Source organism: Paenibacillus maysiensis (assembly GCF_000520815.1).
Lineage (GTDB): Bacteria > Bacillota > Bacilli > Paenibacillales > Paenibacillaceae > Paenibacillus > Paenibacillus maysiensis.
The window spans coordinates 1-95,719 of the sequence record NZ_ASRY01000184.1; the positions used below are offsets into that span (position 1 = coordinate 1).

Below are 95,719 nucleotides of genomic sequence, written 5' to 3' on the forward strand. Positions count from 1 at the left end.
TTTACCGCCCCCTCCTACTCGATAAATATTCATATTCACTTACAGCTAAGTAAGCTACTCCAATAATCAAAGCTATTACGGCAAAAAACTTTAAAGAATCAAACGTTACATTATAATTAGGATTTAACGTTCCGGCTCCTATAATTGATGCACTAAGAAAGTAAGAAGAATACAATATAGCAGATATAAAACAAAATATTGTTCCTATCACAGCCCTATACATTGTTTGTTCATCCTCCTTTATAATATTTTGAAATTTGTCCAAAAAATATAAACATGATTATTATAATCCAAAAGGTTACACACATCAACTTTTGGAGATTATCAATAGTCCTCACACCTACTGACCCTCTCAATCATCCTGACAGAATCAAAACGAAGGATGGATTGTTTGTAAAAAAACTTCAGTCAAAATGAAGTAGTTTATGGTCAGTCAACAGATGAGGAAACGCAAGAGAGGATCATCTACAAGAAAAAAGATGGAACCTTGCAACTGTGTAAGGAAGAATCCTACGGGGTTCTTCCTTTCAGTGGGAATAAGTAAAAAGCATCATTATAGCCTACAGAATGGCTGACTCTCAAATCGTATAAAAGCCAAAACATGGACATGCTTGCGATCAAGGCTATAGTGCCACTTATTAAATATATGTATATTTCTCCTTTCAATTCCGATTTCATGTTTACGAAGAGAAGAGGTAGGCTTTATTTCTTATGTATATCCATTCTACTTCATTTGCGATGATGAAACTGGAAGAATATTTAAGTAATAGCCTCAATTCAGCGTCCAAAATGGGCTATAGTCTCTATAATGCTTTTTTAATTTCATGTAAAATGTAATGATTACCAAAATGGACAGTGATGGAGGGAAACATGAAGGATTTGAAAGATCGTTTACATACGATCCGCCAAGAGCAGAACAAGCTGCTTAAGGAATATCAGACGTTAATTGCCGACTATGAAGCCTCGGATGTCATTCTGGAGAATGAAGTGCTACGGAAGAAATTCGAGGATGTTCAAGCACGCTGTATCCGTCTGGAAGAGCGGGTACAACATATCGAGCAGGAAAATGGAAAGCTACGCACGGCGCTGACGGAGCAAATGCTGAGTGAGAAGGCCAATATGATCCGTATCTCGCGTGAAAAGCTGGAAACCTATTTTGCTTCCAGAATAGCAGAAGGGACGAACCGATTGACTGCCTTTGAGTACGGGGCTAAAAATCGTGTAGACCAGCTTATTCAGCAAAGCACTCATGTGCTTAAAGAGGATCAGGAAGAGATCGTCGCCAGATTGCGGCAGTTCTCGGAGGAAATCCGTGAGCGGATCATGGAGCAGCGCCGACGCTTCCAAGAGGCTGAGCAAAACTTGCTTCATCATACGGCGAACGGGCTGGACCAGCTCCAAGAAGAAGAGATCAGCGAAGAAACGATGCAGAAGCGCATGAAGCAGAATCAGTTCGAAATGAAGCTGGGCTTGAACTGGATCAACAAGCTGGGGATTTTGCTCATTATTTTAGGTGTAGGAGCTGCCTTTAAATATTCATACTCCAACTGGTTTACAGGAAATATGAAGGGCGTGGCCTTCTTTCTGTTAGGAGCGCTGATGCTGGGTGGCGGCGAGTGGTTGTACCGCAAACAGAAGCAGACCTTTGCGCTCGGGATATTGGGCGGCGGTATTTCGGTGCTGTACGGGTCGATTTTTTACAGCTACTTTTTACTTGAAATTATAGGAATGTATACAGGCATTGGCCTATCCGTGCTGGTGACGGTGACCGCTGTGCTGTTGTCGTTAAGGTATGAATCCCGAACGATTTGTTCTTTTGGATTGGTAGGGGGATATCTCCCGTTGTTTTCCTATATGGCGGCCAACGGGCTGGAAGGGAACGCGGTTTACATCGCCATGGGCTACCTGTTCCTGCTGAACCTGCTGATTCTGCTCGTATCCTTCCGCAAACGCTGGGTCGTCGTGCAATATATCAGTTTTCTGCTGAATACGCCTCTGATGCTTGTACTGGTGTGGCTCTCGGATAGCACGGCTGCAAGCATGTTGTATGCAGTTATTACATTTACAATGTACCTCGGGGTGACGCTATGGGTGCCGTTCCAATTGAAAGAAAAGCTATCCTGGCTGGACTTCTCCCTGCTGGCTCTGAATACAGTCGTAAGCTGTGCCGTGCTGTACTCTCTGTTCGATGATGCGGGCCTGGATGATTACAAAGGCTTGCTGGCACTCGTCTTTTGCCTGGTATACGGGGGCTTGGCGCAATGGGTCAGCCGATATATTCCGGAAGAGAAACAGACGAAGGTGTTATTTTATGCTACCTCTCTGACCTTCGCCATTCTGATGATTCCGTTCCAGTTTGGAGTTAAATGGCTGTCGATGGGCTGGCTAATCGAGTCCGTTCTCCTGACGTTGTATGGCAACCGTTATCGATTGAAGGAATTGGAGCGGGCTGGCTGGGGCATTTTATTACTGTGTCTGGGCGCTTTCTTTTTCGTCGATTTTCCTATATATCTGCTGTCCGGATTTAAGACGGACTATTTTGGGCTTAAATATACGCTCATTACGCTGGGTATGCTGATCGTTACTGTCTTTTATGCGATTCAATTTAGCCGCCTGGATGCTTTCAAAAACAATCGTTTGTACGAAATGCGTATCATGCAGGGTTTTAAATATGTGACACTGGTGAACGTGTATGGTTATTTGCTGTATGAGGCCGGGCATTGGTATAACATCGTCGTACCCGAAGGCTTCACACACTATTCCTTTTACAAAGCGCTGCTGTACACCTGTGTATCGCTGGTTTTGGCTTATTCCCTGCCTAAAGTGAAGCTGCTGTATGATCAAGTGATTAAATACTACAGCTTGGCGCTGTATGTCATCGGCTATGCGTTGGGGCTGCTAGTTACCGTGGCCATTCCAACCTTGCATGACAACTATGCGCAAAATACGGCTGCCGATTATGTGGCGTTGGTGGTGCTGATTGCCTTCAATGTACTGGTATTTTTCAGCAGCAGGGATTTCCTGAACGCGCTGATGACCCGACATTATCGAAGCACAGAGCTGTATCCGGTCATCATGGGCGTATATTTGCTGGGCGTGATTACCGCTTTCCTCGGAGTTCAATTCCGTCTGGAGGATGCCGGGCTTGTATTTAGTTTGGTGTATCTGTTGCTGGCGATTCTGTATATTGTCTACGGCTTTCGCAAACGGGTTGTCTATATTCGCAGATTTGGTCTGGGATTAACTTTGCTATCGACAGGTAAGCTGCTGCTGTATGACCTGCATCTGTTAACAACAGGAAGCACGATCGTAGCTTACTTCTCTTTTGGTGTGGTATTGTTGGCGATTTCGTATATTTACCAAAAAGTATCTAACCGCATGGGAGAGACCATAATCAAGAAGGATGTCGAAGAAAAAATGTAGGTTTTTGTTGTATTGTGTAGATAAACAACATTTTGAAAATAATTTCGAAGATAGTGAAATAATTGCATGACCTTACATCCTACTTACGCTATAATGAGTAAAAATTATTCATGTACGCATGCTAATGTTTATGCGGAAGTAGAGAGAATGAGGGGGATATAATGAATTTGAGCAAGGGGCAGAATAGCCTGAACGATAAAAATGAACGCTTCTCGTCAGCCGGGTTCATATTGGCAGCGATCGGGAGTGCGGCAGGACTGGGTAACATTTGGAAATTTCCGTATATTACTGGTCAATATGGCGGAGCTGCATTTTTCTTGTTGTTTATTGTCTGCCTGTTGCTTGTTGGTTTACCTGTACTTTTAGCAGAGCTTGCGCTTGGTCGTGCAGGTCGAGGAAGTGCTGCTTCTGCAATGGTAAAAGTAGGTGGTCATCCGATTTGGGGCAAGATGAGCATCGTGTTTGTTATCGTGCCGTTTGTTATTTTATCGTTCTACGCCATTGTAGGAGGCTGGACACTGCATTATGCTGTAGAGGCATTTAGTGGAAATCTGTTTTCGAATAATGATTTTGCTGGACAGTTCGCTTCTTTTTCTTCCGGCTATGCGCCGTTGGTTTGGCTGTTAATTGTTTTTGCATTTACGGCAGTCGTGGTTACTCTTGGGGTATCGAACGGGATTGAAAAGTTCAATAAAATTCTGATTCCTGCCAAGGTCATCCTGTTGCTCGTGTTAATGATTAACGCTCTCATGCTGCCAGGCTCTGGTGCGGGCGTATCCTTCTTTCTGAATCCCGACTTCTCTAAGCTAAGTGTAGAGTCTGCATTGGTTGCTTTGGGACATGCCTTCTTCTCACTCTCACTGGGGATGGGGATTATGATCACGTACGGTGCGTACGTGGATCGCCGTCAATCGCTGGGTGGAGCCATGCTGGCAGTTGGTGGCGGGGATTTAATCTATGCGTTTATCGCTGGTATGATTATTTTCCCTACAACCTTCTCTTTCGGGATTAACCCGGCCCAAGGACCATCTCTGGTTTTCATTGCTTTACCTGCTGCGTTCTCTGCCATGCCTTTCGGCGCTTTCTTCGGCGGTTTGTTCTTCGTACTGCTGGCGGTTGCTGCGTTAGGTTCTATGGTATCTTTGCTGGAAGTACCCGTAGCCTATGTTATGGAGCGGTTTCGTTTGAGCCGGGTTCGCTCGGTTATCGTCGTATCGATCCTGTGCCTGTTGCTGGGCATCCCTTCTGCATTGTCCATGGGACTGGTGCCGGAATTAAAAGTGGGAGATAAATCATTCTTTGATTTCGTCGACTTCACAGCGTCCAACATCTTCTTACCGTTAGGCGGTTTGTTGATTGTTATATTCACAGGTTATTACTGGAAGACTGCGGCTGAACATGCGAATCTCAAACCCTTCTGGTTCCGCATATGGTTGTTCGGCCTTCGGTATATTGCACCAATCCTGATGTTGTTGGTATTCCTGCATACCTCAGGCATCATTAAATTTTAAGCTCAAATCAATAAAAAGGCTTTCTTCCTAAGGGAAGAGATGCCTTTTTTTGTATATGTATCAGTAGTTACCTAACTGTGGAAAGGAGTGATATAATAAAAACATTGTCATTAATTTTAACTTCAATGAAATCATTACGATTACGAAGTTTTATATAATGAACAAAAGGGGTACAAAGCATCGCACAAAACGATGTGCAGGAGAGGGAAAGGGCAGAAGAGCATTGAAACAGACAGGGAGCTTGAATTTGCATGAAGGATGGCGGCTGAAATGAAGTCTAATCCGTTGCCATCACAACGTCGGTATATGCCGGGTCTGGACGGATTAAGAGCATTAGCGGTTATCGCTGTCATTGTATATCATCTGAATCCGGATTGGTTGTCGGGAGGCTTGTTGGGTGTAGGTGTTTTTTTTACGTTGTCGGGGTATTTAATCACGGATATTCTGGTAAGTCAGTGGGATACATATCATAGTTTCAAAATGAAAGATTTCTGGTTGCGTCGGGCCAGAAGGCTGCTGCCTGCTATGCTGATGGTTGTAGCTGTTATTGTCCTGTGCTCGTTGCTTTTCGATCCGTCACGGCTTGTAGCCTTGCGCGGAGATGTGCCTGCTGCATTGGTATATATGAGCAACTGGTGGTTTATTTTTCATCAGGTATCGTATTTTGAAAGCTTTGGCCCACCTTCGCCGCTCGGACATTTGTGGTCGCTGGCGGTGGAGGAACAATTCTATATCCTATGGCCGTTACCACTGGCGCTTGGGCTGAAATACATGCCCAAGCGTATTGTGCTCGCAGGCTGGGTAACTTGCCTGGCGTTGATCTCTGCGCTGCTGATGGCAGTGATTTACGTGCCGGGAACTGATCCGAGTCGGGTGTATTATGGCACGGATACGCGTGGATTCGCCCTGCTGATCGGTGCCGCGCTTGCCTTGGTATGGCCCAGTAGCAAGCTGAAAGGGCAAGCGTCTGACAAGGCACGGTTGCTGTTGGATGGCATCGGGGCTGTAAGCTTGCTACTGCTGTGTCACTGGGCATGGGCCTCAAATGAATATGACCCTTCTTTGTATCGGGGTGGCTTACTGGGTATAGCTTTGGTCACTGCTATTGTGGTCGCAGTGTTAGCGCATCCGGTGAGCCATCTGGGGAAGCTGCTTGGACTCAAGCCGCTGCGCTGGATCGGTGCCCGTTCCTACGGGCTATACCTGTGGCATGTTCCAGTTATCACCCTGACGACACCGCAGGTGGATACCGAGGGTGTGCATGTGCTGCGAACCATTTTGCAACTATTAGCAACGGTACTGCTGGCTTCCTTCTCCTTTAAATATATCGAGGAACCGATCCGTCACGGAGGATTCCGTCGCTGGGTTGCAGGAATCCGTACAGCGGTTCGCAGACAGGCACGGTGGAGGTGGATGCCTCCAACCGCAGCATCTATGCTTTTTATAGGAGTTCTTGCAGGCACCGTTCACCTGTACGTGGCGTCTACTGACGCAACCACGCAGGCAGCAGCGGCGAATGAAGAGAATCCAAGCGGGAAGACGAAGGCAATGCCGCCGCTTCATGGGACCGTATCCGTGGCTTCGAAGGAGCCGAAAGCCAAGCCGCAAGTATCCGGGGGCAACAACGTGCAGGACGAAACTAAGGTCCAGGCTCTAGCCGGAACGCCAAAGAATACGGAGACTAAAGCTGGCACTAAGGTTCAGTCGGATACTTCGACCCAACAAGCTACGTCCAAAGCAGATGACGGCGCAGGTGTGACCGCGATTGGGGATTCTGTCATGCTGGATGTGCAGACGTACATTCAGCAAGCTTTTCCAGGCGCGGTTGTAGACGGGCGCATCGGACGACAGATGGCGGAAGCGCCTGCCGTGCTGGAGCAGTTGAGACAGAACGGACAACTGGGGAAGACAGTCATTATTGAGCTGGGCACAAACGGGGCTTTTACCAAGGATCAATTGACCGATTTACTCGCCAGTTTGAAGGATACGAAGCGTATTATCCTCGTGAATACCCGTGTGCCTCGGCCGTGGGAGAGTATCGTAAACAGGCATCTTGCCGAAGCGGCAGCCCAAGATGCACGGATTACGATGATCGACTGGTACGGAGCCAGCTCTGGCAAAAACTCGTATTTTGAACATGACGGAGTTCATTTGAAGCCCAAAGGCGCCAAAGCCTATGCATCTTTGTTGGCTCAGGCTTTGACGAAGCAATCTTAATAGCAATCGTCAGGTAGCTGTGATGCGCAAATATCACGGCTCCTTTTTATTTTATTGAACTAGCCTAAAGGGTAACAATTCTTTGCTATTTGGCTACAATTTTTCAATTTTCATTCTACTTATTTATGGTAAGGTTACCTATACGAATATGCCTGATTTCGGGAAATATTAATTGTGGTGGGGGTACATAAGCTAATGGAAAAGAGTTACACACATAGCAGGACAAGAGAGCACCGCATGAAGAGGAACAAAGGAAGAATAATATTCATTGCTATTTTATTATTTGTGATCGGTTGTATTACGCTCATTGTGCTAAAGGTTTCAGATAGCAAATCACCGGCCCAAACAATGGAACAAGTTAAAAAAACAGATACCGTATCCAATGCCAAATCAACAGGTAAACCGACTGCCGAATCGAATGGTAAAGCAGCTTCACATAAAAATGATGCCGGCGTGGAAGACGTGGCCTTTGTTGAAAAATATTTAAACCAACAAATGCTGGGGCAGATGCCTGATGGAGCTGACGGTAAAAAAGTAGCTTATTTATCTTTTGATGATGGGCCATCCGTAACCGTGACACCTAAAATATTAGATATTCTTAAAAAACAGAAGGTTAAGGCAACCTTTTTTGTCGTAGGAAAGGAAGCAGATGAGAATGAACATACGAAGAACATCATCAAAAGAATTGTTGCAGAAGGTCACGCTATAGGGAACCATACGTATTCACACAACTATAAGTATTTATATCCTCACAAGGCTGTAAGTACGAACAACGTCATGCAGGATATTGAAAAGAACAACCAAACCTTAAAAAGTATTCTGGGTCCGGATTTCTCGACAAGAGCGATCCGATTCCCCGGAGGTCATATGACGTGGAAGAAAAACGATCCCAAGGGTATGGCCGCATTAGATGCAGCTTTACTAAAAAAGGATTACCACCAAGTGGACTGGAATGTGTTAACTAAAGACGCAGAGGGACCATCCAAGAAAGCGAACGGACTCATAAACCAATTCATAAAGACTGTTAAGGGTCGAGAAAAAGCCGTAATACTAATGCACGATACCTATGGTAAGGAAGAAACAGCAAAAGCCTTGCCGACAATCATAGAATATTTAAAAAAGCAGGGATATGAATTTAAGATTATGAAGTGAATATATGTTTATTGCTCCATTTTGCTTGTATTCAATTTTGTAACGAGTAAATTAGTCTTAAAAGCCCTTTAATAGCTTATATAATATCATTTTTAGGTATATACTATAATAAAATAGTATTTAGGGGGAGATTATGCTGGTATTAAAATCATACGAGGTATTTATACCAGGGGCTTTCCCAACATATACCTACGTTTCAAGAAACACACCCGATACTTCCTATTCATACGAATTCAGATTAGCGCAATCACTTAAAACTATTGGTTATTTAACATCAATTATTGGCCCTTCAAAAACCGGGAAAACCGTTTTGTGTGAGAAAGTAATAGGGCAAGATAAAATTGTGGATTTGACAGGAAATGACTTTAAACATTCAGAAGATTTTTGGGTAACCGTAGCCAAAAAAGTAGGCCTATCACTAGAAAGCAACCATACAGAGCGTAGAGGTATTGAAGGAGAAGGAACTACGGGTCTCATAGAAAAAAAGTCAACAGCAATCACAGAATCATTTCGTTCTGGCAAAGATAAGATTATTCAATTTTTTAATGAAAATGATTTAGTTCTTGTCTTGGATGATTTTCACTATGCACCAGAGGATATGCAGCTAGAAATGGCTTATCAATTAAAAGATGCTATTCGAAAGCAATTTCGAACGATTGTCATTTCTTTGCCTCACAGAGCTGATGATGCCATCCGTAAGAATCCTGATCTGAGTGGAAGGTTGAATCTTATCAACATTGAGCCTTGGCAACTGGATGAACTAAGTGAAATCGCAACAACAGGTTTTCAATCATTAGGTATGAATATTGACTTAAGCTATGCTAAGGATATAGCTCTTGAAAGTCTTGCTTCTCCTCAGCTCATGCAATCTATATGTTTGAACCTTGCTATTCAACTGGATGTAGATCATAACCGTGAAAATGCACAGATTACGAGTAAGACCCAGCTTGAAGAAGCTTACAAGATGACAACAATTAATCTCTCATATAAAGACGTGGTAAGGAAGTTAAAGGCTGGGCCGAATCCAAGAGGGCAGCAGAGAAAAACCTACAAGCTTGTGACTGGTGAGAATGCGGACATCTATGAGCTATTAATAAAGGCAATTTCACTAAATCCCCCTAAGATTAGCATCTCTATAGAAGATATGAAGAAGAGAATTGATGAACTTATTAGTGATGGTGATGACAAGCCGGATAAGCCAAAGGTCAAATCTGCAATAGAGCAGGTTCAATCCATTATGCAAAATAGTGAGAGTATTTATCAGGTCTTCGAATATAAGGACGAGGAAATTTATATTTTGGAGCCACACTTTTTATTTTATTTACGATGGGGGATTCATTAATGGGAGAGAGCATGACCACATCAAATAGAACAAAAAGTGAAACAATCCAAGCTATTCAAGAACAGATTGATGAGGTTCGGCTACTGACTCAGTCCGAGAATAATAACGAGGTGAAGCTCGAAGAGTGGAGAATTTCAACAAGTAGAATTCTTCAGAGAGCTTTTTCAAATGCATCAGTTGCTCGTGAATTTTTGTTAAAGACCGATGCAAAAACTTTTCAAGATGCAGGTGTATCTTATTTAGAAGGATTGATAATTGATGTAAACAAGGGGCTATTTGAGAAAATATCTCCTCCCTTATCTTCGGGCTCAGATCTTATTGATCTTCAAAGCTTCCATGTGATTATCCGAAGAATTATGCGTAATTTTTATAAACATATAGAAGAGATGTATAAGAAACCTGTACATGGTAGGGGAACGATTCGACAAGAGGATCTTGCTAAAATATCTCTAGGAAACGAGTACGATGTACAGCGTATGTTATTTTCCCTCATTCGTCCGATTTTTCCAGAAGCAAGGGTCGAGATATCTGATGACGGCGGCTATAAATCTGTTAGATATGATATATATTTAAGGGAGTATGAAACTGTAATAGAAGTCAAATGTTCGCGTCCCAAAATGAGTGAACGTGAATTGACTGAACAATTAGGGTCAGACGCCTTCCATTATAGGGAGAAGTATGTATATTTCTTTATTTATGATAAGGACAAAATTATAGGTAATGTGGATGCCTTTTGTAAGACATATCATAAGAGTTTGGATATAGACGGAAAACAAATTGAAACCATAATCATGCAGCCTGTTGTAATGTAGACAAAAAATGTGTGCAAGGGAGATATAACAAGGCAGCTACCTATCATCTCTGTAGCTAAAACAAGAAAAGGACGAGGGCCATTGGCCCCGTCCTTTTCTGTTATAGAAGGTATACAAATCGTCCGTTTTAGAGCCGTTCCGCTTCAGCCATCGCCTGAATGAAGGCTCCGATACCTTTGGGATCGTTCGTCACAATCGGCTCGCTGATATAGTAAGCGAAGGTACCGTCCCGACGATCTTTACCGCCCAAACCGCTTACTTGCACCGTTTTGTTCAGATTCACGAGTCCTTCTTCGGTAATCGTGATAAATTCATCAATAATGCCTTTGCGGATGATCTCTGCCTCTTGACGATAATGCTCTGGCAGATAACCTTTGCGAACGCCTTTGGCGATAGCATAGAGAATCATGCAGGAAGCGGAGGATTCCAAATAGTTGCCTTTCACATGGCCCAGGTTGAGCACCTGATAAAAGACTCCACTTTCTTTATCACGTACTTTCAGCAGAGCTTCCAGTGTTTCCGTCAGCATATCGAGCAAGGCAGGGCGATCTGCGTGATCTTCTGGAATATAATCCAGCACGTCAACGAGTGCCATAACGAACCAGCCGATAGAGCGTCCCCAAAAGTTCTTGGAGCAGCCTGTTTGCGGGTTGCACCATGGCTGTTCAAGCTTCTCATCCCAAGCGTGGTAGAGCAGGCCTGTTTGAGGATCACGCGTATGTTCATAGCAGAGCTTGAATTGTAAGGTAACATCGTCAAACTCTGACGGATTTCCAAATTCGCGGATAAATTCAGCGTAGAACGGGGCGCCCATGTACAAGCCGTCCAGCCAAATTTGATACGGGTAAATTTGCTTATGCCAGAATGCGCCCTCGCTTGTGCGAGGGTGTTTTTCCAACTGACTGCGTAATTGGTAAGCTGCCTTTTTATATCGTTCGTCTCCTGTGGCACGATACAGAGAGAAGAGCAGCTTTCCGTTATTCACGTGGTCAATATTGTACTCATCTACTTTATAGCGCTGAATCACGCCATTTTCGTCAACAAAATGATCCATATGTTTTTTTACAAATTCCATATACTTGGGATCGCCTGTCAGTTCGCCAACCCATTCCAGACCTCTGTAAATAACGCCGTGGTCATATTCCCATTTTTCGTAAAACTCCGGACTACGCTGTAGAACGGAATCGCTCATACGTACAGCCCAAGAATCTGTTTTTGTGGGGTTGGTTGTCGGTTGTGATGTTGGATTTGCCATGATACAGTCACCTCTATGGTAAATATTTGATTGGTAATCGTTGTTTGTGCTTACATGGAAGGCGTATGTGATTTAGGGTCAGCAGGTTTGTTCTTGAAACCTACATTATTGTTGCCCCAGCACCGATCGTAATTAAAACCTGTCAGATCCTCGAATACCTTTCGAGCTTCCGGTTTGGCTGACTTCATGGAGCCGCCGTTTTTGAGACGATCAATTTCGGTAATCAGCTTCTTGTGGCTGTCGATATCCAGCTTCATCACGACAGACGCAATCATACCGATGATCGCCAAAACGATGGTTCCAACGACGAGCACGTAAAATATAGCATGCTGAGCTGCGATCGGCTGACTATCAGCCCCGGATACGAATCCGAAATGCTGTAACACCCAGCCAAGTATGAAGACGACGACTGCTCGCACCATTTTACCTGCGAAAGTCATCATACCTGCATAAATTCCTTCCCGACGACGGCCAGTCAGTGCCTCATCTACATCAGCAAGGAACGTATATTGATTCCAAGGAATATAGTAGACCCCGCCTGTACCAAGACCCATAAACAGTGTGATGACATATAGCCATACCATCGTATTGGAGGCTCCCGTTATATAGAGCAGGCCGTAACCCGCTACGCTAAAGCAAACGACGACGAGTGCGGCGATAAAAGGCATACGGAACCCTTTGCGCACACAGAACTGGATGAAGAAATAGGTGGAAATTAATTGAATGACAGAGTTAAAGCTGTTCAGATTAGATACCATCTCCGAGCTTTGGAACAGGGAAAACACAATAAAGTACGTAAAGGCAGAAGTGAACAGCCACTCGGCTGAAAAGCCGCCCAGATACATGCCCAGATGATGACGGAACGTCTTCACCCGGAAGGTTGAGGAAATGTCAATAAACAGCTTTTTCATGGAATCTATAAAGGAAAGCGGAGCTTCACCTTCCAGTTCCTTTTGCAGTTCCTCCGTAGGGCGTTCCCAGGAGTTTTTGTACAAAAATGCCATCGCAATGAGCAAGATACCTGCAAACACGAGACCGGTATATAAGAAGGGCAATGGAGAGTCTTTGCCATACTCCGCGATAAAGCGACCAGGGATAAAAGCGGCGGCAAAATTGGCAATTTTACCGAACATGGCCTTCCATCCGGTCAATCTGGAGCGCGCGCCGAAGTCCCGGGTCATCTCTGAGGCGAGTGCTTCATAGGGCACCATGACAGAGGTATACACCAGTTCAAACAGCACGTACGTACTTAGGTAATACCAGAAACCCAACCCATCTACCCAAAGCAACGGATACACGAGCATCAGTGGAATACCCATCATAATGAAAAAACGGCGTCTGCCGAATTTACGGCCTAGGCGGGTTCGATGAAAGTTGTCGCTAATAAAGCCCATGATCGGATTGCTGACTGCATCGATGATGCTGGCAACGGAGAAAATGGCTGCGGCCTGAACGGGAGACAGTCCGCAAAAGGTTGTATAAAAATACATTAACCATGCGCCACTAATAGCAAGTGCACCGCTTCCCAGCATGTTGCCGCTTCCATAGGCGAGTGTATGTTTCATTGTGATTTTTCGTTCCATGATCTGTTCACCTCATATTTTGTCTGGTTATGAGGACTATCACCGGTCGCTATATTATGCTGAATGTCTATGTTGGTAGATGGGCCAGGGCGTCCTGATTGGGTTGGGCTTTTAGCGTGCCCCTATATTGTTGCCGCTCGGAGTGCCCGAGCCGATCAGATCGCTTCCTGAAGCCAGCTTGAGGAAGTTACCTAGCTGGATGGAACCGTCTGCGTTTCTAGTAATGGAAGGAACGAGACTGACAAAGTCATCAGCGCTGGCGAGAAGACCTTTGGCATTGGTGCTTTTTTTGCTTTTCCACCAGACGTTAGAATTGTCTTGATCGGTTCCGCTGGTCTTGTCACTGGCTGTTCCTTCAAAGGAAAGATTGTTAATAAATACGTGTTCACCCTTGTCAAAAGCAAAATTGCTTTCGCCATTGCCCCATGAGGTATTATTAGTCAGGGTAATGGAGCCAGGATTGCTATTGTAGGTAAAGCCGTGCTTTTTATTCTGAAAGGCAATGCTGTTTTTGACGATATGGTCGACCTTGATTTTGTCCCCGCCCAGCTTAAAACCATTGCCGTCACTGCTAGCGGTGGACGTTCCGTCAGAAGTCTGTCCGTTGTGGTGGGCGACACTGTTCAAGATTGTTACCGCTCCGATAGGTCCGGTTGCTGCTTTGGTAAACAGATCCCAACCGTCGTCAACGTTGTACGCAGCCAGGCAGTTATCGAACACATTGCCCGGTCCTACGGTCAGCTTGGCGGCAAATCCGTCGGCATCCTCACCGTTATCAGGATCAGCATTATCATGAGAGTAGGAGTTCAAGATTAGGTTGTTCGAAGGCCATTCACTGTTAGCGGCTGTAGTGGAGGAGCGTCCGAGCTGAAGACCGGTATCCCGGTTATGGTGAGTTTCCACGTTTTCAATCCGGTTGTTGCTGCCGCCGATATAGATACCGTTATCCCCGGCACCCTTTACTTCAAGGCCTTTTACCAGCCAATAGTCTCCGAAAAGCTGGAGTCCACGGTTAGCGGAGCCCAAGGCTTGACCTGAAAAATCAAGTACAGGCTTTTCACCGTCGTAAGCAACCAACCCTTTGAGGGAGCCATTGCTTCCATTATTTCCATGCTGAACCGTAATCGTTGATGAATAGACGTAGTTGCCTCCGCGCAGGTAAATGGTTTTACCAGGAGCTATTTGTGTAAGTGCGGCTTCAAGAGTAGTAGGACTGGATATGGTGCCTGGATTGGACACGTTACCATTCGGTGCTACATACAAGTCACCTGCTGCCAGTGTGGTGGAGATAGTAGATGAATCCGTTGCACTGGCAGCCTCTTCTGAAAGGGAAGAAGAAGGGGCATTGGATGACGTATCTGCGTAAGCGGTTCCAATAAGAAAAGAAGAAGCGAATACAAAAGAAACACCGAGTCTTAGAGCGTTAAACCCGTTTTTTGGACGTTCATTTCGTTTAAACATGTAAATTCCTCCTTGATTTCATCTTTTATTTTTTAAAAAAATAGCACTATAAAAGTGACTTATGCTGTCTTTCATGCGAAACGAGGACACCCCCCCTGGGTGATGGATTAACTGGCATATGTCTAAAACGCTCTAAGAAGTATAAGCTCAGTTTAATATATGTTAACGTTTGCATCAACTGTTTTTTGATAATATTTTGATATTGTGAAAAAAAGTTCACACTTTTGTTTCAACTAAAAGCACGGTTTTGCCAAACTGGGAAAAGTTGATTATACTTATACAATATACACATATTAGGAATAGAATCTATGAGAAAAGGCGGTTCTGACGCATGGATCATGGGAATCATTCGACGAGTCCAGCTACGCAGAAAGTTTTGGAAAAGCAGCCGCAAGTTAAAAATGAGATCGTGGATTGGCTTAAAGCGATTATGGTAGGTGTTGTTCTCGTGTTCATTATACGTTGGCTGCTATTTGTACCATCTATCGTTGAGGGAGCATCTATGGAGCCGAACTTTAAGACAGATGAGCGAGTTGTCGTGAACAAACTGATTTATGATTTTCATGATCCCAAACCGAGTGAGGTGGTTGTGTTCCACGTGAGAAAAGAAGGGAAGGATTTTATCAAGCGTGTCATTGGTGTTGCGGGAGACACGATCAAATATCAAGGCGATAATCTTTACGTGAATGGTAAGAAAGTAGAGGAGCCATACATTCAGGGAGCTGTCCAAGAAGCACATGCCAAGGGCGAGCTGTACAACAATGTGGACTTCCCGAATGCAACAATAACCGAGTCCAAGGTTCCCGAAGGTACTATTTTTGTCATGGGCGATCATCGTAATAATAGTAGGGACAGTCGTGCGATTGGCTTTGTTTCGATTAAAGATATTGTTGGACGTGCGGATGTGGTTTTCTGGCCGCTGGGCAGCGCGCAGTGGGTAAAGCATGATGAATAGAAGAGCGCCTAAGACGGAATGCTGTTTCCGTTTTAGGCGCTCTGCGTGTCTCTGAAGCTGTTATATTTTTTGGGGTAAAAGGGTCAGGCAGCTTGCGCCAGTCCTGCTTCATCTCTTCAGGAGTCAGCAGCGTCTCATCCAGCGTACGCTCAATTTCTTCCTGATTCATATCTATGCCGATAAATACGAGCTTGGTCACCCGGTCGCCGTATTTTTTGTCCCAATCCGGTGTTTTTTCAAAAGCTTCTCCGAGATAGTATTGGCGTTCTTTCTCGGTCAAAGCAGATACCCACAGTCCTGCGCATGCAAATTGCTTGGAGCTGCCCGCCTGACTGAATGTAAAGGCGGTGCGGTTCTGCGTGGCGAACCACACCAATCCCTTGAAACGGACAACCTCGGCAGGCCATTTGGCCAGCCATCTTAACAAGCGTTCCGGGTGAAACGGGATTTTGCGCTTGTACACAAACGAAGCAATACCGTATTCCTCTGTCTCCGGTACTGTTCAACATCTCCTTTCACATTTGTTAATAATCAGCTCATCACAAAATTCCACCAGCTTCTCATCCACGCGGGATAATCCTCCACCATCCCGAACGAGATCCGCATCAATGTTTACCTCGCTCATGTCATTGACAAAGACGGCTACCCGCAAGCCCTCCCGGTTATTCAGCACATGATTGAGCAACGTGGTTTTGCCTGAACCGAGATACCCGCTAAGTACCGTAACCGGTATTTTCTTCTCCAATTCCATAGTGTTTGCCAACGTAATCACTCATCCCTTCGAAAGTGTTCATGAAATGCTGAATGTGTTGTAGTGGCCACAATGTCAGATAAGGAAGCTACATGAAAAGGGGAGAAAGAAATCAACAAAAGAAGTGATCTATATATTATTCGGTGCCGTATCATACCTGGAATGTTGTATATTTAATAATTGAAACTTATGCATCAAATTTAACTGTTTTAAATGATAAACAAGCGTATAATAACCCAAAGACCTAAGAAAATTATCCCATACAAAGGAGATATTTCAGAATGAAAATTGGTAAAAAACTATCCATTAGTTTTGCAGCCGTATTATTGCTTACATTGGTTGTGGGTATTATTGGTGAGTATGCTACTTCGTCTTTACATAAATCATATCAAAGCATGATTGATGATAGCGTCGCTAAAATTTTAATGATTAAAGAATTGGAGTACGATGCTGCGAGTCAAACCAAGTATTTTCGCGGGTATCTGGTGACTGGCGATCAGGACGAAATGAACAGTTATCTGAAAGAACGCGAAACCTTTGCAACGACCATGAAGAAGCTGCAATCAACGCCAGCACTGGACAAGCCCAAACAAATGGCAGAACAACTCCAGCAGATGGAGGCTGAATATGCAGATATCGTGAAGGAAATTACCTCATATAAGCAGCAGGGGGATGTGGTGACCTACACGAGATTAGTGGAGGAAAAATGTAAGCCGATGGCGCTTGCGCTGGAACAACAGTCACAGGTGATGGAGCAATACCAGATGAATCTTCTGAATCAATCTCAAGTCGAGCAGGGTGAAAAGCTCCAATATGTACAGACGATGATTATCATTGCGATGGCGCTCGCACTGGTGATCGGGATCGCATTGGCGTATGTAATTACCCGCATGATTGCCCGTCCGGTGGTTCAGGTGGCTCAAGCCGCGCGGCGTATTGCAGAAGGAGACCTGACACAGGAGGATATTCAAATTCGGCAGAAGGATGAGATTGGTGAAATGGCGCAGAGCTTTAACGATATGAAACGCCAGCTTCGTTCGCTGCTGCAAGTAATCTATCAAAACGCACAGGGAGTTACGCTGGCTTCGGGTGAGCTGTCCAATGGCTCCGGACAGGTGGCGGAAGGTACACGGCAGATGGCGGAGACGGTACAGGGAATCCATGATTCGGCGGGCAATCAGGTTGAGCGAAACCGTGAAAACCAGCAGGCGGTCAAGGAAAGTGCAGAAGGCGTTCAAAAGATTGCCCAATCCGCGTCCATTACCGCAGAGTTGTCCGAGCGAGCGATTCACGAGACAGAGCGCGGCAATGCAGACCTGGAGGAAACGGTTATACAGATGCGCCATATTCAGGATACGATGAAGGATTCGGTCAAGGTTATTCAGGACCTGGGCGAGCAATCGAAGAGAATCCAAAGCGTAACGCAATTTATTCGGGATATCGCCAAGCAAACCAATTTACTGTCGTTGAACGCCTCCATTGAAGCGGCTAGAGCCGGGGAATCGGGTATGGGCTTTGCTGTCGTGGCGGGTGAAGTGAAGAAGCTTGCGGAACAGACGGGTCAAGCTTCCCAGCAGATTGCTGTCTTTATGGATGCCATGGCGGATACAGTGAACCAGGCCGTGGACTCGATCCAGAAAGGCTCCAGCGAGGTTGAGGCTGGAACAGATCTGATTCATCGCACCGGGCAGACGTTTAGCAAAGTACTTGAAGCAGTACAAACGGTCGCTGAGCATACGCAGGAGGTGTCGGCTGCGACCGAAGAATTGTCTGCCATTACCGGGCAACTGCTGAACTCGGAGCAAAAGCTGGTAGGCTTGTCCCGTGAGATTGCAGAGGAATCGGAGTCGGCTGCGGCTGTGTGCGAGGAGCAGCTCGCTTCTATGGAGGTCATCGCGGATTCTGCCGATTCGCTGCGTCATATGGCTGCTGAGCTAATGTCGGAAATACAGCATTTCCGCATTACAGACGATGCAGACGAGAATGCTTCGGCTTCGGGCCAATCAGGGGATACGAATGGTGGACGCGGGACATTCACCAGACGTACATCTATGGATAGAATTTCAATTTCGGATACACCGATTCATCCCGCTTCCTGATCTGGAAATGCCTAAGGAAATGGAAAGCATTTTGAAAACGTCCAAGTCCGGTGATCTGTCTGTTAACTACTCGCTGGATACGTTCCACCAAAAATTTGGCGAGCTGATGCAGGCTTATATCAGCGGCAACATGAACAAGGGTCAGGCGGTTGCAGAGATCGAGAAAGCGTGGGTGCAATTAGGCTCGGCACAATAAGACTCATTTGTAGAGGGCGCCCGTAAGGGCGTCTTTTTGCTATAGCTGGAAGTCTGTGAGGGGTAGACAAAAAAATATTTAATAATATTTAAATATTTACTTGCAAAAAGTTATTGAGTTGTGGATAATAGATTGTGTGCAATATATCTACGACATACGACATACGACATACATAATGACTGCAAGTTGCAAATGTGAGAGATACCCCGTTTGGGGAATCTCTTTATTCCGTTTGGACTTTGCCGATTGAGTCTGGATAGACTGTGTGGTTTGGAAGGGTATCCTGATTTTGGTGGTAAAGATTAGAGAAGAGAGGGTGAACGTTTTGGCGAATTCGTTATTTACACCGTATACACTGAAGGATTTGGAATTAAAAAACCGGGTAGTCATGGCCCCGATGTGCCAATACTCGGTGACAGCCAAGGACGGGATTCCGAATGATTGGCATCATGTTCACTACTTGAGCCGGGCTATTGGAGGCACAGGTCTAATTATTATAGAAATGACAGACGTGGAGCCGGATGGACGGATTACAGATTATGATCTGGGCCTTTGGTCAGATGAGCATATCCCGGCTTATAAGAAGCTGGTTGACGGCATTCATGCGCACGGGTCCAAGGTAGGTATCCAGATTGCTCATGCGGGCCGTAAAGCTGAGGATGCAGCAGTGCCAGTGGCTCCTTCGGCGATTGCATACCCGGATGCGAATTATAAACAGCCGCGGGCACTTACCACGGAGGAAGTACGTGGCATGGTGCAAAAATTCGCAGACGCCGCTCGGCGTGCGGTTCAAGCGGGCGTGGATACGATTGAGCTTCACGGTGCACATGGTTATTTGATTCACCAATTCCATTCGCCGCTCACAAACAAACGGGACGACGTATATGGTCAGGATTTATCCCGCTTCGGTGTTGAAGTCATTCAGGCTGTACGTAAAGAAATGCCTGCGGGCATGCCGTTGATCTTCCGCATCAGCGCAGTGGAATACGTAGATGGCGGATACGATGTGGATCATACGATTGAATTGAGCCGGGCATATCAGGCTGCGGGCGTAGACGTGATCCATGTCAGCTCGGGCGGAGAAGGTCCGGCCGGAGCCAGAAAGCCGGGCAACTATCCGGGCTATCAAGTGCCGTTCGCACGCCAAATCCGCGAGGCACTGAACATCCCGGTGATCGCTGTCGGCTCGTTGGATGACCCCGCCTTAGCGCAGTCCGTTATTGGCAACGAGGATGCCGATCTGGTCGCTATAGGACGCGGATTGCTGCGCGATCCCTATTGGGCGACTCATGCAGCGGTGACGCTGCGCGGCGAGAAGCCTTCCATTCCTGAACAATATCAACGTGGCTACTGAGGCCTAAGTAATCCCACGTTGTTTATATATAAACAGGCACCTGCAACGAAGTGTACGCTTCGTCAGGTGCCTGTTTTGTTTTAGAGGGATACTGATTAAGAATGAATAAATGTGATGGTTTTTACATTTTGTGGATGATCCATTCTGTATAATAATCATATTTGGTGTTTAGGAGGCAGGAAAAATGAACTTTGTTATTGAAACGAAAAAGCTCCGCAAACAGTTTGGGATGTCAGTGGCCGTAGACGACATATCCTTACATGTGGAGCGGGGCAGCATTTATGGCTTTCTCGGTGAGAATGGAGCTGGCAAGACGACTACCATCCGCATGCTGATGAGGCTGATTGAGCCTACAAGTGGGGAGGTTTTTTTATTTGGCGAGCGATTGGAGAAAAACTATCCGTCTATCTTCTCGAAAATAGGCACGATCATAGAAACACCGGGTTTATATGAAAACCTGAGTGCACGTGATAATCTGAGAATCTGCTGTACGTACATGGGGGTACAGGATGATGGGAGAATTGAACGAACCCTAACTACGGTAGGATTAGAACATACCGGTAAAAAGAAGTTCAAAGATTTTTCCCTAGGGATGAAGCAAAGATTAGGGATTGCGAGAGCGCTTGTTCATGATCCTGAGTTGCTCATATTGGATGAGCCGACGAATGGACTGGACCCATCTGGGATTAAGGAAGTCCGTCAGCTATTGAAGCGGTTGTGCGAGGAAGACGGGAAAACGATTCTTATTTCCAGTCATATTTTAAGCGAAATTCAGCAGTTAGCCACACACATCGGGATTATACATAATGGAAAGTTATTGGCGGAAAATCGTTTGAGTCGGTTGGAGGACGGTTTTGAGCAATACACAGATGTAAAGGTAGACGATGCAGAAGCAGTACAAGCATTTCTACAAGAGCACATGAAGCAGCTACAATCTCAGGTGCTATCCCCACAACAACTAAGAATTCATAGCCCGATTGAAAATACAGCTGCGTTAAATAAAAAGTTAATAGATCATCAGTTTTCAGTCTATGAGATACACACCACAAAGCAGACGCTAGAGGAGTACTTTTTGACTCTCATTTCAAGAGAGGGTGGACGACGTGATTAGAGCAGAACTCATTAAGCTTAAAGGCTCTAAAACCTTCTTGTTGAGCTATATTATATTGCTGGCTGTTGTTCTGTTGAGGTTTGGATTGAGCGCTATTTTTTACAGATATTCAATTGATAATATGGGCTGGGCTACTATTTAACAAATATTGTTTCCTTGGTAAATATCGCGGCCGGATTTATCAGCTACTACATTTTAACTGGTCATATTTTTGCAAGAGAGTACCAGGAAAACACTCATCTGTTTATGTTTACCACGCCCGTCACTAGAGTTAAATTTTATTTTAGTAAATTGATCCTTATTTATGGATTTATTATTGGGTCCTTATTTTTCGTTTTGTTTTTGTCTGCATTATTAGGCATGTTCATTACAGATCGTCCCTTAACGATGGCTATATGGGTATACCAAATCCAAGTGTTTGCTAAAATGTGTGTGATGCATGCGATGTTAATCCCGATCGCCTCTTTTTTTGCTATACGCTGGAAGAGCATCATGGTGGTTGTGCTCGTAGTTTGTACTGCAATATTTTTGAATTTTATATACAAAAGTGAATGGTACCCTTGGATTGTGCCCTATCTCTTATCTCCTAATGAAAGAAATGCGACTATACCTACCAATGTTTCAATAGCATGGTTCAGCTTATCCGTGACCTTTCTTCTTGGATTGTTTTTATCCATATGGACATATCAAAGAAAAGACTAAATGGGGAGTTTTTTGAAAGAAGGGTTATTATGCTTGACCTGTTTAAAGCAGAGTGCTTAAAGCTGAAAGGAACTAAAATTCTTTTTCTAAGTGTGTTTATTTTAATAGCAACCGTATTTTTGACTTTTAGTACTTACGCCATAAATCCTAAACTTTCCTTGGATCGTGATGGGTGGAATGAATACTTTATGGATTTGGTATCCTCCATTAATTTAATAACTGGGTATATGAGCTATTACATTTTGACCTGCTATATCTATGCGAGAGAGTATCAAGAGAATACCCATATTGCCCTGTTTACAAACCCGGTTCGACGAACTCGGATTTACTTCAGCAAGCTGCTCGTTATCTATATGTACATCGCTGTTAGCCTGCTGTTGGCATTTGTGCTATCTACAGTATTAGGTACGTTTATTACGACCAGACCGCTAACTTTTGATATCGTTATGTATCAGCTTGGGATCTTCGCTAAAATGATTCTTATGCACGCTATGCTCATCCCGATCATCACGTTCTTCGCCATTCGTTGGAAAAAATTTGTGCCCGCCATTATTGGGATGTGTACGGTTATGTGTTTAAACTTTGTTTTAGTTAATACACCGGGGAATACCTTTTATCCATGGACAGTGCCGTTATTGTTTTCTCCCCATGGTGACATGGGCAGAACATTTACGTATGTTCCTGGAGGGATCATCAGTATATGTTTCATTTTTGCGCTTGGGCTTTTTTTGGCGTTGAGAAGTTATGTTCGTATAGAAAAATAGTAGAATGTGTAAGCAGTAAATGACGATGAGTGCCCGCATGGAGTTGGTTGAATGAAGCTGTAAAATGTTGTCGCTAAAGGACGGATTTACGTGATATAATTCCAGTAACAACAGAATGGCTTAGGTGGCCGGTCGGCTAAGTCTCCCGGAAGGGAGGTGATGCCTGTGGAGGTTAAGGATGCTCTGACATTAATGATGATGTTCGGCACGCTATTAGTAGCGTTGATCGGATTAATCGTTACGATTGTTATTGCGTTGAACCAAAACAAAAAGAAATAGACCGCCCTGGTGAGGGGAATACGGCCTATTTCTAATAGCTAGCCCTTATCAGCCGACCGCTCTTCAAAGCGGCTGTTGCCAAGAGTAGGGATGTTACCAGCATCCTTGCTCTTTTTTAGTATATCCTTCTATCATTTATTTTAGCACAATTGAATAATCGATGTAACTCATTTGGTGAAAACTTTAACTTCCTTTGGAGCGAGAGTCACGGTGATCGAACCGTTGTTGATCTGAATGGAGTCGTTGCTTAACTGGTTGGTTAGACGGGTGCCGTTGGACAGGTTGTCAAAGTTGCCAATCGTGCGGGTTTGACTGTTCCACGAGTTGTTGATGAGTACGATGGCCTCGTCGCCATTTTTAGAGCGCTGGAAGCTGTAAAAGGAGTCGTCCGCCCATTTTTCCTTTTGGCTGCCGTTTTGCAGGGCGGGGTGGCTGTTGCGCACACGGTTTAACTTGGCAATGTACTGGTACAGCTCATGATTGGCGTTGAAAACGACGTTTTCCCGGTTGGCGGGATCATCTCCGCCACTAAAGCCTTGCTCGGTGCCTTGATAGATGATTGGAATACCGCGTGAGGTCAAAGTAAAGCCCAAGGCTGCCTTGAGCTGAGGCCATTTGTCATAGTTAGCACCCAGCTTGCCGGAGGCGTCATTAAGGAAACGTTTCACATCATGATTGTCGATAAATACGCCATTGGTATGAGCATCGCGATAGTGATGATCATCCGTATAGCGTTCCTTGATTTTCCTCATAGATTGATCGTGTCCGAACACATCCTTGATTGTATAATACATCGGAAAATCCAGTGCGGCATCGAGATACCGGGTGTAATCGCCCACATAAGCAGGATCGCCACTGTAAATTTCACCGAGGGTGAAGGTATTGGCTGCTTGGTCAAAGTCCCTCAAAAAGCCTTTCGGTACATGCTTGGCGGTGTCCACTCGCAGTCCGTCGATGCCCGACTCGTTCAGCAGCCATTTGATCCAGTTTTTGAGTTCATTCGCTGTATCTGGGTTGTCCTGATTCAGGTCGTCCAATCCGGCAACGTCACCATTTTCGATTTTCGATTGGTTGTTGGAGCTGTAGTCTGCCCCTGTGATGTCGCCATTGTGATGATACCAGTCCGCTTTGTCAAAAGGAGCCTTGGCGAAGCCGTTCCCTGGTTGAAAATCGCCGGTGTGATTGGGAACTACGTCCAGCATAACAGCCATATTTTTGTCGTGTGCTTTACGGACCAGCTCCTTGAACTTGTCCATTGTACCGAGATGCCCGTCTACCGCATAAAAATCATACGTATGATAGCCGTGATAAGCGAATTCGCTCTTTTGCATCGTTACCGGAGTAATCCAGATGGCGGTGAAACCCATATTTTGAATGTAATCGAGCCGGTTGATAATACCTTGAAAATCGCCACCATACCATTTGCGCTGGTCGCTGTTGTTGGAATTGAAGCCACCGTAATTATCGTTGGATGTATCTCCGTTGCTAAATCGGTCTGTCATGATAAAATAAATGCTCTGTTTGCTCCAGTCTGTGCTAAGGGGAGTTGGATTGGAGGGATTACCCGGATCAGTGGGAGTAGAGCCGCCCGAAGGCGACCCCGTTTGGACAGTTCCTGCGGCTCCGTTAGAGCTGGGTGTGTAAGTAGAAGTTCCTGTTTTGAAGAAGTAATTTTTGGTGTTGTTGCTATCCCAGTTGTTATTACCATCATTAAAGGCGGCTTCCAATTGGGAGGCGGAGCCGATATCGACGGTAATTTTGGCATAGCCGCTAATCTCGGCATCCTGCATTTTCACACCAGGTACAGCAGTCCAATTTCCGCCAGCCGGGCGGTAGTGAATGTAAGGTGAGTTGAAGCCCTTTTTGTAGTATACGGTTACTTTGTTGCCTGTACCGCCTCCGTTATCGCTGGGCTTAGCCTTGCTTACGATATACTGTTTGAATCCATCCATATCTCCGGTGGATGAGCCATCACTGTTAACGAGATTATTAAGGCGCAATAGTGTAAAGCCGTGGTAGCCGAACTTCGTGATTTTTTCTTCAATTTTCTGGAAGCCACTACCTCCCGTTGGGAGCGCGTTTTCACCATTCAGGCGAACACCCTTGGCGTTAGCGATCGAGGAGACGGTATCTACCAGTGTGGACGGCAAGGAATAATTCGGTGCTGTGCCACTGTCGTTCATCTCCAGTGCAGTAAAGGTCAAATCCAGATCAGCGTCCTTGAACTTCTGAATGAGACGGTTGTAATCATAATATCCACCTGTATGCTCTGTGCTGTGAGGCATTGCAGGATTGTTCATTTGCCAGTGCAGACCGGAAATCTTGGCTCCGATACGAACACCGAACACGAAATCGAAGTTTTTGTGGGCAGCAGCTCCGATGACGCCCAGATGGTTTTCAAGCACGCTTTGGTACCACGACAGGAAATCCTTCCCATACGCGGAATTATACCCGCCGTTCGTATAAAATCCATCCCCGTCGCTCGGCGGATTAATTTGGTTAAGGCTGCTTAGCTTGGTCCCCCAAGCCGCATTAATCTTGTCCAACGATCCATACTTTCCATTCATGGCCGTGCGGAACGCATTTTTGGCTGTTTCGGTGTAGGCTTGGAATTTGCCTCGTGCAGGATAGCTCCATCCCGCTGCCGGATAGTATGAAGGATATCGCAATTCTCCAGAAGGCCCACCGCTTAAATAAATTTTGGGAATGATGCTTTTGTAGCCAGCAAAGGTTTCAGCAAATGACGCATACAGCTCGTCATATTGTTTACCAGTCCCGCTCCATAGCGGTGAAAGGGCCTCGTTATTCACATAGCCGCCTTCATCCTTGAATTGCATTTCATCTGCACTGCCCTTGCTCCCCAGCCAGCTTGGAAGCGGGATGTTGCAGTCATCACCCACATTTCCGCCGCACTTGTGTGTAGAAATGATGGGAACCCACTTCAGTCCCACTTCTTTCACAGCATCTGCATAGGTTTTGTAGTAGCTCCAATCGAACTGGTTATCTCCTGCGTTCTCGACATAGCCCCACCATACGTCGGTGGTAATGGCATACACACCGTTACTTTTCAGCGTTTGCAGTTGCTTTTTGAATGCGCCCCAGTCACTGATTTTCGCCAGCGGCCCCATGACGGAAGCCTGAAAATCATCAGCAACCGCGGCGCTCGCCGTATTGGAGGGTGAGCCAATGAAGGCGGTCAGAGACAGCACAAGGCTTAGCAGAATCAGGCACCCTTTGTTCCATAGACTTCGATACAAGGTCAAACCGATCATCCTCCCCAAAGCATAGTCTATTTCGACAACATTCTGTAAACGTTTATAAAATAATTATAAAGCAATCGGTTGCCCAAAAAGAAGAATTTATTGCACTCTTGAAGGAGAGAAATATGACATTTTTCGTTAGCAACCGTGTGCTTAAAAGAGTCCAGGCAAAAAAATAAGGCATAGGTCTGAGTAAGACGCATGCCTTTTAGTAATATGCAGATAGCCAATGCCAGTATAGGAGAAAGTGAACCTAAGTGTATAAAAGCCTTGTTCCAGTCTGTATGAAAGTATTGCCGAGGCAGCTTGTTTAATAAATAGGGCGATTCTTCTGGTTTGCAATACCACTTTTGCGGTAAAAATACGTATTGATCCGATCCCGCCATTCCTTGGCGTGCTCAGCCTGATGTTCCAGCCGCTTTAGCACCTGTGCATACATCCCTCCTAACGAGGAATATATATTATGTGAAATTAAATATAATTGACAGACATTTCTCATAGAAATAGCTTACTTGAAAGGTGTCTGTATGATTTTCCATTAGGATGCTGTTATCACATAAGTGGATTTTTTTTTGAGTCAAATTCATTTTTAGAGTTTCTTAATAGGCTAATCTTTTTAATTGTAGTATTAAGCTGATTCATTGAGTTGTCTAACTTATCTAATTTTTCTCCTAGAGTCTTCAAAATGTACCAAAGAAGAATAAAACACAGCGAAACGGGAAATCCAACATTTGTAATTAATGAAATCAATGCCTCTACACTCATAGATATCTTCCCTTCAGAAGAGATTTTAAAATTATAGAAGCGTCTCCCTAAGCTTGTTTGGATTGAATCCGCAGATAACTGTTTCTTTGCCCGATCTCTTTATGATTGTGTAGGGTACGCCTTTAATTTCACGAAGTAACTTGAGATCATTTATATTGGTAATATCAATGTCAGTAAAATTGATCTTGTTTTCCCCCATCCACTCCTTGATTTTTTGGCAAAAGATACAATTTGACTTTGTGTAGATAAGTACCTCATTTAACATTTACCTTTCTCTCCCATCAAATTAAATTAGAAAGGGGGTACCCGGACTTGAACCGGGGATGAAGGTTTTGCAGACCTTTGCCTTAGCCTCTTGGCTATACCCCCAAACTTAATTGGTGTTTGAAAAGTAAAGTGATAGTAGTTTTAAAAAGTACAACCCTTAAATAGCTTCTATTTTTTAGGTTGTTCTATCAGTCCACTGCCTCACTTTATTAAATATAAAATATTTTGGAGGCGATCCTGTTGGAAGAATTGCACGCTTGGAGATCAAGACATCATAATTTTAAAATTGAACTATTGAAACTAAGTAAGAAAATCGAAGAAACTGAAAATCCTAGTGATATTTTATTTTATCAGGAGATATGTGAGAAATATGCTTATCATCTTAAAAAAATTGAATCCGCTTGCTACGATAAAGTAGGTGTCACAATTTGTGGTTGTAACTTTAATCCTGAACATTGTACGGATTAGTGCTTCTTTCCTTTGTCAAGTAAACAAACATGTAAATTACAATTATATGAGTTGAACTCTTAAAATTTAGATTAAACGGATGGGGCACAATAGTGTTGTACAAGCGAAGAGGCCGCTTTGAAGGCATTACCACAGAGCATTCTGCCCCTGATTACGGGCCTTAATCAAGCGGTTTTAGAAAGGGTGGGGAAAAGGGAGCATGATCTAACTGAGTAGTAGTACTTGTAGGTTCAACTTATATAATAATATAGCGAAACTCATAAGTGTGGCGCTTCCTCTTCGGAAGCGGCTTTTTTTATTTTGTCAAAGAGCTAACGCTTCATAAACGTTTTATTCAAAATCTTACAGATACACTTTGGCCAATACCTTCTTTAATCCTCTAAATACTTTTATACCTATTTCCTGGTTTTTTCACAAAAAAACTCTTGAAGCTCATTCGTTTCTCATGAAACTACCTAAATTGTAATATCACCAGCTATATTAAAGCCTTTTCACAAGGTTTTTTTACAATTTTTTTTAAGAAAGCATCCTTTTAGACATTTATGGTTGTGATTTCGCCAAGTTGTATCACTTTGATTAAACATACTGTTTATTTAGGAGGGAAATTATGAATCCTTATATACTAAATTTTACTGAAATTGTTAGCATTCTTTCAAGAAAAAAAATTATAAATGAGTTTTTGAATGACCCAGAGCACTATGCTTTATTCAAGGAAAGTATTATGTCGCCATCTGATGCTAATAATAAGGAACTAGATGAAAAATTCAAACAATTCTTTTTAGAACTACGTTTTACAACCTATATATCATCCTTGATACATTATGCTTCGATAGATTTTGACAAGAAACAAAGAAGAATCCGAAAAAGAAACGTGTTATTACCGGAAGAGGATTCACACAATCTTTTTAAGGATGTATGTACACAATATGAATTCTTGAAGGATAAGCGAACAGTTAAAATAGAAGATGTGGTAACGAGTTCAAAGCTACATAAAGCGATAAGTTTATTAACGGAAAAAGAAAAAAGTATTTTGAGCGCTTCATATGTTATGAATTGTTCGGATACTGAAATTGCTAAAAATAATAACGTATCACAGCAGGCCGTTTCAAAAACAAGAACTAGGGCATTAAAAAAACTCAGAGATTTTTTGGCGTAAAATGGATTATTATATTGCTGCAATCAAAAAGTTCCCTAATATATTCGCGAAATAGGGGGAGATCGCTCAAAGTAGAACACTGCAATCTTATAAAAGAACAGTGTCAGTCCAATCTGTTATGTTCAATGGCATCAATCCTCAATACTCTCGGGAAAAATAGAGCGAGCAACTCGTTATATGAAAGGGAGAGAAGCAGTGAACTCTTTTATGAATCTAATTAAGAAAGCACAACAAAGAGACGCACGAGCAATAGCAGCTATTATTGATAAATTCAATCCCAAAATTCAAAAATCTCTTACACAGACAAAGCCTCAAGATCGTAATGACTTAAGACAAGAAGTAAGCTTAAAATTAATCGAGGCAATCTATAGATATGATTTAAGATCAGTGCCGGGTTTTTGGGAATTTGTAGATAAAAAGAATGAAGAGACAGATAATTAAATCTGGCGCTGTAAGCCGGGACTGTCTTGTGAGAGTGGGATATCAAAACATATTGCAATTTAAGCGACCAGTCGCCTGAAATCTATCGGCGACTGGTTATTTAGTTTTGTTTGAATGCGAATTGAGTTAGTAAATAGCGTGATGTAAGTTAGTGAATCATTTACCGCAGTTTTATCATGGTTTAGGATTAATTGACCAAGCGAGTATTAGTATCACGAAAGAGAAGAGGAGTACAAAAATATTCAGTCCAATCCCCCACCATGCATACATTTTAGATCGCCTTGTAAATAGTGCTACAATTCCTGAAAAAATTCCTAGTATTGGTATGCTATATAGTGCTTGAGGAAGAAAAAAAGATGAGAGAAATAAATAGTTAATATTCAATTCAACTAATGAAAAAATACCGCACAAGAAAGATATCATTCCTGTTATGGGGTGTAAAAGGGTTCCCTTTTTATTTTTTATGAATGCCAATTCCATAATTCTACCTCCCCAACTTTTATTGTGCGCACCATTTTATTACTTTTAAGTTTTTTTAGTTCTTCAGATGGCCCTGTAACGACGGCTCCATAGGTGAGTATTCCATTTTTCTTTATATAATCCAAACGTTTAGAGAAAGATGTATTCTGGTAGTTTGGAAAAGTTGATATTAGCTTTTGTTGCTGAGCCAACTGTTCGACAATTTTAAGAAATATAGGTTGAATTCCTTGTTTAGCAACCTTAGCTCCGAAAAACGGAGAAAATAAATTGGTATCAGAATGCGTAGGGTACCCCAAAGGAATTATTTGTTCACTATTTTGTGAGTTTTCCACTCCTGAGTTTACTGCAAGCCACAGAGTATCAATACTTTTGGGGAGCTTGTGTTCCACTTCTTGGGGAGAATACAAATCATCGAAAGAAATGTACAATTCGGCGACAGACCCAGAAGGCAAGCCGTTTAAAACCTCCCACTCCTTACTTTTATCAAAATTCAGGTTGTTACTCGGGAAAATGAAATGATTCTTATTTGACTCAGATACAGGTATGCTTGTTTTAGATTGCCGTTCCACAGCAGAAAATTGTTTCATTGTGTATTGCACTTTGATTGCCTCAGAATTAAGACTTTGCTTCCCAACACGTTTTAAAGTGTTAAAATTCGCGTCCATAGAAAAAAAACCAATTCTAGTATCGAATCCTTCTTCTAACATTGTGTTAGGTTCAGTTACGTAAATTAAATTCTTAGTGGTGTCTAGTAAGTCGTTAGCTCGGTTCCCTGTTCCGTAATATAAATAGGAACAAAGTGTTAGAACAGGTACAATTAAAAGTAAAATGGTTAGAACAATGAGGATTGTACTTACCTTTGCTTGGTATTTTGCTAATTTTATAATGCCTTTTGAACCTTTTTCTTCAAAGTGTAAAGTGGTCCCGAGATCTAAATTAGCTTTTTTAAACAACTTATTGTATTCATCATGAGTCACCTCTTGATCTTCTTTAGGTGTTAAATTACTATTAATACTTTTTTTATCGAGAAATTGTTCGTTATCGTTATCCTTCTTCATGTAGTATGCCCCTCTTTTCAAGAATCGTTTTTAACTTTTTCCTCCCACGATAAATATGACTTTTTAAAGTATTAAGATTTAACCCCAGCACTTCAGCTGCTTCGTGCATTTTGAGTTGATGTAAATCACATAAAAGGATGGCTTGGGATTCTTTTTCGGGTAGAGTATGAATTGATTGTATTAACTGGCTTAATTGATCACGCTCTATGAACTGATTTTCCGGCGTATTGTTATCAAATAATTCTAGTCCCTTAATTTCTTCAATAAGCGCATTTTTTTTGTTTTTTCGTCGTGTGAAATCAATAAACGCATGGTATCCAACTTTAAACAACCAAGCCTTAATATTTCCAATTTCATTATCCTCAAGATGTAAAAAGGCTCTAAAGAAAGTTTCTTGGACTAGTTCCTCTGCAACGAAATGATTACAGGAGAGGGAAAGCAGGTATCTATACAAGTCGTTAAAGTAGCTGGAGTAAAGAGTTTCTAGGTTCATTCTTTCCTCCTTTCACTACAACCACGAATGAAGACAGGAAAAAGTTGCAGTAAATAATAATTTACTGATGAACTTTAAATTTATTACATACCGATTATTGTAACGGTTCCAAAGAAATAAATATTCAGCTTATGGTCTGATCATGTGAAATATAGTTACCAAAATACATTCGTGCAGATGAATCTCGATTCATTAACTCCTTCATCATAGCACAATCGAAATAGCTCAATTTGAATTCCTTAAACGGTAAGAGTGAAGAAAGATAACAATGATTAAATGACGGATTGTCAACCCAAGTGCAACAGTTCCTCTGTAAATCGTTCGTGAGTGATTTTCCAGTCCAGACATTGTCGGGGCGGTGGTTGATGAGGAAGAACATGCTCCAGTTCTTCATCTGTAATTTGAGTAAAGTCACTGCCTTTAGGGAAAATCTCTTGAAACAAACCGTTTGCGTTCTCTGTAGATACTTGTTGCCATGAAGAGTAAGGGTCTGAAATAGAACTGAGGTGGTGGATCGCTTCGAGGCTCGCGTAACAGGCAAACTCCTTTTCCCCGAGGGGTAAGTAGCCGTAACGCTTTGAAACGTTCCGGAAGAGTACTAGAAAGCGACTACGCCAAAGGTAATCTCCATGGACAAGGCCTATGAGATCTGGCACTTTTATCGCGGTTTACAGACGCATCTTCAGTTTGATGAAGGTAGCTAAGCAGTTTTTACTTTTCCCACGACTGGGTATTACCTTATCCAGTTCCCAGTACGAAAGGTTCCCAGGAACAAACTTCTCACGTTTCTCTGTCGGTTGTTTCCGTGTGCCTCTGTGCCCTAGCATCTAAGGAGATACTCGTCAACACACCAGCATACAGCCAGCGCTAGAGCGTCAGGCCATGGGCCATTTATTCCAGTAGGTGTCGCACTTCATAATTACAATCCGTCATATAGAAATATCCCCTTCAAGTTTACTCTTTCCTCATGTGACATAAGGTTTTTTTGAGTGTCTACTTGAAAGGGATAGTACTATTTTAAGAAGTGAAGATATTTAAACATTCTTAAGTATTCTTAAGTATTATCTATTAGCATCCATCGAAATAAATGATAATGGCATTAGCTATAATATAATATTTAGTTCTATATCTGCGAGCGCAGTTCTCGAGAATCCCATCGCATTCGCAGTTACCTTCACCAAAATTTTCCCAGCAACGATCATGTGCTACGCAACATTCATCTAATTCGTTAATGGGGGCGCCCCCACCTCTAGCCATGTTGTATCCACAGTTTTTACCACAATGCTGATAACCACCAGGAGCACAAAACTCCGTAGGATCCCAAGCAGTAGTAATTTTACTGTTAGTTTCTCCGGGGGTGTATGTCTCGTCATGAAAAGGTGGAGTTTCCACATCTACGTCTAGATCAACTCCATCATAAGGTGAATTAGTGACGTGAGTGCTCCCTTTTTTCACATCTAACTGTTTCAATTCGTTCCCCTCTAAAATATCTACACCAAGGGAGTAAGTAACTTCTGTACTATCAATTTCATTATAACCAAAGGCATGAAATACAAGTTTCTTATCTTCACTAATGAAATAAATCATTTTCCCTACATTTAATTTTTTGTTTGTTGTATATAAGTCACTCACAAAAGTAGCTTTGATTTTTAGGTTTTCAAGAGAAAATTTCGAATACTCTGTATCAATTAATTTTGAAATTTTCTTATAATCAGGGCTATTTGTAAGCTTTGATAAAAAATCGGTTGTTTCGATTATTGTCATAGGTCGACCATTAATTATATTCATCATAACTATATACACTCCTCTAAATTTGAAATATAAAGCGGATAACGCACAAATCTTATCAAAAGCTAATCATTAAGATGAACAGCCACATGAATAAAAGACCGGATTGTTCTTAAATATGCCGCGATATGTTGCTGGGCAGTCAGGTCCGAAGCCACAGCATTTAGGCAGTTGGTAACAGCCAATTTCCGCTTGAATCTGCACTTGCTCTTGCTGGGAAGCATTTGTTTGAGTAGTTTTCTTTTCATTCATAATTTAATTTCTCCTTTCGATTTAATTTGTTACAACTATAAAAGTGAGTTATGTACTAGATATAACAACCCAATATTTATTATTTTAAGACAAATGGAATTCGGTTTTTTTGAGATGAATTTCAAAACATTGTTATTTATCGTTTTCCTTCTCCCTTTATTAAAGCTGCATACATGAAATGCCCATATTCTGAAATACTGGAACTAATCTTTGCATGCATCAATACCGCTTCCAGTGCCCGGTTGCAAAGATGTTCGCATGGTTCGATGTCTCCCGAAGTGGTTACTATGCCTAGCTGCAGAACTGATCCTCTCAAAGTGAGCTAAGCAGCTGGGTATGAAATCCAGCAGATTGTGGGCTTCCAAATGGGGTCCAGAATGACAAAGGAACCGGTCCTTTTAGCATTAGAGCGTGCTTACCAGGCTCACCGTCCTGCCAGTGAAGTTCTGCGCCATTCGGATCGCGGCAGTCAGTATGCAGCTCAGGAAAACCAGAAAAAGCTTGTGGAATACGGCATGGCATGAAAGGCAGCATGAGCCGAAAAAGGAATTGTTATGACAAATGTCTGCATTGAACGTTTCACAGCATTTAAAAAAAGGAACTCGTGTATTTGGAGCATTTCAAAACGAGAGAGGAATATATAAGTTTTACTTGGAGTTCTACTGCTTGAGGGAGGGAGTTCCTAACAAGTAATGACGCTTTTTCTTGGAAGCCACTATTTCAATAGTAAATCAAACGCGGAAGTGTTCTAACGTCTTACGTCCGGAGTGTATAACTTGAACTTAAAACATGCCTAGAGATTTTTAAAAAATCGTGTAATTGAGAGCAACTCATGAACTGATTCTCTTGTATGAATGTAATTATAGCTATATTTCACACTAATCAGGTCATGAGTCGTTTTTTCTTTCAGGCGATAAGTTTTTAATTTTAGATCAATTTATCCAAAGCTCTTTAACAAATTCAGCATTCCGTTTCCTTCTATAGCTGGATTTCCAAAGAGCAGCGAACTGCTTTTAATTAATTGAGCATAAATTTCTGGTTCAGTAAGATCCCTTTTGAATAGGATTCTGCCTTCTTCGATGATCAATGCTAATGCACCAGCAACGAAAGGGACTGCCATAGATGTACCACTAAAAGAAGCATATTTATTATTAAGGAATGTGGAATATATGTCTTCACCCGGAGCGACAATGTCAAGTTGTTCGTTTTTGTTGGAAAATTTTGAAATTAATTTTGTTGCTCCGATAGACCCAACTTCTATCACTTCATTGTAAGCACCGGGATATCTATATTCCCGATCACTCTCCCCATTTCCATCATTTCCGGAAGCAACGACTATAGACAAGCCATGTCCCACTGCATAGCGGATAGCATCATGCAGAAGAGGATTGTCTTTTTTGGTACCCAAAGACATTGTCATAATGTTAACTCTTTCTCCGTTGGGCCCTCTCCATAATATTGCGTAGTAAATAGCCTCAATTAAATTATTAATATCTCCATCTCCGTCATTGGTTAACGTTTTTAAAATGAGAATGCTGGCTCGTGGGGCAACTCCAATGTTAACTTTTTTATTGTTAGCTGCAATAATTCCTGCAACATGAGTCCCATGTCCATTGCCATCCTGATAGTTATGCGGATCATTGTCATAGTTTGAAGTGAAATTTCTTCCACCAATGATGTTGTTTTGTAGATCTTCATGCTTCATATCTATCCCGGTATCCAATACAGCAATGACAACATTAGATCCAAAAATATTTCGCTTCCAAATCTGTTCAGCATGAATTATTTCTAAACCCTTGTTTTCTTTGTTTGTAGCAGTTTTGATGTTATAGTTTGGTAATCCTATCGATTGTATTTTCACTCTATCTCACATCCATTCTCTTTTGTTAATTAAGAAAGTGTCAGTGATATTAAAAAATACAACTCGAAGTCAAATAGTCGATGTCCCGTAATGGCAACTGCTAGGATAATGCTCAATGGATACTAAAAAAGATGACTCCTGATGAATTCGAGGTCACTGAAAAACTCGTAGTTTGACGGAGTAGTTAAATGCATGAAACATCAGCTTCAATATTCTCTTCAGGTTTACAGTAAAGATCGCCATTGCACCTTGTAACTGCATGCCAATAAGACCCGAAGATGACGCTACATCATACCCGTGTCTGTGTTTGAGTTCACTGTTTGCTTTTAATAATGCCCTTTTCCAATGCAATTTCAACGGTTTTGCCCACGAGCATGTCAAGTAAATTCAAGTCTTTCAGTCGCAGCGTCCGAAACTTGGTTAACGAGCTGGCGTCAATCACTGGATCTTCAGGTGCCATATCAAGAAAGTATTTAAACGAGATGTCTACTTCGAACGTTCGACGATGTCCATGTCGGACAGTTCAAAAATCGCCTTCAAAAGTAAGTACTTGAACATTCGAATCGGGTCGATCGCATTTCGGCCGTTGTTCAGACAGTACCGCTCTTTCAGTTCTTCATAAACAAAAGAGAAGTCAACCAGTTCGTTGATTTGTCGTAACATATTGTCTTTCGGCACTACCAAGTTATAAAGTTACAAATAAGAGCTTAAAGAGTCATAGATTCTTGTTTTTGAATCATCTCATTCACCTACCGTGCGAAGCTGAATATGCCGGATCTGGCATCTCTATCCTGCGAATTCGGTAGCCTTCTGCGCTCACTTCTGCCTGTTCCTCTGCGCTAAATCGTTCTGCGACTCATGGATGCTTTTGGAACGTACCCAGCGCAATGAATGGAGCATTCACAGGAACGGCACTGATCTTCGGCTGCTGTCCGATCATGGAGGTTAATCCGTGCTGAAGCTCACTCGCAGCCGTCTGAAGCACTTCATCTGTCTTATGAACCACGATGGCCTTGCACCAAGCGGGCAGCTTTTCCACCTTACTATTGCGGCGATAATGCAGCCAAGCGTCATAGCCGCTCTCTTTTGGCATATCCCTACGCTTGCTCATATTCCAGCCTCCTTTTAGGCAGGTGAAGATTAGTCTCAGGCATGCTGCTCCTGGTCCTGACTCATATGCTGAGGGAGTGTCAGACGGTTGCCCTTGCCTTCATATAGCCACAAAATAGCGGTGACTCCGCGCGGGTAATATTTGCTGCCGTGGGCAATACCGGAGAGCATTTGGTCGCTCCAGCACCAATAGGATTCTTCAGGGTGAAGGAGCCATGAGACGTGGGCAGCATCCGCAGCCTGCCCAGCTTCCTCCCAAGGCAGCTCCAGCAGCTCACGGGCAATGAACTGCGACAGGTAGATTTTACTCAGCCAGGAGTTGTTACTGGTGGAGGACAGCTTCCAACCCCCGTTATCGAACAGGCAGACACCTGGTACCAGTACGGTTTCCAAATGACGTCGCAACGCTTGCATATACCCGCCAAATCGCCCATCGAGCTTAAGTGCCTTCTCACATCCTGTAAAGTAGGGGAAGATCAGCCCCTCGATGGCAGGGACAATCTGTGAATCATTGCCCTCCTGAATGACAGCAGGAATATAGCCCTTATCTGTCATCTGTGCCGTGATCGCTGCTGCGCATTTGTCCGCCTGGGAGCCAGCTTCCCGTGAAAGGGTATCGAGTCCTTCCGAGGCAAAAAGCTTCTCCAGCGCAATATATACCGCCCAGCATTTGCTGCCCAAATAGATGTTGTTGCGGGACTGCCCCAAGGAAACGTCCAGACTATCGTAGGTTGTAATTTCCGCGCCCCCCTGAGTTCTGGTGCTGTCCAAGCCCATTAAGCCGTTTCGGCGCGACGGATCAGGGTGATCCCGTTGTAACATGCTGGCGAAGCATTCACGCAAAACGGGCAGCATACGTGTCGTAAACGCTCGATCCTGTGTCTGTTGGATATATACCGTGGCGCAGCATAGCCAGTTTACCAGCTCCTCGTGGCTCATGTAGGAGAAGCAGTCGTCAATCCCTGCCAGCTCATACGCGGAGTACCCCGGACGGGAAAATACATTAGCTACGCCCATATCATGCGTAAACGTGATGCCGCCCGGATAGGTCTGTTCCTCTGTCGGGAATCGTACCTCATCGCGGTAGCTGTACCGTTTTACAAACCACTCCAGTTCGTTGCGTACCGTCCACGGGTTCAAAATCAACTCAAAGTAAAGCTGATCTGCCGTTAAATCGAGCGTATTCATCATCCGATATTCGCCTTCATTGACGATCCAGATGGGTTCTCCATCCGCTTGCTGACTGAGTAATTGGGTACTGCCGTAGTAGCTGTGGATCGCCTGTGAGAGCATAAATTCCTGATCCTTGCTCAAGTCTGCCGACTCGATCCAGTGATTCGCCTGGATACAGGATGCCTTCAGGGCTGTAAAATGCTCCAAAGCATAACCTGCCACGTCTTCAATATCCGTGAACAGCCGGGTGTAGTAATACGCTGTGTCGATACCTGTAGTGACGATGCCGCCCCGGTAAAAACAGACCGCAAAGGCATACGTGCGCTTCTCGCCTGCGGGAACGTCCATCAGGAGCGCAGCCGTCCCACCTAGACCGAAGGATAAGTTCTCGGCAATCGACTCCCCGAGCAGCTTCTCCAGTGTAAATCCGCAGGCAGGTACCGCTTCACTGCTGTTAGTCACAATTGCAGTGCTGCGCCCTTGCCCGATGCCCGTGATTTTTCCCAACGTTCCAACATTCAACCCCACAGCTTCCCCGCGCGGGTCCTCGCCTACAATGCGCATACTGCTGTACGGATCACTGCCCTGATAGCCGAAAAAAGCTTTCCGTGCAGCCGTTCCCTGCGTGTTATCGACCATCAGCTCGGCAAATACCGCCGGAACCAACGCTGACCGCAGCTCATCTATACCCGCTTTCCCCGGTTCTGGAACCGGACGGACAGGAGAATACAGCCGGAACGTCAAATCTCCAGCGCTCCATATATCTGTGCCAGCTTTTAGCTCACGGGTAATGTTTTGATCGGCAAAGGGAACAAGCTGTGGCTCCGTTCGTTTATCCTTTTTCTCCACATCGTATCGGGCGCTTTCGTCCTGTGCGGCTGCAAAAAAGGGGAGCGCCTCATAGACCTCGCCGTCTCTGGATTGCAGCCCGATATATACATTTTCATCCGCGGGCTTGCCTAGCTCCAAGCCGAGTCCACCCCGATTACCCTTGAACCCGAGCGTAAAGCTGGAAAAGGCACCGATAGGTGAGTGTTGCGTGTTATAAAATATATTTTTCGGCATATAATGAAACCCCTTTCAATATAGAGAGTGACTTTCAGATACAAAAGTATTTTGCAGCATCCTCATATAGAGCCTAGCATGCTAAGGTTTAGGGAACCATTGTCAAATCGCTCCATCATTTATCCAAATCGCGCTTAAAACGATATACTGGAGTAAAACCATCAACGTCAGGAGGGGAAGCATGTCGTCACCACGTTTACCGAACCGCCCAGAGCCTATAGACCTTGCGGCTACTGAAGAGGAATTCTTTTTTCCCGATGTGCGAACGACGGTCAATCTGTTTGCCATCCATACGCGAAGAGTCGGAAGGGAATGGAGCTATCCGCCACATACGCATCCTCAATATGAAATTAATATCGTGCTTGCAGGAGAACAGGTGATGGTGGTGGATGGCCGCAGCTATACACAACGACAAGGTGATCTGGTGCTGCTGCGACCGGGAATTGTTCACTCCAGCCACAGCAGCGGGGAGGGCTTTACGTATTTTTGCATGCATTTCGACATTGATGACAAGCTGTTCCTCTCGTTACTGAGCCGACTGGAGCAGGTGTTGTTTCCAGCCGAAGGTGCGGTGGCGAGGCAGATTGGACCCGCGCTGGATAAGCCGCTCGAACTTTCCACACCCAATGCAGAACAAGCAGGGGATTCGGTGGCCAAGCGTATGCGGATTCAATCTGCCGTGTTCGAGCTGTTCGCTACGTTATGGGAGGCGGTATCCAGCGAAGCGGCGCATCTGCCGGGGCGCGGATACGTGCAGGCTGAGCTTGCCCATCAGATTGCCAGCCGACTTCAAGGCAGGGTGAATCAGCATTTTGGACAAATCGACTCTGTGGAAAAGCATGATGGGATTGAGGGTATTTCATCCGAGTTGGGTATTAGCGTGTCCCATTGTAATCGTGTATTTCGTAGTGTTTTTGGTGTATCTCCCCGTGTGTATCTGTCTGGTCTTGTCCTGCACGAAGCCAAGTTGCTGTTGGCAGATCCGCAATGGACGGTGCAGCAAATTGCCGATATGCTTGGCTACGGAAACATTGCGCATTTTAGCAGGCAGTTCAAGCGCTGGTCCGGTCAGTCGCCGACATCCTACCGTAAAAGCACTGTGCAGGAAAGCCCATCCGAATAAAAATATGTGTGATCATGAAATGGTTACGATATAATCCCTTTAAAAGGTGGCTATACGCTGATCTAATCCAAGCCACACGCAATCAACAGGTAGGAAACCTATTTTCTAAACAAAAACCGGTCTAACACGTATGCATCGTGTTAGCCGGTTTTCTTTGGCTATAGGGTATCAAGTCCTTCTCTAAAGCAGTTCTCTTTACCGTCACAGTTTTACATGGTAATATTCGATTGTTGGATATAATTCAAAGTCATTGTCTGAATAGATGATAAAAAATAAAGCATATATGCAATATAGCCTTGTATTTAAGGAGTGGATTACCTATGGACCAAGTGGATCATAAAATTTTGTTATGTCTACAAAGCCAGGCACGCATCTCTATGACCGAGCTGGGCAAGGAGGTTGGACTTTCCCAGCCCGCTGTCACGGAAAGAGTAAGGCGCATGGAGGATAAAGGCATTATCACTGGATATCGTGCCATGGTTTCACATGAGAAAGTCGGAAAGCCGATCATGGCACATGTGCTTGTGCACACGAATCAATGCAACTCATTTGTTGAGTTCTGTCAATCTGCGCCTGAAGTCATTGAGTGCCATCGAATTAGCGGCGAGCAAAATTATCTACTTAAGGTTATGGCCGAATCCATGCTTAAGCTGGAGCAATTCGGGGATGAGTGCGGAAAGCACGGTCACTCTACCACGTTAATCGTCCTGTCCTCGCCTGTAGAGCATAAACATGTAACTCCCGCTTTATTAGACCCTATTTGAGCTGCCGTAAATGGCTTGGCAAAGCTCGGTTGTAAACGGACCTGACATGCCTTCGAACGCCGTATTGGTAAAGGCGACAACGCTGAGTCTTTGCGCGGGATCAACGAACCACGAATGACCGTAAGCTCCTCCGAGACGCCACGTTCCGGGGGATTCTGCTGTTTCGCCTTCGTCAGGATTTTGGAGTACGGTGAATCCCAGCCCGAAGCCCCGTCCCGGCCAGCCTGCCAAGGTAAGGTCCCCAGTTTGAATGGTACCCATCTCACGAACCCATTCCTTCGGTAGTAACGGATGACCGCCGTTTCGTAGGGTTTCAAGTAGCCCCATGAATTCCTTTGCGCTCCCGATCATACCAGAGCCGCCAGAGTGGAAGGCTGTGGGATCAAAGGCTCGTGCAGGCTGAAAACGAAGCCCCGCTGTGCCTTCAAAAACCTGCGCAACCTCAAGTTCACGCATCCGGCGGGGTTCCAGAGTATCGTTGACATAAGCGGCGGCAAGTCGTTCGGGATCAGCAACCGTGAAGCTAGTGTCTTGCATACCGAGGGGGTCTGTAACGAGCTTTTTAACAGCCTGCTCAAGGGTTGTGCCGCATACGCGGCCAATGATTGCACCAAGCACATCGGTCGCTATCGAATAGCCCCACGCCTTACCCGGTGTGTACAACAGAGGTGCGGAAGCCAGACGGTGCAAGTTTTCGTCAAGCGTAAGATTTGAAAAATCCATGCCATCCGAAACGCCCGCACGATGATAAGGGCCGCCCCCTTCTTCCTCCAAAAAGCCATAGGTCAACCCGGCAGTATGTGTGAGCAATTGGCGTACCGTAATGGGTGGCTGCTCGCCGCTGATCAGTCGGGGCCGAAAATCCGGCAACCACCGTTCGATAGGTTCATCGAGTCCAATCAACCCTTGGGCAGCCAAAACCAAGGCCGCTGTAGATACAATCGGCTTGGATACAGAGGAGAGCCGAAATAAAGCATCCTCGCGCATAGGACGATGTTCTTCTCGATCAGCCAGCCCGGCCGCTCGCACATACACAGGTGAACCATCGATATATATCATAACGACTGCGCCGACCAGACGCTTCTCGGCAAGGGTTTGATCTATGACTGCATTCACACGTCCGTCCAGACCATCTTGTATCGCAAAAACTCTATTTTCCATACCCATGAATATCTCATCCTCTCTATGATCCAGCGGTTATCGCTTGATGGACTTAGTTTACAGGATGGGAAGACGACATTACATAAGGTAACAAAGGTATTCATTGAGTATTCACGTTAAAATAAAATTATTTTAGAAGGATGGCTTTGGATTTAAATGAACGGGATTTTACAAGAACTTATGCTGCGTTTTACAGTAACTTTTTAAGCTGAGATACACGCCGCCCTTGTGATAAGCTGAAAGTAGATGGTAAAATCGACATTTTCAGAATATATGAACGCTTCTATGAGTCGCGATTACGATAAGATGCTTTCACTGTCTGATGATTATCGTATCGTGTCTGTGGATGATGCTGACCCTTCCAAAATTGTTGTTTCGTCGATAACGAAGTATGAGGATATGGAGTTACCTCCCATCAAGCATATTCTTGCTTTTGAAGAAGGAAAGTACAAGCTACAAATGAGGAATGTTGTGGTCAATATGATTCCTTCATCACCTGACTATAAAACAGTCGAGTACGAGCCTGATAAGGTAGACGGTAATTTAGAAGATAATTTCAATGGTTAGAGATATGATGGTGACGGTACAGACTTTGGCGAAAAAATTTAGGAGGAAACGGCATGTTGGGAATCGGTATAAAAAAGGAAAGTAATAACTTAGTTATTACTTGGCAGTTATCTCGGATAGAAGTATCTCTTGGGGATATTGAGGATGTTTTGTTTGATAATACTTATGCAGGGCAAGAGAAAAGTGCAATAAGAATTGGTACCCCTTATGCTACAACGGATAGAGTTGTAATTAAAACAAATTCAAAGACATATATTTTGTTCACTACAAATGGTCAGAATATTCTTGAAAAAATACAGTCCTATCTTTAATTAGCTGTCCATAAAAATACAGCATTTATTTTTAGCGAGTTTTAATTGCTTAACCAAACGATCCAAAACGTATCCAATAAAAAGCCAGAAAACTAGTGTAGTAAAGTAAACGACTGCTATGGGGATGTCTGCTTTTCGCACAAATTGAAATGATTCATACATCCAAACTAACGGGCTAATGATAGCTAATAGTATATTATAATCGTCGTACCCCGTAATATTTACAGTTAACATAACCTTTAGTTGCTGTAGTCGTGAAAAATAATACAACGCAAGTTAACAACCATGATGATCTGGTTATTACAGTATTCTTTTACACAAAAGCCTATCTCGATATTCAGGCAGATAGGCTTTTGTAAAATAAACTTCACTATATATACGCTAAATTACACGAACGATATATTCCTTATCGTCAGTTATCTCTACGCTGACGGGCACGGGCTTCGCTACCTAAACGCCCTGCTTCTTCGTGACTCAGTTTGTCATTTTGGTTGTTGTTAGCCATGTTCAATCACTCCTCATCGAATTTTAGTAAAGCGTGTTCGAGTATCTATTAGCCTTCGCCTTTATCCGCGCTCCCATGCTTCTGTGCGCAGCTGCTGCTGGCGGGTAAATAATGCTGGATAAATAAATAGGCTGAGCAGTACGCTGGTCAAAATTGCAGAGGTCATGGTGGTAAATACGATCAGCAACTGCAATCGGACAGCGGCAATCGGATTGGCACCTGCGATGATCTGCCCGGTCATCATGCCGGGAAGCTGGACCAGCCCCAGCGTTTTCTGTCCCTCAATGGTTGGAATCATACTGGAGCGTATGCAATCCTTGAGTATCGGGAAAATAGCTTGTCTCGGCGTGCCGCCCAGTGCCAGAATGAGCATAATTTCAGGCTTGCGCAGCAGCACCTCCGACTTGAGCCGGGACACCAGCAGGCTGGACAAAATCATGGAGCTACCAATGATCATGCCGCTAATCGTAATCATATATCGGGCTGTCGCCGGAATGATGTGCAGGCCAATCAGAAATGCCTGTGTAACGATTTCCACACACAGCAGCGTCAGGAACGACTTCCACATCAGGCCGGGGATAAATCGTCCTTTGCGCGCAACATTTTGAGAGGCTACAGTGATCATGAGCAGTATGAATAATACGATAAATCCGTAGCTCTGCATCCCGAAAATCAAATGCAGCACATATCCGATGGCCAGCAACTGAACCGATGCTCTGATCGTGGCGATAATGATATCCCGATCCAGACCGAGCTTGAAGGATTTGGACATGACGATGGCGATGAACACAAAACCGAGGGACAGAATCAGGGCGACAATCGTCATACCCATTCTCCTGCTATAAACTTGCGGGTTTCATTGTGCTGTGGTGCATGGAAAAAAGTCTCGGTATCCGCTTGCTCCACGAGCTTTCCGTCGATCATCAGCCATGTTTCATGGCCTACTCTGCGTGCTTGTTCCATATGATGCGTAATCCAGATCATCGTCGTTCCCTCTTCTTTATTCATTTGAAGCAACAGTTCCTCTACCTCTTTGACCGAGGCCGGGTCCAGTGCAGAAGTAATCTCATCCAGCAGTAAAATATCCGGGCGGTTCGCGAGCGTTCGCGCCAAGGCCAAGCGCTGTCTTTGACCTCCGGATAGCTCCTGCGCCTTTTGCTCCAGTAGATCGCGGGTAAGCCCTACACGCTCTAACAGGCCGGGTGGATCATGCAGTATCGTGCCGTGCAATCGTTCTACAGTCTGGAGATTGTACAGAACGGTTCCTTGCAGCATGGGGGCATCCTGAAAAACCAGTGCGACCTTTCGTCTCAGCTCAGGGATTTCCCATTCGGAAAGGGGCTTGCCGAATACGCTGATTTCCCCTTCATCCGGCGTCAGTAGAAGATTACACAGTGAAAGCAGTGTGCTTTTGCCAGACCCGGACGGGCCGACCAGCGTGGTTATTTTGCCGGGAGAGACTTTTGCCGTAATTCCATTCAGGACAGCACGTTGCCGTTCAGACCCGGTAAAATATTTGGTGACGTCTTTAAATTCAATGGCTGGAAGTGACTTGGACTCCATAGATATAGCTATCTCCTTTGCATGGGATCGAAAAAGTGGTCAGGCCCGCTCTATGATCTTGTTTCGTTCATTATATCAGTAAATGCCGATATGCTTGCAAACCATAACTTCTTTGAATAAACTAACATAATTAGTTAAAATAGAAATGAGATTTATTATGTATATTTCTACGTAAATACTTTACATAGAAATTCGATTAAAGGAGAAATGCTGATGTCACCCAGAAACGGAGTGAAGCTGCAAGATATTTTACAGGCTGCCGAGGACATTGCCAATGAACGGGGGATGGGCGATGTCACGCTCACCACGCTGGCGCAGAAGCTGCACATTCGCCCCCCGTCTTTGTATAACCATGTGGACGGGTTGAACGGACTGCGCCAAGTGCTGGCTCTGCACAGCCTGCGACAGTTGGAGGAAGCTTTGATGAGTGCGGCGGTTGGCAGAGCGGGTGACGATGCAATGACCGCTATGGGGAAAGCCTATATGCGATATGCCCGCGAGCGACCCGGTTTGTATGAAGCGATGCTGTATGCAACAGATCGAAATGATCCCGAAATGAGGCGTGCTGCGGATCGCGTAGCGGGGCTTGTTATTTCTGTTCTGTCCAGCGGCTACGGATTTAGGGAAGAGGATTGTGTTCATGCGGCGAGGGGATTCCGCAGTCTGCTTCACGGTTTTGCCTCGCTCGAACAAAATGGCGGTTTTGGTTTACCCGTGGAAGTGGATCGGAGTATTGAAGTCATGCTGAATACTTTTTTGGCAGGGCTACATGTGCAGCAGAAACGGGGATAACATGAGAAACGAACACGGTTCCCTTTCCTGGTAATGGTTTCTATTCAGTAAAATGTATAATTATCTGTTCTGTGCAGCAAAAAATTGATATACTCGAAAAATACTGCTTAACAGCCGGATGTGGAACCGGTTTTACAGAAATGATTCAAAGGATATTAGGGGGATTGTGGATGCAACAGATTTTACAGGATGTGATCGGTGTAATTAACGACTTTTTCTGGTCCAAGTTGTTGATTGTCATGCTGATCGCGTTGGGACTATTTTTTACGTTCCGCACTAAGGGTCTGCAAGTACGAATGATCGGAGACATGTTCCGGGTCCTCAAAGAATCAAAACGCGGCTCCCGAGACAGCATTTCGCCTTTTCAAGCATTTTGTATCAGCATGGCGGCGCGCGTGGGTACGGGTAACATTACAGGGATTGCTCTTGCCATTGCGCTGGGCGGTCCGGGTGCGGTGTTCTGGATGTGGATCATTGCGATCATCGGCTCGGCCTCGAGCTTCGTCGAAAGTACATTAGCACAGGTATATAAAGTGAAGGACAAAGACGGATTCCGTGGCGGGCCGGCGTATTACATGGAGATCGGATTGAAAAAGCGGTGGATGGGTATCGTTTTTGCGATACTGATTACACTGAGCTTTGGTCTGGTCTTTAACGCGGTGCAGTCCAATACGATTACGCTGGCTTTTGAAAATGCCTTCGGCACGAGTCGGCTGGTCGTGGGTCTGCTGATGGCGGCTGTGTTTGCGGTCATCATTTTTGGGGGGATCAAGCGGATTGCCAAAATGTCCGAATATATCGTCATCGTACTGGCGGTGCTGTATATCGGAATTGCGCTGTTTATTGTGATCATTAATATTCAGCAATTGCCGCAGGTGTTGTCCCTGATTGTACGTAGTGCATTCGGTTTCGAGCAGGTTGCGGGAGGCTCCATCGGGGCAGCTTTGATGCATGGCATCAAGCGTGGTTTATTTTCCAATGAAGCAGGAATGGGGAGCGCACCGAATGCGGCTGCTACCGCAGACACCAGCCATCCGGTCAAGCAAGGCTTGATTCAGGCATTCGGGGTGCTGACGGATACGCTTATTATTTGTACGAGCACGGCAATGATTATTTTGTTATCCGGTGCGTATACGAAGCCGGGACTTAGTGGTATTGAGCTGACCCAGGCGGCTCTTAGTGTGCACATCGGCCCGTGGGCGTCCGGTTTTCTTGCCATCATGGTATTCCTGTTCGCTTTCAGCACATTGATCGGTAACTACTATTACGGTGAAACGAACATCGAGTTTATGAAATCCAAGAAAATCTGGGTATGGCTGTATCGCGCTGCTGTAATTGGCATGGTGATTTTCGGAGCGGTGGCTAAAGTGCAACTGGTGTGGGATTTGGCTGATTTATTTATGGGTATGATGGTTGTCGTCAACCTGATTGCCATTGCTCTTTTATCCCGAGTGGCTTTCGCAGCTTTAAAGGATTATTCACAGCAGAAAAAGGCGGGTCACGACCCTGTTTTCTATAAAGATAGCATTCCGGGGCTGGAGCAAGTGGAGTGCTGGGAGCGGGAAGCCAAGCTTTAAGACAACACCTGAGTACAAGCTCGGCGCACCGATCTGATTGCGTCTTGAACCATACGGGTAAATACGAGGGATGACCCTTCCGTTAGCACTTTTTCCCGTGAGGATGTAGCGGCAGTAGTGGTAGCGGCAGTGGATGAACGGCAGACGTATCACCGTGCGATTAATCTGGCGTCAGGCAGCACGTCCATTGCTGAGGCTATCCGGCAGGGTTGATGGATAGAGGAACATTCGCATCATAGTTGGAGAGAGGCAGACCAACGGTATTATTCCGAGGTCTGCTTTTTTTGCTGCTTCTTTTGGCTATTTATTGTCCCCACCATTGCATGAGAAGGTGATTAACGACAAACGTGCAGGCCAGGATGATAGCCCAAAGTGGCCGTTCGCTGGCAGACAGCGCCGCAGTCGCTAAACCGAAAATAACCAGTTCAGCGCCAAGATGGGCCCAACCTTGAAGGGGAAAGGAGGCGGCAGGAGAAACGAAGAGTCCCCAAAAGATCATCACGAAAACAGGCACTCCCACCCCTTGTACCAGTCGTATAGGTACGTTAACTCCTGTTTTAAACCCCCAATATGCAAAAGCGACAATACCGCAGACTTCCAGCAGGAAACGGACAGCCCAATTGAGCATTTTTAATCCCGAAAGCAGTTCCAAGTAAATGATCCTCTCCTTTAGCTCCATGTGATAAATACAAACTCCAGTCCATAACAGCGAAAAAATTTGATTTAAACTAACTATATTACTTATAATACTAATACAATTAGTTTAAATCAAAACAAGGAGCTGAGATGAATGCGTATCGTTCAAGTGCAGCATGTGTATCAATTGACATTTATGCCTCGACTGTTCCCGGTGAACTGTTACTTGGTGGAGGAGAACGATGGGCTCACCCTGATCGATGCCGGATTGCCTTACAGTGCCAAAGGTATTGAACAGGCCGCTGCGCGGATAGGCCAGCCAATTATACGAATTGTACTTACCCACGCCCATGAGGATCATGTGGGTGCGCTGGATCGGTTGAGGGCAAGGTATCCTGATGCACAAGTATTCATTTCCAGACGGGATGCGCGGCTGCTGCAGGGCGATGTATCGCTGGAGACAGATGAACCGGATACTCCCATTCGGGGCAGTGTGCCGAAGCGTATTCTTACCCAGCCTGATGTTTTGCTGGAGGATGGGGATCATGTAGGCGCGCTGCTGGCGATCAGCGCGCCGGGACACACGCCGGGCTCGATGGCATTTCTGGACACTCGTACCCGTGCGTTGATTGCAGGCGACGCCTTTCAGGTCCGAGGGGGTGTGGCGGTGTCGGGAAGGCTCAAGCCGCTGTTTCCATTTCCCGCACTGGCTACCTGGAACAAGGCAAGCTCGCTGGAAAGCGCCAAAAAGCTAGCGCTTTTCAAACCGTCTTTATTGGCTGTCGGTCACGGTAACATGCTACAGCATCCGCAGTCTCAACTGGAAAGGGCAATTGAGGAGATGGGGCAGCAATGTACAGCGCAATGACGCCACATTCAGCCAGAACTCACAAAGTCCTCAGCTAAGGCAGATACAATATGAGGAAAATAGAAGCAGAGAGAGGTGTATCGGATTTGAACGTTTGGAAAGCGAACGGTCTGAAATATATACTTCTATGTAGTCTCATATTGTGTGCTGTCGCTAGTGTTGTTTCTTTATGGAGTTATTCAGGCAGCATCGGCTCTACGGATGCTTTCAGTCCAACATGGGAGCGTCTTCCCAGGGTGTGAGCACAACGATGGAAAGATAGCAGGTTGTCATATGTAAGAACAAAAGAAACCGCTCTTGGGCAAATGGGAAGTGGTGGTCAAGTCGCCACCAACCACAAGCTCAAAGAAGCGGTTTTTTATTCAATCTATATATTCGTTCAGTTTCTGTACATCGCAGATGGTAATCTCTCGTGTACCCTTAATATGAATAATCCCCAGCTGTTCAAATTTTGCGAATTTGCGACTGATGGTTTCGCGTGTGACACCAACATAATTAGCCATTTCTTCGCGTGAAAGGGGGAGATTTATTTTAATGTAGGAGCCGTCCGGCTTGCCGTATTTATGCCCAAGTTCAAGAATCATATAGGCAATACGGATTTCCGGGTCCTTGGTAGCCAGGCTTTGAGCCAGCTTTTCGGTATGTGCCAAGCGTTTAGTAATGGTTTTGAGCAGCTTTAAAGAGATATCGGGATTGTTGCGGATCAATTGCTCCATATCATCCTTGGTGAGCATACAAATATCCGTATTTTTTAAGGCATAGGCACTAAAATTACTCAGCTCGTCACTGTTAAATATATTCAACTCGCCAAAAAAATCGCCAGTTGTCAGAATGTGCAGAATTTGTTCTTTGCCCTGAGGCGTCATCTTCAGAAGCTTGACATGCCCGCTTTTAATAATGTACAGCGTATCGGAAGCCTGTTCCTCCACAATCAAGGCCTCGCCTTTCTGATATTTTCGGTGTCGGATCATGGAGCTGACCTTACACAAATCTTCGCCGGACAAAGAGGAAAAGATAGGCACTTTGCGGGCACAGGGCTCCTTTTCGCACTGGCAGGGGCAGGACATCTCATTCACATTCATTCACTCCATTCATAAACCGGAAACTACAGGTTATAGCGCATGGTTGTTATTCTGCATCATCTATTGGGGCAAAATGGCTTTGATCCTCACCGCAGACTGGACAAACCCAGTCTTCCGGAAGGTCTTCAAACGCTGTACCAGGCATAACGTCTTCATCGGGATCACCCATAGCAGGATCATAAACGTATCCACAGGGCTGACATACATATTTTTTCATCTTTAGTTCTCCTTGTCATTTAAAATTTTTGTAAGCTCTGGCGCATCTGGTTTGAGTCCTTGGATGATGGCTGTTTTATATGGAAGTGAAGCGAGAGCATCTCCAAAGCCAATCACGCCGCAGATAGAGCCATTTTGTATGAACATACGTGTATAGGAAGCTCGATTTTTATTAATCAGGCTGGTGTCGCAGACGTGTTCATCTACTAGACCGATGGAAAAGAGAGGGGATTCGTAGCAGTTCGAAAGGGTTACAGGGAGGGTACGCTGATAGCTGACGGATGCGCCCGCCATATTAGCGCCTGCTATTTTTCCCTGCTCCATTGCGCTTTCCCATAACCCATCTACTTTACTCTGAAATTCGGCTGCATCACCTGCCGCATAGATATTGGCGGAGCTGGTCTCCATCTGTGCGTTCACCAAGATGCCGTGTCCAATATCAAGGCCGATTTGGCGAGCAAGCTCCGTATTAGGTACAATTCCGATGGAATACACGACATGCTCGCAGGGAATTACAGAGCCGTCCTCTAGTTCTACACCTTCTACATGATCTGTGCCTGTAATACGCTGTACGCCTTGCCCAAGGTATACCTGAGTACCCCGTTCGGTCATACGATCGGTCAAAATAGCGGAGGCCTTTTCATCTAGCTGGCGGGGCATAAGCCGATGCGAAGCTTCCAGTATGGTTACAGCATACCCTGCTTGCTGGAAGGACCAGGCGGTTTCCACGCCTTGAATACCGCCGCCGATGATACATATCCGGTCTTCCTGTCGCAATTCTGCTTTAAGGCTATCTGCATCTTGTCGAAAACGGATATTGTGAACGTTCCTTAGTGAAGCTCCGTCCAGCACAAGCTTACGGTTGTGGGCTCCTGTACACAGCAGCAGCTTGTCATAAGCAACGGTCTGCCCATTTGCCGTTTCAATGGTGCAGTCCTCTGCATGTATCGCGGTGACCTTGATGCCGGAATAAACATGAATTCGTTGGTTGGCAAACCATTTTTCCTTTTTGATTAGGATTTTGTCGCTGTGCAAATCAGTGAATAGTCCCTTGGAAAGTTTGACTCTGTTATACGGAAAGGATGCTTCCTCCCCGTAAATAGAAATTTCGGCCAGCTCATCATGATCTCTAATTGCTTTTGCCGCGTTGACGGCGGCGACACTGCCTCCGATAATAACGTAATGTTGGTTACCCATTCAGTATCTCTCCTATTCGCTATACGCTACTGTGTTTTAAATAACACTAAGCAGTAGATCTGAGACAAATTCAGCGGCATTTTTAATTTTTTTCACTTTTTCAACTTCTGTAGGAGAGAAACGAATACGTACTGGGAATTCCACATGGGTCATACCCGTTGATTTGATGACATCTGAAGTGCTTTGGACCTTCATATTGGTACCGTTCAAGTAATCCTGTACGACTTCAATGGCTTCCCCGCTCCAGCCGTAGGAACCAAAGGCAGCAGCCAGCTTGCCTTCCAGATTCATCTTTTGCATTTGTTGCAATAGGTCTTCCAATTTGCCCGTCATGTCGGCATATTTGGTAGAGCTACCGACGAAAACAGCATCCGCAGAGGCAATACTATTCAATATTTCCGTTTCATCGGCTTTATCCACGTCCCATAGCTCCACCTTGATTTGGTTCTCCAAAAAGCAGTCTTTCAGGATGTTTGCCATTTTTTTAGTATTATTTTTTAGGGTGGCATAGACAATTGCTACTTTTTTATCATCCTTGGTTTCGGTACTCATAGAGGCGTACAAATCGATAAACTTGGCAATGTCATGTCGGATCGCGAAGCCGTGGGAAGGAGCAATCATCTCAATATCCAGGCCAGAAACAGCTTCGATTAATGTACGCACATATCTGCGATGCGGATGAATAATAGCCTGATAGTATCCGATAAAGTCCTCGGTGATATCAAAACCAGCCTCATCAGCAAATAGATGCTCCACAGCCACGTGTGTACTGAAAATATCGCAAGGGAACAAGATTTTATCCTCGATGCAGTACGTAATCATGGTTTCTTCTGTATGGAGGTAAGGCGTTTCCTTGAACAGCAGCGTCTTGCCTCCAATATCCAGTTGGTCCCCGTCCTTGATTACGAGGAAATTGCGATGCTGAAGCTTGTACATTTGTTGAATTTCCGGAACGGCAATCTCAGTGCAGACAATCGTAGCGTTCGTTGCCTTGGAAGCAAGTGCCGCCAATCCGCCCGAGTGATCTGGTTCCGTGTGATTGACGATAATATATTGAATGTCCAGCGGATCGATCAATTCGGTTACAGCTTCGGCGAATTCTCTACCGAATGCCATATCCACGGTATCCACAATGGTTGGTTTTCCAGTTTTCAATAGATATGCATTATAGGTTGTACCCTTAGATAGTAGAAGACGATGAAAGGGAACCTCACGATTATCAATTTTTCCTACCCAATAAATATCCTTTGCCAGTTGAAATCCGGGCTTCATAGGAACAACCTCCTGCTTGTTTTTGTTTGTCTGACACCATTCGATTCTAGTTGAATGGGACCATGAAAAAGAGGATTGAAATCAAATTTTTGAATATTTCAAAATATTTATGACTTAAATTTATATTTGTGATTGCAATCACAAGTCCGGCGTAATAATCAAATACAATAAGACCGTATAGATTGAAGCCTGAGAATATGTCAGGTATACAATCCATCATAGACAAATCCAATTTCAAACAGGAGAGTGAATCTACATGAAAAAATCAAACCTCATTCAATTTCAGGAATATAAAGAAGCTGCCTTTACTAAACGAATTGTGCATAAGGAAGCCGACAATGTAATTTTTATTCTCAACTTTACTCCTAATGCTGAACTGCCAACACATAATCATCCAGGAGCAAATGTATATTTGCTTGTTCTTGAAGGTAACGGTACTGTAACTGTGAATGGTGAAGAAACGGAAGTGGTCCAAGGGGATATGATCCATATTACCGGAGATGAGCGCTTTTCCTATCGCGGTGGTGCGGAGGCGAATTCCAGCCTGCATGTGGTGTTGACCAAAACGCCAAGTGAAAGCTATGCGCAAAATATATAAATTATAAAAATCAGAAGAAGAGGAAAAGAACTCCACATATAAAAAAGCCGCTTGGGCATTAAGCCAAGCGGCTTTCTTTAGTGGGGGGGGTCACACCCCGGAATACGCCATGAACCCACCGTCTACCGGGATCACTGTCCCTGTGACAAAGCCGATGTTTGTTCATCCACGAGCCATAGCAGAGTGCCAAGCAGATCGTCTGGTACGCCGAAGCGGCGCATAGGAGTATGGGCAATGATTTTATCCGCACGTTCAGTGAGAGAGCCGTCCTCATGGGCAGGTCGTCTTCGCATGTCCATGTGACATGTAAAAGACGGCCTGCCTTGTTACCGTAAAAGTCTGGCAGCTCTACTCCAGATTAGCATGTTGACCAAACATAGATTCAGAGGTCAGTCTGCGTAGCTCCATCGTTCTGAGTACCAACGCATCGCCATACAACAGTAAGGTTTGCTCAAATAGTGAGCCCATAGGCTGAATGGTTTGGTAATCCTTGTTGGACGGGTCCTTGGGGGCGCCCGGAAGCTTGACGATAATATCAGCCAGCTTGCCGATGGTCGATCCGGGGGAAGTGGTCAGAAGCGCCAGAGAAGCACCGAGCTTCTTCGCCTTTTCTGCCATCGAGGTCAGACTTTTGGTTTCACCAGAGCCTGAACCGATAATCAGCAAGTCGCCTTCGCTCAAGCCGGGAGTTACTGTTTCCCCGACCACGTAAGCCTGAACACTCATATGCATCAGCCGCATCGCCAGCGAACGGATCATGAAACCTGAACGCCCTGCACCTGCCACGAACACTTTATTCGCGGATTCAATGGACTGGATCAGTTGTTCCGATTCTACATCACTGATGAGCTGTGGAACCCATTGCAGCTCCTTGAGCACCTCGGATAAATATTGAGAGGTTTCCATTGGAATTAACCTTGTTTAATGAGCTGTTGCATTTGGGAAGCAACGGCTTTTTTGTCGTCCTCGCCAGTGATCCCGCCGCCGATAATAATCAGATCCGGTTGAGCCTTAACGACCTCAGGCAGGGTGCTCAGCTTAATGCCGCCAGCAACGGCTGTTTTGGAGTTTTTCACGACTTTTTTAACAGTTTGCAGTGCTTCGAACGGGCTTTGTCCTTCAGCTTGCAGATCATAGCCTGTATGCACGCAGATGTAGTCTACGCCGAGAGCGTCGATTTCTTTAGCGCGTTGCTCCAGGTTTTTAACACCGATCATATCCACCAGGATTTTTTTGCCGCCTTGTTTTTTCGCTTCTTCTACCGCACCTTTGATCGTCGCATCTTCAGCTACAGCCAGAATCGTAACGATATCTGCGCCAGCTTCGGAAGCTTTCAGCACTTCGTAACCGCCTGCATCCATAACTTTCAGGTCAGCCAGCACTTTCAAATTCGGAAATGCTTCTTTCATTGCTTTTACCGCATGTAGTCCTTCGTTAATGACAATCGGTGTACCAATTTCTACGATATCAATATACGATTCTACTTCTTTTATCAATGCAATCCCTTGCGGGATATCTACTAAGTCTAAAGCCAATTGAAGTTCCATGTTATAACTTCACTCCTTTAGTGAATTTGTATTTGATGAACAGGTACATACTCTGTTGAGTGCTGCGAATACTTTGGTTTCATGCACAGGTTTGATTGTAAGCCCCCGGTATCCGATTGAAAAGTACGCACTAATCCGTAACGTAGTTACCCTGAGGATACTATGGCTTCTCTTTGGCCTCCTTTGGAGGGCCTGATTCGCGTCTTTTTTATGAATTAATTGAATTGACTTCAAGTTAGGTTTTGTCTATATTTGTAATATACTGGTATGCGAGTGGAACGAAAATGGGGATGCTCCTGATGGGAATACACTGTCGTTATGATCCGAATGTCCCTTCCAGTTGCGCTCTACAGCAGAACCGGGAGGATGGAAACCAGCAGCACAGCTGCCCTGAATAACAACCATTTGTCTATGGGTAAACGCATTTTCAGGATATGGAGGCGGGTTTTAGTGGAAGAGGTCCTGAACCAGAGGGAAGCTATTTATTTGTTGTCGGACAGCCACGAACTCGACAAGGCTTGTGAGTTGTTTAGAATCAGCTACACACATAACGATTGGGATGAAGCGAACAAGGTTGCAGACTATCTGCATGCTTTGGCTGAAAGCCTGTATCACACCCAACTGAGAAATACTGCGGACGGCAAGCACGAGACATTGAATACCAAACATCCGTTGGTATTTTATTATGCATACAGCTATCTGGCGAAATCTATTTATTATCAAAATAAAGGCAAGTATGACGAAGCTAGAGACTATATTATGAAGTATAGCGAGATGGGCTGGTTTATGGGGCTGGATGAGAGCGGTCATGAAGAAGTGGAAAGATTTCGTTTTCTCGCTAAAGCCAACCTGTACACGATTGAATTGCTTTCAGGAAAACGGGAGCTTCTGCCTGAATATGTTGAATTTCTTCACGCTAATGATGAGGAACTGCTTCCAGGACTGGTCGGTATTACCGAAGCAGCTAATTTGAACAACTGGAATATTGACGACCTGCTGAATGATTTTGCCCGCGATATTGAGATATTTGAAGGTTATGAAGATAGAGGAAACCGCGTATATTATGTAAAGCTGGTTAACCAATTAGCCATTTATTATTTCAAACAGGAGCAGTACACCGTTGCGTTGAATTATGTCCTGGTCTCTCTGCAATCCTCTGGTAGTGTAGAAACAGATGCCAATTTCAGGACACTGGTCGCTCTGTTTGAGGCTTATCGAGATTTGGCAACATCGTCACAGCAAGAGCAATATCAAACCATTTTATTAAGGGGACTTCATAATGAAAAAGGCTTTAATCTCGCTAACTATGGTCTTGACGTTTCTTAGTATTGTGATTTCAGTGGGAGCTGCACTAGGAGAGCTGGAACCCGTGAATCCTTCCAATCATGGTGTTTTCTAAGTTACTGTTTAAACTCGGTTTGAATGATAAGTCTCGGCAGGGATTTTGTAAATAAAAGGAGCATACTTTAACGCTTTTGGCGATAAGTGTGCTCCCTTCTTTCGTGTGAAATTACATTTATTCTACGATATAAGAAGTCAGGTTATTAGCTAACTGCTGCATCGTTTCACTCGCTTGTTGCATACGCTCCATCACTTCAGTAAAAGAGCTTACGAGAGTCGCTTGCTCATGAGAGGAGGAAACGATTTGTTCAATTTCCTGCTCCATCTGACGAATGGAGTTTTGTACATCCTTGAGGGCTCCTTCGATATCGACCGTTGCTTTTTTGGACTCTACGGATAGCTTACGCACCTCTTGAGCCACGATGCCAAAGCCTGCTCCCGCTTCCCCCACACGTGCGGCTTCAATAGCAGCATTCAGTCCGAGTAGGTTGGTTTGCTCGGAAATTTCCTTGATAAATACAGCAACTTGATTGATTTTTCCTGAGTTTTGCACGGCAATTTGGGTGTTTTTCAAAATCTGTTCACTGGTAGCCTGAAGTTCCTCGGAATGCGCTGCTACATGTTGCACCATATCAATGAGATGCTCGGTGATGGAGCCGTTCTCGGATACGATTTGATCCAGTTGATTTTTGTTAGTCAAATTATAAGAGGCCGTAAATGCTGCAACGACTTCGCCCTTTTCGTCAAACACTGGAATACTGACTGTATCAAGAGGATATCCCAAAACTTCAGCAGGAATGTGGGTCAGGCTGGGTTCACGTCCATTTTTAAGCGTGGCAAAATTTTTGTAGCTCTCGAGCAGCTCCGAGCCAGGTTTATAGCCGAGATCCATACCCTCTGACTCGCTATAAGCCAGAACATGAGTGCGGTCGAAGAGAGAAAGGGTCACTTTCTCACGCATAATCTGCTGTATGTAGGGGATGGCTGCAATTAATGCATCTACTGTATTCAAATAGATAACCTACCTTTCTTTACTAGGTGTATTTTTTATAGTTATATATATTTGTCGGTCTACGGAGGGATAAAAGTTATAAAAGTAATGAATAATTTAACGAGTATGAGAGTTTCAGAAACAAGGCACACCGCTTCAAGTCAGGAAACGATATGCCTTTTCGTTTATAATGATGCAAAAGCTTCTTGTATTCGGGTCACTCGCCGCGCTGTTCGAATAATTGTACGATTTCGACAATGACCTTGGCTGCAAGCACCATATTGTCTACAGACACATACTCGAACTTGCCGTGATAGTTCTCCCCACCTGTAAAAATATTAGGTGTAGGTAGTCCCATATAGGACAACTGTGAACCATCTGTACCACCGCGAATCGGCTTGATAATCGGATCAATGCCCAGCTTTGTCATCGCTTCATGGGCAACATCCACGATGTGCTTGACGGGCTCGATTTTTTCCTTCATGTTGTAATACTGATCTCTCAGCTCCAGAACGATACGGTTTTCCCCATATGCGGCTTGCAGCTCTTTAACCACGTTCGTTAAGTGAGCCTTCCGGTTTTCAAAGCTTTCACGATCAAAATCACGGATGATATAGTACAATTTGGCTTGTTCTACCGTACCCTCAAATTCCAGCAAATGATAAAAGCCATCGTATCCGTCCGTGTATTCCGGAGCTTCATTCGCCGGCAATCGTCCGTTTAGCTCCATGGCAATTTTGACAGCGTTAATCATTTTGTTTTTGGCTGTACCGGGATGGACATTAACGCCATGAATAGTAATATGGGCGGCTGCGGCGTTGAAGCTTTCATATTCCAGTTCTCCGAGCGGCCCGCCATCGATTGTATACGCATATTCAGCACCAAAAGCAGCTACATCAAACCGTTCCGGTCCTCTTCCTATCTCCTCGTCCGGTGTAAATGCGACGCGAATCTTGCCGTGCGAGATCTCAGGGTGATCCAGCAGATAATGTATGGCTGTCATAATTTCTGCGATCCCGGCTTTGTTATCTGCACCAAGCAATGTAGTACCGTCCGTCGTGATCAGGGTATGACCTTTATATTGGAGCAGTTCGGGGAACTCGCGCGGAGAAAGGTTCACACCCAGCGTTGCATTCAGCGTAATATCGCCCCCATCATAATTTTCCGTCAGTTGGGGCTTTACCCCTGCGCCAGTCATTTCGGTAGCGGTATCGAGATGGGCCAAAAAGCCGATAACCGGGACCTCTTTATCCGTATTGGAAGGAAGGGTTGCCATGACATAGCCGTTGTCGTCCATCGTTACATCTGTCATACCAATGGCTTTCAGTTCATTGACCAGCAGTTTGCCCAGTGTGAGCTGTCCTGGTGTGGTCGGGCAAGTGCTGCTGCTTTCATCGGATTGGGTATCCACCTGAACATAAGTGGTCAGGCGTTCAATCAGTTCCTGTTTCATGCGTATATCCTCCTTGTGGTCATTTCTGATATGCTACATATTTTATCATGATTGGACTTGTTATATGAAGAATTTGGCTTTACCTTCTAAAACGACGGCTTGTGTTGCACAGAGACGACGAGTAAGATAACAGTAAAAGAACGTAAAAATGGAGTAAAACCATCAAAGGAGTCTGCAATGCCTACGTTAAAAGATATTGCTCAGGAGGCCGAGGTTTCCATATCGACAGTTTCCCGAGTGTTAAATTATGATGAAACATTGTCCGTTTCGGAGGAAACACGGCGTAAAATTTTTGAGGTCGCGGAGCGTATGAAATATACGACAGCCAAACGTAAAAACGGCGGTATCGGGCGTCAGCCTCGTAAAAAGGCCGAGGGGCCGATCCGGCTCGGTATGGTCCATTGGTTTAGCGCGTATCAGGAACTGGAGGACCCATATTATTTGTCCATCCGGTTCGGCGTGGAAAAGGAATGCCGCCAAAGCGGAGCGCAATTGGAGCGCATTTTCCGGCGGGAAGACCTGGCCGCACTGAAGACGCTGTCTGCACTGAAGACGCTGTCCGAAGGGCTGCACGGGCTGATCGTGCTCGGACACTTTAGCAGGGAGGAAGTGGAGCACATGCTGGAGCTTCCCATCCCTTGTGTTTTTCTGGATCACCCCGTGGAGCGAACGGGTGCGGACTATGTCGTCATTGACCTCGCTCGTGCTGCGGCGGACGCGCTGGATTATTTGATGGATGCGGGCCATCGTCATATCGGTTATGTGGGTATGGGTAAGGATGAGCAGGCCCATGATTTCAACCAGACGGAGCTGGATGCGCGGTATGAGACCTTTTTACGGTATAAAGGGCAGCATGCGCTATGCACATCGAACGACGTTCATGTGTGTGGCGGGACGGCGGCAGACGGCTTTCGTGCGATGGAAGCGGCCATTCTGGCAGGGCCGGAGAACCTGCCTACAGCCTTCTTTGTGGCGAGCGATTCGGTGGCGATTGGTGTATTAAAGGCGCTGGAGCAGCATCAAATCGCTGTCCCTGAACGTATTTCAATCGTCGGCTTCAATGATATTCCGACAGCGGAATATTTGACACCGTCGCTGACGACGGTCAAGACGTATACCGAATTGATGGGGGAAACGGGCGTTCAGCTCTTGCTGCATACGGTGCGCAACGGTCCGAACGAGGTGGGTCGAAAGGTCACCATTCCGACCGAGCTGATGATTCGTAACAGCAGTGCGTCGCCGTTTACGGCTTCGGTATAGAAATGTGCTCCATTGTGTGTTTCATGACCTTTACAGCTCCGGATGCCGGGGCTGTTTTTTTGTATAGGCAGAAGAAAAAAACGGAATTGACAAATGTTTTGTAAATGGTTACATTGAAAATATATTTATTTTACTAAGTTTTACTCGTTATTTTTACTTAAATATTTTACTGTGGTAAAAGAGTGAAAAATAAAAGGTTGAGGTGACTGTCTATGCGTACCATTTTGCCGTTGAATGACCAGTGGTTTTACCGTCCTGAATATGTTGAGAGCGAAATAAGCGCAGGAATTGATGCGAGTCGGTATGAGCCCATTCTGCTGCCACACACCAATGTAGAGCTGCCATATAACTATTTTGACGACAAGGCGTTTCAGTTTGTTTCCACGTATAAAAGGGAGCTGAACATTCCGGCAGATACCAAGGGGAAACGGGTGTACGTCGATTTTGAAGGGGTCATGACTTACGCGCAGGTATATCTGAACGGGGTAAAAGCGGGGGAGCATAAGGGAGGCTACACACCGTTCAGTATTGAATTGACCGGACTTGCCGAATACGGCGGCTCCAATGTACTGACGGTCATCGTCGATTCCACGGAGCGGGACGACATTCCTCCTTTTGGGGCAGTCATTGACTATCTGACCTATGGCGGTATTTACCGTGAAGTGCAGCTGCGAATTGTCGAGCCTGTGCATCTCGGCACAGTATTCGTCCAGACACCGGAGCCGCTTGCGGCAAGCAAGGCGGTACGTGTAGTCGTAGAGCTGGAGGGACTTGGCGATCAGGAGGAAGACTTGAAGGTTGCTCTACGACTTCTGGACGGAGCGAGCGTGAAGGCGGAGACCGAGCTGACAGCGGTGACGGCGGCGGAAGTGACGCTGGAGCTGAAAGAGCTAACCGATCTACAGCTTTGGGATATAGATGATCCCAAGCTATATGAAGCAGAGCTGACGCTGCTGCGGAACGGGGAAGAGCTGGATCGGCTGAATGTGCGCTTCGGCTTCCGCGAAGCCGAATTTCAGCCGGACGGGTTTTACCTGAACGGGCGGAAGCTCAAGCTACTGGGCTTGAATCGCCACCAGTCTTACCCGTATGTCGGCTATGCGATGCCGAAAAGAGCACAGCGACGTGATGCCGATATACTCAAAGAGGAATTGGGCCTGAATATGGTGCGAACATCGCATTACCCGCAGTCTCGTCATTTTCTGGACCGTTGCGATGAGATCGGATTGCTCGTTTTTGAGGAAATTCCGGGCTGGCAGCATATCGGCGGTGAAGCGTGGAAGGAACAGGCGGTACAGGACGTAGAGGACATGATTATCCGCGACCGCAATCATCCCTCCATCGTGATCTGGGGCGTGCGGATTAATGAATCGCAGGATGATCATGAGCTGTACACACGTACCAATGAGCTTGCACGCAAGCTTGATCCGACTCGTGCGACTGGTGGGGTGCGCTATATTGTAGGCAGCGAACTGCTGGAAGATGTGTATACGATGAATGATTTCGTTCATGACGGTGGGCATCAAAAATATTTGGTGAAGGAAATTCGCAATTTCGAGACGTATGACAATGCAGATGGCGTAGATGGAGAAACAACAGGCTTGCGACCGCCGTCTTTGGTAACAGAGCTGGATCATCCGGTCCCTTATCTGGTGACGGAATATAACGGGCATATGTACCCGACTAAGCGCTTTGATCAGGAGGAACGGGTAATGGAGCATGCACTGCGCCATACGCGGGTGCAAAATGCTTCCTACGCTGACGCGGGGATTGCCGGAGCGATTGGTTGGTGTGCTTTTGACTATAATACACACGCGGATTTTGGTTCTGGCGATAAAATCTGCTACCACGGTGTCATGGATATGTTCCGCTTGCCCAAATTCGCAGCGAACGTGTATCGCAGTCAGAAGCGGGTCGAGCAGGAAATCATTTTGGAGCCAGTCACTTACTGGTCACGTGGCGAACGGAGCATCGGGGGCGTTGTGCCGCTGGTTGTGTTCACCAATTGTGATGAGGTGGAATTCATTTATGGTGACGAGCGCAAGGGCGTCTATCGTCCGAACCAGGAAAAGTATCCGGCGCTTCCGCATCCTCCAGTCGTCGTCGACGAATTGACAGGTCACTGGGGCATGAAGTGGGAAGATGCCGTGTTCATAGGGTACGTGGACGGTCAAGAGGTCATTCGCAGACGCTATTCCCGTAATCCCGTACCCACGGAGCTGCGTGTAGCTGCGGATGATACAGTGCTGGAGGCGGGCGATTGGGACGTGACGAGAGTTGTGGTGGATGCTCTGGACGAATACGGCAATGTCCTGCCTTTCTATGCTGATCCGGTTTCCGTGGAGGTCGAGGGAGCGGGCGATTTGATCGGCCCTTCAACCTTATCCCTGATTGGTGGACGTATTGCGTTCTGGGTTCGTACAAAGGGAGAGGCGGGTAATATCCGTGTGAAGGTTTCCGCGCCATCCCGTTTTGACCCGCAGGAAGTAAGTATTCGCGTGCAGTAGAGTTAAAATAGAATATTAACGTTATATGACGTAGGTTATTTCTTCGTTTATTTAAGAAGGGGATGTCCAATCAGATTCTACAAAGGATCTGAGAAGGCAACCCCTTTTTGGCTTGTGTATAGGGACTTTAATCTATGAATCTGTTAATTTGTGTCTTATGGCTGAGTCAATTGACGTTGCGTTCATAGATTGGAAGCATAGAATACACTATCAAGCGCAAGGGAGGTGAATCCTATGGCGATTCTATTACCTCAGCAATTCTATTCTCTCGCTGCCAATATTGGTAAATCATACTTTGAAAACTTGAACGGTGGCGCGAATGCTACAATTACCGTTAATAATAACGGTCCGGCTCCGATCAATCTTGTCGTTACCCTTGTTAACGCACCCGTGATCACTTATGTTATCCCTCCAACTAACAGTCTCACGTTGGCTGTTGCTTTACTGCTGGTAGCCGCTCTTCAGACTACCGCAGCTGGAGCAGCTACGGGTACGATCCAGATTGCGACAGCTGATTTTTAAGCTGTAACGAACTGATCCTCTAACTCTAGTTTGCCGCAAGGTGAGCTAGAGTTTTTTTGCTTTGATAATTTTCTGAAACTTTTTTCGGGTTGTGCCGATATATACATATGGCATAGTAAATAACACATCGAAAAGGAGTATCCCCTTTATGAGCTTTAGCAATCCGGTTTTACGTGATGACATCTTCGTGCGTGAAGATGAAAGAGAAGTTAGCGAACAACGCATGACCATTGGAGGCACGATCAGCAAAACGCTGCTCTTGCTGATTCTGCTGATTATCTCGGGCAGTATCACCTGGTACATGACCTACCAAGGTACAGTAGAGGTCTTATCCTTGATCACCGCAGGCTCACTTGGCATGGTCGGCGTAGCACTGGCTATATCCTTTTTCCCAAAATCAGCCCCGTTTCTATCGCCCGTTTATGCAATTCTGAGCGGTTTTGCTTTAGGCGGGATTTCAGCTTTCATGGAATATGACTATCCCGGTATCGTGGCGAATGCGATTTTGCTGACGGTGGGCATTTTGTTTTTGATGCTGTTTATGTATACACAGCGAATCATTAAAGTTACCCGGGGCTTTATCTCCTTCGTTGTTTTATGTACGTTGGCGATTGTTCTGGTGACGCTGGTCGACTTCGTTTTGAACTTTTTCGGGATGAACGTTCCTTATATTCATGAGACAGGCTGGCTTGGAATCGGTATTAGTCTGTTTATCGTTGTGATTGCGGCTTTGAATCTGCTGCTGGATTTTAATTTCATTGAAGAGCAAGCGGATCAGGGTGCACCGAAATATATGGAGTGGTATGGCGCGTTTGCATTGCTGGTGACTTTAGTGTGGCTGTATGTGCGGATTTTGGAGCTGTTGTCCAAATTCAGCAAAAAGGACTAACTGCCTGCGATTCATGAATAGTTTCACTTCATGTGCAGATAGGTGCAGGAGAAGGAGAAGAGGACGGCTGAGGGCCGCCTGCTGATGCAAGTGGCCTTTGCTGTTACCCGTTAACACCGTGATTGAAAGGAACAATGGTTGAATTGTAAGATACTTTGATACTTTGTCAGCTGTTCCGTTGTTGCAAACGGACGAACGGTTTCGAACATGGGAATAGTTGTAATAAATTCCCTGTATAAATCCATTGTAACTGCTGTTTGCAAACAATTCAGAATATAATTTATGGCGACACCATACCGCTGCTGATTGATGTTATAGATAGCTAGTTGATTAAGTAATTTCACATAATACACACGATTTCCAAGGTCTTCAAAGCTGGAAAAAGTCTCTAGCTGATCGGGAATATAATAATAATACTTGTCTATATTCCATTCATTTATGTTTGCTGCCTCAAAAATTGTGATTAATCCGGGCAATGTTTCCTCGTCGTTTTCTTGTATAAACTCATTGTACTCCTTCAATATTTCCTTATTCCCTGATAATAAGTCTACAGCGTATCCGTTTGCCACTGAAAATCCTTTAAAACGTTCTATTTCTTGTATATCTTCGTCCGTAGCATTTTTGTACCATCCTAAGTCAGCATATTTAGCTATATATTCTCTTGCTCGATCAAAAAGACCTTGCTTCCGAAAAACGATGGATTTAGCCAGGTATCCGTATCCAAAATAAAATATAAGTGGGTGCTTTAGTACCTGATTTAGAGGAACAACGTCACCCCATTTTTGTCTACTGTTATAACTGCGTTCAGCCATACTTAAAATGTGATCAGCGACGCGATCCGCTTCTGCCCAATCATTTTGTCTATAATTTAGCCGAAATAATTCAAAAGCCTTATCCAAGGGATGCGCGTGTTCAGACAACAAATAAATTTCTTCCTCTGTTTCAAAACGATTCTCCATCACTAACGCCTCCATATTTGCTTTAAAAGTCGCACGCTATAATAACTTTTTAAGCTGGGAAATACGGCCTTGTGACACGCCAAGCCTTTCGGCATATTCACTCTGCTTGGCTGTCGGATGCTCGTGTTTGAGTCTTCTTAGGCTTTCAACCAGTTCTTGTGTCGACCGATTTACTTTTTTTTCTTTGTACGTAGACTCCTTAACAACAGGGGCAGGAATGGGACGAACACCTACGTTTCCCTTCAGGTCGAGTATACATTGCTTACATAAAAGTAAACTTTTGAAATAGGTTAAATCCTGAAATGAATTGCACAAATTACAGGAAACCCCGCTACTATACTTTCCTATGCCCATAAAGCCTTTTTCAACGTCCATATAAAATTCTAAAGGCTCGCCAATCTCAATCCCCATGGAGCTTCGGATTTCCATCGGAATAACAATCCGGCCTAATGTATCTAAGGGGCGTGTCATACCTGTTTTCTTCAATTGATATCCTCCTTATCGGGTTATAGAAACCCACTTCATTCTCTGATCTATCACCTGTGATTTTTGCATACATAATCCAATGTTCTCCAAAAAGGGGTATTTATTGTTGTGACAATAGATGGTATATTGGGAACATACAAATATTTCATTATATTATAAGTTTTCCAATTCTTCTTTTTGTTTAAATTTGCACATTCCAAAGCTCACACTGAAAGGGTGATTTATTCATGGAAATAACACCTACGATTCGGGCAGAAATTGAAAGATATCTCAAACAGAAAGGCTTGAGTATGACCCGGTTTGGTCATATCACTAATTTGAATGTAGGTACAGTTAGCGGCATCATCACAGGCAATCGTTCTTTATCTGTTAATCAACTGGATCGCATTACGATGGGCATGAATTTACCACCGGATTATTTTTATGAGCGATTTGTTGAAGAGTGCATTGAAGAATCCCCACTCAACTGGCGGAGAGTAAAACCTTTCGTGTATCGTTGTGTTGAGTTAGGGCGGTTTGATTGCCTACAGCGTGCTGTAAGTATGTTTCTAGATAATCCGATCCACAGTCTTTCGCTCTTTAAACTAGCCGAGGACTTGTTCACCAAAGGTTATCGGGACACAGCAGCTTACCTTTATGAAAACGCGGCTGTGAGTGAAAGAAAGCAGCATTCAGAACGGCTTGCTTTATGCCAGTATCGGCTATTTAGCATCCGGACAGGGGAAAATCAGGCTCAAAATCTACAAGCGGCTGCTAAATTTGAACCTTTTGTCGACCGTTTGGATGAAATTGACCAACTGGATGCCTTGAAAGACTTGGCCAACGTGTATAGATCATTGAGCTTGTGGGATAAGGTCTATAAATTTTCATGCCAAATGTATAAATTAGGACAGATTCAGTACAATTTGGATCATAATTCCAAGCGAGAAATAAAATCGGTAAAGAAACTTAGCAGACCTCTGTTTGTATACATAGCCTACGCTGAACTGATGTGTGCACACGCTTGTGACGCGAATGGAGATCATGAACAGGCTTTAGAGCATATACGTGGCTATACTGATCTAAGCTGGGTTAAGGAAACAGATTCAGATACACTCCATTGGCTAGGTCAATTTCAGCAATGGGCCAAAATTAATACTTACGTAAATAGGCTTATGACTGGAGACGTTAGTGTCCTGTCGGATTACGCAGAATATATATCTGGTGAAAAACATATATTTAATGAACTTTTGAATATCGTTGAAGCAGCCAATAAATACAATATTGATGTGGACCACATCCTTCATCGCTTTGAGCCTAAAATTGCGTCGTATCAAGAGCCATCTCCTGTTGAGCCGTTTTTACTGCAACAGCAGGCACGGTTTTGGTACAAAATGGCCAAATATAGCTTTAATAAAGAAAGATATTCATATGGCTTTAAGTGTTTGATAGACGCATTGGAAAAATCTGTTACAATTAATAATGTACTACTTATTGCCAATTGTGTTGGACTATTTTTTCATTTCAAAACACATGCGGCTCCTGAAGTACAGACTCAGTTCCAATCCATGTATGAGGAGGTGTGGGAAAGAAATGATAAAAAAGATGGCTTTAATCTTAGTGGCGGCTAGTTTCTTACTGGTATTCGTAGTACCAGTACCAGCTCAAAATCCAACCTTTGGAACATTCCAACCGCAAGATCATGTTGGCACAGCTTAATCAATAAGAATTATTACCTTGGCCAGCCCTTAAGCTGGCTTTTTTTATTTATTTTGTTGTTTTGGCTAAAAAAAGAACATGCCGTATTTGTTCATTACCTTCTAAAATAATTTACTAGGGGGTAATGAACATGAACATAGATGAAACCTTAACGTTAAATCAACAGATAGAAAGTGCCAGACAACGATTGCATGATCTTTATGGACAGTATGGTTTTGGACATGCTTGCGTATATGAGCAGGCTATGATTTTGGACGAACTAATTAATCAGTACAATCGTATGTATCAGACTAAGAAGTTACATCACAACTATGTTCAGTCAGAAACCTCAGACACCACATCCTTTGTATGCAAAGATATTCCTCCTCTTAATCCCACATAACAATCATAATTATTCAATAAAATGGATTATTTGAGATAAAAATAAAAACGCAAGCCCATGTAATAAAAGGTAAAAAATTGGTGTGTAATTTACATTTATAGTAGCAGCCAAGCTGCTACGCCTGAAACGATAGTTCATGGTGAGTCGGATATGCGTTGGGATGGTAACGGGATTTTTATTCATTTTACTGGCTTCTGAGCCGTTGTCCGTTTCTGCCTTTCAAAATTTGAGAGGCGGGACAGGCGACCAGTGCATCGGTCGTTTTGAGCTTTAATTGGAGGAATATGTCTACAGACAATAAAGTTATGTACTAAACAATAAAGTTGTGTACTAATCGAGAAATAGACAATAAAGTTGTGTACTAATATTAATGAAACATAATAAAAGAATCACTTTTAGTAAAATCAAAAGCCTGATGAACAAGTGTCATCAGGCTTTGTTAAAATCAGGACGGCTGCTTTGGTTTAAATAATAGAGAGCGATATTATGGTAAAGAAATATTAGAAAAATTAAAGACAGGAGAACATATTTATAAGGATTTAACGTACATATTTTTAGAATTTTATTAAAAAAATATTTGTAGTTGACTCGCTAGTACACAACTTTATTGATCGAAGATAGTGTCATAATTAGTGAGAAAATTTACAGGTTGAACGAGAAAAATTATCATAATTGATGTTCGAAGAAAATAAAATTGTAGACTGGAGTTGCTGATTTTACGCGATTGTCCATTTCAAAGGTCGTCAGCTTTTGAGAAATATGTTTTAGACTGATCCGACAAATGCAACAGCGGCAGATAAGGACGCGAAAATAAAATTCTAGACTGGCCGCTGTTGTGGTCAACATTCAACTATCGTGTCCTGTTAGCCTAATAACTCTGCAGTTTGTAAGAAAGCGTCCAGCCGCTCCTTTTGAAGAAGATGATGACGGTAATGCATCTCCACCATCGTGAACCATTCGACCGCGTTTAACGCGCCGAAGGCTACGGCCGGATGAGTCGCCTTTCGCTGCAGCCGCTCTGGGTCTATGTTCTGCAGCGACGCCCCAATCTCATGCATGCGGCGCATTGCTTCCTCCAGCTTGGCGACAAGCTGCTCCTTGCTCTCTGGCCGAGGAGGCGTATATTGCAAGTCGGCCGGTACCTGAATGCGAACCGGTGGGAAGCTCCCTTGCTCAAACACGGCATGGCCGGCCTCCGTCTTCCCGCCGCCCTCCTCGCTGCCGCCACCGAGCGCCATGCACTGCTCCGCAAGACGGAGCTGCAAGTTCAGCGTGGAATGGGGCAGATGCAGGTACATTTGCCCAAGCGACCATTCGTTCTCGCTTGGCTTGCGACACAGTTCCGCCAGACTATACTTATCCAGCTCCCGAACATAATGCTTCGAAATCTCGTCGAACCTTACCAAAATATCCTTAATCCCTATGTTCTTGTTCATCAAGATCATCTCCTCGAATACTGAATTACTCTCATCATATGAGAGGGCTCAAGAAAAAAGCATATTCGTAGTTTATATCATTTATACTTTATTTTCCAGTCCAAGGCTATATTTTCTAATTACACCGTCCGCCGTCGCTAGCGCGCCGATCGCAAAGCTGGACTTCATTTCGGAAGAGCCGGGAGAGCAAGCTGCAGCTGCGCATGCGGGCCACGCGTCGCCAGTCTATAACTTTATTATCTCAGTCTAGTTCTTTATTGTTTAGTCTAAAACATTATTATTCGCTAACAATTGACAATGAAGAAGTAGAACAACTTCTTATTGATTGTATAAATACGCATTTTTAGAGTTGCGTATATTCTCATAAAATTTGAAAAATTAGGGTGGACCGAATAACTTCGAGTCAATGAGTTCTCACTAATTATGAAAATGATCGTTGAATTATCATATATTCAGCTTGTTGTTTACGTATATGAAGTTGTGTTCTAAGTATTAATGAAACATAAAAAAAGTACGCTCTTTATTGAAAACAAGAGCGTTGAACAAGTATCATCAGTCTTATGTTAAAATCAGGGGACGGCTGCTTTGGTTTAAATATAGAGCGGTAATATGGTAAGGAAATATTAGTAAAGTTAAAGATTTTAACGTACATATTTTTATAATCTTGATAAAACACAAATATTGGATTTTGGTACACAACTTTATTGTCCGAAGAGAGAATACGAAGGAGCGTCATCCAATTTAATAACAAGGGATAATTAATTGAATGGTCGTGAGTGTATGGGAAGAGTAGAATTTGTTAGCTGCAAAATGTGATATCTGATGGAACAGACTCAGGAAAAGGCTATGGTCGCCGATGGATATATCATTGGATAGATAAGAGAGAGTAGACAGAACAATAAATTGACCTTGGAGGAAGTGAATGACCTCATGGCTGCGTATGAGCTGCTTCTTCTTCAAAACCTATTCAACCTTTCAAAAGGCAATAAAAAAGCTACTCATCATTGAGCGACTTATCTGCCTATGTATTACGGTTATCAGCATGAAAATACCGATATCCGGCTTTTATTTTACGCTTTATATACTTTATGTGCACCAAATGAACACAGGCGCTTATTTAAAACCCGTCAAACGGTCACTTAAGAAAATATCTTCAAATGAAGTAGCTGGCAAGGCACATTCTTTGAATTGCACACTTTTTTAAAGTTACCCTTACTTCAATAAATGCCCCTTACTACATAACATAAAACTATGCAGCAGGGGCGGGCATACAATTCAATACTAAATCAGTTTACAACACTTGTATCCTTAAATTACAATTCACTTCTTGACGAGCCTAATTTACCATAAGCTTGACCTGACATTTTAGTATTACTTGTGTTAAAAGTAGCATAAAATTCTCCCGTAGGCCAAGCTGAAGGGCTTACCCACTCAAAAGGGCACCATCAGGACGTATCGTTGCTTCTTTTACAACCGAACCACTAGCTGATCCTTTGTGTAAAGCGAATTTAATATTCTCACTGCCTGTATTCTTCACCCATATTTTAACGTAACCCATTCCCGCTGGGATCTTAAAAGACGCTTCTGATTGTTGACCACCCAATGTAATGTCAAACGCAGGCTGTGTGGATTGAGGAGTGATAACATGACCCCCTGCTGTTGGTGTAGTCACATCAGTCGATGTGTTTGCAGATTGGGAAACTGCTGCTGAGTCAGTTGTAGCCGATGCAACATCGGTCGTAGCTGCTACAGAAGCAGTTAATGGAATTGCAAGAGCTAAAGACAAAACAGATAATAAAGACACTTTTTTAATGTTTTTCATATTCATAGCCTTCTCTCTCATTAAAATTTGTTTTTACCTAAACTGATCTTACCCTTAAAGAGTTAATAAAGTGACCCCTTCTTTGGATACCTTCTTTTTCCCGTTTGCTGATCATGGAACATGGGCAAACCCTCCTTAATATAAAAAGGCCGGCACATTGGCCGACCTCATCACTACACATAAACAATTATGAAATGATTATTACAGTTCTCCTCGTGAAGTACCTATACGAACTGCGAGTTCACCTTTCATGTATGTATTACCCGAGGTAAGACTTACATAAAACTTTCCGGTAGACCAAGCACTCGAGCTAACTTCATCATAAGTTTGACCAGGCTTTACAGTTCCAGAAAGCTTCTGCGTACCTGATGGCGAGCCTTGATTTACCGAGAACTTAATTGGCTGATCACCGTTGTTACGTATCCATACTTTAACATAGCCATATCTTGAAGGTATTTCGAAATCCTCTGTAAGCTCTGTATTGCGGAGAGTTCTATTAACCACCGATTTGGTTTCTTGAGGGGTAATAACATGATCTCCCGGTTTTGGCGTATTCACATCAGTAGAATCGTTTGCAGACTGATTCACTTGTGCTGAGTCAGTTGTGGCCGGTGCAACATCGGTCGTAGCTGCTGCAGAAGCAGTTAATGGAATTGCAAGAGCTAAAGACAAAACAGATACTACAGAAGCTTTTTTAATATTTTTCATGTTCAGAAACCTTCTTCCTTTTAATTTTTTACCTGTACGCTTTATCAATCAAACCAGTATGTATAGAAACTATTAGAGCAATCATGATTGATAATTTTTTTACAGGTAGTTATCTACGTTTACATTATAAGTATTTTATTGTAATTATTCAACAATAAAATGGATTTCCATTCCATATAAAAGGCACGCTGCGGAATTGAACCGCGCAAAGGGTCCGACCAGGCTGTTACCCATGTCCTCACCGTTTTTTCATGGCCTGGACACATTCAGTACAGAATCGGATGCCCAATGAAACATGCGTGGATGGCTTGTCACAATGGATACAGCGCCCTTCTTTGGATACCTTCTTTTTTCCCGTTTGCTGATCATGTAACAAGGTCGGTCCCTCCTTAATATAAAAAGGCCGACACATTGGTCGACCTCATCACTACATATAAATAACTCTATGATATGATTATTGCAATTCTCCTCTTGTGTTGCCTATGCGAACTGAAAGGCCGCCCTTCATAATACCTCCGGGTGAAGTAAGGTTAAGATAGAAATTACCAGTAGACCAAGCGCTTCCGTTAATTTCATCAAATGTTTTACCCGGCTGTACTTTTCCACTCATCTTAACTGGACCACTTGCTGATCCCTGAGTTACTGTTATATTAATTGGGGCAGTCCCGTCATTTGACACAAACACTCTAGCGTATCCATATCCCGGATCAATGTAGAAACGTTCTGATATGTCAGTATTTCCAAGAGACTTAGCTAGTACCTTATTAGTGGCCTGAGGAGTAATGACGTGATCCCCCACTTTTGGGGCAAACACATCAGTCGATGTGTTTGCAGATTGGGAAACTGCTGCTGCAGAAGCAGTTAATGGAATTGCAACAGCTAAAGACAAGACAGAAAGCAAAGAAGCCTTTTTAATGTTCTTCATATACGAAACCTACTCTCTTTTTCAAATTTTGTTTTTACTCTAAACCAGTCATAAATTTCCTTATTGAGTTAATAAAGTGATCCCTTCTTTCCAAGACAAGGATAGAAAAGCTTTTATTAATCAACTTCCAGTATGTACAAGTTTCAATTATGCTTACATGACTAATAAAGATTTTTATGCGATGTTTTTCTTTATTTACATTATAAGTTTAAAAATCTAATTTTTCAACAAAATATTGGGTAATAATACCATTATCCTAATGAGGCACGCTACGGAATTGAACCGTGCAAGGGTTCTGACCAGGCTGTTCATGTTTCCGCTGGTTAACTGGTGCCTTGCTGCCTGCGCGTGCCGTAAAGCATCGGATGATCTCTGGGGAATGGTTCTGGATGAAGCTGATTTAAAGAAGTTCTGCTGCGAGCTGCTCTCGTCATCGGTCAAAGTTGTTTGTCTTTGTTTTTAACTCTGAGTTGCTGTTCCATTTTTTAAGTATTTCATTCCCAAAAAACTATCCAAAAAAAGCACACAAATTTGTGTGATCAGGCTATGGAGAAACCTCCTATTTTTGCGAGTAGTAAAAGAAACGGTTTAAAAACTGCATTTTACGTTAAATAACATAGAAGTTAGGTAAAACATAACGACAGTAAGTAAAGGAGTGGGGCCTATGTATCAAGTGGTGCTGGTGAGGCATGGAGAAAGCGTGTATAACCGCCAAAACCTGTTTACAGGCTGGACGGATGTGGACCTGACCGAGCAGGGAACCCATGAAGCCATAGAGGCGGGCCGTATTCTCAAGGAGGCAGGGTATACGTTTGATCTGGCGTTCGCTTCGGTGCTGAAACGATCCATTCGTACGCTGTATCACATTTTGGACGAGCTGGATCATTTGTGGATACCCGTGCAGAAGTCGTGGAAGCTAAACGAACGCCACTATGGTGCTCTTCAGGGGCTTAGCAAGCTGGATTCTGCTGTCCAATACGGCGAGGAACAGGTTCATATCTGGCGGCGCAGCCTGACGGTGCGACCTCCCATGCTGGATGAACAGGATGAACGCAGTCCTCACAGGGAGGAACGATACAGTAACATTAAGCCGGAAGAGCTGCCGCTTGGGGAAAGTTTGGAGGATACCGTGCATCGGGTCGGTGAGTTTTGGAAGCAGCGGATTGTGCCCTTGGTGCAAAAAAAGGAACGGGTCATTATTTCCGCGCATGGCAATACTTTGCGCGCCTTGATCAAGTATATGGAGAATTTGGACGAGACCGCATTGCTGGATCTAAATATTCCGACAGGCATTCCGCTGGTGTATGAGCTGGACGATCATATAGACCCTATCCGACGCTTTTATCTGGGTGATCCGAGTCATGTAGAGGCGAAAAAGCAGGCTGTGGCCAACCAAAGCAAGGTGACGGAGTAAGATGATACCCAAGAGGACAGGGCGCTCTTTCGCATCCTGTCCTCTTGGTGTTGGGCAAAGTTAAGCTCCCAGGTCGTCTTCGGCTTCCGGGCTGTCATTGCCAGTGGGAAGCGCCCATACCGATACGCTGCCAGCGCGAACCGGAAATAAGCCGTAGCCGTCCTGCCCGATCGTTATAATGTGGTTGTGATGTCCTGTCAAATCAGTCCATTGCTCTCCTGCGCGCTGTTTCCCTACGAACATACGCTTTTCTCCGTTGTCTGCATTGGTGACCACTACAGCGCAGCCGGAGCCTTCCAATTCAGGAACGCCCTGACGAACCCATCCAATTGTATGGGGATCATCAAAATAATCCTTTTGCTCTCCATAGGCTTTATGGTATCGGGCATACAGGAGCGGATCTAACGCTGCCTGCTTGCCTTTCACGGGTGTTTGCCCCTGGATGCCGTAGTAATCGCCGTAGAACACGCAGGGGTAACCATCCTTGCGCAGCAGAATGAGCGCATAGGCGCTGGGCTTGAACCAGTCCTCCACCCAGGATTCGAGCGCTTCATGGGGCTGGGAATCATGATTATCGACAAAAGTAACCGAGTTCAGGGGGTGAGTATGAACTAGCGTATCCTCGAAAATGGTGCTTAGATCGAAATCCTTGCCACCCAAGGAAGCGCTATGTAGTTTATAGTGGAGGGATACGTCAAACAGGTCGATTTTATAATCGATGGTATCCAGGAACTTTTGGCATGATTCCAGATCCGGCTTCCAAAACTCGCCTACCATATAAAAATCCTGTCCACGCTTTTTGATCATTTCCGTCGCGAACTCCCGTACAAATTCATGATTGATATGCTTGATTGCATCCAGACGAAATCCGTTGCATTGCAGGGTATCCACCAGCCATTTGCCCCAGCGAATCATTTCCCTGCGTACATCCTGATGATTATAGTCAATATTGGCAAACATTAAATAATCATAATTGCCGAATTCATCATCTACATGCTCGCTCCAGCTTTTATTTTTGCCTAAAATACGATAAATTCCTGTCCGGTCCCGACTTGCATCGTAATCGGTTCCGTTAAAATGTTCAAAATTCCATTGGAATGTGGAATACTGACCCTGACGGCCGGGAAATGTAAATTTAGTCCACCCTGCGATATCGAAGGGCTCTGAAATGACCTCATTGCGGTTATCCGGGTTAACCTCGACGACCTTGAACACTTCGGTTTCATCCGCACCGGCCTTATGGTTCATGACCAGATCGACATAGACGGTCACACCGTGGCGAACACAGGCGGCAACAGCCTCCAAAAGGTCTTCCCTGGTTCCGTATTTGGTGCGTACCGCACCCTTTTGATTAAACTCACCCAGATCGTAAAGGTCATAGACGCCGTATCCCGTATCCTCGGGCGATTGGCCCTTGGTGACAGGTGGAATCCATATCGCGTCAATTCCTTTAGCCTTCAGTTCCGGTGCCAGGCGGGCAAGCTTCTTCCAGTGAGAACCGTCTGCTTCGACATTCCACTCGAAAAATTGCATCATCGTATGGTTCCTTTTCATGTGCGTCCCTCCTCCATATATAACAAGTTACCCACCAAGTGAGGGGGGCTAAACGTCAGACGGTTAATATGGTGCTAAACGAAGAACAGGCATCGCTGTATAACGTATGCCAAATCATTAAAATTTGTTATACCTTGAAGGCGTATATATTCGATTGGCTAGAAAAGGGAACGTGAAAACGGTAGAATGAATTTAACTTAACCATAGTTCGGGTTTCGGGTAAACCGTGAAGCGCGAGCAAAAGACGGAAGGAGGGGTGGACGTGACAGAACCGCAGCAGAACAAGGATGAAGCAAGTGGACCACTGATGAAAAAATGTACGTATTGTCAGGAGCTGAAGCCGCTAACGGAGTTTCAGCGCAGAACCGGTCGCCGGGCAGGTCCGTATTCCCGGCGTGGCCCTTGCCGTTCCTGCCGGGGATTAGCGGCGCCGGAACGTGCGTCTGCGTCCGCGTCCGCTCCTTCCGGCAAGGGGACACAGCCCCTCACGGCTTCCCTGGCATCGCATGGCGCTGGGGATGAGGCAACCGTGCAAGGCATGGAGCCGTCCGCACAGCCTGATGCGCAGCCTCAGCCGCTCCGCAGGAAGCCAGTCACGGATAAAGCCCGTGAGCGTCATCGGCAGCGTGTTCGACATTTGCTCAGCAGGCTGAAGCCTGCGGATACCAAGGTTCTGCGGCTCAACCGTAACGGCATGATTCGGTTAAGGGGCAAAACCGATCAGGGGAGACGTTGGCATCAGGAGATTGAATTTGATCTGGCGGTTACCCTGGTTAGAGAGCGCATGGCAGTGGTTGTTAATCCGTATACCATTCGCAGACTCTACAGCAATAAGGAATTCCGTCAATATGTGCTCAAGCGTGATCGCTATACCTGCTTTTTCTGCGGGGGTTACGGCGATACCATTGATCATTTGCTTCCCCGTGCCAAAGGAGGACACACAACGCCCGTCAATTGTGTATGTGCTTGCAACGAATGCAATCAATTCAAGGCGGCCCGCGATGTCGATGAATTCATCGAATCCGGTGTGCCGTTGCCAACTCCTGACGATTACGATGCTCCTGAGGACTCCTTTTAAACGCAGGGCGCTCCCGCGAATCAGACCGCAAGTGCCCGCGTCGTGGGAGTCCTGCACATCAATGACGAATGTATCAGGATTGGACTTAATGCGTTGGCGTGCCTCGTATACATATTTTGTGGTGATTTTCATGTGATCGCGATATGAAATTCACTCCCTCTATTACCCTTCCATGCTATGAAATGACCCGTTTTTAACGGTAAAATTGGACAAAATCTAAGTTTATTCTAATTTTTATCTAAAATAACAAATAAAATTTGCAGAAATTTGTGCAAATTTAAAATTTTTTCGACGTTTGTGTTATAAACAGTGTAATATAGAGGTATAGGGTTCCGTTTCGGCCTGTTATAATCACGAAGAAGCGCTTCGTGAGATATTCCGCAGCAGTAACAACAACAGAATACCGTCCGAGCAATATACAATTGGCATCTGCGATGATCAGTCTTGCCCTTTAGGGTATAGGCCGGTTTAAGCTGTGCTTCTTGCATGTTTAAGGGCGCGAATTCATTGAACGTTTTTATTGCTAGAGTTTATAGATACAGGTTATGAGAAAGGAATGGACTTCTATTTTCACAGTAAAGGAGGACGTTCACGCATGTCTGAAAACCAACAAGAGGTGGCCGTAACACAAGAAGCTACCAAAGAGTCTCGGGATGTATTGGACCAATTGATGAAACCGGAGGTTCAGCAATCGCTGACCGTGCTGGTTGAGAATCTGCCCAAGTTGACTGAGATGGTTACTTTGATGACCGACGCTTATGATGTAGCCCGTAGTTTGGCAACCGACCCTGTATTTATCGGAGATATGAAAAGCTCCATGGGAGAGTTTGTGAAGCCTGTTACAGAGTCGGCTAAAGGTTTGGCTTCTGCTGCCATTGAAGCAGGAGACCGCGTACAAACTACAGACGGCAGTGTAGGTCTGTTTGGCTTGCTCAAAATGCTTAAAGATCCAAATGTACAAAGAACGCTGCGTTTCAGCCAGGCTTTCCTGGATATTCTGAATGAGCGCCAACGCGAAAGCAAATAATTACCTGATCAAGAACGGAGGATGGACATGTCGAAGCAAATTTTGATCTTGGGCGGCGGATACGGCGGATTGTTGGCTGCTCTCACAGCACGCCAGCACCTGGACGCTAGTCAAGCAACCATTACAGTGGTTAACCGCTTTGCGTCGCACCAAATTATTACGGAGCTGCACCGCTTGGCGGCAGGTACAATTGCCGAAAAAGCTGTTGCGCTTCCTTTGGAGAAACTGCTGCGTAACAAAGATATTATCCTGAAAGTGGATACTGTTTCCGAAATCAAACCGGACGATAAAAAAGTAACCTTGGCCAGTGGCGCTACGTTGAGCTATGACGCTCTCGTTATTTCCCTGGGCAGCGAAACGGCTTACTTCGGTATTCCGGGTCTGCAAGAACACAGCTTCACCCTGAAATCAGTGGCAGAAGCAAACCGCATTCGCGCACACGTAGAAGCTCGTCTGGATGCTTACAAGCAATCCGGCAACAAAGCGGACGCTACAATCGTTATCGGTGGTGGCGGTCTGACTGGTGTCGAGCTGGTGGGCGAATATGCTGACAAGCTGCCTGCGGTTTGTCGTGAAAAAGGCATTAACTACGAAGATATTAACCTGTATTGCGTAGAAGCTGGACCATCTATTTTGGCAGGCTTCCCTCAAGCACTGGTTGATCGTGCAGTCACAAGCCTTGAAAAACGTGGCGTTCAAATCGTAGCCGGTGTTCCGATTACAGAAATGAAAGCCGACGAAGTGCTGCTCAAAGACGGACGTTCGATCCAAACGAACACCCTGATCTGGACAGGTGGCGTACAAGGCAACGCACTGGTTGGCGCATCCGGTATCGAGGTGAACCGTGGCCGCGCAACCGTGAACGGTGCACTGCAATCGACTTCCCACGAAGACATCTTCCTCGCTGGTGACAGCGCAGTGGTGTTCCCGAGTGAAGGCGAGCGTCCATACCCTCCAACTGCACAGTTGGCTTGGCAAATGGGCGAAACGGTGGGCTACAACCTTTTTGCTTACTTTAATGGAGCAAAAATGGAACAATTCACACCTGTATTCTCCGGTACGCTGGGCAGCTTGGGCAGAACAGACGCGATCGGTACTGTAGGCGCGAATGGCACCCAACTGAAAGGCGCTGTAGCTACTTTGATGAAAGAAGGCAGTAACATCCGTTACCTGTCCCACATTAAAGGGCTTTTTGCATTGGCCTATTAATATTTTCTTACTTTTATATGCTTTATCGAAGAGAGCGCAGTTCTGCGTTCTCTTTTTATTTTGTAGTTAAACCCATTATAAACCAGTATATGTAAAATGTCATGTTCATTTTTTAGTCACATGTTGTAAATTATGGTTGACGCGATATGTTCGTGGAAGTATGCTAGTTTTGAAAAATAACTAGGAGGTTTGTGTATGTTTAGGAAAAAAAGTTTTTAGGCATGGGGTTAGCAACCATTCTCATGTGCTCCTCACTTTCGGGAAGTCTCGCCTATGCGGAATCGAAATCTAGTACGTACGATGCTTCATTTTTTGAAAATCTCAAACAGCGGGCCATAGTCCATGAGCTTCAAGAACATAAGATCGCCGTTAACCCGAAAGCATCTATTGCTGATCTACTGAATACAGCGGATAGTACATCACTAAAGAGTAAAAATAATAGTGATCTACAACAAAATCTGGAGAAGCTTAACAAATCGGAATACATATATCTTACACTTGATGGAGAAGTATACAGCTCAGAAAAAGGTTATGTAGGCATGGCGGATAAAGTTGAACCAAAAGAGGATAGTGTAACGGATGCCACTTATAAAGTAGAGGGTCTCCTGAATGAGACGGTTAATAACCATAATATTTCTGTCGCAAGTAAAAACAATCCTACTCCTTCGCAAGTCAATGGTGGCACCTCAGGAGCCTTTTCACGAATTCAATTAAATTTTAATGGGTTTGACGGCGTGAATGGGAGAGTACAAGTTCCTTTTGTTTATAATTTGGGAGTTGAAGAGCAACCATGGATATATTTCGGTTTTGATTCCCCAAGAGGAAAAGTAATTGAGGGGGGATTTGCTTATCAGACTGGGCGAAAAGTGTGGCAGGGTTACATCAGGAACAGCAATGGATTTGATTATTCTTTAGGCACTTGGCCAAGTGGACAAACAGTTAGAAATGTTAAATTTTATATTGATAAAAATACCTATGATTCTTACCTTTCAATGGAGAATAGTGAAGTTATTGTTATGCAAACTCCTTTTAATTCGTCGGACTTATCTTCTATGTCTCTCAAAAGAGTAATATCAATCGCAAAAGATAATTTTAATGGTAATAATATATATGGACAATCAGATGGGGCATTTATGGATTTAGTGGTGTCTAAAACAAATTCAGATTATTATTATCCATGGGAAAACTATTCAGAGTATTCTTTGTGGGATGGAGCACAATGGCATGGTACCATTGATTGGCCTACTTATTATGTTCAGTACTTCGACAACCAAGATAACCGAAGACTAACTGCCACCATTAAGAATCGAAATAGATAGTTATTTCAAGTCCTCTGCGAATGAGTGATTACTATTGCTTACACATACAGGAGAATTGTATGAAAACTAAAACTAATTTTTTAATATGTTTTGTAGTTGTTTTACTTTTTTTTGGGCCGAATACAGAGAGTATAGTTGCTCAATCCCAAGGGGCCATTCCTATCCAGCTTAAAATAAACGATTTCTACATTCTATATACTCAACCTGAACCACCATTTGTTGATTCTAAAGGAAGGTTGTTAATTCCCCTCAAAGCTGTTGAGGATTTGATGGGGGGGAAAGTGGCTTACAATCCAGCGGATAGAACGGCAACAATCGGTTTATTGGGACGAAACGTGTCAGCGGCCATTGGATCAAAGAGCATCCGTATTAACGGTGAGTCTGTAACTATGGATACCGTACCTGTTATGAAAGAGAATGCTATGTTTCTGCCTGTCTCGGTGCTTGTCAAGGATACGGGCGCCAAGATGGAATGGGATGCCCAGCGAGGTCTACTGAAGCTGAACCATGAAAGCTTTAACAAAAGTAAAGTGCTTCTTAACTTTTTGGGACAGGATCTGGCGGAGGTAACGAATAAGGAAGCCTTTGATCTGCACAGTTATGAATGGAACGGCGCTGGTAAGTTGACGATTCATGCGAACTATGACAAAGGACTTAAGTTTTCCAAGAAACAAGTGGACATTCATCCTTTGATAATGTACGGGAAAACTTACACTGTGGATCCTTACTCCAGACCGGGAACAGGGGGCACCATTCAATTTACTGGGGATGAACAACTGACGCTAAAACGTGACTTTGGTAAATCGAGTGAGAAAGTGCAGTATATTATTTCAGTGGGACGGCTTGTTGAATAGAGTGAATGGTGATTTGTGCGGGTCACCTCTGGGAATATAAGCAAAAAGAGACCGGATCTTTAAGGATCCGGTCTCTTTTTGATCGCGCTCGTAAATAACGTACAGGGAAATTAGCTAATTATAAAAGATCTTTCCTCGTATGTTGTAAACAAGCAATCCTTAGAAGGCAGTGATTTCGCTACTGTTCCCTTTATTGCGGATGTGCCCCTCAACTCTGTCAACGGACTCTCTATCTTTAAGTTGAAGAATAATGCCATCTGTTAGGTTGTTTCTTTGAGTGTAAGAGAGTTTATTCCAGTCATCTGAGTTTACATATACATCCACAATAGCTTTACTGCTGTCGCCTCTCACGTTGAAATCAAAGCCGACGCCGGCGTAGTTGCTGTATCTATCAAACAATGTACGTTGTATACTGCTTGCATCCAAAGATGAAGCTACATCCCTCAAAGAAACGTCGCCTCTACTGTTGGTTGTAAAGCTCGCCAGTTTATCTCTATTACTGGAGTTCTTCACTGTGCCTTCGATATCGGCATCTTTATATTCTTTCAAAATATCTTCAACGATGTCTTCAAGATAGCTCTTTTTTCTGCTGTCGGATAGGTCAGTCCATCTGGACTTGGTCATTTCGATAGTCACCGAAATATCGCTTTTGTTGCCACTGAGCGAGATATCAGAGTTGGTGTTGTAGTCATCGCTGTGATCATCGTTCAGTTCCTTTTGAAGATCCTTTAATGTATCCGTGCTACTTTTGCTGGCTGTATCTTTCAGCGCTTGATTGTCTTTTTGCAGTTGAGCAATGGTAGCGTCTTTCGTCGTGTTCGCTGCTTTCGCCGTGTTCAGCTCTTGAGTCAGCGCCGTAATCTGGTTGTTCAATGCTGTAACTGTAGATTGATCAATTGGAACGCCTTTGTCAGCAATGACTACGCGTTTGTTGGTACCGTCCCAATCTACTTTTTTATCCAAAGCTGTACCTGCCAGACGAAGCGGGAGATACGTCACGCCATCCAGCGTAAATGGTTCTGTTTTGGCATCATAAGGAACCTCAGTTCCGTTGTAGATGATTTTGATATTGTTATAAACTGCTTGGATCGGCTTAGTCACTTGTGCGGCATATGTGGATTGGCTGAAAAGAGCCCCGGATATGGCCAAGGCGGATACGGCAGTGATGATGACGGGTTTTTTCATAGATTTAAATGATTTCATTCGTTGGTCTACCCCTTTATTTAAGAATTATAGCCTGGTTCATAAACTAGAGTAACATTAATGCCTACAAAATCCAACACGTTTGGAGGGATATTAGCAGATGTGCTTATATTGGTTAGACGCAACAACAACAGTAAAAGTTGCCCTGTTTTCATAAATGTTTTTCGAAAAGCCGTCAAACAAAACAAGCCCGCTGCACAAGACAGCGAGGCTTGATGGGAAAATAGTACGTCAAGGCTCATATCCAAAGCTCGGAATTATTTGCCGTCCTTCAGCTTGCCTGCTGTTTCCTGAAGTTGGCCTTTGGCCTTATCCAGTTTACCTTCGGCTTGAAGGGACTTGTTATCTGTAGCATTTCCGATCTGATCCTTGATTTCACCTTTGGCTTTATTAACATTACCTTTGATTTTATCGCTGATTCCGTTATCCTTCATGTTGTAGCCTCCTTATGTGATCGAACATTCATTCAGCATGCTGTAGTTAGTCATTACCCGAGCGAGGGTGATGCGAAACGAAAAGCTGTATGTGGTACAAGGGTATAATGATGGATACAGGCCAAATCAGAACGTGAAATAGGGAGTGGGCGTATGCTTAAAATTTTGTTATTTATTTTCGTTATTCAAATTATTTACGTGTCTGCGTATACACTGCGTATGATTTTGACGCTGAAAGGACAGAAGTACGTTGCTGCGCTCATAAGCACTGTAGAAGTTACGATCTATGTGCTGGGCCTGAACATGGTGCTTAAGTATTTGGACCAGGTGGCAAGTCTCGCGGTTTATGCCATCGGCTATGCGCTTGGTATTCTCATTGGAGCATGGATTGAGGAAAAAATAGCGCTCGGCTACGTAACCGTCAAGGTGATCAGCAATGAGGTCAACGGAGGTATCGCTAATGCGCTGCGTGACAAAGGGTACGGTGTTACAGCCTGGCTGGGTAGCGGGCGAGATGGAGATCGGCTGGTGATGGAAATTTTGGCTAAGCGGAAAAATCAGAACAAGCTGTACCAATCCATTCTGGATATTGATCCCAAAGCCTTTGTTATTACAGTGGAGCCCAAGCAGTTTCATGGCGGTTTCTGGACCAAGGCGATCCGCAAATAAATATTTTGGAAAAATACGCATATTTTTCAGAGGATGGAGCATATTAATACCCGCACAGGAGGGATCTAACAGATAAAGGCTCCGGCTTTATCGAGACAGAGGACCAGGTTATTTTTGTCCACTACAGCGCAATCGACGGCGAAGGCTTCAAGACGCTGGACGAAGGCAGCATGTCGAATTTAACGTGGTGGAAAGCCAGCGTGGGCCGCAGGCAGAACATGTCACCAAGACCAGCTAAAACGGGTCAGGACGAGCTGGATCAGAGGAGCCTCTTTGTCGCTTCGTTGGACGGAGCTCCCTTCTAATGTAGGGGATTACCCCATAAAACCGAGGGGGGGAATGTAGATGTACAGACGCCAGGCTCCAGAGATTATCCCAGAGGAAGATACGGCGATTTGGTCGTGTACCAGCGAGGATTGCAACGGCTGGATGCGAACGGATTTCACCTTTTTGAGCGAGCCGGTTTGTCCGCTCTGCCAAGCCTCTATGGGACAGGAAACGCGGATGCTCCCGATTCTCAATCGAACGGGCAACTCTTTTGTGGCCCAACGCTCCTGAGTAAAGGCGAGTACGTTGACCACGTGTGTAGAATCTATAAACGTCAAAAGCCGCTCCAGCGACATGCTGAGCGGCTTTTGGTTGTGGAGTGGTCTTCGATTATGGCCTCTCCATACGCTGCACGGAATCACGATACACAATATGGCCTTGCACGAGGACCCGGCCGAAGCGGCTGCCGGGGTGGCTGATTTTTTTCATCATGGAATCAATAGCTGTGCGTGCCATCTGTTCAATGTCCACTCCGACCGTGGTCAGTTGGGGGGCAATAAGGGTGGCATATACATCATTGTCGAAGCCGACTACAGAGCAGTCTTCTGGCACGCGATATCCCAGAGACGTCAGCTTGTGCACCAGATTGTGCGCGACCTGATCGCAGTTACATACGAAGGCAGTTGGTAGCGGCTGAGGCAGCTCCATTTCTACATAAGTACCTTCGTCGTCCCGGTCGCTGAGCACCCACTCGTTACGAAGGGGCAACCTATGCTCCAGCAGGGATTTATAGTAGCCGAGAAAACGGTCCTGAATACTGCTGGTGGAGTAGAGATTACCCACATATGCAATGTCCCGGTGTCCCTGGGCGATCAAATAGTTGGTCAGCTCGTAGGCCCCATAAAAATTATCCGTAACCACCGAGTCGATATCGGCATGCTCATCATAAAAATCCAGAAATATTTTGGGCAGATCCATGGATTGAACCAGCTCGATATAAGGCTTGCTCACTTGGCCCAGGAGAATGAAGCCGTCCACCTTGCGATCGTAATAGATGCGTGGCAGATTAAGCTGTTCTTCGTCCTCCCGATGGAGGATGTGAAGGATACCGTAGTAGCCATACTGCTCCAGTGCCCGTGAAATATGCTGGTAGATGTGCAGATAGAACGATTGGCCGGGGCCGGTAAAACGCTCGGGGATGACGACACCAATGTTATAGGTGAGACCCTCCTTCATGGACTTGGCAACGGTATTGAAACGGTAGCCCATTTCGCCCGCGAGCGTCTTGATGCGCTCTTTTAGCTCATCGCTAACCCCATCCTTGTCATTGAGCGCCTTCGACACGGTCACGCTGCTGACTCCCAGCTTATCCGCAATATCCCGCATCGTTACGTTGCTCTTCATTTCCTGTTCCGCCTTCCAATTTTAAAAAGATATAGCTGCGCTGAAAGATAAAAAACGTTTGCAGCATGGCTGTCCTCAAAGATAACAACACTTGCAGCATAGCTGCCCTGAGAACAACAATTAGCCTGCGGGTAACAGTTGTTCTCAGGATAGTATACATCGTTCCGCAAGCTGGATAAAGCTTGCGTCATGCATCTGCTGCTAAGGGCGGGAGTACGCTTGCAGCAATGCCTCGTTGCGCTGAATCAGCTCGCGGCGGACAGCGGCGCTGCCGAGCGACCGCAGCGGATCAGGCGGCGTATTGAACGTGTAATCCTCCAGTCTGGCCAGGCTGGTTGTTGCCACGTGGATACGGGTGTCGCTGGAGGCATAGTAAATAAAGACTTCATCTAGTTCGTTGACGACTGCCCCATTGCAAAAAATCACGTTCGAGACGTCACCGACGCGTTCCTCATCATAAGGGGCGAGAAAATGCCCGCCAGGCTTGGCGATGACGCGTGAAGGGTCTTCCAGACTGGTGGCAAAGGTGTACAGGACATAGCGCAGCCCGGCGGCAGTATTGCGCACTCCATGAGCGATATGAATCCAGCCCCGGCTGGTTTTGATCGGTGCGGGGCCTTGCCCGTTCTTGGCTTCATACACCGTATGATAGCAGCGCTCGTCAATGACCGTTTCGCTCTCAATCACGGGCTTTGTAATGTCTTCGCACAGGCCGAAGGCGATGCCCCCGCCCGAGCCAGTGGAAATAAACCCGTCCTGCGGACGAGTGTAGAAGGCATATTGACCGTTCACAAATTCGGGATGCAGGACAACGTTGCGCTGCTGCGGGGACTGGGTAGTGATGTTGGGCAGCCGGGTCCATGTGCGAAGATCGCGAGTGCGGACCAGTCCGGCCTGAGCGACAGCACTGGAAGTGTCGTGGGATGGCGCGTCAGGGTCCTTTTTTTCCGAGCAATAAATGCCGTAAATCCAGCCGTCTTCATGCTTCACCAGTCGCATATCGTACATGTTCGTTTCTTCCGGGTCGATATCATCCCATACTAGTGGTGCATCTATGAATCGGAATTGGTCAATACCGTTATCGCTCTCGGCCAGGGCAAAAAACGATTTCCGATCCAGCCCCTCGGTGCGCGAAACCAGTATATATTTGCCCTCATGATAGATTGCGCCAGGGTTTAGCGCTGCATTCACGCCCAGACGCTCCATGAAAAACGGGTTCGTCTGCTCGTTCAAATCAAACCGCCAGTGCAGCGGGACGTGATGACGTGTGAGTACAGGGTAACGGTAGCGTTCGTAGATGCCATTGTAAAAGGTGGTGTTGACCTCATTCGGGCGTGTAATCAGTTCCTCTTGCTGCGCAAGCAGCTTATTGTACTGGGTATGAATCATTTCGTTCCCGTCCTTTCCAGCATTTCGATGCAAAATCGGCTGTTGTGATAAGGGCATTTCCAAGGTCCTGCAACTTCTTTTGGATCAGGTTTGCCATCCGCTTGAACGGACCAGAACCATTCACCTCCAGGTCGTGGATCTACGATATACTGCCGGGTGTAGGCCCACAAATCCCGTACAATCTGTAAAAAACGTTCGTCCTGTGTTCGTTGATACGCATTGTAAAAGCCGACGATTCCTTCTGCCTGTACCCACCAAATGCGCGAGGTGTCTACCCGATCGCCTTCCCGTTCGTTGATCAGTGAACCATCTGGCTGAACAGCACGCTCGGCTACCGCATGGGCGATATCCACCACCATGTCCACATATTCCGGGGGGTGATGCCCCAGTACGTTCATAGCTTCCTCAATCAGCCAACTGGCTTCAATGTCGTGACCATACGAGGTCAGGTCGAGCAGAGAGCGCCAGTCACTGTCGAAAAATACTCCCAACCGCCGGGCGGAAGCATCGTAAACATGACTGTATAAAATGTCCAGTACATTCGCCAGTGCATCCCGCACGCCTTCATCTGGCCATACACGAAGCAGTTGGGTATACGCTTCCAGAACATGAATATGTGTATTCATGGTGATATGCGCGGTTACTCCGTTTTCGCTGAGCAGCTCATTAGGCTGCGTGTTCCACATCCGGTCAAATTGTTCACCGTATGCCTGGCGGGTGCGATCATATCCTTTTTGCTCCAGCAGGTGAAACAGCTCCTTAGCTAGTGGCAGTGCATCAGGGTCGTCCGTTGCCCGCGCATATTCGGACAAGGCATAAATGGCGAATACCTGTGCATAGACGTGCTTGCAGGTGTCGGCAGGACGGCCCGTATGATCTGCCATCCAGTACATTCCTCCATATACCGGGTCTATCAGGTGCTCTTGCAGGAACAGGAAAGCGTGTCGTGCGGCATCCTTATAGATGCGTTCCCCGGTCACACGGGCTGCCGCCGAGAATGACCAGAGTAATCGGGCAGTAGCAATTCCACCCTTGTTCGCCTTTGTATGGATGTGCAGATCGACATCCACCTCACCATAAAATCCACCGTGCGCTTCATCCTTCAACCTTAGCCAGAACGGGAGTATATGATCCTTCCATTCCTGTCTGATCTCATGTAGCAACGTGTCCAAGAGGCAAAATCCTCCTTTGTAAATTCTATTAGGTTATCGTTAACTTTATTTAAAATCATAATCACGTATTTCAAACCTGTCAACTCTCCTGATTCATAACCGTTACCCCAAGGCTAATGGTTATGTTTCAGATCAGCTATGCTGCTATCGTTATTACTCTGGGTGGGAAGCACTGTCCAAATTATATTGCATTATGAAGCTTTTATAGCTCTGCTTATATATTCACAAAATAATAAAATTGACATAGTAAGCGTTATCATAATAAAATGATTTTGTTAGTTTAACGATAACCTTATTTAAAAAGTCGGGAGGGGTCGTTTTATGAAGTTGTCCAAGGTTTTGGTGCCGTTACTATCGGTGCTATTGTTAGCGGGGTTGTTTGCAGGGTGTGCCCCAAAAGGATCAGATACGCCAGCAGCCAGCTCTGATCCGAAGGATGTGGAGGGTGAAATCACGGTCATTACACAACGGACGGACATTGTGGATACGGTGTTTCAGGACTACGCCAAGGAATTTAACAAGCTTTATCCGAACGTGAAGGTCAATTTTCAGGCGTTAGCCGATTATGAGAGCCAAATTAAAATTCGGATGGGGACCAGGGATTACGGAGATGTTTTGCTTATTCCTACCAGTATTCCCATTGCAGAACTACCCGAATTTTTCGAACCGCTGGGCACTTATGAAGAGATGAAAAGCAAGTATACCGGCATTGAAGAACGTATGGTGGACAATAATGTCTACGGTATTCCGGTAGCAATGACGTATTCCGGTGTGATTTATAACAAAAAAGTGTTCAAGGACGCGGGAATCACGCAGCTTCCCAAAACCCCGGATCAATTTTTGAAAGCGCTACAGCAGATTAAGGACAAAACCAAGGCGGTACCACTGTTTACGAACTACGCCTCTGGATGGGCACTCACCCAGTGGGAAGCTGATTTGGCTACAGTGGCGGGTACGAAGGAATATGTGAATGTCACTCAGCCGAATACAGACGACAATTTTACGAAGGGTCAGCCTCACTATGAGCTGTATAAGATCATGTACGATGCGGCTAAAAATGGTCTGATCGAAAAAGACCCAACCACCACGGATTGGGAGACCTCCAAGGCGGATTTGGCTCAAGGGAAAATCGGTACGATGGTACTTGGCTCCTGGGCCATTGATCAGATCAAAAGCACAGCTACCAACAAGGATGATATCGGGTTTATGCCGTTTCCGACAAATGCCTCCAAGGTGCTTGTTCCGTTGGCAGGTGATTACAACCTCGGCATTAACGTAAATAGTGAAAATAAAGCAGCGGCCCGTGCCTGGGTGGACTGGTTCACCGAGAAGTCCAACTATGCTGTAGAGCAGGCGGGTAGCATCAGTCCGCTACAGGGTGCAAAATTACCTGAAATTTTGAAGCAATACGGAGATCAGGGAGTTGTCTTTGAAACGCTCACTCCTTCGCCAAAAGGACAGGAAGGGATTGTCAATAAAATCGACACAAAGGGAGAAATCGGTTTGTGGCAGCCGGACTTCAAGAAACGCATTATTGAGGCAGCGCTTGGTAACCGCCCGGAATCATATGACACCATTATGAAGGATCTGAACGACGCATGGGTGAAGGCGCGTGCCGAAGTGGCTGCGAAGGAAGCCAAATAGTCATCTGAACTGACGATTAGAAAGGATCGAAGTAGCAGTCGATGGACGGATAGCCAGGAGGTGCAGCATGTTTAAATTTTCGAATCTCAGCTACTCCAAACAAAGATTGGCGATTATTGCAGCCTTTTCATTTATTCCGCTGGCGCTGCTGATCACTTTTGCGTACTTGCCAGTGATCAATATGTTCAAATACAGCTTTTCGGACTGGAACGGCTATAGTAAGCGTCTGGAATATGTGGGCTTTGAAAACTATATCAAAATCTTTACCGACCCTGAGTATTTCTCGGTGTTTAAGGTCAGTCTGTATTACTTTGTCGCTACGTTTGTACAGATGGGGCTGGCCCTTTATTTTGCAACCATTCTCAGCTTTCAAACCTGGTTTAAAAATGTGTTTAAGGGCATTTTATTTTTCCCTTCCCTGATGAACGGGGTGGCGATTGGTTTTATTTTTTTATTCTTCTTCAAGCCGGACGGCACGCTGGATACACTGCTTCAGGCACTGGGGCTGGGCTCGTATATCAAGCTGTGGCTGGGCAACCCGGAGATTATCAACATTTCGCTGGCTGGCACGTCGATCTGGAGATACATGGGCTTTAACTTTATTGTGTTTCTCGGTGCGATTTCCTCCATATCAAGTGATCTGTATGAAGCGTCTGATATGGACGGGGCCAACCGCTGGCATCAGTTTCGGTACATTATTTTGCCGAGTATCAAGCGGATTTTGCAGCTGAATCTCATCTTGGCGATTAGCGGTGCGATCAGTGCATTCGATATTCCGTATATTATGACTGGCGGCTCCAATGGCAGTAAAACGTTCGTCATCCAAACGATTGATGTGGCGTTCAAATACAGTAAGGTTGGTCTGGCTTCTGCGATGGCGGTTATTTTGCTACTGATCGTAGTTGTGGTTACGCTGCTTCAACGTCTGCTAATTCGGGGGGAGGAGGACTAATCATGTATATGCTGAAAAGAATGCTGGCGAACAGCATCAAGTATGCCGCACTGTTGCTGGGTGCATTCGTCGCGTTGCTGCCGATTGTCGTTATTTTATTCGCTTCCTTGAAGACAAAGACTGAATATGCGGCTACCAGTCCTCTGACTCCCCCGGACAATTGGTTCAATTGGGCCAACTATGCCAAAGCCTTTGTGAACGGCAACATGCTGACCGGATTCATGAACACGGCCTTTATCCTGACCATTTCGATCATCGGAGCGACGCTGACCGGCTCTATGATCGCGTATATTTTGAATCGCTTTAAATTTAAAGGCAAAAGCCTTATGCTCGGGGCGTTCCTGCTAGCCACCCTCATTCCGGGGGTAACGACACAGGTATCGACGTTCCAGATTATCAATAAGCTGGAGCTGTTTAACACGCCTTGGGCTGCTATTTTGCTATATTTGGGCACGGATATTATTGCGGTATATATTTTTCTGCAATTTCTGGATTCCATCGCGGTGGCACTGGACGAATCGGCCATGCTGGATGGGGCCTCCTATCTGACGATCTACTGGCGCATTATCTTGCCCCTGCTCAAGCCCGCCATTGTGACGGTCATCATTATCAAGGGCGTTAATATTTACAACGATTTTTACACCCCGTTCCTGTATATGCCCAAAACAAGCCTTCAGGTCATTTCGACGGCGTTGTTCAAGTTTAAAGGGCCGTATGGCTCGCAATGGGAAGTCATCAGCGCGGGTATAATCATTGCTATTATTCCGACGTTAATTGCATTTTTGGCATTACAAAAATATATCTATAACGGATTTGCACAGGGTTCAGTGAAATAGAATAACGGTGAAATCGAAAAATCGATAAAATCAAGTGTCTCGGTGAGAGGAGAGCATATGTATGAGTAAATTGAATGTGGATTTGGATGTAGGTAACGTACGAATTGTGGGAGACAGTCTGCCGGAAATGCCGTGGCAGGATAAGCCTGAAGGCAGTGAGGCTCCGGTATGGAGACATACTGAGAATCCGGTCATTGGACGGAATCCGGTGCCGGGCATTGCCCGTATTTTCAACAGTGCAGTAGCTCCGTATGAGGGGCGGTTTGTGGGGGTGTTTCGGGCGGAAACGATTAATGGACGCCCGCATTTGCATCTAGGCTGGAGTGACGACGGGTTGGCTTGGGACATTGAAACGGAACGTTTGCATTTGGTCGATGAGGAAGGGGGCGATTACCAGCCCAATTATGCTTACGATCCGCGTCTGGTCCGAGTGGAGGACACGTATTATATCATCTGGTGTACAGATTTTTACGGTGCGGCGTTGGGGATAGCTCAAACGAAGGATTTTAAAAACTTTGTACGATTGGAAAATCCGTTCCTGCCGTTTAATCGAAACGGTGTGCTATTCCCCCGCAAACTAAACGGAAACTATGTGTTGCTATCCCGTCCGAGCGACAGCGGTCATACGCCGTTTGGTGATATTTTTCTCAGTGAAAGTCCGGATCTGGTGTATTGGGGCAAGCACCGTCATGTGATGAGCAAGGGCGGACAGGGCTGGTGGCAATCGGTGAAGATTGGCGGCGGGCCGGCTCCGATTGAGACGACCGATGGCTGGCTGATGTTCTACCACGGGGTGACGGGCACGTGTAATGGACTGGTATACAGCATGGGAGTAGTTGTTCTTGACCGGGATGAGCCGTCTAAAGTTAAATATCGTTCCTCCAATTTCGTGCTGACCCCGGAAGAGTGGTATGAGGAACGTGGCTTTGTGCCAAACGTAGTGTTCCCATGTGCTACGTTGCATGATGCGGACACCGGACGGATTGCAATTTATTATGGAGCCGCCGATACGTATGTAGGTGTCGCATACACGACAGTATCCGACATGATGAAGTATGTCATCGCAACGGATGAAGTGGTCGCAGACGACCATGAGTCGGGCCGGATGTAGGAGGGGACTCGAATGCCGGAGGATATGTCTTTACAGCAATTGCAGTCGTATACGGGCAGTAGTCCGAAGCCGCCGGATTTTGATGCGTACTGGGAACGGGCCCTACAGGAGCTGGAGTGGCAGCCGCTGGATTATACGCTGGAGCCAGCCGATTTTGTCTCTCCGCTGGTGGAGTGCTTTTATCTGTATTTTACAGGAGTAGGCGGAGCGAAGGTTCATGGAAAGCTCGTCCGACCCAAGCATTTTACAGAAAAAGGTCCAGCTTTGGCGATGTTTCACGGATATTCTTGTGACAGTGGCGACTGGTTCGATAAAGTGAGCTATGCGGCACATGGATTTACCGTGCTGGCTCTGGATTGTCGGGGGCAAGGCGGGTTATCTGAGGACAACTTGCAGGTTCGGGGAACGACGATTCGCGGGCATATCATCCGGGGAATCGACGACCCGGACCCGGATCGGCTCTATTACCGTAATGTATTTCTGGATACGGTGCAGACGGTGCGCATTCTGATGTCAATGGAGCAGGTAGACCCTGATCGAATCGGCGCATTCGGCTGCTCGCAAGGGGGAGCATTGACGGTTGCCTGTGCTGCATTGGAGCCACGTGTGCGTGTAGCCGTTCCGGTATATCCGTTCCTGTCGGACTATAAAAGAGCCTGGGCGCTGGATGCCACCACATCCGCATATGAGGAACTGGTGTATTATTTTCGCTGGTTCGATCCGAACCATGTGCGCGAGGAAGAGTTATTTCACCGATTAGGCTACATCGACATTCAACATTTGGCAGATCGTATTCGTGGTCGGGTGCTATTTGTGACGGGGCTGTCGGATACGGTTTGCCCACCCTCCACGCAGTATGCGGTGTACAATAAAATCGTATCGGACAAGGAAATTCTCCTGTATTACGAATACGGCCATGAATACTTACCGTATCTATCGGATCGCGCCATGAACGAATTTTTACAGCTTTAGGGGGTTGAACTTCGGCTTAGGCTCCTTTATAGTAATGTCTATAACCTTCGTGATGCGTGATCAATGAATGCCCCATTTGTATAACCTCAATAATATGGTTTGAGGGTCTCTACCAGGAACCGATAAATCCTGATTACAAAAAATGTGCGTCTTGTACATTTCTTGTGGTCAGGATTTTTTTGCGTATATCGAGGGATTTACATGATAGCAAAGGAGCTTGTGTAATGAACTTTAAAGTAGTTATCTTAACGATTGCGACCTTTACGGTGGGACTGGTGGAGTTAATTATCGGTGGCGTCCTGCCCCAGATTGCGCAGGATTTGAATGTCTCCGTAAGCACGGCGGGACAGCTTATTATGATCTATGCGCTCGTATATGCCATCGCCGGGCCGACTTTATTGGCGCTGACCGCCAGAATTGAACGAAAACGGCTGTATTTGTGGTCGATGTTTATTTTTATTCTGGGAAGCCTGTTGGCCTTCTGGAGCCCGAATTATGCGGTCTTGTTTATATCCCGTATCGTTACCGCCGCAAGTGGATCGTTGATCGTGACATTGTCACTGACCATTGCGGTCAAAGTGGTGTCCAAGGCTTATCAGGCCCGCGTCCTCGGAGTCATCTCTATGGGGGTTAGCTCCTCTATCGTGCTTGGCATTCCAGCCGGGGTGCTGATTGGAAATGCGTTTGGCTGGCGGGTGCTTTTCCTGATTATCGCCGTGTTGACGGTAGTTGCTATGATCGTCATGAACTTGTTTATGGAACGAATTCCGACGGAACATGTCGTGCCGATGCGTGAGCAATTGAAGTCCTTGAAAAATGTGAAGGTGATTAGTGCGCATCTGGTGACTACGCTAACATTGGCGGGTCATTACACACTGTATGCGTATTTCACTCCATTTATGGAGAACATGATGGGCTTGAACGCATCGTGGATTAGTGTAGCCTATTTTGTATTTGGACTTTCGGCTGTTGGGGGCGGTTTTATTGGCGGCTCTTTGGCGGATCGTTTTGGCACAGCTAAGAGTATTTTGATCATTGTGGGCGTATTTATCGCCGTGATGTTCTTGCTGCCATTCTCGGTTCACTCGATGTATGTATTTGCGCCGTTGCTAATCATCTGGGGAATATTGAGCTGGGCCTTGTCCCCGCCGATGCAGAGCTATCTCATCGAAAATGCCCCCGAATCAGGCAGTATTCAGCAAAGCTTCAATTTCTCCGCTCTCCAGATCGGGATTGCCCTCGGCTCAGCCTTGGGCGGTGCGGTGATTGAGAACAGTGAATCGGTTGCTACGAATGCCTGGGTGGGCGGTGCCTTTGTTATTGTCGCTTTTGTATGCGGCGTATTTTCGATTACGAGAAGCGGAGCATCGCAAACAGTTAGTGGGCATCGCCCTCTTTTATAAGGCGAGAAAACGTGCTATACTACACACAATTATGAAGAAGGAGGTGAGGTAGGTGAATCACGAGATGCTGAACAACCGTATTAGCCAGCTGCCGATTGCTATGGCTGGCATTGTGCATGCTTTTCCATTCAACGGGAGAAGTCTATCCAATTTTAATCATACGGTTGTAAACATCGCGAGAAGACGCCTACCTTAACTCGAACGGATTGCTGTATCATCCAAAGAGTCGCAGGCTACTAGCTCCTGCGGCTCTTTTTGTGTTGCGCGGGTAAGGGTCTTCCTAAATAAAGGAGAGCCTAGACATGTATATTGTGAACGGTCAACAATTGAAAAAATACCACGGTGCCAATCTGATTCTGGACGGTGCATCGTTTGATATTCATACGGGGGAAAAGGTGGGGCTCATCGGCCGCAACGGAAGCGGCAAAACCACCCTGCTACGCCTTATTGCGCGTTTATCCCGACCGGATGAAGGGCAGCTCGTCATCGCCAAGGATACGAAAATCGGCTATTTGCCGCAAATCCCGGCGGAGTTTGAACACCTGAGCGTGTACGAAACGCTGGCTTACGCCTATCGTGAGCTGAAGGATTGCCGCAATCAGATGAGCGAGCTGGAGCGTGAAATGTCCAATCCGGTAGTAGCTTCGGATGCAAATCGTTTGGAAAAGCTGCTGCAATCGTATGCCGCCTTGCAGGAACGGTTTGAGCGAAGCGGCGGCTATGAAATGGATGCGAGTATCGATCAGGTAGCCGACGGGCTGCGTATCCCCAAAGCCATGTATATGCGCAGCTTCGGTTCGCTGTCCGGCGGGGAGAAAACGAAAATTGCACTTGCGTCCCAACTGATCGGACGACCGGATCTGCTGCTGCTGGATGAACCGACCAACCACTTGGATTTAAAAGGTCTGGAATGGCTGGAGCAATTTTTACAAGGCTATACGGGCGCGTGTGTGGTTGTATCCCATGATCGATATTTTCTGGATCGCGTTGCCGTCAAGATGATTGAGCTGGAGGATGGCGAGGCGTTTACGTATTATGCAAACTACAGTGGCTACGTCAAGGAGAAGGAAGAACGGCTGCTGCTGCAGTTCGAGGACTACAAGGAACAGCAAAAGCGGATCAAGAAGATGAAAGAGGCCATTCGGCGTTTTGAAGAGTGGGGACGCAATGGGGATAACGAAAAGTTTTTTAAAAAAGCGGCTTCGATCCGTAAAGCACTGGAACGCATGGAGCTGGTTAAGCGACCTGTACTGGACCCGCAAGGGGCTGAGTTTAATTTGAGACTGGAGGACCGTTCGGGCCGTCGAGTGCTGCATTTTGAAGAAATCGCCAAAGCCTACGGAGAGCGCCAGATATTAAACGGGGCTACAGGAAGTCTGGAATTCGGGGAAAAGGTGGCTCTGTTAGGAGATAACGGTTCGGGAAAAACGACACTGCTCAAGCTGCTGCTCGGTCAGGAGAGTGCGGATGCAGGCAGGGTGCAATGGGGCGCACGCGTGGAGTATGGATATTTGGCGCAGCAGGAAAGAGAGCGGGATAGCCGTGCGACCGTGCTTGTTTACTTCAAGGAAGAAGCGGGTGTCGAGGAAGGCGAGGCGCGCGGGCTGTTGGCGAGGTATTTGTTCTACGGAGCAGATGTGTTTAAGCCTGTTAGCATGCTGTCTGGTGGTGAGTGGTCCCGCTTGCGGCTGGCGTTGCTGGTCATGAAAAAGCCGAACTTGCTGGTGCTGGATGAGCCGACCAACCATTTGGACATCGACTCACGCGAGGCGCTGGAGGAAGCGCTGGACACGTACACGGGAACCGTGCTGGCGATCTCGCACGACCGTTATTTTGTGAATAAGCTGGCTGGGCGCGTCTGGGAGCTGGAGGACGGAAAGCTGGCCACTTATCTGGGCGGCTTCGATGAATACCGGACGAAGAAGCGGGAGCTGGAACACGCCCGCTTCCTGAGCACAGGAGATGCCGGGGGGCGCACGGCATCCGGAAGCAGAGCTGCATCAGGTGGCGGCTCAGGCCTGGGCGGGGCTGCATCTGCCAGTGCAG

General features: G+C 45.3%; 88 protein-coding genes, 1 tRNA gene, 6 pseudogenes and 1 riboswitch. Of the genes and pseudogenes, 51 read left to right on the forward strand and 44 right to left on the reverse strand.

From position 1 onward, the window contains the following. The first annotated feature begins 870 nt into the window (after window positions 1-870). The 6 genes from L696_RS0111970 (at window position 871) to L696_RS0111995 (ending at window position 10,457) form a co-directional block, all read left to right on the forward strand. Window positions 871-3,423: a DUF2339 domain-containing protein gene (locus tag L696_RS0111970; RefSeq protein WP_025683840.1), complete on the forward strand. Its 2,553-nt coding sequence runs from the start codon at window positions 871-873 to the stop codon at window positions 3,421-3,423. Window positions 3,424-3,584: 161 nt separating this feature from the next. After that, a complete protein-coding gene (locus L696_RS0111975; RefSeq protein WP_025683841.1) occupies window positions 3,585-4,934 on the forward strand; it encodes a sodium-dependent transporter in 1,350 nt (449 codons plus the stop codon). Window positions 4,935-5,204: 270 nt separating this feature from the next. After that, window positions 5,205-7,151 carry an acyltransferase family protein gene (locus L696_RS0111980; protein ID WP_025683842.1) on the forward strand — a complete coding sequence of 649 codons (1,947 nt, stop codon included), beginning with the start codon at window positions 5,205-5,207 and terminating at the stop codon, window positions 7,149-7,151. Between the two features lie 195 nt (window positions 7,152-7,346). Then, on the forward strand, window positions 7,347-8,303 hold the full coding sequence (locus L696_RS0111985) for a polysaccharide deacetylase family protein (RefSeq protein ID WP_025683843.1): 957 nt from the start codon (window positions 7,347-7,349) through the stop codon (window positions 8,301-8,303). 133 nt (window positions 8,304-8,436) lie between these two features. Continuing rightward, window positions 8,437-9,645, forward strand: coding sequence for an ATP-binding protein (locus L696_RS0111990; RefSeq protein WP_025683844.1), 1,209 nt, complete (start codon window positions 8,437-8,439; stop codon window positions 9,643-9,645). Beyond that, window positions 9,645-10,457 (forward strand): PD-(D/E)XK nuclease domain-containing protein, encoded by an 813-nt coding sequence (locus L696_RS0111995; RefSeq protein ID WP_025683845.1) that lies wholly within the window; start codon window positions 9,645-9,647, stop codon window positions 10,455-10,457. Before L696_RS0111990 ends, L696_RS0111995 begins: the two co-directional genes overlap by 1 nt. A gap of 127 nt (window positions 10,458-10,584) precedes the next feature. Here the strand turns inward: L696_RS0111995 and L696_RS0112000 are convergent, their stop codons facing one another. The 3 genes from L696_RS0112000 to L696_RS0112010 form a co-directional block, all read right to left on the reverse strand. Then, window positions 10,585-11,712: a glycoside hydrolase family 88/105 protein gene (locus L696_RS0112000; RefSeq protein WP_025683846.1), complete on the reverse strand. Its 1,128-nt coding sequence runs from the start codon at window positions 11,710-11,712 to the stop codon at window positions 10,585-10,587. A 50-nt stretch (window positions 11,713-11,762) separates the two neighbouring features. Further along, a complete protein-coding gene (locus L696_RS0112005) occupies window positions 11,763-13,295 on the reverse strand; it encodes an MFS transporter (protein ID WP_025683847.1) in 1,533 nt (510 codons plus the stop codon). Between the two features lie 111 nt (window positions 13,296-13,406). Beyond that, window positions 13,407-14,756, reverse strand: a complete 1,350-nt coding sequence (locus L696_RS0112010; protein ID WP_025683848.1) for a right-handed parallel beta-helix repeat-containing protein — start codon at window positions 14,754-14,756, stop codon at window positions 13,407-13,409. A gap of 331 nt (window positions 14,757-15,087) precedes the next feature. Here L696_RS0112010 and lepB point away from each other — a divergent pair, with 331 nt between their 5' ends. Next, window positions 15,088-15,711: a signal peptidase I gene (lepB, locus tag L696_RS0112015; RefSeq protein ID WP_025683849.1), complete on the forward strand. Its 624-nt coding sequence runs from the start codon at window positions 15,088-15,090 to the stop codon at window positions 15,709-15,711. A gap of 64 nt (window positions 15,712-15,775) precedes the next feature. Here the strand turns inward: lepB and L696_RS28590 are convergent. Further along, window positions 15,776-16,474, reverse strand: a pseudogene (locus L696_RS28590) (CobW family GTP-binding protein); the annotation flags it as partial. Between the two features lie 269 nt (window positions 16,475-16,743). Between L696_RS28590 and L696_RS0112030 the strand changes: the two are divergent. The 7 genes and pseudogenes from L696_RS0112030 to L696_RS31940 all read left to right on the forward strand — a co-directional run bounded on the left by L696_RS0112030 (window position 16,744) and on the right by L696_RS31940 (window position 22,967). Beyond that, window positions 16,744-18,561: a methyl-accepting chemotaxis protein gene (locus L696_RS0112030; RefSeq protein WP_025683852.1), complete on the forward strand. Its 1,818-nt coding sequence runs from the start codon at window positions 16,744-16,746 to the stop codon at window positions 18,559-18,561. Continuing rightward, window positions 18,551-18,757: pseudogene (locus tag L696_RS29505) on the forward strand (sugar ABC transporter substrate-binding protein); the annotation flags it as partial. The gene L696_RS0112030 and the pseudogene L696_RS29505, both read left to right, overlap by 11 nt. 325 nt (window positions 18,758-19,082) lie before the next feature. Then, on the forward strand, window positions 19,083-20,111 hold the full coding sequence (locus tag L696_RS0112040; RefSeq protein WP_025683853.1) for an NADH:flavin oxidoreductase/NADH oxidase: 1,029 nt from the start codon (window positions 19,083-19,085) through the stop codon (window positions 20,109-20,111). A gap of 184 nt (window positions 20,112-20,295) precedes the next feature. Then, on the forward strand, window positions 20,296-21,222 hold the full coding sequence (locus L696_RS0112045) for an ABC transporter ATP-binding protein (protein WP_025683854.1): 927 nt from the start codon (window positions 20,296-20,298) through the stop codon (window positions 21,220-21,222). Window positions 21,223-21,378: 156 nt separating this feature from the next. After that, window positions 21,379-21,924: an ABC transporter permease gene (locus tag L696_RS0112050; RefSeq protein WP_245233351.1), complete on the forward strand. Its 546-nt coding sequence runs from the start codon at window positions 21,379-21,381 to the stop codon at window positions 21,922-21,924. Window positions 21,925-21,953: 29 nt separating this feature from the next. After that, window positions 21,954-22,688 carry an ABC transporter permease gene (locus tag L696_RS0112055; protein WP_025683855.1) on the forward strand — a complete coding sequence of 245 codons (735 nt, stop codon included), beginning with the start codon at window positions 21,954-21,956 and terminating at the stop codon, window positions 22,686-22,688. A 165-nt stretch (window positions 22,689-22,853) separates the two neighbouring features. Continuing rightward, window positions 22,854-22,967 (forward strand): putative holin-like toxin, encoded by a 114-nt coding sequence (locus tag L696_RS31940; RefSeq protein WP_010347020.1) that lies wholly within the window; start codon window positions 22,854-22,856, stop codon window positions 22,965-22,967. Window positions 22,968-23,134: 167 nt separating this feature from the next. Here L696_RS31940 and L696_RS0112065 read toward each other — a convergent pair whose 3' ends face one another. The 5 genes and pseudogenes from L696_RS0112065 to L696_RS0112085 form a co-directional block, all read right to left on the reverse strand. Beyond that, window positions 23,135-26,230 (reverse strand): family 14 glycosylhydrolase, encoded by a 3,096-nt coding sequence (locus L696_RS0112065; protein WP_025683856.1) that lies wholly within the window; start codon window positions 26,228-26,230, stop codon window positions 23,135-23,137. Window positions 26,231-26,537: 307 nt separating this feature from the next. Next, a pseudogene (locus L696_RS32370) lies at window positions 26,538-26,666 on the reverse strand (hypothetical protein); the annotation flags it as partial. A 113-nt stretch (window positions 26,667-26,779) separates the two neighbouring features. After that, a complete protein-coding gene (locus tag L696_RS0112075; RefSeq protein WP_025683857.1) occupies window positions 26,780-26,992 on the reverse strand; it encodes a hypothetical protein in 213 nt (70 codons plus the stop codon). A gap of 31 nt (window positions 26,993-27,023) precedes the next feature. Next, a complete protein-coding gene (locus L696_RS32730) occupies window positions 27,024-27,257 on the reverse strand; it encodes a glutaredoxin family protein (RefSeq protein WP_025683858.1) in 234 nt (77 codons plus the stop codon). Between the two features lie 32 nt (window positions 27,258-27,289). Then, window positions 27,290-27,361, reverse strand: a tRNA-Cys gene (locus L696_RS0112085). Between the two features lie 138 nt (window positions 27,362-27,499). On the opposite strand from L696_RS0112085, the gene L696_RS0112090 reads away from it, so the two are divergent. The 3 genes from L696_RS0112090 (at window position 27,500) to L696_RS0112100 (ending at window position 29,324) form a co-directional block, all read left to right on the forward strand. Then, the gene (locus L696_RS0112090) at window positions 27,500-27,727 is read left to right on the forward strand and encodes a hypothetical protein (RefSeq protein ID WP_025683859.1); all 228 of its coding nucleotides are present in this window, start codon (window positions 27,500-27,502) and stop codon (window positions 27,725-27,727) included. A 607-nt stretch (window positions 27,728-28,334) separates the two neighbouring features. Then, window positions 28,335-28,883, forward strand: coding sequence for a sigma-70 family RNA polymerase sigma factor (locus L696_RS0112095; RefSeq protein WP_025683860.1), 549 nt, complete (start codon window positions 28,335-28,337; stop codon window positions 28,881-28,883). 195 nt (window positions 28,884-29,078) lie between these two features. After that, window positions 29,079-29,324, forward strand: a complete 246-nt coding sequence (locus L696_RS0112100; protein WP_025683861.1) for a helix-turn-helix domain-containing protein — start codon at window positions 29,079-29,081, stop codon at window positions 29,322-29,324. 174 nt (window positions 29,325-29,498) lie between these two features. On the opposite strand, the gene L696_RS0112105 is transcribed toward L696_RS0112100, so the two are convergent. The 6 genes from L696_RS0112105 to L696_RS0112125 all read right to left on the reverse strand — a co-directional run bounded on the left by L696_RS0112105 (window position 29,499) and on the right by L696_RS0112125 (window position 33,395). Next, window positions 29,499-29,804: a hypothetical protein gene (locus tag L696_RS0112105; RefSeq protein ID WP_025683862.1), complete on the reverse strand. Its 306-nt coding sequence runs from the start codon at window positions 29,802-29,804 to the stop codon at window positions 29,499-29,501. Next, complete coding sequence (locus L696_RS0112110; protein ID WP_025683863.1) at window positions 29,786-30,862, reverse strand: anti-sigma factor; 1,077 nt, start codon at window positions 30,860-30,862, stop codon at window positions 29,786-29,788. The genes L696_RS0112105 and L696_RS0112110 overlap by 19 nt, the downstream gene beginning before the upstream one ends. Beyond that, window positions 30,849-31,355 carry a sigma-70 family RNA polymerase sigma factor gene (locus L696_RS0112115; RefSeq protein ID WP_025683864.1) on the reverse strand — a complete coding sequence of 169 codons (507 nt, stop codon included), beginning with the start codon at window positions 31,353-31,355 and terminating at the stop codon, window positions 30,849-30,851. Before L696_RS0112115 ends, L696_RS0112110 begins: the two co-directional genes overlap by 14 nt. 287 nt (window positions 31,356-31,642) lie before the next feature. Further along, window positions 31,643-31,798 (reverse strand): hypothetical protein, encoded by a 156-nt coding sequence (locus tag L696_RS30415; protein WP_155985381.1) that lies wholly within the window; start codon window positions 31,796-31,798, stop codon window positions 31,643-31,645. 625 nt (window positions 31,799-32,423) lie between these two features. Then, window positions 32,424-33,146 (reverse strand): phospholipase A2 family protein, encoded by a 723-nt coding sequence (locus L696_RS0112120; RefSeq protein WP_025683865.1) that lies wholly within the window; start codon window positions 33,144-33,146, stop codon window positions 32,424-32,426. Between the two features lie 69 nt (window positions 33,147-33,215). Next, window positions 33,216-33,395, reverse strand: a complete 180-nt coding sequence (locus L696_RS0112125) for a hypothetical protein (protein ID WP_155985382.1) — start codon at window positions 33,393-33,395, stop codon at window positions 33,216-33,218. 377 nt (window positions 33,396-33,772) lie between these two features. On the opposite strand from L696_RS0112125, the gene L696_RS30420 reads away from it, so the two are divergent. Then, on the forward strand, window positions 33,773-33,919 hold the full coding sequence (locus tag L696_RS30420) for a hypothetical protein (RefSeq protein WP_155985383.1): 147 nt from the start codon (window positions 33,773-33,775) through the stop codon (window positions 33,917-33,919). Between the two features lie 413 nt (window positions 33,920-34,332). On the opposite strand, the gene L696_RS0112135 is transcribed toward L696_RS30420, so the two are convergent. The 4 genes and pseudogenes from L696_RS0112135 to L696_RS0112150 form a co-directional block, all read right to left on the reverse strand. After that, entirely contained in the window at window positions 34,333-35,256 is a 924-nt protein-coding gene (locus L696_RS0112135; protein WP_025683867.1) for a S8 family peptidase, read from the reverse strand. Window positions 35,257-35,575: 319 nt separating this feature from the next. Then, a pseudogene (locus tag L696_RS0112140) lies at window positions 35,576-35,975 on the reverse strand (transposase); the annotation flags it as partial. 137 nt (window positions 35,976-36,112) lie between these two features. Beyond that, a complete protein-coding gene (locus L696_RS0112145; protein WP_025683868.1) occupies window positions 36,113-36,367 on the reverse strand; it encodes an alpha-glucuronidase family glycosyl hydrolase in 255 nt (84 codons plus the stop codon). A 35-nt stretch (window positions 36,368-36,402) separates the two neighbouring features. Next, window positions 36,403-38,604: a glycoside hydrolase family 52 protein gene (locus L696_RS0112150; RefSeq protein WP_025683869.1), complete on the reverse strand. Its 2,202-nt coding sequence runs from the start codon at window positions 38,602-38,604 to the stop codon at window positions 36,403-36,405. Between the two features lie 181 nt (window positions 38,605-38,785). On the opposite strand from L696_RS0112150, the gene L696_RS0112155 reads away from it, so the two are divergent. Next, window positions 38,786-39,727 carry an AraC family transcriptional regulator gene (locus L696_RS0112155; protein ID WP_025683870.1) on the forward strand — a complete coding sequence of 314 codons (942 nt, stop codon included), beginning with the start codon at window positions 38,786-38,788 and terminating at the stop codon, window positions 39,725-39,727. A gap of 320 nt (window positions 39,728-40,047) precedes the next feature. Beyond that, window positions 40,048-40,491: an Lrp/AsnC family transcriptional regulator gene (locus tag L696_RS0112160; RefSeq protein ID WP_025683871.1), complete on the forward strand. Its 444-nt coding sequence runs from the start codon at window positions 40,048-40,050 to the stop codon at window positions 40,489-40,491. Here the strand turns inward: L696_RS0112160 and L696_RS0112165 are convergent. Continuing rightward, entirely contained in the window at window positions 40,477-41,658 is a 1,182-nt protein-coding gene (locus tag L696_RS0112165; protein ID WP_025683872.1) for a serine hydrolase domain-containing protein, read from the reverse strand. The two genes, L696_RS0112160 and L696_RS0112165, sit on opposite strands and share 15 nt — an antisense overlap. A 240-nt stretch (window positions 41,659-41,898) precedes the next feature. Here L696_RS0112165 and L696_RS0112170 point away from each other — a divergent pair, with 240 nt between their 5' ends. Continuing rightward, the gene (locus tag L696_RS0112170; protein ID WP_025683873.1) at window positions 41,899-42,219 is read left to right on the forward strand and encodes a hypothetical protein; all 321 of its coding nucleotides are present in this window, start codon (window positions 41,899-41,901) and stop codon (window positions 42,217-42,219) included. Between the two features lie 53 nt (window positions 42,220-42,272). Then, on the forward strand, window positions 42,273-42,530 hold the full coding sequence (locus tag L696_RS0112175; protein WP_025683874.1) for a SunI/YnzG family protein: 258 nt from the start codon (window positions 42,273-42,275) through the stop codon (window positions 42,528-42,530). Window positions 42,531-43,096: 566 nt separating this feature from the next. On the opposite strand, the gene L696_RS0112185 is transcribed toward L696_RS0112175, so the two are convergent. Together L696_RS0112185 and L696_RS0112190 are read right to left on the reverse strand one after the other, a co-directional pair. After that, entirely contained in the window at window positions 43,097-43,861 is a 765-nt protein-coding gene (locus L696_RS0112185; RefSeq protein ID WP_025683875.1) for an ABC transporter permease, read from the reverse strand. Then, entirely contained in the window at window positions 43,858-44,598 is a 741-nt protein-coding gene (locus L696_RS0112190; protein WP_025683876.1) for an ABC transporter ATP-binding protein, read from the reverse strand. The genes L696_RS0112185 and L696_RS0112190 overlap by 4 nt, the downstream gene beginning before the upstream one ends. A gap of 213 nt (window positions 44,599-44,811) precedes the next feature. Here L696_RS0112190 and L696_RS0112195 point away from each other — a divergent pair, with 213 nt between their 5' ends. Both L696_RS0112195 and L696_RS0112200 read left to right on the forward strand, forming a co-directional pair. Next, window positions 44,812-45,390: a TetR/AcrR family transcriptional regulator gene (locus L696_RS0112195; RefSeq protein ID WP_025683877.1), complete on the forward strand. Its 579-nt coding sequence runs from the start codon at window positions 44,812-44,814 to the stop codon at window positions 45,388-45,390. Between the two features lie 170 nt (window positions 45,391-45,560). Next, window positions 45,561-46,967 carry an alanine/glycine:cation symporter family protein gene (locus tag L696_RS0112200; protein WP_025683878.1) on the forward strand — a complete coding sequence of 469 codons (1,407 nt, stop codon included), beginning with the start codon at window positions 45,561-45,563 and terminating at the stop codon, window positions 46,965-46,967. Window positions 46,968-47,271: 304 nt separating this feature from the next. Here L696_RS0112200 and L696_RS0112210 read toward each other — a convergent pair whose 3' ends face one another. Beyond that, window positions 47,272-47,619: a YrdB family protein gene (locus L696_RS0112210; RefSeq protein ID WP_209440960.1), complete on the reverse strand. Its 348-nt coding sequence runs from the start codon at window positions 47,617-47,619 to the stop codon at window positions 47,272-47,274. A 138-nt stretch (window positions 47,620-47,757) separates the two neighbouring features. Between L696_RS0112210 and L696_RS0112215 the strand changes: the two genes are divergently transcribed. Further along, window positions 47,758-48,471, forward strand: coding sequence for an MBL fold metallo-hydrolase (locus L696_RS0112215; RefSeq protein ID WP_025683880.1), 714 nt, complete (start codon window positions 47,758-47,760; stop codon window positions 48,469-48,471). Window positions 48,472-48,833: 362 nt separating this feature from the next. Here L696_RS0112215 and L696_RS0112220 read toward each other — a convergent pair whose 3' ends face one another. The 4 genes from L696_RS0112220 to L696_RS0112235 all read right to left on the reverse strand — a co-directional run bounded on the left by L696_RS0112220 (window position 48,834) and on the right by L696_RS0112235 (window position 52,238). Further along, the gene (locus L696_RS0112220) at window positions 48,834-49,538 is read right to left on the reverse strand and encodes a Crp/Fnr family transcriptional regulator (RefSeq protein WP_025683881.1); all 705 of its coding nucleotides are present in this window, start codon (window positions 49,536-49,538) and stop codon (window positions 48,834-48,836) included. Window positions 49,539-49,599: 61 nt separating this feature from the next. Then, window positions 49,600-49,770 (reverse strand): rubredoxin, encoded by a 171-nt coding sequence (rd, locus tag L696_RS0112225; RefSeq protein WP_013373674.1) that lies wholly within the window; start codon window positions 49,768-49,770, stop codon window positions 49,600-49,602. 2 nt (window positions 49,771-49,772) lie between these two features. Continuing rightward, on the reverse strand, window positions 49,773-50,966 hold the full coding sequence (locus tag L696_RS0112230; protein WP_025683882.1) for an NAD(P)/FAD-dependent oxidoreductase: 1,194 nt from the start codon (window positions 50,964-50,966) through the stop codon (window positions 49,773-49,775). 36 nt (window positions 50,967-51,002) lie between these two features. Further along, complete coding sequence (locus tag L696_RS0112235; protein WP_025683883.1) at window positions 51,003-52,238, reverse strand: FprA family A-type flavoprotein; 1,236 nt, start codon at window positions 52,236-52,238, stop codon at window positions 51,003-51,005. Between the two features lie 256 nt (window positions 52,239-52,494). Between L696_RS0112235 and L696_RS0112240 the strand changes: the two genes are divergently transcribed. Further along, complete coding sequence (locus L696_RS0112240; RefSeq protein WP_025683884.1) at window positions 52,495-52,836, forward strand: cupin domain-containing protein; 342 nt, start codon at window positions 52,495-52,497, stop codon at window positions 52,834-52,836. A gap of 90 nt (window positions 52,837-52,926) precedes the next feature. Here L696_RS0112240 and L696_RS29525 read toward each other — a convergent pair. The 3 genes and pseudogenes from L696_RS29525 to hxlA form a co-directional block, all read right to left on the reverse strand. Further along, a pseudogene (locus L696_RS29525) lies at window positions 52,927-53,111 on the reverse strand (SDR family oxidoreductase); the annotation flags it as partial. Between the two features lie 73 nt (window positions 53,112-53,184). Further along, on the reverse strand, window positions 53,185-53,742 hold the full coding sequence (gene hxlB / locus L696_RS0112245) for a 6-phospho-3-hexuloisomerase (RefSeq protein ID WP_025683885.1): 558 nt from the start codon (window positions 53,740-53,742) through the stop codon (window positions 53,185-53,187). Window positions 53,743-53,747: 5 nt separating this feature from the next. Further along, window positions 53,748-54,383: a 3-hexulose-6-phosphate synthase gene (hxlA, locus tag L696_RS0112250; protein ID WP_025683886.1), complete on the reverse strand. Its 636-nt coding sequence runs from the start codon at window positions 54,381-54,383 to the stop codon at window positions 53,748-53,750. Window positions 54,384-54,833: 450 nt separating this feature from the next. On the opposite strand from hxlA, the gene L696_RS0112255 reads away from it, so the two are divergent. Then, window positions 54,834-55,709, forward strand: a complete 876-nt coding sequence (locus L696_RS0112255) for a hypothetical protein (protein WP_025683887.1) — start codon at window positions 54,834-54,836, stop codon at window positions 55,707-55,709. 190 nt (window positions 55,710-55,899) lie between these two features. Here L696_RS0112255 and L696_RS0112260 read toward each other — a convergent pair whose 3' ends face one another. Then, on the reverse strand, window positions 55,900-56,736 hold the full coding sequence (locus tag L696_RS0112260) for a methyl-accepting chemotaxis protein (protein WP_025683888.1): 837 nt from the start codon (window positions 56,734-56,736) through the stop codon (window positions 55,900-55,902). A gap of 196 nt (window positions 56,737-56,932) precedes the next feature. Continuing rightward, complete coding sequence (gene pepT, locus L696_RS0112265) at window positions 56,933-58,168, reverse strand: peptidase T (RefSeq protein ID WP_025683889.1); 1,236 nt, start codon at window positions 58,166-58,168, stop codon at window positions 56,933-56,935. A 177-nt stretch (window positions 58,169-58,345) separates the two neighbouring features. Between pepT and L696_RS0112270 the strand changes: the two genes are divergently transcribed. From L696_RS0112270 to L696_RS0112285, 4 genes are all read left to right on the forward strand, one after another. Continuing rightward, entirely contained in the window at window positions 58,346-59,428 is a 1,083-nt protein-coding gene (locus tag L696_RS0112270; RefSeq protein ID WP_025683890.1) for a LacI family DNA-binding transcriptional regulator, read from the forward strand. Between the two features lie 212 nt (window positions 59,429-59,640). Then, window positions 59,641-61,935, forward strand: coding sequence for a glycoside hydrolase family 2 protein (locus L696_RS0112275; protein ID WP_025683891.1), 2,295 nt, complete (start codon window positions 59,641-59,643; stop codon window positions 61,933-61,935). A gap of 234 nt (window positions 61,936-62,169) precedes the next feature. Beyond that, a complete protein-coding gene (locus tag L696_RS0112280) occupies window positions 62,170-62,457 on the forward strand; it encodes a hypothetical protein (RefSeq protein ID WP_025683892.1) in 288 nt (95 codons plus the stop codon). A 148-nt stretch (window positions 62,458-62,605) separates the two neighbouring features. Then, window positions 62,606-63,346, forward strand: a complete 741-nt coding sequence (locus L696_RS0112285; protein ID WP_025683893.1) for a Bax inhibitor-1/YccA family protein — start codon at window positions 62,606-62,608, stop codon at window positions 63,344-63,346. Between the two features lie 110 nt (window positions 63,347-63,456). Here the strand turns inward: L696_RS0112285 and L696_RS0112290 are convergent, their stop codons facing one another. Both L696_RS0112290 and L696_RS0112295 read right to left on the reverse strand, forming a co-directional pair. Then, window positions 63,457-64,305, reverse strand: coding sequence for a hypothetical protein (locus L696_RS0112290; RefSeq protein ID WP_025683894.1), 849 nt, complete (start codon window positions 64,303-64,305; stop codon window positions 63,457-63,459). A gap of 36 nt (window positions 64,306-64,341) precedes the next feature. Then, window positions 64,342-64,791, reverse strand: coding sequence for an AbrB/MazE/SpoVT family DNA-binding domain-containing protein (locus tag L696_RS0112295; protein ID WP_025683895.1), 450 nt, complete (start codon window positions 64,789-64,791; stop codon window positions 64,342-64,344). 227 nt (window positions 64,792-65,018) lie between these two features. Between L696_RS0112295 and L696_RS0112300 the strand changes: the two genes are divergently transcribed. Together L696_RS0112300 and L696_RS0112305 are read left to right on the forward strand one after the other, a co-directional pair. Next, window positions 65,019-66,401 carry a helix-turn-helix domain-containing protein gene (locus L696_RS0112300; RefSeq protein ID WP_025683896.1) on the forward strand — a complete coding sequence of 461 codons (1,383 nt, stop codon included), beginning with the start codon at window positions 65,019-65,021 and terminating at the stop codon, window positions 66,399-66,401. Between the two features lie 218 nt (window positions 66,402-66,619). Continuing rightward, on the forward strand, window positions 66,620-66,871 hold the full coding sequence (locus L696_RS0112305) for an aspartyl-phosphate phosphatase Spo0E family protein (protein ID WP_025683897.1): 252 nt from the start codon (window positions 66,620-66,622) through the stop codon (window positions 66,869-66,871). Between the two features lie 863 nt (window positions 66,872-67,734). Here the strand turns inward: L696_RS0112305 and L696_RS0112310 are convergent. From L696_RS0112310 to L696_RS0112335, 4 genes are all read right to left on the reverse strand, one after another. Beyond that, window positions 67,735-68,307, reverse strand: a complete 573-nt coding sequence (locus tag L696_RS0112310; protein ID WP_025683898.1) for a DinB family protein — start codon at window positions 68,305-68,307, stop codon at window positions 67,735-67,737. Window positions 68,308-69,730: 1,423 nt separating this feature from the next. Then, window positions 69,731-70,129 (reverse strand): hypothetical protein, encoded by a 399-nt coding sequence (locus L696_RS0112320; protein WP_025683900.1) that lies wholly within the window; start codon window positions 70,127-70,129, stop codon window positions 69,731-69,733. 201 nt (window positions 70,130-70,330) lie between these two features. Further along, on the reverse strand, window positions 70,331-70,837 hold the full coding sequence (locus tag L696_RS0112325; RefSeq protein WP_025683901.1) for a superantigen-like protein SSL4: 507 nt from the start codon (window positions 70,835-70,837) through the stop codon (window positions 70,331-70,333). A gap of 454 nt (window positions 70,838-71,291) precedes the next feature. Continuing rightward, window positions 71,292-71,762 carry a hypothetical protein gene (locus L696_RS0112335; protein ID WP_025683902.1) on the reverse strand — a complete coding sequence of 157 codons (471 nt, stop codon included), beginning with the start codon at window positions 71,760-71,762 and terminating at the stop codon, window positions 71,292-71,294. A 277-nt stretch (window positions 71,763-72,039) separates the two neighbouring features. Here L696_RS0112335 and L696_RS30430 point away from each other — a divergent pair, with 277 nt between their 5' ends. Both L696_RS30430 and gpmA read left to right on the forward strand, forming a co-directional pair. After that, on the forward strand, window positions 72,040-72,225 hold the full coding sequence (locus tag L696_RS30430) for a hypothetical protein (protein WP_155985384.1): 186 nt from the start codon (window positions 72,040-72,042) through the stop codon (window positions 72,223-72,225). Between the two features lie 201 nt (window positions 72,226-72,426). Then, window positions 72,427-73,176, forward strand: coding sequence for a 2,3-diphosphoglycerate-dependent phosphoglycerate mutase (gpmA, locus tag L696_RS0112340; RefSeq protein WP_025683903.1), 750 nt, complete (start codon window positions 72,427-72,429; stop codon window positions 73,174-73,176). Window positions 73,177-73,236: 60 nt separating this feature from the next. Here the strand turns inward: gpmA and L696_RS0112345 are convergent, their stop codons facing one another. Further along, window positions 73,237-74,730: an alpha-amylase gene (locus tag L696_RS0112345; RefSeq protein ID WP_025683904.1), complete on the reverse strand. Its 1,494-nt coding sequence runs from the start codon at window positions 74,728-74,730 to the stop codon at window positions 73,237-73,239. Window positions 74,731-74,992: 262 nt separating this feature from the next. Here L696_RS0112345 and L696_RS28595 point away from each other — a divergent pair, with 262 nt between their 5' ends. From L696_RS28595 to L696_RS0112375, 5 genes are all read left to right on the forward strand, one after another. Beyond that, window positions 74,993-75,808 carry an HNH endonuclease gene (locus L696_RS28595; protein ID WP_049827361.1) on the forward strand — a complete coding sequence of 272 codons (816 nt, stop codon included), beginning with the start codon at window positions 74,993-74,995 and terminating at the stop codon, window positions 75,806-75,808. A 595-nt stretch (window positions 75,809-76,403) separates the two neighbouring features. Next, window positions 76,404-76,835, forward strand: coding sequence for a DUF1641 domain-containing protein (locus tag L696_RS0112360; RefSeq protein WP_025683905.1), 432 nt, complete (start codon window positions 76,404-76,406; stop codon window positions 76,833-76,835). A gap of 27 nt (window positions 76,836-76,862) precedes the next feature. Beyond that, window positions 76,863-78,044, forward strand: a complete 1,182-nt coding sequence (locus L696_RS0112365) for an NAD(P)/FAD-dependent oxidoreductase (RefSeq protein ID WP_025683906.1) — start codon at window positions 76,863-76,865, stop codon at window positions 78,042-78,044. A 221-nt stretch (window positions 78,045-78,265) separates the two neighbouring features. Then, the gene (locus L696_RS0112370; protein WP_025683907.1) at window positions 78,266-79,363 is read left to right on the forward strand and encodes a hypothetical protein; all 1,098 of its coding nucleotides are present in this window, start codon (window positions 78,266-78,268) and stop codon (window positions 79,361-79,363) included. A gap of 59 nt (window positions 79,364-79,422) precedes the next feature. Next, on the forward strand, window positions 79,423-80,217 hold the full coding sequence (locus tag L696_RS0112375; protein WP_025683908.1) for a stalk domain-containing protein: 795 nt from the start codon (window positions 79,423-79,425) through the stop codon (window positions 80,215-80,217). A gap of 159 nt (window positions 80,218-80,376) precedes the next feature. On the opposite strand, the gene L696_RS0112380 is transcribed toward L696_RS0112375, so the two are convergent. Together L696_RS0112380 and L696_RS29530 are read right to left on the reverse strand one after the other, a co-directional pair. After that, on the reverse strand, window positions 80,377-81,420 hold the full coding sequence (locus tag L696_RS0112380) for a stalk domain-containing protein (RefSeq protein ID WP_025683909.1): 1,044 nt from the start codon (window positions 81,418-81,420) through the stop codon (window positions 80,377-80,379). 257 nt (window positions 81,421-81,677) lie between these two features. Further along, a complete protein-coding gene (locus L696_RS29530; RefSeq protein WP_081750726.1) occupies window positions 81,678-81,854 on the reverse strand; it encodes a CsbD family protein in 177 nt (58 codons plus the stop codon). Between the two features lie 153 nt (window positions 81,855-82,007). Between L696_RS29530 and L696_RS0112390 the strand changes: the two genes are divergently transcribed. The 3 genes and pseudogenes from L696_RS0112390 to L696_RS0112395 all read left to right on the forward strand — a co-directional run bounded on the left by L696_RS0112390 (window position 82,008) and on the right by L696_RS0112395 (window position 83,081). Beyond that, window positions 82,008-82,523: a DUF2179 domain-containing protein gene (locus L696_RS0112390; protein WP_025683910.1), complete on the forward strand. Its 516-nt coding sequence runs from the start codon at window positions 82,008-82,010 to the stop codon at window positions 82,521-82,523. Window positions 82,524-82,612: 89 nt separating this feature from the next. Continuing rightward, a pseudogene (locus L696_RS29535) lies at window positions 82,613-82,761 on the forward strand (cold shock domain-containing protein). A gap of 107 nt (window positions 82,762-82,868) precedes the next feature. Further along, entirely contained in the window at window positions 82,869-83,081 is a 213-nt protein-coding gene (locus tag L696_RS0112395) for a cold-shock protein (RefSeq protein ID WP_025683911.1), read from the forward strand. Window positions 83,082-83,180: 99 nt separating this feature from the next. Here the strand turns inward: L696_RS0112395 and L696_RS0112400 are convergent, their stop codons facing one another. The 3 genes from L696_RS0112400 to L696_RS0112410 all read right to left on the reverse strand — a co-directional run bounded on the left by L696_RS0112400 (window position 83,181) and on the right by L696_RS0112410 (window position 86,755). Continuing rightward, complete coding sequence (locus L696_RS0112400; protein WP_025683912.1) at window positions 83,181-84,194, reverse strand: substrate-binding domain-containing protein; 1,014 nt, start codon at window positions 84,192-84,194, stop codon at window positions 83,181-83,183. Window positions 84,195-84,395: 201 nt separating this feature from the next. Next, window positions 84,396-85,583: a glycoside hydrolase family 130 protein gene (locus tag L696_RS0112405; RefSeq protein ID WP_025683913.1), complete on the reverse strand. Its 1,188-nt coding sequence runs from the start codon at window positions 85,581-85,583 to the stop codon at window positions 84,396-84,398. Further along, entirely contained in the window at window positions 85,580-86,755 is a 1,176-nt protein-coding gene (locus L696_RS0112410; RefSeq protein WP_025683914.1) for an AGE family epimerase/isomerase, read from the reverse strand. Before L696_RS0112410 ends, L696_RS0112405 begins: the two co-directional genes overlap by 4 nt. A gap of 321 nt (window positions 86,756-87,076) precedes the next feature. On the opposite strand from L696_RS0112410, the gene L696_RS0112415 reads away from it, so the two are divergent. The 8 genes from L696_RS0112415 to abc-f all read left to right on the forward strand — a co-directional run. Then, a complete protein-coding gene (locus L696_RS0112415) occupies window positions 87,077-88,399 on the forward strand; it encodes an ABC transporter substrate-binding protein (RefSeq protein WP_025683915.1) in 1,323 nt (440 codons plus the stop codon). A gap of 67 nt (window positions 88,400-88,466) precedes the next feature. Beyond that, entirely contained in the window at window positions 88,467-89,351 is an 885-nt protein-coding gene (locus L696_RS0112420; RefSeq protein ID WP_025683916.1) for a carbohydrate ABC transporter permease, read from the forward strand. Window positions 89,352-89,353: 2 nt separating this feature from the next. Continuing rightward, a complete protein-coding gene (locus L696_RS0112425; RefSeq protein WP_025683917.1) occupies window positions 89,354-90,187 on the forward strand; it encodes a carbohydrate ABC transporter permease in 834 nt (277 codons plus the stop codon). A gap of 61 nt (window positions 90,188-90,248) precedes the next feature. Beyond that, window positions 90,249-91,298, forward strand: a complete 1,050-nt coding sequence (locus L696_RS0112430; protein ID WP_025683918.1) for a glycoside hydrolase family 130 protein — start codon at window positions 90,249-90,251, stop codon at window positions 91,296-91,298. A 12-nt stretch (window positions 91,299-91,310) separates the two neighbouring features. After that, window positions 91,311-92,270, forward strand: a complete 960-nt coding sequence (locus L696_RS0112435; protein WP_025683919.1) for an acetylxylan esterase — start codon at window positions 91,311-91,313, stop codon at window positions 92,268-92,270. Window positions 92,271-92,326: 56 nt separating this feature from the next. Further along, window positions 92,327-92,426: riboswitch (purine riboswitch) on the forward strand. 68 nt (window positions 92,427-92,494) lie between these two features. Beyond that, window positions 92,495-93,673, forward strand: a complete 1,179-nt coding sequence (locus L696_RS0112440) for an MFS transporter (RefSeq protein ID WP_025683920.1) — start codon at window positions 92,495-92,497, stop codon at window positions 93,671-93,673. A gap of 52 nt (window positions 93,674-93,725) precedes the next feature. Further along, entirely contained in the window at window positions 93,726-93,869 is a 144-nt protein-coding gene (locus tag L696_RS31190) for an RAxF-45 family protein (protein WP_162833912.1), read from the forward strand. Between the two features lie 106 nt (window positions 93,870-93,975). Continuing rightward, window positions 93,976-95,719, forward strand: a 1,744-nt coding sequence (gene abc-f, locus L696_RS0112450; protein WP_025683921.1) for a ribosomal protection-like ABC-F family protein, incomplete at its 3' end; no start/stop codon positions are given.

Coding starts and splice junctions, on each gene's coding strand:
- L696_RS0112390 (WP_025683910.1), top strand. CDS start 82,008: ATGCTTAAAATTTTGTTATTTATTTTCGTTATTCAAATTATTTACGTG.
- L696_RS0112425 (WP_025683917.1), top strand. CDS start 89,354: ATGTATATGCTGAAAAGAATGCTGGCGAACAGCATCAAGTATGCCGCA.
- L696_RS0112305 (WP_025683897.1), top strand. CDS start 66,620: ATGAACATAGATGAAACCTTAACGTTAAATCAACAGATAGAAAGTGCC.
- L696_RS0112275 (WP_025683891.1), top strand. CDS start 59,641: ATGCGTACCATTTTGCCGTTGAATGACCAGTGGTTTTACCGTCCTGAA.
- L696_RS0112365 (WP_025683906.1), top strand. CDS start 76,863: ATGTCGAAGCAAATTTTGATCTTGGGCGGCGGATACGGCGGATTGTTG.
- L696_RS0112160 (WP_025683871.1), top strand. CDS start 40,048: ATGGACCAAGTGGATCATAAAATTTTGTTATGTCTACAAAGCCAGGCA.
- L696_RS0111990 (WP_025683844.1), top strand. CDS start 8,437: ATGCTGGTATTAAAATCATACGAGGTATTTATACCAGGGGCTTTCCCA.
- L696_RS0111980 (WP_025683842.1), top strand. CDS start 5,205: ATGAAGTCTAATCCGTTGCCATCACAACGTCGGTATATGCCGGGTCTG.
- L696_RS0112335 (WP_025683902.1), bottom strand. CDS start 71,762: ATGAAGAACATTAAAAAGGCTTCTTTGCTTTCTGTCTTGTCTTTAGCT.
- L696_RS0112110 (WP_025683863.1), bottom strand. CDS start 30,862: ATGAAGAAGGATAACGATAACGAACAATTTCTCGATAAAAAAAGTATT.
- L696_RS0112320 (WP_025683900.1), bottom strand. CDS start 70,129: ATGAAAAACATTAAAAAAGTGTCTTTATTATCTGTTTTGTCTTTAGCT.
- L696_RS0112075 (WP_025683857.1), bottom strand. CDS start 26,992: ATGAGTGTAGAGGCATTGATTTCATTAATTACAAATGTTGGATTTCCC.
- rd (WP_013373674.1), bottom strand. CDS start 49,770: ATGAAAAAATATGTATGTCAGCCCTGTGGATACGTTTATGATCCTGCT.
- L696_RS0112430 (WP_025683918.1), top strand. CDS start 90,249: ATGAGTAAATTGAATGTGGATTTGGATGTAGGTAACGTACGAATTGTG.
- L696_RS0112220 (WP_025683881.1), bottom strand. CDS start 49,538: ATGTCCTGCCCCTGCCAGTGCGAAAAGGAGCCCTGTGCCCGCAAAGTG.
- L696_RS0112150 (WP_025683869.1), bottom strand. CDS start 38,604: ATGCCGAAAAATATATTTTATAACACGCAACACTCACCTATCGGTGCC.
- L696_RS0112325 (WP_025683901.1), bottom strand. CDS start 70,837: ATGAAAAATATTAAAAAAGCTTCTGTAGTATCTGTTTTGTCTTTAGCT.
- L696_RS0112380 (WP_025683909.1), bottom strand. CDS start 81,420: ATGAAATCATTTAAATCTATGAAAAAACCCGTCATCATCACTGCCGTA.
- L696_RS0112195 (WP_025683877.1), top strand. CDS start 44,812: ATGTCACCCAGAAACGGAGTGAAGCTGCAAGATATTTTACAGGCTGCC.
- L696_RS0112145 (WP_025683868.1), bottom strand. CDS start 36,367: ATGAGCAAGCGTAGGGATATGCCAAAAGAGAGCGGCTATGACGCTTGG.
- L696_RS0112440 (WP_025683920.1), top strand. CDS start 92,495: ATGAACTTTAAAGTAGTTATCTTAACGATTGCGACCTTTACGGTGGGA.
- L696_RS0112175 (WP_025683874.1), top strand. CDS start 42,273: ATGTTGGGAATCGGTATAAAAAAGGAAAGTAATAACTTAGTTATTACT.
- L696_RS0112420 (WP_025683916.1), top strand. CDS start 88,467: ATGTTTAAATTTTCGAATCTCAGCTACTCCAAACAAAGATTGGCGATT.
- L696_RS0112285 (WP_025683893.1), top strand. CDS start 62,606: ATGAGCTTTAGCAATCCGGTTTTACGTGATGACATCTTCGTGCGTGAA.
- L696_RS0112120 (WP_025683865.1), bottom strand. CDS start 33,146: ATGATGAATATAATTAATGGTCGACCTATGACAATAATCGAAACAACC.
- L696_RS0111975 (WP_025683841.1), top strand. CDS start 3,585: ATGAATTTGAGCAAGGGGCAGAATAGCCTGAACGATAAAAATGAACGC.
- lepB (WP_025683849.1), top strand. CDS start 15,088: ATGGATCATGGGAATCATTCGACGAGTCCAGCTACGCAGAAAGTTTTG.
- L696_RS0112400 (WP_025683912.1), bottom strand. CDS start 84,194: ATGAAGAGCAACGTAACGATGCGGGATATTGCGGATAAGCTGGGAGTC.
- L696_RS0112030 (WP_025683852.1), top strand. CDS start 16,744: ATGAAAATTGGTAAAAAACTATCCATTAGTTTTGCAGCCGTATTATTG.
- L696_RS0112005 (WP_025683847.1), bottom strand. CDS start 13,295: ATGGAACGAAAAATCACAATGAAACATACACTCGCCTATGGAAGCGGC.
- L696_RS0112055 (WP_025683855.1), top strand. CDS start 21,954: ATGCTTGACCTGTTTAAAGCAGAGTGCTTAAAGCTGAAAGGAACTAAA.
- L696_RS0112395 (WP_025683911.1), top strand. CDS start 82,869: ATGTACAGACGCCAGGCTCCAGAGATTATCCCAGAGGAAGATACGGCG.
- L696_RS0112190 (WP_025683876.1), bottom strand. CDS start 44,598: ATGGAGTCCAAGTCACTTCCAGCCATTGAATTTAAAGACGTCACCAAA.
- L696_RS0112215 (WP_025683880.1), top strand. CDS start 47,758: ATGCGTATCGTTCAAGTGCAGCATGTGTATCAATTGACATTTATGCCT.
- L696_RS0112000 (WP_025683846.1), bottom strand. CDS start 11,712: ATGGCAAATCCAACATCACAACCGACAACCAACCCCACAAAAACAGAT.
- L696_RS0112435 (WP_025683919.1), top strand. CDS start 91,311: ATGCCGGAGGATATGTCTTTACAGCAATTGCAGTCGTATACGGGCAGT.
- L696_RS0112230 (WP_025683882.1), bottom strand. CDS start 50,966: ATGGGTAACCAACATTACGTTATTATCGGAGGCAGTGTCGCCGCCGTC.
- L696_RS0112165 (WP_025683872.1), bottom strand. CDS start 41,658: ATGGGTATGGAAAATAGAGTTTTTGCGATACAAGATGGTCTGGACGGA.
- L696_RS0112360 (WP_025683905.1), top strand. CDS start 76,404: ATGTCTGAAAACCAACAAGAGGTGGCCGTAACACAAGAAGCTACCAAA.
- L696_RS0112155 (WP_025683870.1), top strand. CDS start 38,786: ATGTCGTCACCACGTTTACCGAACCGCCCAGAGCCTATAGACCTTGCG.
- L696_RS0112235 (WP_025683883.1), bottom strand. CDS start 52,238: ATGAAGCCCGGATTTCAACTGGCAAAGGATATTTATTGGGTAGGAAAA.
- L696_RS0112095 (WP_025683860.1), top strand. CDS start 28,335: ATGAATCCTTATATACTAAATTTTACTGAAATTGTTAGCATTCTTTCA.
- L696_RS0112290 (WP_025683894.1), bottom strand. CDS start 64,305: ATGGAGAATCGTTTTGAAACAGAGGAAGAAATTTATTTGTTGTCTGAA.
- L696_RS0112345 (WP_025683904.1), bottom strand. CDS start 74,730: ATGAAAAGGAACCATACGATGATGCAATTTTTCGAGTGGAATGTCGAA.
- L696_RS0112125 (WP_155985382.1), bottom strand. CDS start 33,395: ATGAATGAAAAGAAAACTACTCAAACAAATGCTTCCCAGCAAGAGCAA.
- L696_RS32730 (WP_025683858.1), bottom strand. CDS start 27,257: ATGTTAAATGAGGTACTTATCTACACAAAGTCAAATTGTATCTTTTGC.
- L696_RS30420 (WP_155985383.1), top strand. CDS start 33,773: ATGACAAAGGAACCGGTCCTTTTAGCATTAGAGCGTGCTTACCAGGCT.
- L696_RS0112200 (WP_025683878.1), top strand. CDS start 45,561: ATGCAACAGATTTTACAGGATGTGATCGGTGTAATTAACGACTTTTTC.
- L696_RS0112185 (WP_025683875.1), bottom strand. CDS start 43,861: ATGACGATTGTCGCCCTGATTCTGTCCCTCGGTTTTGTGTTCATCGCC.
- L696_RS0111995 (WP_025683845.1), top strand. CDS start 9,645: ATGGGAGAGAGCATGACCACATCAAATAGAACAAAAAGTGAAACAATC.
- L696_RS0112170 (WP_025683873.1), top strand. CDS start 41,899: ATGGTAAAATCGACATTTTCAGAATATATGAACGCTTCTATGAGTCGC.
- L696_RS0112115 (WP_025683864.1), bottom strand. CDS start 31,355: ATGAACCTAGAAACTCTTTACTCCAGCTACTTTAACGACTTGTATAGA.
- hxlB (WP_025683885.1), bottom strand. CDS start 53,742: ATGGAAACCTCTCAATATTTATCCGAGGTGCTCAAGGAGCTGCAATGG.
- L696_RS0112280 (WP_025683892.1), top strand. CDS start 62,170: ATGGCGATTCTATTACCTCAGCAATTCTATTCTCTCGCTGCCAATATT.
- L696_RS0112310 (WP_025683898.1), bottom strand. CDS start 68,307: ATGAACAAGAACATAGGGATTAAGGATATTTTGGTAAGGTTCGACGAG.
- L696_RS0112375 (WP_025683908.1), top strand. CDS start 79,423: ATGAAAACTAAAACTAATTTTTTAATATGTTTTGTAGTTGTTTTACTT.
- L696_RS0112270 (WP_025683890.1), top strand. CDS start 58,346: ATGCCTACGTTAAAAGATATTGCTCAGGAGGCCGAGGTTTCCATATCG.
- L696_RS29530 (WP_081750726.1), bottom strand. CDS start 81,854: ATGAAGGATAACGGAATCAGCGATAAAATCAAAGGTAATGTTAATAAA.
- L696_RS0111970 (WP_025683840.1), top strand. CDS start 871: ATGAAGGATTTGAAAGATCGTTTACATACGATCCGCCAAGAGCAGAAC.
- L696_RS0112415 (WP_025683915.1), top strand. CDS start 87,077: ATGAAGTTGTCCAAGGTTTTGGTGCCGTTACTATCGGTGCTATTGTTA.
- L696_RS0112405 (WP_025683913.1), bottom strand. CDS start 85,583: ATGATTCATACCCAGTACAATAAGCTGCTTGCGCAGCAAGAGGAACTG.
- hxlA (WP_025683886.1), bottom strand. CDS start 54,383: ATGGAACTTCAATTGGCTTTAGACTTAGTAGATATCCCGCAAGGGATT.
- L696_RS0111985 (WP_025683843.1), top strand. CDS start 7,347: ATGGAAAAGAGTTACACACATAGCAGGACAAGAGAGCACCGCATGAAG.
- L696_RS0112105 (WP_025683862.1), bottom strand. CDS start 29,804: ATGGAATTGGCATTCATAAAAAATAAAAAGGGAACCCTTTTACACCCC.
- pepT (WP_025683889.1), bottom strand. CDS start 58,168: ATGAAACAGGAACTGATTGAACGCCTGACCACTTATGTTCAGGTGGAT.
- L696_RS0112240 (WP_025683884.1), top strand. CDS start 52,495: ATGAAAAAATCAAACCTCATTCAATTTCAGGAATATAAAGAAGCTGCC.
- gpmA (WP_025683903.1), top strand. CDS start 72,427: ATGTATCAAGTGGTGCTGGTGAGGCATGGAGAAAGCGTGTATAACCGC.
- L696_RS0112010 (WP_025683848.1), bottom strand. CDS start 14,756: ATGTTTAAACGAAATGAACGTCCAAAAAACGGGTTTAACGCTCTAAGA.
- L696_RS0112045 (WP_025683854.1), top strand. CDS start 20,296: ATGAACTTTGTTATTGAAACGAAAAAGCTCCGCAAACAGTTTGGGATG.
- L696_RS0112300 (WP_025683896.1), top strand. CDS start 65,019: ATGGAAATAACACCTACGATTCGGGCAGAAATTGAAAGATATCTCAAA.
- L696_RS0112370 (WP_025683907.1), top strand. CDS start 78,266: ATGGGGTTAGCAACCATTCTCATGTGCTCCTCACTTTCGGGAAGTCTC.